General features: G+C 72.3%; 96 protein-coding genes, 1 tRNA gene, 1 rRNA gene and 1 other RNA gene. 34 read left to right on the top strand and 65 right to left on the bottom strand.

Going from position 1 to position 112,704, the window contains the following annotated elements:
• Positions 1 to 129: 129 nt before the first annotated feature.
• The 8 genes from ACIP5M_RS00495 to clpS form a co-directional block, all read right to left on the bottom strand.
• Positions 130 to 573, bottom strand: coding sequence for a hypothetical protein (locus ACIP5M_RS00495; protein WP_401190377.1), 444 nt, complete (start codon positions 571 to 573; stop codon positions 130 to 132).
• 189 nt (positions 574 to 762) lie between these two features.
• Complete coding sequence (locus tag ACIP5M_RS00490; RefSeq protein WP_401190375.1) at positions 763 to 1,713, bottom strand: PLP-dependent cysteine synthase family protein; 951 nt, start codon at positions 1,711 to 1,713, stop codon at positions 763 to 765.
• Positions 1,713 to 1,991: a MoaD/ThiS family protein gene (locus tag ACIP5M_RS00485; RefSeq protein WP_401190373.1), complete on the bottom strand. Its 279-nt coding sequence runs from the start codon at positions 1,989 to 1,991 to the stop codon at positions 1,713 to 1,715. The genes ACIP5M_RS00490 and ACIP5M_RS00485 overlap by 1 nt, the downstream gene beginning before the upstream one ends.
• Positions 1,992 to 2,095: 104 nt before the next feature.
• Positions 2,096 to 2,203, bottom strand: coding sequence for a putative leader peptide (locus tag ACIP5M_RS00480; RefSeq protein ID WP_312847437.1), 108 nt, complete (start codon positions 2,201 to 2,203; stop codon positions 2,096 to 2,098).
• 77 nt (positions 2,204 to 2,280) lie between these two features.
• Complete coding sequence (locus ACIP5M_RS00475; protein WP_401190371.1) at positions 2,281 to 2,703, bottom strand: Mov34/MPN/PAD-1 family protein; 423 nt, start codon at positions 2,701 to 2,703, stop codon at positions 2,281 to 2,283.
• An 89-nt stretch (positions 2,704 to 2,792) separates the two neighbouring features.
• Positions 2,793 to 4,232, bottom strand: coding sequence for an amino acid permease (locus ACIP5M_RS00470; RefSeq protein WP_401190369.1), 1,440 nt, complete (start codon positions 4,230 to 4,232; stop codon positions 2,793 to 2,795).
• A gap of 319 nt (positions 4,233 to 4,551) precedes the next feature.
• Positions 4,552 to 5,166, bottom strand: a complete 615-nt coding sequence (locus ACIP5M_RS00465) for a DUF2017 domain-containing protein (protein WP_401190368.1) — start codon at positions 5,164 to 5,166, stop codon at positions 4,552 to 4,554.
• Entirely contained in the window at positions 5,166 to 5,480 is a 315-nt protein-coding gene (gene clpS, locus ACIP5M_RS00460; protein WP_401190366.1) for an ATP-dependent Clp protease adapter ClpS, read from the bottom strand. Before clpS ends, ACIP5M_RS00465 begins: the two co-directional genes overlap by 1 nt.
• An 80-nt stretch (positions 5,481 to 5,560) precedes the next feature.
• Here clpS and ACIP5M_RS00455 point away from each other — a divergent pair, with 80 nt between their 5' ends.
• Complete coding sequence (locus ACIP5M_RS00455) at positions 5,561 to 6,889, top strand: nicotinate phosphoribosyltransferase (RefSeq protein WP_401190364.1); 1,329 nt, start codon at positions 5,561 to 5,563, stop codon at positions 6,887 to 6,889.
• A gap of 307 nt (positions 6,890 to 7,196) precedes the next feature.
• Positions 7,197 to 7,808, top strand: a complete 612-nt coding sequence (locus ACIP5M_RS00450; RefSeq protein WP_401190362.1) for an isochorismatase family protein — start codon at positions 7,197 to 7,199, stop codon at positions 7,806 to 7,808.
• A 29-nt stretch (positions 7,809 to 7,837) separates the two neighbouring features.
• On the opposite strand, the gene ACIP5M_RS00445 is transcribed toward ACIP5M_RS00450, so the two are convergent.
• Complete coding sequence (locus ACIP5M_RS00445) at positions 7,838 to 8,182, bottom strand: hypothetical protein (RefSeq protein WP_401190360.1); 345 nt, start codon at positions 8,180 to 8,182, stop codon at positions 7,838 to 7,840.
• Between the two features lie 70 nt (positions 8,183 to 8,252).
• A complete protein-coding gene (locus ACIP5M_RS00440) occupies positions 8,253 to 10,607 on the bottom strand; it encodes an immune inhibitor A domain-containing protein (RefSeq protein WP_401191810.1) in 2,355 nt (784 codons plus the stop codon).
• Positions 10,608 to 11,121: 514 nt separating this feature from the next.
• Between ACIP5M_RS00440 and ACIP5M_RS00435 the strand changes: the two genes are divergently transcribed.
• Entirely contained in the window at positions 11,122 to 11,406 is a 285-nt protein-coding gene (locus ACIP5M_RS00435) for a hypothetical protein (protein WP_401190358.1), read from the top strand.
• Between the two features lie 77 nt (positions 11,407 to 11,483).
• Here the strand turns inward: ACIP5M_RS00435 and ACIP5M_RS00430 are convergent, their stop codons facing one another.
• The gene (locus ACIP5M_RS00430; RefSeq protein ID WP_401190357.1) at positions 11,484 to 12,233 is read right to left on the bottom strand and encodes an RDD family protein; all 750 of its coding nucleotides are present in this window, start codon (positions 12,231 to 12,233) and stop codon (positions 11,484 to 11,486) included.
• Between the two features lie 70 nt (positions 12,234 to 12,303).
• On the bottom strand, positions 12,304 to 13,878 hold the full coding sequence (locus ACIP5M_RS00425) for an RDD family protein (RefSeq protein ID WP_401190355.1): 1,575 nt from the start codon (positions 13,876 to 13,878) through the stop codon (positions 12,304 to 12,306).
• Between the two features lie 272 nt (positions 13,879 to 14,150).
• Here ACIP5M_RS00425 and ACIP5M_RS00420 point away from each other — a divergent pair, with 272 nt between their 5' ends.
• The gene (locus ACIP5M_RS00420; RefSeq protein WP_401190353.1) at positions 14,151 to 14,630 is read left to right on the top strand and encodes an SsgA family sporulation/cell division regulator; all 480 of its coding nucleotides are present in this window, start codon (positions 14,151 to 14,153) and stop codon (positions 14,628 to 14,630) included.
• Positions 14,631 to 14,648: 18 nt separating this feature from the next.
• Here the strand turns inward: ACIP5M_RS00420 and ACIP5M_RS00415 are convergent, their stop codons facing one another.
• A complete protein-coding gene (locus tag ACIP5M_RS00415) occupies positions 14,649 to 16,031 on the bottom strand; it encodes an FAD-binding oxidoreductase (protein ID WP_401190351.1) in 1,383 nt (460 codons plus the stop codon).
• 96 nt (positions 16,032 to 16,127) lie between these two features.
• On the opposite strand from ACIP5M_RS00415, the gene ACIP5M_RS00410 reads away from it, so the two are divergent.
• The 3 genes from ACIP5M_RS00410 to ACIP5M_RS00400 all read left to right on the top strand — a co-directional run bounded on the left by ACIP5M_RS00410 (position 16,128) and on the right by ACIP5M_RS00400 (position 19,635).
• Complete coding sequence (locus ACIP5M_RS00410) at positions 16,128 to 17,723, top strand: hypothetical protein (RefSeq protein ID WP_401190350.1); 1,596 nt, start codon at positions 16,128 to 16,130, stop codon at positions 17,721 to 17,723.
• A 116-nt stretch (positions 17,724 to 17,839) separates the two neighbouring features.
• Complete coding sequence (locus ACIP5M_RS00405; protein WP_401190349.1) at positions 17,840 to 18,505, top strand: response regulator; 666 nt, start codon at positions 17,840 to 17,842, stop codon at positions 18,503 to 18,505.
• The gene (locus tag ACIP5M_RS00400; protein WP_401190347.1) at positions 18,502 to 19,635 is read left to right on the top strand and encodes a sensor histidine kinase; all 1,134 of its coding nucleotides are present in this window, start codon (positions 18,502 to 18,504) and stop codon (positions 19,633 to 19,635) included. Before ACIP5M_RS00405 ends, ACIP5M_RS00400 begins: the two co-directional genes overlap by 4 nt.
• A gap of 7 nt (positions 19,636 to 19,642) precedes the next feature.
• On the opposite strand, the gene ACIP5M_RS00395 is transcribed toward ACIP5M_RS00400, so the two are convergent.
• The 6 genes from ACIP5M_RS00395 to hppD all read right to left on the bottom strand — a co-directional run bounded on the left by ACIP5M_RS00395 (position 19,643) and on the right by hppD (position 24,091).
• Entirely contained in the window at positions 19,643 to 20,548 is a 906-nt protein-coding gene (locus tag ACIP5M_RS00395) for a hypothetical protein (protein ID WP_401190346.1), read from the bottom strand.
• Positions 20,545 to 21,471, bottom strand: a complete 927-nt coding sequence (locus tag ACIP5M_RS00390; protein WP_401190344.1) for an ABC transporter ATP-binding protein — start codon at positions 21,469 to 21,471, stop codon at positions 20,545 to 20,547. The genes ACIP5M_RS00395 and ACIP5M_RS00390 overlap by 4 nt, the downstream gene beginning before the upstream one ends.
• A complete protein-coding gene (locus ACIP5M_RS00385; protein WP_401190342.1) occupies positions 21,459 to 21,737 on the bottom strand; it encodes a hypothetical protein in 279 nt (92 codons plus the stop codon). The genes ACIP5M_RS00390 and ACIP5M_RS00385 overlap by 13 nt, the downstream gene beginning before the upstream one ends.
• A 67-nt stretch (positions 21,738 to 21,804) precedes the next feature.
• The gene (locus ACIP5M_RS00380) at positions 21,805 to 22,230 is read right to left on the bottom strand and encodes a hypothetical protein (protein WP_401190340.1); all 426 of its coding nucleotides are present in this window, start codon (positions 22,228 to 22,230) and stop codon (positions 21,805 to 21,807) included.
• Positions 22,231 to 22,299: 69 nt separating this feature from the next.
• Complete coding sequence (locus ACIP5M_RS00375) at positions 22,300 to 22,647, bottom strand: helix-turn-helix transcriptional regulator (RefSeq protein WP_401190338.1); 348 nt, start codon at positions 22,645 to 22,647, stop codon at positions 22,300 to 22,302.
• A gap of 298 nt (positions 22,648 to 22,945) precedes the next feature.
• Positions 22,946 to 24,091 carry a 4-hydroxyphenylpyruvate dioxygenase gene (gene hppD, locus ACIP5M_RS00370; RefSeq protein ID WP_401190336.1) on the bottom strand — a complete coding sequence of 382 codons (1,146 nt, stop codon included), beginning with the start codon at positions 24,089 to 24,091 and terminating at the stop codon, positions 22,946 to 22,948.
• Between the two features lie 130 nt (positions 24,092 to 24,221).
• Between hppD and ACIP5M_RS00365 the strand changes: the two genes are divergently transcribed.
• The 4 genes from ACIP5M_RS00365 (at position 24,222) to ACIP5M_RS00350 (ending at position 27,038) form a co-directional block, all read left to right on the top strand.
• Entirely contained in the window at positions 24,222 to 24,698 is a 477-nt protein-coding gene (locus ACIP5M_RS00365) for an Lrp/AsnC family transcriptional regulator (protein WP_401190334.1), read from the top strand.
• Between the two features lie 99 nt (positions 24,699 to 24,797).
• On the top strand, positions 24,798 to 25,490 hold the full coding sequence (locus ACIP5M_RS00360; protein WP_401190332.1) for an ArsR/SmtB family transcription factor: 693 nt from the start codon (positions 24,798 to 24,800) through the stop codon (positions 25,488 to 25,490).
• 46 nt (positions 25,491 to 25,536) lie between these two features.
• Positions 25,537 to 25,743 (top strand): hypothetical protein, encoded by a 207-nt coding sequence (locus tag ACIP5M_RS00355; protein ID WP_401190330.1) that lies wholly within the window; start codon positions 25,537 to 25,539, stop codon positions 25,741 to 25,743.
• Positions 25,740 to 27,038 carry an MFS transporter gene (locus tag ACIP5M_RS00350; RefSeq protein WP_401190328.1) on the top strand — a complete coding sequence of 433 codons (1,299 nt, stop codon included), beginning with the start codon at positions 25,740 to 25,742 and terminating at the stop codon, positions 27,036 to 27,038. Before ACIP5M_RS00355 ends, ACIP5M_RS00350 begins: the two co-directional genes overlap by 4 nt.
• On the opposite strand, the gene ACIP5M_RS00345 is transcribed toward ACIP5M_RS00350, so the two are convergent.
• The 6 genes from ACIP5M_RS00345 to ACIP5M_RS00320 form a co-directional block, all read right to left on the bottom strand.
• Positions 26,968 to 27,750 (bottom strand): S16 family serine protease, encoded by a 783-nt coding sequence (locus ACIP5M_RS00345; protein ID WP_401191807.1) that lies wholly within the window; start codon positions 27,748 to 27,750, stop codon positions 26,968 to 26,970. The genes ACIP5M_RS00350 and ACIP5M_RS00345 overlap by 71 nt on opposite strands.
• Before the next feature lie 266 nt (positions 27,751 to 28,016).
• Entirely contained in the window at positions 28,017 to 28,658 is a 642-nt protein-coding gene (locus ACIP5M_RS00340; RefSeq protein WP_215018318.1) for an IclR family transcriptional regulator, read from the bottom strand.
• A 348-nt stretch (positions 28,659 to 29,006) separates the two neighbouring features.
• Positions 29,007 to 30,791, bottom strand: a complete 1,785-nt coding sequence (locus tag ACIP5M_RS00335; RefSeq protein ID WP_401190326.1) for a DEAD/DEAH box helicase — start codon at positions 30,789 to 30,791, stop codon at positions 29,007 to 29,009.
• Positions 30,792 to 30,906: 115 nt separating this feature from the next.
• On the bottom strand, positions 30,907 to 31,293 hold the full coding sequence (locus ACIP5M_RS00330; RefSeq protein WP_401191805.1) for a type II toxin-antitoxin system death-on-curing family toxin: 387 nt from the start codon (positions 31,291 to 31,293) through the stop codon (positions 30,907 to 30,909).
• Positions 31,294 to 31,424: 131 nt separating this feature from the next.
• Entirely contained in the window at positions 31,425 to 31,625 is a 201-nt protein-coding gene (locus ACIP5M_RS00325; RefSeq protein ID WP_401190324.1) for a hypothetical protein, read from the bottom strand.
• A 32-nt stretch (positions 31,626 to 31,657) separates the two neighbouring features.
• Positions 31,658 to 33,124 (bottom strand): MFS transporter, encoded by a 1,467-nt coding sequence (locus ACIP5M_RS00320; RefSeq protein WP_401190322.1) that lies wholly within the window; start codon positions 33,122 to 33,124, stop codon positions 31,658 to 31,660.
• Positions 33,125 to 33,295: 171 nt separating this feature from the next.
• Here ACIP5M_RS00320 and ACIP5M_RS00315 point away from each other — a divergent pair.
• Positions 33,296 to 33,370, top strand: a tRNA-Cys gene (locus tag ACIP5M_RS00315).
• Positions 33,371 to 33,440: 70 nt separating this feature from the next.
• Here the strand turns inward: ACIP5M_RS00315 and ACIP5M_RS00310 are convergent.
• The 12 genes from ACIP5M_RS00310 to ACIP5M_RS00255 form a co-directional block, all read right to left on the bottom strand.
• Complete coding sequence (locus tag ACIP5M_RS00310) at positions 33,441 to 34,151, bottom strand: hypothetical protein (RefSeq protein WP_401190320.1); 711 nt, start codon at positions 34,149 to 34,151, stop codon at positions 33,441 to 33,443.
• Positions 34,152 to 34,157: 6 nt separating this feature from the next.
• Positions 34,158 to 36,491, bottom strand: a complete 2,334-nt coding sequence (locus ACIP5M_RS00305; RefSeq protein WP_401190318.1) for a hypothetical protein — start codon at positions 36,489 to 36,491, stop codon at positions 34,158 to 34,160.
• Positions 36,492 to 36,501: 10 nt separating this feature from the next.
• Positions 36,502 to 36,924 (bottom strand): hypothetical protein, encoded by a 423-nt coding sequence (locus ACIP5M_RS00300; RefSeq protein WP_401190316.1) that lies wholly within the window; start codon positions 36,922 to 36,924, stop codon positions 36,502 to 36,504.
• A 63-nt stretch (positions 36,925 to 36,987) separates the two neighbouring features.
• Positions 36,988 to 38,166, bottom strand: coding sequence for a type VII secretion-associated serine protease mycosin (mycP, locus tag ACIP5M_RS00295; protein WP_401190314.1), 1,179 nt, complete (start codon positions 38,164 to 38,166; stop codon positions 36,988 to 36,990).
• A 27-nt stretch (positions 38,167 to 38,193) separates the two neighbouring features.
• Complete coding sequence (locus ACIP5M_RS00290; protein ID WP_401190312.1) at positions 38,194 to 39,645, bottom strand: hypothetical protein; 1,452 nt, start codon at positions 39,643 to 39,645, stop codon at positions 38,194 to 38,196.
• On the bottom strand, positions 39,645 to 40,172 hold the full coding sequence (locus ACIP5M_RS00285) for a hypothetical protein (RefSeq protein ID WP_401190310.1): 528 nt from the start codon (positions 40,170 to 40,172) through the stop codon (positions 39,645 to 39,647). The genes ACIP5M_RS00290 and ACIP5M_RS00285 overlap by 1 nt, the downstream gene beginning before the upstream one ends.
• A 170-nt stretch (positions 40,173 to 40,342) precedes the next feature.
• The gene (locus ACIP5M_RS00280; RefSeq protein WP_401191802.1) at positions 40,343 to 42,637 is read right to left on the bottom strand and encodes a xanthine dehydrogenase family protein molybdopterin-binding subunit; all 2,295 of its coding nucleotides are present in this window, start codon (positions 42,635 to 42,637) and stop codon (positions 40,343 to 40,345) included.
• Positions 42,638 to 42,681: 44 nt separating this feature from the next.
• On the bottom strand, positions 42,682 to 44,667 hold the full coding sequence (locus tag ACIP5M_RS00275) for a 2Fe-2S iron-sulfur cluster-binding protein (protein ID WP_401190308.1): 1,986 nt from the start codon (positions 44,665 to 44,667) through the stop codon (positions 42,682 to 42,684).
• A complete protein-coding gene (locus ACIP5M_RS00270) occupies positions 44,664 to 45,536 on the bottom strand; it encodes an FAD binding domain-containing protein (RefSeq protein ID WP_401190306.1) in 873 nt (290 codons plus the stop codon). Before ACIP5M_RS00270 ends, ACIP5M_RS00275 begins: the two co-directional genes overlap by 4 nt.
• A 414-nt stretch (positions 45,537 to 45,950) precedes the next feature.
• A complete protein-coding gene (locus ACIP5M_RS00265; protein WP_401190304.1) occupies positions 45,951 to 47,591 on the bottom strand; it encodes a beta-N-acetylhexosaminidase in 1,641 nt (546 codons plus the stop codon).
• Positions 47,592 to 47,769: 178 nt separating this feature from the next.
• Positions 47,770 to 48,054: a DUF3039 domain-containing protein gene (locus tag ACIP5M_RS00260; RefSeq protein WP_030010729.1), complete on the bottom strand. Its 285-nt coding sequence runs from the start codon at positions 48,052 to 48,054 to the stop codon at positions 47,770 to 47,772.
• A 28-nt stretch (positions 48,055 to 48,082) separates the two neighbouring features.
• Positions 48,083 to 48,643: a YqgE/AlgH family protein gene (locus ACIP5M_RS00255; RefSeq protein ID WP_401190302.1), complete on the bottom strand. Its 561-nt coding sequence runs from the start codon at positions 48,641 to 48,643 to the stop codon at positions 48,083 to 48,085.
• 262 nt (positions 48,644 to 48,905) lie between these two features.
• On the opposite strand from ACIP5M_RS00255, the gene murA reads away from it, so the two are divergent.
• Positions 48,906 to 50,249 (top strand): UDP-N-acetylglucosamine 1-carboxyvinyltransferase, encoded by a 1,344-nt coding sequence (gene murA, locus ACIP5M_RS00250; protein WP_401190300.1) that lies wholly within the window; start codon positions 48,906 to 48,908, stop codon positions 50,247 to 50,249.
• Between the two features lie 288 nt (positions 50,250 to 50,537).
• Here the strand turns inward: murA and ACIP5M_RS00245 are convergent, their stop codons facing one another.
• The 8 genes from ACIP5M_RS00245 to ACIP5M_RS00210 all read right to left on the bottom strand — a co-directional run bounded on the left by ACIP5M_RS00245 (position 50,538) and on the right by ACIP5M_RS00210 (position 60,644).
• The gene (locus ACIP5M_RS00245; RefSeq protein WP_007264399.1) at positions 50,538 to 50,819 is read right to left on the bottom strand and encodes an HU family DNA-binding protein; all 282 of its coding nucleotides are present in this window, start codon (positions 50,817 to 50,819) and stop codon (positions 50,538 to 50,540) included.
• A gap of 351 nt (positions 50,820 to 51,170) precedes the next feature.
• Positions 51,171 to 52,574, bottom strand: a complete 1,404-nt coding sequence (locus ACIP5M_RS00240) for an NAD-dependent malic enzyme (RefSeq protein ID WP_382649813.1) — start codon at positions 52,572 to 52,574, stop codon at positions 51,171 to 51,173.
• A gap of 455 nt (positions 52,575 to 53,029) precedes the next feature.
• Positions 53,030 to 55,336: a HelD family protein gene (locus ACIP5M_RS00235; protein ID WP_401190297.1), complete on the bottom strand. Its 2,307-nt coding sequence runs from the start codon at positions 55,334 to 55,336 to the stop codon at positions 53,030 to 53,032.
• Between the two features lie 103 nt (positions 55,337 to 55,439).
• Positions 55,440 to 56,012: a CGNR zinc finger domain-containing protein gene (locus ACIP5M_RS00230; RefSeq protein WP_401190295.1), complete on the bottom strand. Its 573-nt coding sequence runs from the start codon at positions 56,010 to 56,012 to the stop codon at positions 55,440 to 55,442.
• A 310-nt stretch (positions 56,013 to 56,322) separates the two neighbouring features.
• Positions 56,323 to 56,871, bottom strand: a complete 549-nt coding sequence (locus ACIP5M_RS00225) for a GNAT family N-acetyltransferase (RefSeq protein ID WP_401190293.1) — start codon at positions 56,869 to 56,871, stop codon at positions 56,323 to 56,325.
• A 31-nt stretch (positions 56,872 to 56,902) separates the two neighbouring features.
• Complete coding sequence (locus ACIP5M_RS00220) at positions 56,903 to 58,102, bottom strand: uroporphyrinogen-III synthase (RefSeq protein WP_401190291.1); 1,200 nt, start codon at positions 58,100 to 58,102, stop codon at positions 56,903 to 56,905.
• 111 nt (positions 58,103 to 58,213) lie between these two features.
• Entirely contained in the window at positions 58,214 to 59,584 is a 1,371-nt protein-coding gene (locus tag ACIP5M_RS00215) for an MFS transporter (protein WP_401190289.1), read from the bottom strand.
• 97 nt (positions 59,585 to 59,681) lie between these two features.
• Entirely contained in the window at positions 59,682 to 60,644 is a 963-nt protein-coding gene (locus ACIP5M_RS00210) for a LysR family transcriptional regulator (protein WP_401190287.1), read from the bottom strand.
• A 147-nt stretch (positions 60,645 to 60,791) separates the two neighbouring features.
• On the opposite strand from ACIP5M_RS00210, the gene ACIP5M_RS00205 reads away from it, so the two are divergent.
• The 3 genes from ACIP5M_RS00205 to ACIP5M_RS00195 are packed head-to-tail and all read left to right on the top strand — an operon-like array spanning position 60,792 to position 62,615.
• On the top strand, positions 60,792 to 62,054 hold the full coding sequence (locus ACIP5M_RS00205; RefSeq protein WP_401191799.1) for an MFS transporter: 1,263 nt from the start codon (positions 60,792 to 60,794) through the stop codon (positions 62,052 to 62,054).
• 28 nt (positions 62,055 to 62,082) lie between these two features.
• Complete coding sequence (locus ACIP5M_RS00200; RefSeq protein WP_401190285.1) at positions 62,083 to 62,355, top strand: type II toxin-antitoxin system Phd/YefM family antitoxin; 273 nt, start codon at positions 62,083 to 62,085, stop codon at positions 62,353 to 62,355.
• Positions 62,352 to 62,615: a Txe/YoeB family addiction module toxin gene (locus ACIP5M_RS00195; RefSeq protein ID WP_401190283.1), complete on the top strand. Its 264-nt coding sequence runs from the start codon at positions 62,352 to 62,354 to the stop codon at positions 62,613 to 62,615. Before ACIP5M_RS00200 ends, ACIP5M_RS00195 begins: the two co-directional genes overlap by 4 nt.
• Positions 62,616 to 62,706: 91 nt before the next feature.
• On the opposite strand, the gene ssrA is transcribed toward ACIP5M_RS00195, so the two are convergent.
• The 5 genes from ssrA to ftsE form a co-directional block, all read right to left on the bottom strand.
• Positions 62,707 to 63,095: a transfer-messenger RNA gene (gene ssrA / locus ACIP5M_RS00190) on the bottom strand.
• Positions 63,096 to 63,180: 85 nt separating this feature from the next.
• The gene (gene smpB, locus ACIP5M_RS00185) at positions 63,181 to 63,666 is read right to left on the bottom strand and encodes an SsrA-binding protein SmpB (protein WP_215018368.1); all 486 of its coding nucleotides are present in this window, start codon (positions 63,664 to 63,666) and stop codon (positions 63,181 to 63,183) included.
• A gap of 18 nt (positions 63,667 to 63,684) precedes the next feature.
• Positions 63,685 to 64,878, bottom strand: a complete 1,194-nt coding sequence (locus ACIP5M_RS00180; protein ID WP_401190281.1) for a S41 family peptidase — start codon at positions 64,876 to 64,878, stop codon at positions 63,685 to 63,687.
• Between the two features lie 67 nt (positions 64,879 to 64,945).
• Positions 64,946 to 65,905, bottom strand: a complete 960-nt coding sequence (gene ftsX, locus ACIP5M_RS00175) for a permease-like cell division protein FtsX (protein ID WP_401190279.1) — start codon at positions 65,903 to 65,905, stop codon at positions 64,946 to 64,948.
• Positions 65,906 to 65,922: 17 nt separating this feature from the next.
• On the bottom strand, positions 65,923 to 66,612 hold the full coding sequence (ftsE, locus tag ACIP5M_RS00170) for a cell division ATP-binding protein FtsE (protein WP_069923855.1): 690 nt from the start codon (positions 66,610 to 66,612) through the stop codon (positions 65,923 to 65,925).
• 253 nt (positions 66,613 to 66,865) lie between these two features.
• Between ftsE and ACIP5M_RS00165 the strand changes: the two genes are divergently transcribed.
• A complete protein-coding gene (locus tag ACIP5M_RS00165; protein ID WP_215018373.1) occupies positions 66,866 to 67,057 on the top strand; it encodes a hypothetical protein in 192 nt (63 codons plus the stop codon).
• A 108-nt stretch (positions 67,058 to 67,165) separates the two neighbouring features.
• On the opposite strand, the gene prfB is transcribed toward ACIP5M_RS00165, so the two are convergent.
• Complete coding sequence (prfB, locus tag ACIP5M_RS00160) at positions 67,166 to 68,275, bottom strand: peptide chain release factor 2 (protein WP_401190276.1); 1,110 nt, start codon at positions 68,273 to 68,275, stop codon at positions 67,166 to 67,168.
• A gap of 327 nt (positions 68,276 to 68,602) precedes the next feature.
• On the opposite strand from prfB, the gene ACIP5M_RS00155 reads away from it, so the two are divergent.
• Positions 68,603 to 69,604 (top strand): isopenicillin N synthase family dioxygenase, encoded by a 1,002-nt coding sequence (locus ACIP5M_RS00155; protein ID WP_401190274.1) that lies wholly within the window; start codon positions 68,603 to 68,605, stop codon positions 69,602 to 69,604.
• 44 nt (positions 69,605 to 69,648) lie between these two features.
• Here the strand turns inward: ACIP5M_RS00155 and ACIP5M_RS00150 are convergent, their stop codons facing one another.
• Both ACIP5M_RS00150 and ACIP5M_RS00145 read right to left on the bottom strand, forming a co-directional pair.
• Entirely contained in the window at positions 69,649 to 70,902 is a 1,254-nt protein-coding gene (locus ACIP5M_RS00150) for a serine/threonine-protein kinase (protein ID WP_401190272.1), read from the bottom strand.
• A gap of 161 nt (positions 70,903 to 71,063) precedes the next feature.
• On the bottom strand, positions 71,064 to 72,797 hold the full coding sequence (locus ACIP5M_RS00145; protein WP_401190270.1) for a protein kinase: 1,734 nt from the start codon (positions 72,795 to 72,797) through the stop codon (positions 71,064 to 71,066).
• Between the two features lie 415 nt (positions 72,798 to 73,212).
• Between ACIP5M_RS00145 and ACIP5M_RS00140 the strand changes: the two genes are divergently transcribed.
• The 5 genes from ACIP5M_RS00140 (at position 73,213) to ACIP5M_RS00120 (ending at position 82,829) form a co-directional block, all read left to right on the top strand.
• The gene (locus tag ACIP5M_RS00140; protein ID WP_401190268.1) at positions 73,213 to 76,698 is read left to right on the top strand and encodes an FtsK/SpoIIIE domain-containing protein; all 3,486 of its coding nucleotides are present in this window, start codon (positions 73,213 to 73,215) and stop codon (positions 76,696 to 76,698) included.
• A gap of 96 nt (positions 76,699 to 76,794) precedes the next feature.
• The gene (locus ACIP5M_RS00135; RefSeq protein ID WP_401190266.1) at positions 76,795 to 78,156 is read left to right on the top strand and encodes an ABC transporter substrate-binding protein; all 1,362 of its coding nucleotides are present in this window, start codon (positions 76,795 to 76,797) and stop codon (positions 78,154 to 78,156) included.
• Positions 78,157 to 78,160: 4 nt separating this feature from the next.
• Entirely contained in the window at positions 78,161 to 79,507 is a 1,347-nt protein-coding gene (locus ACIP5M_RS00130; RefSeq protein ID WP_401190264.1) for a carbohydrate ABC transporter permease, read from the top strand.
• The gene (locus ACIP5M_RS00125; protein WP_401190262.1) at positions 79,504 to 80,475 is read left to right on the top strand and encodes a carbohydrate ABC transporter permease; all 972 of its coding nucleotides are present in this window, start codon (positions 79,504 to 79,506) and stop codon (positions 80,473 to 80,475) included. The genes ACIP5M_RS00130 and ACIP5M_RS00125 overlap by 4 nt, the downstream gene beginning before the upstream one ends.
• 110 nt (positions 80,476 to 80,585) lie before the next feature.
• Positions 80,586 to 82,829 carry a CDP-glycerol glycerophosphotransferase family protein gene (locus ACIP5M_RS00120; RefSeq protein WP_401190260.1) on the top strand — a complete coding sequence of 748 codons (2,244 nt, stop codon included), beginning with the start codon at positions 80,586 to 80,588 and terminating at the stop codon, positions 82,827 to 82,829.
• A gap of 217 nt (positions 82,830 to 83,046) precedes the next feature.
• Here the strand turns inward: ACIP5M_RS00120 and ACIP5M_RS00115 are convergent, their stop codons facing one another.
• Positions 83,047 to 83,667 (bottom strand): TetR/AcrR family transcriptional regulator, encoded by a 621-nt coding sequence (locus ACIP5M_RS00115; protein WP_401190258.1) that lies wholly within the window; start codon positions 83,665 to 83,667, stop codon positions 83,047 to 83,049.
• 147 nt (positions 83,668 to 83,814) lie between these two features.
• On the opposite strand from ACIP5M_RS00115, the gene ACIP5M_RS00110 reads away from it, so the two are divergent.
• Together ACIP5M_RS00110 and ACIP5M_RS00105 are read left to right on the top strand one after the other, a co-directional pair.
• Positions 83,815 to 84,732 carry an ABC transporter permease gene (locus ACIP5M_RS00110; protein ID WP_401190256.1) on the top strand — a complete coding sequence of 306 codons (918 nt, stop codon included), beginning with the start codon at positions 83,815 to 83,817 and terminating at the stop codon, positions 84,730 to 84,732.
• Entirely contained in the window at positions 84,725 to 85,510 is a 786-nt protein-coding gene (locus ACIP5M_RS00105) for an ABC transporter ATP-binding protein (RefSeq protein ID WP_401190254.1), read from the top strand. Before ACIP5M_RS00110 ends, ACIP5M_RS00105 begins: the two co-directional genes overlap by 8 nt.
• A gap of 174 nt (positions 85,511 to 85,684) precedes the next feature.
• On the opposite strand, the gene ACIP5M_RS00100 is transcribed toward ACIP5M_RS00105, so the two are convergent.
• The 3 genes from ACIP5M_RS00100 to ACIP5M_RS00090 form a co-directional block, all read right to left on the bottom strand.
• Entirely contained in the window at positions 85,685 to 90,652 is a 4,968-nt protein-coding gene (locus ACIP5M_RS00100; protein WP_401190252.1) for an NAD-glutamate dehydrogenase, read from the bottom strand.
• A gap of 359 nt (positions 90,653 to 91,011) precedes the next feature.
• Positions 91,012 to 91,683, bottom strand: a complete 672-nt coding sequence (locus tag ACIP5M_RS00095) for an HAD family hydrolase (RefSeq protein ID WP_401190250.1) — start codon at positions 91,681 to 91,683, stop codon at positions 91,012 to 91,014.
• Entirely contained in the window at positions 91,680 to 92,180 is a 501-nt protein-coding gene (locus ACIP5M_RS00090) for a DUF6912 family protein (RefSeq protein ID WP_401190248.1), read from the bottom strand. Before ACIP5M_RS00090 ends, ACIP5M_RS00095 begins: the two co-directional genes overlap by 4 nt.
• A 378-nt stretch (positions 92,181 to 92,558) precedes the next feature.
• Between ACIP5M_RS00090 and ACIP5M_RS00085 the strand changes: the two genes are divergently transcribed.
• Entirely contained in the window at positions 92,559 to 92,993 is a 435-nt protein-coding gene (locus tag ACIP5M_RS00085; RefSeq protein ID WP_401191796.1) for an Rv3235 family protein, read from the top strand.
• 373 nt (positions 92,994 to 93,366) lie between these two features.
• Here ACIP5M_RS00085 and secA read toward each other — a convergent pair whose 3' ends face one another.
• The gene (gene secA / locus ACIP5M_RS00080) at positions 93,367 to 96,168 is read right to left on the bottom strand and encodes a preprotein translocase subunit SecA (protein WP_401190245.1); all 2,802 of its coding nucleotides are present in this window, start codon (positions 96,166 to 96,168) and stop codon (positions 93,367 to 93,369) included.
• Between the two features lie 239 nt (positions 96,169 to 96,407).
• On the opposite strand from secA, the gene ACIP5M_RS00075 reads away from it, so the two are divergent.
• A complete protein-coding gene (locus ACIP5M_RS00075; protein ID WP_401190243.1) occupies positions 96,408 to 96,992 on the top strand; it encodes a GNAT family N-acetyltransferase in 585 nt (194 codons plus the stop codon).
• A gap of 76 nt (positions 96,993 to 97,068) precedes the next feature.
• Entirely contained in the window at positions 97,069 to 98,229 is a 1,161-nt protein-coding gene (locus tag ACIP5M_RS00070) for a winged helix-turn-helix domain-containing protein (protein WP_401191794.1), read from the top strand.
• A 143-nt stretch (positions 98,230 to 98,372) separates the two neighbouring features.
• Here ACIP5M_RS00070 and ACIP5M_RS00065 read toward each other — a convergent pair whose 3' ends face one another.
• The 6 genes from ACIP5M_RS00065 to mtrA all read right to left on the bottom strand — a co-directional run bounded on the left by ACIP5M_RS00065 (position 98,373) and on the right by mtrA (position 105,600).
• Positions 98,373 to 99,125, bottom strand: coding sequence for a response regulator (locus ACIP5M_RS00065; protein ID WP_401190241.1), 753 nt, complete (start codon positions 99,123 to 99,125; stop codon positions 98,373 to 98,375).
• A gap of 190 nt (positions 99,126 to 99,315) precedes the next feature.
• Positions 99,316 to 100,011 (bottom strand): ribosome hibernation-promoting factor, HPF/YfiA family, encoded by a 696-nt coding sequence (gene hpf, locus ACIP5M_RS00060; RefSeq protein ID WP_401190239.1) that lies wholly within the window; start codon positions 100,009 to 100,011, stop codon positions 99,316 to 99,318.
• A gap of 310 nt (positions 100,012 to 100,321) precedes the next feature.
• Positions 100,322 to 101,032, bottom strand: coding sequence for a ComF family protein (locus ACIP5M_RS00055; RefSeq protein WP_401190237.1), 711 nt, complete (start codon positions 101,030 to 101,032; stop codon positions 100,322 to 100,324).
• 66 nt (positions 101,033 to 101,098) lie between these two features.
• Positions 101,099 to 102,958 carry an LpqB family beta-propeller domain-containing protein gene (locus ACIP5M_RS00050; RefSeq protein ID WP_401190235.1) on the bottom strand — a complete coding sequence of 620 codons (1,860 nt, stop codon included), beginning with the start codon at positions 102,956 to 102,958 and terminating at the stop codon, positions 101,099 to 101,101.
• Positions 102,942 to 104,909, bottom strand: a complete 1,968-nt coding sequence (gene mtrB, locus ACIP5M_RS00045) for an MtrAB system histidine kinase MtrB (protein ID WP_401190233.1) — start codon at positions 104,907 to 104,909, stop codon at positions 102,942 to 102,944. The genes ACIP5M_RS00050 and mtrB overlap by 17 nt, the downstream gene beginning before the upstream one ends.
• A 1-nt stretch (position 104,910) precedes the next feature.
• Positions 104,911 to 105,600, bottom strand: coding sequence for a two-component system response regulator MtrA (mtrA, locus tag ACIP5M_RS00040; RefSeq protein ID WP_214949728.1), 690 nt, complete (start codon positions 105,598 to 105,600; stop codon positions 104,911 to 104,913).
• A gap of 232 nt (positions 105,601 to 105,832) precedes the next feature.
• Here mtrA and ACIP5M_RS00035 point away from each other — a divergent pair, with 232 nt between their 5' ends.
• From ACIP5M_RS00035 to ACIP5M_RS00010, 6 genes are all read left to right on the top strand, one after another.
• Positions 105,833 to 107,041: a hypothetical protein gene (locus ACIP5M_RS00035; RefSeq protein WP_401190230.1), complete on the top strand. Its 1,209-nt coding sequence runs from the start codon at positions 105,833 to 105,835 to the stop codon at positions 107,039 to 107,041.
• A 7-nt stretch (positions 107,042 to 107,048) separates the two neighbouring features.
• A complete protein-coding gene (locus tag ACIP5M_RS00030; protein ID WP_401190228.1) occupies positions 107,049 to 107,711 on the top strand; it encodes a DUF4129 domain-containing protein in 663 nt (220 codons plus the stop codon).
• A gap of 278 nt (positions 107,712 to 107,989) precedes the next feature.
• Positions 107,990 to 109,414, top strand: coding sequence for a DUF4350 domain-containing protein (locus ACIP5M_RS00025; RefSeq protein WP_401190226.1), 1,425 nt, complete (start codon positions 107,990 to 107,992; stop codon positions 109,412 to 109,414).
• Positions 109,411 to 110,397 carry an AAA family ATPase gene (locus ACIP5M_RS00020; RefSeq protein WP_401190224.1) on the top strand — a complete coding sequence of 329 codons (987 nt, stop codon included), beginning with the start codon at positions 109,411 to 109,413 and terminating at the stop codon, positions 110,395 to 110,397. The genes ACIP5M_RS00025 and ACIP5M_RS00020 overlap by 4 nt, the downstream gene beginning before the upstream one ends.
• The gene (locus tag ACIP5M_RS00015) at positions 110,397 to 111,707 is read left to right on the top strand and encodes a DUF58 domain-containing protein (RefSeq protein WP_401190222.1); all 1,311 of its coding nucleotides are present in this window, start codon (positions 110,397 to 110,399) and stop codon (positions 111,705 to 111,707) included. The genes ACIP5M_RS00020 and ACIP5M_RS00015 overlap by 1 nt, the downstream gene beginning before the upstream one ends.
• A 47-nt stretch (positions 111,708 to 111,754) precedes the next feature.
• The gene (locus ACIP5M_RS00010) at positions 111,755 to 112,351 is read left to right on the top strand and encodes a Uma2 family endonuclease (protein WP_401190221.1); all 597 of its coding nucleotides are present in this window, start codon (positions 111,755 to 111,757) and stop codon (positions 112,349 to 112,351) included.
• Positions 112,352 to 112,447: 96 nt separating this feature from the next.
• On the opposite strand, the gene rrf is transcribed toward ACIP5M_RS00010, so the two are convergent.
• Positions 112,448 to 112,564, bottom strand: a 5S ribosomal RNA gene (rrf, locus tag ACIP5M_RS00005).
• Between the last annotated feature and the right edge of the window lie 140 nt (positions 112,565 to 112,704).

Below are 112,704 nucleotides of genomic sequence, written 5' to 3'. Positions count from 1 at the left end.
CCGCGGGGCCCTGACACGCTGCGGGCCGGCCGGGGCTCTGACGCCTGCGGGCCGGGGCCCTGGCACGCTGCGGGCCGGGGCCTGCGCTCGGCGTCCCGGCCCGCAGCGGGGCTCGAGGGTCGGAGGTGCTCAGATGACGCTGGGGCTGCGGTCGGTGCACAGGGCCCAGATCACGAACACGCCGATGGCGATCGAGATGAAGGACCAGATCGGCTGGTAGGGCAGCCACAGGAAGTGCAGGATGATCATCAGGCCGGTCAGGGCGATGCCGAGGGCCCGGCCCCATGTCGTGCCCTTGAGGATCGCGAGGCCGATGACCAGGACGACGATGCCGACGATGAGGTGGATCCAGCCCCAGGCGGTCACGTCGAACTTGAACGTGTAGTTGCGGACCCGGAAGAGGACGTCGTCCTTGGCGAGGGCGGCGATGCCTTCGAAGATCGCGAACACGCCGTTGATCATCATCAGGACGGCGGCGAACATCGTGCCGCCCGCCGCCCAGCCGGCCGCACCCTCCGAGGGAGGCGGGGTACGGGGATTCCCGGGAGCTGCGGGGTTGGGAGCGGTGGTCATCGAGGCACCAGCCTCTCTGTGGGGGGGTCGGGCACGTTTCAGCCTCGACCCGTACCGCCGTCCCGGCGACTCATGCGGGCCATTCGGGTGATTTCACGCCGAAACGCGGCGACCCGCCTTCCCCTGTGGGGGGAGGCGGGTCGCGGGCTCCGCGTAAGGGAGGGGCACACCGCTACGGCACACCGGGCGCTACGCCCAGAGCTGGCCCTGGAGGACCTCGATGGCCTCTTCCGTGGTGGCCGCGGTGTAGACGCCGGTGGAGAGGTACTTCCAGCCTCCGTCGGCGACCACGAAGACGATGTCCGCGCTCTCGCCCGCCGCCACCGCCTTGCGGCCGACGCCGATCGCCGCGTGCAGGGCGGCCCCGGTGGAGACGCCCGCGAAGATGCCCTCCAGCTGGAGGAGTTCGCGGGTGCGGGTGACCGCGTCGGCCGAACCGACCGAGAAGCGGGTGGTGAGGACGGACGCGTCGTACAGCTCCGGGACGAAGCCCTCGTCGAGGTTGCGCAGGCCGTAGACGAGGTCGTCGTAGCGCGGTTCCGCGGCGACGATCTTCACGCCCGGCACGTGCTCGCGCAGGTAGCGGCCGACGCCCATCAGGGTGCCGGTCGTGCCCAGGCCCGCCACGAAGTGGGTGATCGAGGGGAGGTCCGCGAGGATCTCCGGGCCCGTGGTGGCGTAGTGGGCGCCCGCGTTGTCCGGGTTGCCGTACTGGTAGAGCATCACCCAGTCCGGGTGCTCGGCCGCCAGTTCCTTCGCCACGCGGACGGCCGTGTTGGAGCCGCCCGCCGCCGGCGACGAGATGATCTCGGCTCCCCACATGGCCAGGAGGTCGCGCCGCTCCTGGGAGGTGTTCTCCGGCATCACGCACACGATGCGGTAGCCCTTGAGCTTGGCCGCCATCGCCAGCGAGATGCCGGTGTTGCCCGACGTCGGCTCGAGGATGGTGCAGCCGGGGTACAGCCGGCCGTCCTTCTCCGCCTGCTCGACCATGTGGAGCGCGGGGCGGTCCTTGATCGAGCCGGTCGGGTTGCGGTCCTCCAGCTTCGCCCAGATGCGGACGTCGTCCGAGGGCGACAGCCGGGGCAGGCGTACCAGCGGCGTGTTGCCGACCGCCGCCAGCGGGGAGTCGTAGCGCATTACTTCGATCCGCCGGCCACGGCAGGAAGGATGGTGACGTTGTCGCCGTCCTTGACCCCGGTGGAGATGCCTTCCAGGAAGCGGACGTCCTCGTCGTTGAGGTAGACGTTCACGAAGCGGCGCAGCTGGCCGCCGTCGACGATGCGCTCCTGGATGCCCTTGTGACGGGTCTCCAGGTCCGCGAAGAGTTCGGCGAGCGTGGTGCCCGAGCCGTTCACGGCCTTCGCGCCGTCGGTGTAGGTGCGGAGGATGGTGGGGATGCGGACCTCGATGGCCATGGCTGGGCTCCAGTCGTCAGGGCGTGGGCAGGTGCTTGAGCAGGGTGCGTGAAACGTGGAAGGCGCGCGGTGCGTCCGGCCCCCCGCGCAAGGGGGCTCTGTGCTCAGACGGCAGGACAGATGGCGCTGGCGAGGCGGCACAGGTCGACGTGCAGCCGCGCCACGAGCAGCAGCCTGCCGGGCGTCTCGATGCTCACGTCGTGGGAAACCATGCGGTCATGTTAACGATTCCCGGTCACCGGTTTGGAGTGTGATCCCGCATCGTGGACGTCCACCGCTCACATCGTGGTCAGTAGGCGTCTACGACCTGCACTTCTTCCTCGGTGATCACGCCGTCGACGATGCGGTACGAGCGGAACTGGAACTCTCCGAGGCCGTCCTTGTCCGCCGTGGAGACCAGGACGTAGTGCGCGCCGGGCTCGTTCGCGTACGTGACGTCCGTGCGCGAGGGGTAGGCCTCGGTGGCGGTGTGCGAGTGGTAGACGATCACGGGGTCCTCGTCCCGGTCGTCGAGCTCGCGGTAGAGCTTCAGCAGGTCCTTGGAGTCGAACTCGTAGAACGTGGGCGAGCGGGCCGCGTTGAGCATCGGGATGAACCGCTCGGGGCGGTCGGTGCCCGCCGGGCCGGCCACGACGCCGCACGCCTCGTCGGGGTGGTCCTGGCGGGCGTGCTCCACGATCTGGTCGTACAGGGCCTGGGTGAGGGTCAGCATGAGCCAAAGGATAAGCAGACGGGCCCTGCCGTACCGAGGAGTGGTACAGCAGGGCCCGAATGGTGGACAGGCGCCCTGAACGGAGCGGGTTACGAGGCCTTGGTGAAGGCGGCGCCGCTCGGGTTGCGGGACTTCAGGACCAGGTAGGACAGGCCCAGGACCAGGCCCCACAGCGGGGCGCAGTACAGCGAGACGCGGGCGTCCTTGTCGATGCCCATCATCACGATGACCATGCCGATGAAGAGCAGGGCGAACCAGCTCGTCCACGGGGCTCCGGGCGCCCGGAAGGGGGAGGCGGGCAGCTCGCCGCGGTCGGACTTGGCGCGGTAGCGGATCTGGCAGACCAGGATCATGATCCAGGCCCACATGCCCGAGATGGTGGCGAAGGAGACGACGTAGTCGAAGGCCTTGCCCGGGGCGACGTAGTTGATCCAGACGCCCACCAGCATCAGCGCGGCGGAGAAGGTGGTGCCGACGAGCGGGGTGCCGCTCTTGGTGAGCCTGGTGAAGAACTTCGGGCCCTGGCCGTTGAGGGCGAGGTCGCGCAGCATGCGGCCGGTGGAGTACATGCCCGAGTTGCAGGAGGACAGGGCGGCGGTCAGCACGACGAAGTTGACGATCGCGGCGCCGACGCCGAGGCCCATGCGCTCGAAGGCGGCGACGAAGGGCGAGACTCCGGGCTGGAAGTGCGTCCAGGGGACGACCGACAGGATCATGATGAGGGCGCCGACGTAGAAGACGGCGATGCGCCACGGCACGGTGTTGATGGCCTTGGGCAGGGTCTTCTCGGGGTCCTTGGACTCGCCGGCGGTGACGCCGACCAGCTCGACCGCGAGGAAGGCGAACATCACGATCTGCAGGGTCATCAGCGTGCCGCCGATGCCCTTGGGGAAGAAGCCGCCGTCGTTCCACAGGTTGGTGACGGTCGCGGTGTCGGCGGCGTCGGAGAACCCGATGGTGAGGATGCCGGCGCAGATCAGGATCATGCCGACGATGGCGGTGACCTTGACCATGGAGAACCAGAACTCCAGCTCACCGAAGAGCTTCACGGAGATCAGGTTGGCGGCGTAGAGGATGACCGTGAAGATCAGCGCATAGGCCCATTGCGGGAAGCTGTCGTGGGTCCAGTACGCCATGTACTGCGCGGCCGCGGTGACCTCGGTGATGCCGGTGACCACCCAGAAGAGCCAGTATGTCCAGCCGGTGACGTATCCCCAGAACGGGCCCAGGAACTCGCGGGCGTAGTCCGAGAAGGAGCCGGAGACGGGGCGGTACATGAGCAGCTCGCCCAGGGCCCGCATGATGAAGAAGATGACCAGGCCCGCGAGGGCGTAGGCCAGGATCAGGCTGGGACCGGCCTTGGAGATCGCCTTGCCGGCGCCCAGGAACAGGCCGGTGCCGATGGCTCCGCCGATCGCGATCATCTGGATCTGGCGGGCGCCGAGCGCGCGGTGGTAACCCTCGCCGCCTTCGCCCTGCGCGCCCGCGCCGGGCGTCTCGTCGTGCTGCTCGACCTGCACAGAGGTCATGTCTTGGTGCGCCTTTCTCCACGCCGACCCGCGCCTTTGGTTGGCTGCGGATCGGGTCCTCGATCCCCCCGGATACGGATGGAGTTGCACCCGGCGGTCAGCCGGTTCAAGCAGGCCGCGGGACATGGGTGGCGTCCCGTCGGCGGTCGTGAAGATTTATCACGGGCATACGGGTCGCCGGGGCGCGGAAATGTGACGCAGGACACGGGAAATCCGGGACATAGGTGCCGAAACAGATCAGACCACCGCATGGCGGTGATCTGATCGTTATCCGGATTTGAGCGTCCGCTGAGCGAACGCGGCGCGCCCTTGAGGATCCTCAGAGGGTCTCGATGAGGGACTCCTGGAGGCCGCCGAGCCAGAGGTAGGCCATCACCATCGGCTTGCGCGGGTCGTCGTCCGGCAGCCGGAAGAGCATCGCGCTCTCCTCGTCCTCGGTGATGTCGAGGCGGGCCGCGATCGTCAGGCGCAGGTCGTTGAGCGCGCCGAGCCAGCGCAGCGGCAGCTCCCCCGTCAGCTCCAGGACCGCCGCCCCGTCGCCGGCCGGGGTGAGCCCGTCCAGGCTGCGTACGACGGCCAGCGCGTCCTCCCGCTTGCGGGTGCGCAGGTCGTTCTCGGTGAAGCGGCGGAACTCCGCGGACCGGGCGGTCAGCTCGGCCGGGTCCACGCCCTCGTCGCCCAGGCCGTCGGGGGACCCGTAGGCGTCGGGGAAGAGCCGGGCCAGCGCGGGGTCGGACGGGGGCTCGGTCGGGCCGTCGGAGGCGAACAGCACGGCGAGCGGGTCGGCGTCCTCGGCGGGCTCCGGCTCGCCCGGCCCGATCAGCTCCAGCAGCTGGACGGCCAGCGAGCGCAGGATGGAGATCTCGATCTCGTCGAGCGCGATGGCGGCGCCGCCGCCCTTGAGGGCTTCGAACATCCCGGCGGAGCGCCCCATCAGACGCGGTCCTGGGAGAGGGTCGCCCACAGGCCGTAGCCGTGCATGGCCTGCACGTCGCGCTCCATTTCCTCGCGGGTGCCGCTGGAGACGACCGCGCGTCCCTTGTGGTGCACGTCGAGCATCAGTTTGTGCGCCTTGTCCTTCGAGTAGCCGAAGTACGCCTGGAACACGTACGCCACGTAGCTCATGAGGTTGACCGGGTCGTTGTGCACCAGGGTCACCCAGGGGACGTCGGGTTCGGGGACCGCGAAGGTCTCTTCGGCCGATTCGGTGCGTTCGATCTCTGCAGGAGCAACACTCACTCGTCCCATGCTGCCACTGTGACCGGTCGGTCGCACAAACGGGCCCTACATCTCGTCACTTTGACGAAATGTGCGCTAGCATCCTTGGCATGAACCCTGCGGACCTGGGCCTGCCGGTGGACGTGCCGTCGACAGCGCTCTTCACGGACCATTACGAGCTGACGATGCTGCAGGCCGCCCTGGCGAACGGCACCGCCGACCGCCGCTCGGTCTTCGAGGTCTTCACCCGGCGGCTGCCGGAGGGGCGCCGCTATGGGGTGGTGGCCGGAACGGGCCGGGTGCTCGACGCGGTGGAGAACTTCCGCTTCGACAGCGCGGTGCTGGAGTTCCTGCGCGAGCGGGCCGTCGTCGACATGCGGACGCTGGACTGGCTGGCCTCGTACCGCTTCTCCGGCGACATCTGGGGCTACCCGGAGGGGGAGGTCTACTTCCCCGGCTCGCCGATCCTGCGGGTGGAGGGCAGCTTCGCCGAGTGCGTGCTGCTGGAGACCGTGATCCTGTCGATCCTGAACCACGACTCCGCGATCGCTGCGGCCGCCTCCCGGATGTCCTCGGCGGCGGGCGAACGGCCGCTGATCGAGATGGGCGCGCGGCGCACGCACGAACTGGCGGCGGTGGCGGCCTCGCGGGCCGCGTACGTGGGCGGCTTCACCTCCACCTCCGACCTGGCGGCCGGATTCCGCTACGGGATCCCGACGGTCGGGACCTCCGCGCACGCCTTCACGCTGGTGCACGACAGCGAGCGGGACGCCTTCACGGCCCAGGTGGCCTCGCTGGGCCGCGGCACGACCCTGCTGGTGGACACGTACGACGTGGCCGAGGCGGTCCGCACGGCGGTGGAGCTGGCCGGCACGGAGCTGGGCGCGGTCCGGATCGACTCCGGCGACCTGCTGCTGGTGGCCCACCGGGTGCGGCAGCAGCTCGACGAGCTGGGGGCCACCGGCACGCGGATCGTGGTCACCTCGGACCTCGACGAGTACGCCATCGCCTCGCTGGCGGCGGCGCCGGTGGACGCGTACGGGGTGGGCACGCAGCTGGTGACGGGCAGCGGGCACCCGACGTGCTCGATGGTCTACAAGCTGGTGGCGCGGGCCGCGTCGGGGGACCCGAAGGCGCCGCTGGTGCCGGTGGCCAAGAAGTCCTCGGGCGGCAAGACGTCGATCGGGGGCCGCAAGTGGGCCGCCCGCCGGGTGGACGCGGACGGGGTGGCCGAGGCGGAGGTCGTCGGGACCGGGCCGGTCCCGTCGGCCCTGGCGGGCCACCAGCTGCTGACCCAGCTGGTCAAGTCCGGCGAGGTCATCGCCCGCGAGCCGCTGGAGGCGGCCCGCGACCGCCACCGCGCCGCCCGCGCAGGTCTCCCCCTCTCCGCGACCCAGCTCTCGCGGGGCGAGGCCGTGATCCCCACGGAGTACGCCTAGCGGCCGCGCCGCCGCTGCCGGGGCTCCGCCCCGGACCCCGCGCCTCAAACGCCGGCGAGGCTGGATGTTGCCGGCTTGGCCTGCACGTGCACACCGTGGGTCTGAAGCCGCACCCGCGCACTTGGGCGGGCACATCCAGCCCCTCCGGCGTTTGAGGAGCGGGGTGCGGGGCAGAGCCCCGGTCTTTGAGCCGCACCGGCCCAGCCGGGCGGGCACACTCGCCTCGCCCGCGTTTGAGGCGCAGGGGTCTGGGGGCAGAGCCCCCGGAGGCCCCCACAGGACACCACCGAGCCGAAGGGCACGCGAAATGCACCGCGCACTGATCGTCGTCGACGTCCAGAACGACTTCTGCGAAGGCGGCAGCCTCGCGGTCGCCGGCGGGGCCGACGTCGCCGCCGCCATCACCGAGCTCATCGGCCAGACCGTGCCCGCGTACCGGCACGTGGTCGCCACCCGCGACCACCACATCGACCCGGGTGCCCACTTCGCGCACGCCCCCGCCGAGCCGGACTACGAGACCTCCTGGCCGGTGCACTGCGTCGCCGGCACCGAGGGCGTGGGCTTCCACCCGAACTTCGCGCCCGCGGTGGCGTCCGGCGCGGTCGCCGCCGTGTTCGACAAGGGGGCGTACGAGGCCGCCTACAGCGGCTTCGAGGGGGCCGACGAGAACGGCACGGCCCTCGCCCAGTGGCTGCGGGACCGGCACGTCACCGAGGTGGACGTGGTCGGCATCGCCACCGACCACTGCGTCCGGGCCACCGCCCTCGACGCGGTCCGCGCCGGCTTCGCCACCCGCGTGCTGCTGGACCTGACGGCCGCGGTCGCCCCGCACACCACCGCCCGGGCCCTGGAGGAGCTGCGGGCCGCCGGCGTGGTCCTCACCGGCGGCCAGGGCGCTCCAGGGGCCGCGGGGGCCTGAGGGGAGGCGGGAAGGCGGGCAGAGGCCCCCTACGTGCCCAGCAGGGCCCGGATGGGGTGCCAGAGCTCCTCCGCCCGGTCCGGGGCTCCGCGCCACAGCAGCCCGTCCGGGTGGTGCAGGACGGCCGTGACCTCGTCGGGCGTCGGCGGGTGCGCGTTGCCCCGCAGGTACACGGCCCGCATGCCGAGGTTCCGCAGCCTGGTCAGGGCGCGGGCCCGGTTCGCGGCGTGCACCAGCACGCGGACATTTCCGTCCTCTCCGGACGGCCTCGGCAGCATGAGCGCGACCACCACGCTGCCTCCCGGCAATCTGACGAAACCTCCACCTGGCACGGCGGTCATCTCCCCCGTCAATAAGAAACTCGTACCGGGCATCTAAACGCGATCGGCCGCCGCCCGCTAGAGGGCGACGGCCGATCATGCTTTGACCTGCGGCTTTACCGAATTACTTGACGGCGGGGCCGACCTCGACCGTCATGACGAGACCGTCGTAGGTCTCCTTGGCGATCTTGATCTTGGTGTTGGTGTCAGTGACCTTCACCGAGCCGGTCGGGTTCTCGTCGTAGTAGTACTTGCCCTTGTGGTCGTCGAAGACCAGGTTCGCGGGCTTCGGCTTGAGGAAGAGCTCCTCGCCGTTCTTGTGCAGGGTGAACGCGTCCGTCGAGTAGGCGCTGAAGGGCGCGTCGTACGGCTGGATCTTGTTCCGCAGCAGGGTGCCGTCGGCCCACTTCATGGGCTTGGCGTTGGCGTCGATCGGAAGGATCAGACCGGAGCCCGGGTGCTGGCTGGTGTTGTTGTCCTTCTGGGAGGTGTCCCAGAGCCAGATCAGCAGGCCGTCCTGGTACGGGTAGTGCTCGACCCAGTTCGGCTTGGTGTTGGCGAAGCCGAAGTTGTACGGACCCACCTTGAGGGTGGAGTCGTACGAGACGTAGCGGCGGTTCTCGGCCAGGTAGTACTGCGCGTACTCCTTGGTGAAGCCGGCGCCGATGCGCGAGAAGCCCTTGCCCGTCCAGCCGTTGTCGCCGTTCTCGGCGCCGTCGGTGAACAGGGCGGAGCCGTCCGCGGTGAGGGTGACGGCGTCGGCGGTGAAGCCCTTGCCGCCCGCGCCGCCGTCCGTCTGGTAGCGGAAGCGGAGGTCGACCTTCTTGCCCGCGTAGGCGTCCAGCGGGAAGTTCAGCGACTTCCAGGCGCCGGAGACACCGGTCAGCGACGGGCTGCCGGAGGCGTCGGCCGGGATGGCCGTGCCGTCGGCGGTGCCGGCCAGCGCGGTCCAGGTGGCGCCGCCGTCGGTGGACACCTCGGTGTAGAGGAAGTCGTAGTCGGCCTCGATGTCCCACCAGCCCTTGAGGGACAGGGCGGCGGACGCCTTGCCCGTCAGGTCGACCGAGCGGGTGAGGGTGTTCTTGAGGTCGTCACCCATGTTGCTCCACCACTGCGAGGAGCCCTCGGCGGGAGCGACGATGTCGGTCTTGACCTGCTTCTTCGGCAGGTCGACGACCAGCGCCTGCTTGTCCTTGGTGTTGTACTCGGACACACCCAGCTTGTGGGTGGACTTCGTCGCGGCCTTGGCCTTGTCGAAGTTCAGCCAGCCCAGCTGGAGCTTGTCCCAGGCGGTCATGTCGCCCGGGAGGTCGCCTATGGAGTCCTTGCCGTTGCCGAGCCAGGAGCCGGCCGACATCAGGGACCAGAAGCCGACCGAGTTCTCGCCGCCACCGGAGGTGTCGTAGAGGTCCGGCAGACCGAGGTCGTGGCCGTACTCGTGCGCGAAGACGCCGAGGCCGCCGTTCTCGGGCTGCATCGTGTAGTCGCCGACCCAGATGCCGGTGTTGCCGATCTGGGTGCCGCCGGCCTTGTTGTTCGACGGGCCGGTCTTGCCCACGTCGGTGCCGTAGGCGTACCAGCGGTGGGCCCACAGCGCGGTGGTGCCCTGCTCGCCGCCGCCGGCCGACTCGTCCTCGCCCGCGTGGACGATCTGGAAGTGGTCGATGTAGCCGTCGGGCTCGTTGAAGTTGCCGTCGCCGTCGAAGTCGTTGCGGTCCCACTGGTCGTACTGCGCCAGCTGGGCCTTGATCTGCTCGTCGGTCTTGCCGGCCTTCTTCTGGGCCTCCGTCCACGCGGTGACGCCGTCGCGGACGGTGTCCCACACGTTGGAGCAGTTGGTCTGGCCGCAGTAGTTCGAGCCGTAACGGCCCTCGTTGTACGGGACCTTGACCCAGTCGGCGACCTCGCCCTCGACCGAGTAGCGGCCCGAGGAGGTCTTCTCGTAGTAGGTCTTCAGGGAGTTCTTGCCCTGGCCGGTACCGAAGTACAGGTCCTGGAAGTAGTCCCGGCTGAAGTCCTTGCGCCAGGCCGTGCTGTTGTTGACGGCGCGGTTGGGCTCCTTGATCGTGTTGTGCAGCGGACCGGGGGTGCCGCCGTACTTCGGGACCGAGGGCTTGGGGCCCGGGCCGTCCGGGTCGAACATGGTGGTGTTGTCGACCTGGTCGCCGAACTCGACGAGGATCGTGAAGATCTTGTCGGTCTTCTCGCGGCCGAGCTCGACGTACTTGTTCTCGTCGAGCTTGACGACCTTCGAGGCGCCGCGCTGCTGGACGTCCTTCTTGCCGCTCAGGACCTGCTCGAGAGCGGCCTTCTTCTGCTTGGCCTGCTGGTCGCTGAACGGACCCTTGAGGTCGTGCTCGACGACCTTCGCGGGGGCCGTCGGGTCCTGGCGGTCGGAGGCCGGGGCCGCCGGGCCGCGGTCTTCGGCCTGGGCAGCGGTGACGGTGAAGAAGGTGGCGCTGGTCGCGCACGCGGCCATGGTCACGGCGACGGCGGCAGCGCGGATCGCACGCCGTCTGGCGGAAATGCTGGTCACTTGATGTCGTTCCCCTCCCGCGGCCGCAACGTAGGTCGGAACGTCTCCATAGGAGCGGGGGGTTCCGCGCGGCGCGCGTCTCAAGTGACGACATTTGACCGGAGAGTCGAGAGAAAAGACAGACCTTGACTTGTTCCTTACAACTGCACTATGCGGTCAGCCAGTTCCGTTATTCGGACGTTCCGCTGCCAGATGGGACGAACGGAGCTTCCCGACCGGCCTCGAGAGCCTCTCGAACCCCTCCGGGCAGTGTTTCGGCCCGATTTGGGCCTGCTTCGGGCCGCTTCGGGCCCGTCCGGTACGCGCGATGTGATCCTGTGCGCCCCCCGTGCTCCGGCACCGTGGGTTAGGTCACGCTTACCGGTTGTTCCGCTCGGGCATCCCCCGTCGTAGAGTCACTTGACGCGCGACCTAGTTGAGCCGACTCCCCCTCCCCTCTCCGAGGACGGATATCGCCATGCCGCGTCCGACTGCCGCACAGCTCGCGTACGGGTCCGCCACCGTCGTCGTGTCGACGATCGCCATGCTGCTGCTCTCCCAGACCGGTACGGGGCTCGGGATCGCGGTCATCTGCGCGGCCGCCCTGGGCCTCGGTCTGCTCGTCGCCGTGACCGTGCCCCTCCCCCGCCGCCGCGGTCGCCACGCGGCCCCCGCCGCCGGCGCCGTCCGTGCTGCCCGGCCCGAGGCGGTGCGCGTGCCGGAGCCCAGGCCGGCCCCCGCCGAACATCCCGTCCACCACTGAACGACGCGGTGCGGGCGGCCTCCCCGGAGGGAGACCGCCCGCTGTGTGCTGCTCTGCCGCCGTGACGCCCGGGGGCGTCAGGTGGTCTGGACGACGACGGTCTTGGCCGCCTTGTCGTGCAGTCCCTGCTGGTAGGGCTTGTCGACCGCGATCGTGATGAACGCGATGATCCACCAGACGAACCCGCAGCAGAAGATGGACGGCAGCCACAGGACGAGTGCGCGGCCGAGGGATGCGCTCGACGTGGGCACGCTGCCGTCGTTGAGCATGGCGACGCGCAGGCCCATCGCCTTCTTGCCGAGGGTCTGGCCGCTCTTGCGGGTGAAGTACCAGTCGTAGGCGATCCAGACGACCACCCCGAACAGCAGCCAGAGCAGGAAGACACCGAACGACCAGGCGGCAGCGGCGTCGGACATCTCCTCCTCGTCGTAGGAGTCGCCGGTGTACCAGCTGGTGGCGAACGCCGTGATGACCCAGAGGACGGCGAGCGGGATGGCCACGACCAGCCAGTCGATGATGCGCGCGAGGAGCCGCTTGCCGATGTCCGCGAGCGGCGGCATGCCGGCGAGCGGGTCCGGCATGCTGTAGCCGCTCCCGCCGTACGGGTCACCCGGGCCGCCGCCTGCGCCGTACGGGGGTGGCGGAGGCGGATATCCGCCGCCCGCGCCGGAGCCACCGTAGGGGCTGCCCGGGGGTGTGGGCGGGGGCCCGCCCGGGGGCGGCGAACCGTACGGCGAACCGCCCGACGGCGGCGTCGGTTCCTGGGGCTTCTTGAAGAACGGGTCGTTCTCCGGCGGCTCGCCCGGCGGCGGCTGATCGGTACTCATGGCCCGAGTCGAACCCGGCTCCGGTGACCCCGCAACGGGACCGCGTCCGTTCGGGGGCCCCGCAGGCGCTTCAGCGGCTCACGTACGTCTTGGCCGCCTTGTCGTGCCAGGCCTGGCGGCGCGGGCGGTCCACGAGGCACCAGAGGCTGCCGGGGAGGCCGAGGAGGGCGTACACCAGCCAGCGGCGCAGTGCGGCACCGAAGGCCGGCGGGCGGAGGGTGGTGGTCGCCAGCACGCGGACGCCGAGGAGCTTCTTGCCCGGGGTGCGGCCCCAACGGGCGGTGGGCAGGGCCTCGTAGAGGACGCCGAAGAGGAGGACCGCGCCCAGGACCAGAGCGAGCCGGCCCGCGATGGTTCCGTCCAGCAGCCAGACGGTGGTGGTGCGGCCGCGGCCGCGGGCGGCGTCCACCTTGGCCTCCAGGTGGGCGGTGGCGGCGGGGATCTGCGGCCAGGCGGCCGCCGCCGCGACCGCCGCGTGGACGACGGAGTCCAGGGCGCGGGCGACCGCCCGGCGGACGAGCCCGGCGGGGCGTACGGCGCGCTCGGCCATCCGCTCGAACACGGCCCGGGGGGTGGTCCCCTCGGGGCGGGGTGCGGCGGGCCGCCCGGAGGGCTCCGCGGAGTCCTCGGACGCCGGCGACGCTTCCGCGGGCCTGGGCGCCCCGACGCGGCCGCGCGGCGCCCAGGCCTCCGCCTGGTCCGCTGCCCGGCCGCCTGACGGCGAGGGCCGGGCCGCGCCGCCGTTACGGGGCTCCCGGGGTTCCGGGCGGGAGGGCTCGGCCGGCTGGGCGGGGGCGGGGGCCGGGGCCGCGGCGGGGGCCTCGGACCGGGTCTGCGGAGCCGTGGGCCGGGAGGCGCCACTGCGGGGCGGCCAGGGCTCGGGGCGGGACGGCTGGACGGCCGGCTCCCGGCGGGGTGCACCGGCCGGGGGCGCCGGGGAGGCGGCCGACGCCTCGGGCCAGGTGGACGTGGCGCCCGATGTGCCGGCCCCGGGAGCCTCCGGCCACGCCGGGGCGGGGGCGGGGGCTGCCGGGGCTGTATCTGTCGGGGCGGTTCCGGCCGGGCCGGGCGCGCGCCGGGGCACCTCCTCGGGCGCCGAACGGGGCGCGGGGTCGGAGAGGGGCGGCGGCAGTGCGTTCGGCGCCCTGCCGGGGCGCCCCGGCACACACCCGGCCCCGCCGGAACCCGGGCCGTACGCATCCTGGCCCGGGCCGGGCGCGGTCGGCGCGGGCGCAGGGGCCTGGGCCGCCGGGGAGCGGGCCGACAGGATGCCCGCCGCGGCCTGGGCGGGCAGCCGGGTCTCGGGCGTACGGGCGAGGGAGATCCCCGCCGGCCGGGCTTCGGCGGGCCCCGGTTCCGGCGGGTTGCCCCACGACACGCGGTGGTCGCGCGGGCCGCCGAAGCCCGCCTGGTGGAGGGGATCGGCCTGCCACACCGCGGGCTCGGGCGACCGCTCGGGCAGCACCTCCGTCGCCGAGGTCTGGTCCAGGAACACCGGACCCGTCTCGTCGGCCGGAGGCGCGGGGCGGCTCGTACCCGGAACCCAGGCGGCACCGTTCCAGTACCGGACATACCCGGGAATGGACGGATCGGGGTAGTAGCCCTCGCGGGCCGCGTGCTCGCCGTCACCAGGGGAGGCCGTCAATGTCCCCAACTCCGATCGTGGCTTGAGGCTTGTGCAAGGGAGGACCATAGCCAAGAACCTCCCCCCGACAGGTCCGGTAACGGGAGAATGCAAGCCTTCGGGCGAACGCCGGTCCGTACGACGGTTTTCGGTCAGCCGACAGAATTCGGCCAATGTGCACGAAGTCGCGTCATGGCCCGGCACGACGCGGCTCTCTCCGGTCGTGGGGCGCGATCCGCCCCTGCACACCGAAGCGAAGCGAAGCGCGCGCAGCGCACCGAAGTGAGGCCGCCATGCACCACCCCGTCATCGAGCGCGAGCTGGAACTCCAGCTGGTCCTGTCCCCCGAGCGCAGCGTCCCCGTCCCCGCCCGGCTGCTCTACCTCACGGACGACCCGTACGCCGTCCACATCACCTTCCACACCGGCTCCAACGCCCCCGTGAACTGGACGTTCGCCCGCGAGCTGCTGGTGGAGGGGGTGTTCCGCCCGTGCGGTCACGGCGACGTGCGGATCTGGCCCACCAAGGTCGACGACGCGGCCATGCTCTGCATGGCGCTCAGCTCCCCCGACGGCGACGCCCTGCTGGAGGCCCCCGCCGGGGCCGTGTCCGCCTGGCTGGAGCGGACCCTGCGCATCGTCCCTCCCGGTACGGAGGCCGAACGGCTGGGCCTGGACGACGCGCTGGCGGAGCTGCTCACCCCGACCCCGGCCGACGAGCTGTGGCTGCGCGACCCGTGGCCGTCGGACGAGTCGGCCGACGGGGACCTGTGAGGCGGCCGCAGGGCCCCGTCAGAACAGCTTGCCCGGGTTGAGCAGTCCCATCGGGTCGAAGGCCCGTTTGACGGAGCGCTGCATCTCCACGCCCACCGGGCCGAGCTCGCGGGCCAGCCACTCCCTCTTCAGGACCCCGACGCCGTGCTCTCCGGTGATCGTCCCGCCCAGCTCCAGCCCGAGCGCCATGATCTCGTCGAAGGACGCGCGGGCCCGCCGCGTCTCGTCCTCGTCGGCCGGGTCGAAGCAGACCACCGGGTGGGTGTTGCCGTCGCCCGCGTGCGCGCACACCCCGATGAGCAGGTCGTGCGCACGGGCGATGGCGGCCGTCCCGTCGAGCATCTCGGCGAGCCGCGAGCGCGGGACGCACACGTCGTCGATCATCGTGGCGGGCCGCAGCGTCTCCAGGGCGGTCAGCGACATCCGGCGGGCCTGGAGCAGCAGTTCGGACTCCGCCTCGTCCTCGGCGGGCACCACGGCGGTGGCTCCGGCGGCCGTGCACAGCTCCGCCACGGCCGCGAGGTCCTCGGGGGCGTGCGGGGTGTCGAAGGCGGCGAGCAGCAGGGCCTCGGTGGTGTCGGGCAGGCCCATCTTGCCGAGGGCGTTGACGGCCCGGACGGTCGTACGGTCCATCAGCTCCAGCAGCGAGGGCGTCAGTCCGGCCTCCATGACGGCGCACACGGCCTCGCAGGCGGCCGCGGCGGAGGGGAACTCGGCCGCCAGCGCGAGCTGCCGGGGCGGCGCGGGGCGCAGCGCGAGGACGGCGCGGACGACGACGCCGAGGGTGCCTTCGGAGCCGACGAAGAGCCGGGTGAGGTCGTATCCGGCGACGCCCTTGGCGGTGCGCCGGCCGGTGCGCAGCAGCCGCCCGTCGGCCAGGACCACGTCGAGGCCGAGCACGTACTCGGCGGTCACCCCGTACTTGACGCAGCACAGCCCGCCGGAGGCGGTGCCGATGTTGCCGCCGATGGTGCACTGCTCCCAGCTGGAGGGGTCGGGCGGGTAGTACAGGCCGTGTGCGGCGACGGCCCTCGAGAGGACGGCGTTGACCACGCCCGGCTCCACGACGGCGATCCGGTCGACGGGGGAGATCTCCAGGATCCGGTCCATCTTGACCAGGGACAGCACGATGCAGCCGTCGGTGGCGTTGGCGGCGCCGGACAGGCCGGTCCGGGCGCCCTGCGGGACCACGGGGACGCGCAGGGCGGTGGCGGTGCGCAGGACGTGGCGGACCTGTTCGACGGTCCGGGGCAGGACGACGGCGGCGGGGGTGCCGGCGGCGCAGAAGCCGGCCATGTCGGAGGCGTAGGAGACGGCCACCCCGGGGTCGGTGATCAGGGCCTCGGGCGGGAGCCCTTCGCGCAGGAGGGCGGTGAGCCGTGCGGAGACGTCATCATCCATGGGGCCAGCGTGACACCCGGGGCCATCGGTGTGAACACGCCCGCGACCCTCTTCGGACACCTCCGCGTACTCTTCATATTGACGCACAGTGACCCCATGGACCGTTCCGACCGTATCGACGTTATCGACGTCAGCGACCTCATCGACGAGGAATCGCAGACACCGGCGCCGCCCGTGACCTTCACCGGCCGCAAGACGCTCGTGGCGGCCGCGGTCGCCGTGGTCCTGATCGCCGGGGCCCTGCTGATCCGCCCGGCCAAGGCGGGTGACGACGCCCGGCCGCCGGGGCCGAGCGAGCGGGCCGCGGAGGCGGTCGGCATGGGCGCGCCCGCGGCGGCCGTGGACGTGACGGCGCTGGTCACGGACCGGGAGAAGTGGGTCGCGGCGCACCCGGACGACGACGCGTCGTGGTCGGTGCTCGGCGCCGCCTATCTGGAGCAGGCGCGGCGCACGGCTGATTCGGCCTGGTTCCCGAAGGCGGAGAAGGCGCTGAAACGGTCGCTGGCGGTGCGCCCGGCCGAGAAGGGCAACTTCGACGCGATGGCGGGCATGGGCGCACTGGCCAACGCCCGGCGGGACTTCGGGACCGGGAAGAAGTGGGGCGAGCTCGTACGGGCGCAGGCGCCGCGCCGGTGGTCGGCGTACCCGGTGCTGGTGGACGCGTACACGGGCCTGGGCGACTACAAGGCCGCGCAGAAGGCGATGGAGCAGCTGCTGGAGCTGCGGACGGGCCTGGCGGCGTACGTCAGGGCCTCACAGGTGTACCGGGACCGCGGCTGGCGCGAGGACGCGGCGGTGGCGATGGAGCACGCGGCGGCCGCGGCGAAGACCCCGGCGGAGAAGGCGTACACGCTGTTCCGGCTCGGTGAGCTGTCCTGGGAGCGGGGCGACCCGGCGCAGGCGCTGCGGCTGTACGAGGGCTCGCTGCGGACGGATCCGGCGCAGGCGGAGGCGCTGGGCGGCCGGGCGCGGGCGCTGGCCGCGCTGGGGCGCGACGGGGAGGCGGTGCGGGACTACCGGCTGGCGCTGGGGCGGACTCCGCTGCCGCGCCTGGCGCTGGAGCTGGGCGAGCTGCTGGACTCGCTGGGCCGCGGGGAGGAGGCGCGCGCGCCGTACGGGCTGCTGGGCGCGCTGGCTTCGCGGGACGACGCGAACGGGGTCGACGACGACGTGGTGCTGGGCCTGTACGAGGCGGACCACGGGGATCCGGCGGCGGCGGTGCGCCGGCTGTCGGAGGAGTGGCAGCGGCACAGGAGCGTGCAGGTGGCGGATGCCCTGGGGTGGGCACTGCACCGGACGGGCGACGACACGGGGGCGCTGGAGTACGCGAAGAAGGCGACGGAACTGGGCCTGCGGAGCGCCGACTTCTCCTTCCACCGGGCGATGATCGAGCGGGGTCTCGGCGACGAGGCGGCGACGCGGCGCCACCTCGAGGAGGCGATGCGGACGAACCCGTACTTCTCGCCCCTGCGGGCGCCGCTGGCGAAGGAGGCCCTGACGGCGATCGGCCAACCGCCCCCGGGCGGCCCGGAGAACCTCCTGCCGACCACCCCGTGGGTGGCCCCGGAGCTCCCGAAGGCCGCGCCGAACCCGAAGCCGGCCGTGGCGAAACCGGCGAAGCCCGGGAAGCCGGAGAAGCCGGGGGAACCGGCGCCGAAACCGGAGGAGCCCGCCCCGACCGCCACGCCGTAGGGCCCGGACCGGACGCTCCCGCCCGTGGGTCCGGTGGTCCGGCCGCGGTCGTATTGGCCCTGCACGGGCGGGGGTTGTTATGTTCGACGGGTTGGCCGGCCAGGGGGGATGGTTCAGTGATCCGGGTGCTGATCGTCGACGACGAGCGGCTGCTGCGCACCTGCATGCAGCAGATCCTGGAGTCGGAACCGGACATCGTGGTGCCCGCGACATGCGACGGTCCCGAGGCGCTCGCGGCGGTCGCGGAGCACCGCCCCGACGTGGTGCTGCTCGATCTGCGGATGCCGCAGACCGACGGTCTGACCGTCCTGGCGGCGCTGCGCGCCGAGGCGGCGCCGCCGGCCGTGGCCGTGCTGACAACGTTTTCGGCGGAGGAGGACGTCGCGGGCGCGCTGAGTGCCGGGGCGTCGGGCTTCCTGCTCAAGGACACCGCGCCCGAGGAGCTCATCCATTCGGTACGGCTGCTCGCGGCCGGCGGCACCGTGCTGTCGGCGCCCGTCGCCCGGTCCGTCGTCCAGGGCTACCTGGCGCAGGGCCCCGCGGTGCCGGACGCCGTCGCCCGGACGGAGTCCCTGACGGGGCGCGAGCGCCAGGTGCTGGCGCTGCTGGCGGACGGTCTGGCCAACGCCGAGATCGGCCGCCGGCTGGGGGTCGGCGCGGCCACCGCCAAGGACCACGTCAGTGCGATCCTCGCCAAGCTCGGCCTGGCGAACCGGGTGCAGGCCGCCGTGTTCGCCCACCAGGCGGGTCTGGCCGGGCAGGTGTCCCGGCCCGGCGCATGAGGTTCCCGCACGCGGCACAGACCGCGGTCGTCGTCGCGGTCTCGGCCGCGGAGATCGGCACGGTCTGGGGCGAGAGCGGCCCGTGGGACCTCGCCCTGTACGGGTTCAGCCTGGGCGTGGTCCTGGTGTGCCGGCGCTACCCGGTCCCCGCGCTGCTGGCCACGCTGCCCGTCGCCTACACCGGCTATCTGGTCCTCGCGCCGATGTTCGCGATGTACCAGGTGGCCGTCGCGGCGCGGTCCCGCAAGGTGACGCTGACCTGCGCGGTCCTGCTCTTCGCGGCGACCCTGGCCTACTGGACGTCGGCGGAGCTGCCGGAGGACTGGACGCCGGAGTACGGGCTGATGGGGCTGGTGTCCGCCGCCCTGGGCAGCGCGGGCCCGACGGCACTCGGCTCGCTCGTGCGGGCCAAGGGTGAACTGTCCACGCACATAGCCGCGTTGGTCGCGGCGCAGGAGCGGGAGCGGCTGCTGCTGGCCCGTACGGCGGTTGCCGAGGAACGGGCCCGGCTGGCCCGGGACATGCACGACTCGGTCTCGTACCACGTCAGCCTGATCACCGTACGGGCCGGTGCGTGGGAGCGGACGGCCGACCAGCCGGAGAGCAGGGAGGCGGCGGCGACGATCCGGCAGCTGGGTGCGGCGACGATGACCGAACTCCGCCGTCTCGTGGGCGTGTTGAAGGAGGCTCCCGGCGGAGCCGGGGGCCGGGTGGGGCTGCGGGAGGTGCCCGCGCTGATCGAGGAGAGCGGTCTCGACGTCTCCGCGGACCTGGGGCGGGTGCTGGCCCGGGAATGGCCGCCGGCCGTGCAGGAGGCGGCGTACCGGATCGTCCAGGAGGCGCTGACGAACGTACTCAAGCACGCGCCCGGGTCGACGACGGCGGTGACGCTCGCCCCCGCCCGCGGGCCGGCCGCGGACGGGCTGCTCGTCGAGGTCCGCAGCCGGATGCCGGTGCCGTCGGCCCGCAAGGGCGCGGCGGGGCGGGAGCCGGAACCGCTGCCCGGCGGTGGGCACGGCCTGGCCGGGCTGCGCGAGCGGGCGCGGTCGCTCGGCGGCAGCCTGGAGGCCGGGCCGACGGCGGACGGCGGTTTCCTGGTCCGGGCGACGCTGCCCTGTCCCGTCGCCTGAGGAACCGTCAGGCGGTGTCCCGCCTGCGGTAGGCCCAGGCTCCCGCGACGGCGAGGGCCAGGGTGAACAGGCAGTACACCGTCAGCCCCGCCCAGGGGGTGAGGTCGCTGCCCAGCATCGTCCGTGCGAAGGCGGCGTCCTCGGCGGTCGCGGCGCCGTCCGGGGAGCCGGCCATCGCGGCGCGGGCGGCCGCGAAGGGCAGCCATCCGCCCAGCCCGTCGGCGCCGGTCAGCCGGCCCAGCAGCAGCCCCGTCAGGCGCTCGGCTATCAGCGGCCACACGACGAGGACCAGCACGGTGCCGGCCCGGTTGCGCACGAGCGCGGCGACCGAGCCGGCCACGACGGGCCAGCAGGCCATCACGAGGACGAAACGCAGCAGTGCGGGCAGCGTCTGCCCCCACGCGGGCTGGGGCAGTCCGGCCAGGGCCAGGGACAGGGCGCCGGCGGCCCCGGCCGACAGCGCGGAGGCGGCCGCCACGGCGGCGGTGAGCGCCGCACCCACGCCGATCTTCGCTCCGAACGCCGTCGTACGGGAGGCGAGGGTCAGCCAGGTGGTCCGGGCGGCGCCGCGCGCGAGGTCGGTGCTGACCGGCCCGGTGCCGATCGCGATGAGGAGCAGGGCGAGCATCGGCACCTGGGTCGCGGCGGGCGACCACTGGAGCGCGTCGGCGACCGCCGAGGGAGTGGGGGCGGCGTCCGCACCGGCCACCAGCAGCAGGGCCACGCCGTTTCCGACGGCCAGGACCACCGCCAGGGCCAGGAGCACCCAGGTGGAGCGCAGACCGCGCAGGTGGCGCCACTCGTAGGCGGCGGCCCGGCGCAGGGCCGTGGAGGCGGACGGGGACTGGGGCAGGGGGGCCGGGGGCGCCGGCGTCGCACCGGGCGCGGGCGGCTGCCTGGTCGGGGTGCTCATCGGATGTGGAACTCCTCGTGCGCGACGGAGAGGTAGAACTCCTCCAGGGAGGGCGGCCGTTCGTCGAGCCAGCTCAGCGGCACCGATGCCTCGGCGGCCAGGGCCCCGACCCGGAAGCGGTCGAGCCCCCGGATCTCGATGCGGCCGCCGGCCGGCCCGTGCGTCGTACCGCCGGCCCGCGTGACGAGCTCGGCCAGCCGCTCGGGCTGCGGGCTCTCCGCGGTGACCGTCCCGGTCCGGGCGGCTATCTCCTGGACCGTGGTTTCGGCGACGACCTCGCCCTGGGCGAGGACGATCACCCGGTCGGCGAGTTGCTCGGTCTCCCAGAGCAGGTGGCTGGAGACGAGGACGGCCCGCCCCTCGCTCGCGAGGCCGCGCAGGAACGTGCGCAGCCAGCGCAGGGAGTGCGGATCGAGACCGTTGCCCGGTTCGTCGAGGATGAGGACGCGCGGATCGCCGAGCATGGCCTGGGCGATGCCGGCCCGCTGGGCCATGCCGAGGGAGAGGGCGCCGAGCCGCAGCCGGGCGGCTTCGCCGAGACCGACCAGGGCGAGCACCTCGTCGACCCGGCGGCGGGGCAGCCCCATGCCGGCGGCGACCATCTCCAGGTGGGTGCGCACCCGGTGGCCGGGGTGACCGGCGAGACCGCCGAGTACCGCTCCCACCACGTGCCCCGGGGAGCGCCAGGAGGCCAGCGGGCGGCCGAGGAAATACGTCTGCCCCTCGCCCTGGAGCAGTCCGAGCATCAGCCGGATCGCCGTGCTCTTGCCGGCTCCGTTGGCGCCCAGGAATCCCGTCACGGAACCGGCGGGAACCTGGAGGGAAACTCGGTTGAGAACGGTTTTCGGGCCGAATGTGCGCCCCAGGGAATGCGCGGTCAGACCGGTTTCCGATATTTCTCCCGGCGTATTCACCACGGCCATCCGTGCAGGTTCCAGGCGCAGAGTCCGATGATGACGAGGGCCACGGCACAGGTGGCCCCGCCCCAGCTCGGGCTTTTCTTCGACAGGGCGCAGTAGAGCATTCCGCCGAGGGTCAGGATCAGTCCCGCCCCGTACAGCAGCCATCCGATGGTGCGCCCGGTGGCGTTGGAAATGAGGAAGAACACCGGGAAGGTCAGCGCGAGCACGACCATGGGTACGGCGAAGAATGAGTCCACCGGGGTGGATCCGGATTTCCTTGTGGTCATGTCGCGCCTCCGTTTGTCGTCGTCATGGGGGCCGCCCCCCGGGGGTGCTCGGGGGGCGGCCGGGTGATCAGCCGATCCAGTTCAGCAGCTGGTCGAAGACCCAGGTCTGGGTGGCGCCGCTGAGCGCCCACCAGGCGGCCCGGACGGTCCAGTGCTGGTTGCCCATCCAGCTGTTGAAGGCGTTGCGGCCTTCCTTGGCCTTGGACGCGGCCTTCTTGAAGAGGCCGCCCGTCCGCTTCAGCAGCTCCATGAACGCCTTGCCCTTGGCGTTCGAAGCGGCCTGCTGAACGGCGGCCACGTCGGCCGGCGCGGCCGCCGGCGCCTCGGCGGTGCCGCCGAGCACCCCGGCGGAGGTCACCGCGCCGGAGGGGGTGTAGGTGGCGACCGCGGCCGCCGGGGCGGCCGTCTGGGCCGCGCTGGCCGCCGGGGCGGCCACGCCGATCGCCAGCGCCGCGACGAGGGAAGCGGCTGCGATACGGGCTGACTTGGTCATGCTGTTCTCTCTTTCAGCGACATGATCACTCGAACAGAGACAACTTTCGCCAGCCGGGTATCCCTTTCTCTATTGGCCGTTCGGGAGGGTCAGGCTTCCGTGCACCTCGGCGTGCCGGAGTATCGACAATGCCGTCGCATCGCCGCGCGACCGCAGATCGAGCTTTGTGATGATGCTGGACACGTGTGCTTTGACGGTGCGTTCGGCGATTCCGAGGCGCCGGGCGAGCAGCCGGTTGCTCTCACCGAGCCCGAGGAGATGCAGTACTTCCATTTCCCGGCGGGTCAGCCGGTCGAGGTCGGGAGCGGCCACGGACATCAGGTTCGGCGCCCCCAGATCGCAGTCGTGAAAGGGGTCGTGCGGGTGCCGGTCCTGCCGGTCGCAGGCACCGGACGTACGGACAGTCTCGAAAGCCATGAATGGTCCCCCGTGGTCATTCGCGAACAAGACGGTGAGGCCCCGCCGTTGGTCGGCGGCAGGGCGCTCACCGGCCATGTTTCCATCCCCTGGACCAGCCGATTTCATCCCGTGGAAGGACCGCCGGTGCCGGCCCGGCCCCCCGACCGGCGGGGCCGGATCCCCGCCGGTCGGAGGGGGGCCGCCGGCCGGCGGGGCGGTGTCCGGACATGCGAAACGGCCCGCCGGACGAACCGGCGGGCCGTATCGGTGCCGCGCGCGTCAGGGCAGCGCCGCGCAGCGGGTCAGGGGCAGCGGGTCAGAGGTTGCCGCGCTTCGCCTGCTCGCGCTCGATCGCCTCGAACAGCGCCTTGAAGTTGCCCTTGCCGAAGCCCATCGAGCCGTGCCGCTCGATCATCTCGAAGAAGACCGTCGGCCGGTCCTGCACCGGCTTGGTGAAGATCTGCAGCAGGTAGCCGTCCTCGTCGCGGTCCACGAGGATCTTCAGCTCGCGCAGGGTCTCGACCGGGACGCGGGTCTCGCCGGCCCACTCCCCCAGCGTGTCGTAGTACGAGTCCGGGGTGTCCAGGAACTGCACGCCCGCCGCCCGCATGGAGCGGACCGTGGCCACGATGTCGTTCGTCGCCAGCGCGATGTGCTGGACGCCCGCGCCGCCGTAGAACTCCAGGTACTCGTCGATCTGCGACTTCTTCTTCGCGATCGCCGGCTCGTTGATCGGGAACTTCACCTTCAGGGTGCCGTCCGCGACGACCTTCGACATCAGCGCCGAGTACTCGGTCGCGATGTCGTCGCCCACGAACTCCTTCATGTTCGTGAAGCCCATGACCTTGTTGTAGAAGGCGACCCACTCGTTCATGCGGCCGAGCTCGACGTTGCCCACGCAGTGGTCGATGGCCTGGAAGGTGCGCTTGGCCGGGGGCTCGACCATCGGGTCGACGGCGACGAAGCCGGGCAGGTACGGGCCCGTGTAGTCGCCGCGCTGCACGAGCGTGTGGCGGGTCTGGCCGTAGGTGGCGATCGCGGCGAGCGTCACCGTGCCGTGCTCGTCCTTGACCTCGTACGGCTCGTCCAGGCCGCGTGCGCCGTGCTCGACGGCGTACGCGTACGCCGCGCGGACGTCCGGGACCTCGATGGCCAGGTCGATCACGCCGTCGCCGTGGTCGGCGACGTGCTCGGCGAGGAAGCGGCCGCGGTCGGTCGTCGCCTTGATGACCGACGTGAGGACGAAGCGGGCGGCGCCGTTGGTCAGGACGTAGCTGGCGGTCTCGCGGACGCCGTTCTCCGGTCCGGAGTAGGCGACCAGCTTCATGCCGAAGGCGGTCGAGTAGTAGTGCGCGGCCTGCTTGGCGTTGCCGACCGCGAAGACGACCGCGTCCATGCCCTTCACCGGGAAGGGGTCTGCCTCACGCGCGGTGTGCGGGGTGGTGTCGAGGGTCTCAGTCATGAGCGCAGAGTCCCGCCGATCCACAAGCTGCGCAATAGTTTCCTTTTCTGCTGTACAGACTGCCCAGCATCGCCGGAGGATGGTTGAAACATCTGTGCACTATGACCACCCCGGAGCCAGGGAGGCACCCATGGGCATCGACGACCTCGACGGCCGGCTCATCGTCCTGCTCGCCCGCGAACCCCGCATCGGTGTCCTGGAGGCCTCGCGCCGCCTCGGCGTGGCGCGCGGGACCGTGCAGGCCCGGCTGGACCGGCTCCAGTCGAACGGGGTCATCCGCGGTTTCGGCCCGCAGGTCGATCCGGCGGCCCTCGGCTACCCGGTGACCGCCTTCGCCACCCTGGAGATCAAGCAGGGGCAGGGTGCCGACGTACGGACCCATCTGGCGGGGGTCCCGGAGGTGCTGGAGCTGCACACCACCACGGGGCACGGGGACATGCTGTGCCGGCTCGTGGCGCGGTCCAACGCCGACCTGCAGCGGGTGATCGACCGGGTGGTGGGGTTCGAGGGGATCGTGCGGGCCTCGACCGCCATCGTCATGGAGAACCCCGTGCCCCTGCGGATCATCCCGCTGGTCGAGCAGGCGGCCGGGGACGACAGCCGTTGAGCGGAGCCGGCGAGCGCGGTGCGCGCGCAGCGGAAGTTCCAAAGGAGTAGTTGCAAAGAAACCCTTGCATAGGAGTCTTTGCAACTCTATCGTCGAGGCATGCCCGAGAAGAACGAAGCCGCAGGAGCCGCTGAAGCCGCCGGAGCGGACGCCACCGGAGCGGAAGCCGCCGAAGCCGCAGGAGCGGTCACGGGCCCCGCGTCCGCCCAGGCGGCCGCCGAGCCCGAGATCCGGGTGCTCGACGCGCACGCCCTGCGCGGTCTCGCCCATCCCCTGCGCATGCGCCTGCTGAGCGCCCTGCGCCAGGGCGGTCCGGCCACCGCTTCCCAACTCGCGGCGAAGCTCGGCGAGTCCAGCGGGGCCACCAGCTACCACCTGCGCCAACTCGCCGCGCACGGGTTCGTCGAGGACGCACCCGAGCACGGCAAGGGCCGGGAGCGCTGGTGGAAGGCCGCCCACGACGGCACGGCCTTCGACGAGGCCCTGATCTTCGAGGACGACCCGGCGACGCGCGCCGCGGCGGACGTCTTCCTCTCCGAGATCACCAAGGTCCACGCGCAGGAGCTGACCACCTGGCTCGGCACCGCGCACAGCTGGACGCCCCAGTGGCGCGGCGCCTCGGACCTCAGCGACTTCACGCTCAGGCTGACCGCCGAGCAGAGTCGCGAACTGGTCAACAGGCTCCATGAGTTGATCAACAGCTACCGCGACCTGCCGCACGCGCCCGACGCCGAAGGCGTGGAGACGGTCCGTTTCCACACGCACGCCTTCCCGCGCCGCTCCGCCGAGTAGTTCTGCCGCGCGCACCCACACTCCACTTCGCAGAAGGAGTCCCGCCATGCACGCCTTCCTCCATGCCCACACGCACGCCGCCCGCACGGCCGAGCTCGCCGCCCAGGCCGCCGCCTGGCACTTCGTCCGGCAGACCGCCCCCGCCACCCCCGCCCTGCGCAACCGGCTCGGCGAGGCCCTGATCGGCGCCGGCATACGCCTGATCGAGCCGGCCCACATCCACGCCCGCGTCCAGCACCCCCACGCGGTATGAGCAGACGGCCGTTCACGGCCGTCCTGGCCGCCAACACCATTTCCATCGCGGGGAGTTCACTCACCCTCATCGGTGTCCCGTGGTTCGTGCTCCAGACCACCGGCAGCGCCGGGCGGGCCGGCATCGTCGCCTTCTGCGCCACCCTGCCCGTGGTCATCGCCGCGCTCGCCGGCGGCCCGGTCATCGACCGGATCGGCCGGCGCCGCGTCTCCGCCGCCTCCGACGTCATCTGCGGCGTCGCGGTCGGTGCGATCCCGCTGCTGCACCGCGCGGGCGTGCTGGAGTTCTGGATGCTCTGCGCGCTGATGGCCGTCGGCGGCCTCGTGCACACCCCGGGCCTGACCGCCCGCTACGTCCTGCTCCCCGACCTCGCCGCGCACGCGGGCACCACCCTCGCCCGGGCGGCCGGCCTCTACGACGCGGTCTCCCGCGGGGCCCGGATGATCGGCGCCGCGCTGGCCGGCGTACTGATCGCGGCCTTCGGCGCCGAGACCGTACTGCTGCTGGACGCGGCCACCTTCGGGGCCTCCGCCCTGCTGGTCTCCGCCTTCCTGCACGGAATCGCGGCCGCCGAACCACAACGGGCCACCGGTAAGGCCTCGTTCGCCACCTACCGGGCCGAACTGGCCGAGGGCTGGGCCTTCCTGACCCGGTCACGGCTGCTGACGGGCATCACCCTGATGGTGATGATGACCAACGGCCTGGACCAGGGCTGGTCCTCGGTCCTCCTGCCGGTGCACGGCCGGGAAGCCCTCGGCGGCGCCACCGCGCTCGGCCTGATGATCTCCCTCTTCGGCGGCTTCGCGCTGCTGGGCGCCCTGCTCTACGGGGCGTGGGGCGAGCGGTTCCCGCGCCGGGTGGTCTTCGCGGCGGCGTTCCTGCTGTGCGGGGCCCCCCGGTACGTGACGGCCGCCCTCACGGACACCGCACTGCCGCTCGCGGTGGTCATGGCGCTGGCCGGCCTGGGCGCGGGCGTGCTCAACCCGGTCCTGACCACGGTCATGTACGAGCGGATCCCAGAGGAGCTGCGCACCCGCGTGTCAGGGGTGAGCACCGCGGGCTGCGAACTGACCATGCCGCTCGGCGGACTGGCGGCCGGCCTGCTGGTCGACGGTTTCGGGGCGCCCCGGGCGCTGCTGCTGTTCGGCGGCGCGTACCTGCTGGTCACGCTCGCCCCGCTGGTCTTTCCGGCCTGGCGCGGACTGGAACGGGACCGTACCCCGCTCAGCAGGCCGGAACGGCCTCTCCCCGGTTCAGCGCACGAAGGGCGTTCACCGCATCCGTCAGCGAAGTGACGGGGACCAGCCGGAGCCCCTCGGGGAGTTCCGCGCGGGCGTCCGAGCACTCCGCCTTCGGTACGAGGAACACGGTCGCCCCGTCGCGCCGCGCGGCCTGGGTCTTCAGGGCCACGCCGCCGACCGCGCCGACCGCTCCGTCCGCGGAGATGGTGCCCGTACCGGCGATGGAGCGGCCGCCGGTGAGGTCGCCGCCGGAGCCGTCGCCGTCGAGCTTGTCGACGATGCCGAGGGAGAAGAGCAGCCCGGCGCTCGGACCGCCGACGTCGGCGAGGTTCAGCTCCACCTTCACGTCCTTCGGGTCCTTGTGGAGAAAGCCGAGGGCGGCCTGGGTGGCCGTCGACTGCGACTTGGCCATTTCCTCCAGATTGTGCGCCTCGATGTCCTTGTCGCTTCCGCCCGAGGAGTAGACCGCCTCCCTGGGCAGGACGGCCCGGGTGGTGTCGAACCAGTGCCTGACGAGCTCGGACAGGTTCACGCTGGTGGAAGGCCCGGTCGCCTGGATGGTGGTCATACGGAGCTCCCCCTTCGTCGGCCGGGCGGGCGCCCCGGAGACGACGATGACGGCCTTCCCGTCCCGCTCCCCGAGCACGTCGGCGGTCAGCCCCGGCTGAGCGATCACGAACGGCAGCGGCGCGAACACCGCGGCGGCGAACAGCCCGATGACCGGCACGGCACAAACGGCCAGGGCGGCAGGACGCGGCAGACGCATGAGACGAGAGAGCACGCCCCCAATCTATCGGCCCCCTCACCCCCACCCGGCCCACCGACCCCACCGGAGCACTCCCGGGGCAACTCCAGCGGCGGAGGCAACTCCAGCGGCCGGGGCAACTCCAGCGGCGGGGGCAACTCCAGCGGCCGGGGGCAACTCCAGCCCCGCCGGCGTTTGAGGCGCGGGGGCCCGGGGGCAGCGCCCCCCGCAACGGCGCCGCACCCGGCAACGCACCGGCGGCACACGAGGAACCGCCAAGGCCGCGCCTAGCGAAGGGCGTCGGCGACTTCCCGCGCCGCATCCACCACCCGCGGCCCCACCCGCTCCGGCACCGCGTCGGCCAGCATCACGACCCCCACGCTGCCCTCCAGCCCGGTGATCCCCACGAGCGGCGCGGCAGCGCCACTGGCGCCCGCCTCCAGCTCCCCGTGGGTCAGCGTGTACCCCGGCTCGATCAGCTGTCCCTGACGGGCGGCCAGGATGGCCCGCCCGGCGGCCCCGCGGTCCAGCGGGTGGCGGAAGCCGGCCCGGTAGGCCACGTGGTAGTCCGTCCAGGTCGGTTCCACGACGGCGACGGCCAGCGCCTCGGTGCCGTCGACGAGCGTCAGGTGCGCGGTGGCCCCGATGTCCTCGGCGAGGGACCGCAGCGCGGGCAGGGCGGCCTCGCGCACGAGCGGATGTACCTGCCGGCCCAGCCGCAGCACCCCGAGCCCGACCCGGGCCCGCCCGCCGAGGTCGCGGCGGACCAGGGCGTGCTGCTCGAGCGTGGCAAGGAGCCGGTAGACCACGGTGCGGTTGACACCGAGGCGGTTGGAGAGCTCGGTGACGGTCAGACCGTGGTCGGTGTCGGCGAGCAGTTTGAGGACTCTGAGCCCTCGGTCGAGAGTCTGGGAGGTTTCCGCGGTCACGACGCCTCTCCCTCTTTCGGTGAGCGGCGGTGACTCTCTGGGTGGCACGCCGCCGGTCCCTCGGCGACGCATGGAGAGGCCGCCGGTAGCGGCCATGGCACCGGCTGCGCTCCCGCGGCGGCGCTGCCACGGTGCGTTCGATGCGGGGACAGTAGCGAGCAGGTCCGCTCAGCGGAAGGGCTCGTCCAGAATCCGGGCGCCTGCTACCGCTATATACCGATTCCGGAAGACCCCCGGCCCCACGGCCCCGCCGCCCACGTGCACCGAAACGCGGTCGTACGACCCTGAGCCGGACGAAGTCCGTGCGAACCTCCGCACGGACCCCGTTTCATCCCCTGTGGGAATGGATCACCGCATACGGGTGGCCCACTCCTGCACCTTCTTGATCCGCTCGCGCAGCTGTCCCGCCGTCGCCTCCGCGCTCGGCGGCCCGCCGCACACCCGGCGCAGCTCCGTGTGGATCACCCCGTGCGGCTTGCCGCTCTGGTGGACGTACGCGCCCACCATCGTGTTGAGGGACTTGCGCAGCTCCAGCAGCTCCTTGTGCGAGACCACCGGCCGCCGGTCGGCCGGCAGCTCCAGCAGGTCCGCCTCCGCGTCCGGCTTGCGCCGGCTGTGCGCGATCTGCCGCGACTGGCGCTTCTGCAGCAGCATCTGCACCTGGTCCGGCTCGAGCAGTCCGGGGATGCCGAGGTAGTCCTGCTCCTCCTCGCTGCCCGGGTGCGCCTGCATGCCGAACTCGGCGCCGTCGTAGAGCACCCGGTCGAAGACCGCGTCGGACTCCAGCGCCTCGAAGGACATCTGCTCGTCCTCGCCGGTGTCCTCGTCCTCCAGCTTGTTCGCCTCGTCCATTTCCTTCTCGGACTCGGCGTACGGGTCCTCCTCGCCCTGCTTCTTCGGCTTGTCGAGGACGTGGTCGCGCTCGACCTCCATCTCGTTGGCGAAGCCGAGCAGGTAGGGAATGGTCGGAAGGAACACGGATGCCGTCTCGCCGCGCCTGCGGGACCGCACGAAACGCCCGACGGCCTGCGCGAAGAACAGCGGCGTCGAAATGGTGGTGGCGTACACCCCCACCGCGAGGCGCGGCACGTCGACGCCCTCGGACACCATGCGGACCGCGACCATCCAGCGGTCCTGGTTCCCGCTGAAGGTGTCGATGTTCTTCGAGGCCCCGGCGTCGTCGGACAGCACCAGGGTGGCCTTCGTCCCGGTGATCTCGCGGATCAGCTTGGCGTACGCGCGCGCCGAGTCCTGGTCGGAGGCGATGACGAGGCCGCCCGCGTCCGGGATGCCCTTCCTGACCTCGGTCAGCCGCTGGTCGGCGGCGCGCAGCACGTTCGGCATCCAGTCGCCGCGCGGGTCCAGCGCCGTGCGCCAGGCCTGGGAGATGGCGTCCTTGGTCATCGGCTCGCCGAGGCGCGCGGCGATCTCGTCGCCCGCCTTCGTCCGCCAGCGCATGTTGCCGCTGTAGGAGAGGAAGATGACGGGCCGGACGACGCCGTCGCCGAGGGCGTTCCCGTAGCCGTAGGTGTAGTCGGCGGAGGACCGCCGGATCCCGTCGTTCCCCTCCTCGTACGTCACGAAGGGGATGGGGTTCGTGTCGGAACGGAAGGGCGTGCCGGTCAGCGCGAGCCGTCGCGTCGCGGGGTCGAAGGCCTCCAGGCAGGCCTCGCCCCAGGACTTCGAGTCGCCGGCGTGGTGGATCTCGTCGAGGATCACGAGGGTCTTGCGCTGCTCGCAGCGGTTGCGGTGCAGCATCGGCCGTACGCCGACACCCGCGTAGGTGACGGCGACCCCGTGGTAGTCCTTGCTGAGCGGCCCGGCGGAGTACTCGGGGTCCAGCCGGATGCCTATCCGCGCCGCCGCCTCCGCCCACTGCTTCTTGAGGTGCTCGGTCGGCGCGACCACGGTCACCTGCTGGACCACGTGGTGGTGCAGCAGCCAGGAGGCCAGGGTCAGCGCGAAGGTCGTCTTGCCGGCGCCCGGGGTCGCCACCGCGAGGAAGTCCCGCGGCTGCGTCTCGATGTACCGGTTGAGGGCACCCTCCTGCCAGGCACGCAGCTTGCTGGCGGTGCCCCACGGCGCACGGCCGGGGAAGGCGGGTGAGAGGTGGTGGGAGGCGGTAGTAGTCACGGTCTCCGGTTCGTAGCTCTCGGCGGTCGTACGTAGGACAACCGGGCCACCTTACCGGGGCGGGCCCGCCCCTCGCGGAGGGACAGGCCCGTGACCTCGGGCGGTGCGGCGAGGGTCACACCGGCCGCAACGCCCGCAACCGGCCCGCGATCACCGGCACGTCGGTCTCGGCACCGGCGGCCACGTCGACGACCAGCCCGTAGGCGGCGTCCTGGTCGCAGTCCGCGAGGTCTGCCCCGTTGACGGCGAGGAAGGTCGCGGCCGCGAGCCAGGCGGTGCGCTTGTTCCCGTCGACCAGGGGATGGTTCGTCGCGATGCCGTGCAGCAGTGCGGCGGCCTGCTCGTACGGGTCCTCGTACGCGGGAGTCCCGAACATGCGCGCCCGCGGCCGGTGCACCGCCGACTCCATCAGTCCGGGGGCGCGCAGTTCGACGGGCTGGTCCTGGGCGAGACAGGCGAGCCGGGCCAGGTCGAGCACCTCGGCGAGGGTGAGGTGGCGCACCGCCGCGCGGCTGGGGGCGGGACGGTCGGCGGTGCGGTCGGCGGTGCGGTCGGTCGTGCTGTCGGCGGCCGGGTCGGCCGTGCTGTCGGCGGCCCGGTCGGTCGCGCGGTCGGTCGCGCTGTCGGTCGCGGTCACGTGCCGAGCCGCTTCAGGAGCGGGGCGTGCCGCTGCGCCAGCCGGGCCGCCGCGTGGCCGACGTGCTCCCGCTCCCGGCGCAGGTGTGCGCGCAGCGCCGCGAGGGCCTGGTCCTCGGGCGTGGTGCCGGTGGCGTCGGCGAGGTCGGCGAGCTCCGCCTGCTCGGCGGCGGAGAGCCGCACGGTCAACTCGTTCATGCACACAGCGTAAGGACGGCAGGGCGGCCCGGTCAGCCGGATTTCGCGGGCGCGTGCTCGTTCAGACGGGTGGCGACCCAGGCCCCGGCGAGCGCGATCGCGGCCATCGGCAGGAACACCACGGTGAAGGCGGCCGGGTGCGCGGCCGCCCCGTCGGCGGCGACCGTGTGGGCGGCCCCCACCGCTCCCCCGCCCAGCGCGGCGAAGGCGGCCCCGCCCGCGGCCAGCAGCACCACGTTCGCCAGGGCGTCGGAGATCTGCAGGGCGGCGGAGTTCGCGCCCGCCTCCTCCGGCGCGGACAGCTTCAGCAGCAGCACGCTCGTGGAGCCGATCACCAGCCCCATGCCGAGGCAGCCCACGGCCCAGGCGAGCGCGAGCGTCCACACCGGCACGGACGGGATCAGCACCGCCGGGGCCGCGGCGATCGCGAAGGCCACCATCACCATGCCGGCCACCATCAGCCGCTCCCGGTACGGCGCCATCCGCCCCTTCGACTGCACCCACGAGCCGCCCGCCCACGTGAGCCCGCCCAGCGCGAGGGAGAAGCCGGCCAGGGTCGGGCTGAGCCCCCGCTGGGTGACCAGCATCAGCGGCACGAAGCTCTCGGCCGCGATGAACGACCCGGCCGCGACCCCGCGCAGCAGCACCACGGACGGCAGCCCGCGCCGGGCCAGGTAGGTCCCGCGCGGCAGCAGCCCCCGCACGGCGGGCACGAGCAGGGCCGCGCCGGCGACGCCGGGCGCCAGCGACAGCCACCGCAGGTCCTGGGCGGCGTACTGCAACAGCCCCGCACCCACCGAGATCCCGAAGGCCAGCCGGATCCGCCGCCGGTCGAACGCCGCGGGCGGCGCGCCCGTGTCCACCGGCCCGGAGGCGGTCCGCCGGATCGCGGGCAGCGCGACGGCGAGCGGCACGACCACGAGGGCCGGTATCCCGAGGAACACCCACCGCCATCCGAGGTGCTCGGTCACCGTCCCCGCGGCCAGCGGCCCGACGATGGACGGCACCACCCAGCTCGCGGCGAAGGCCGCCATGATGGCGGGCCGCAGCCGCTCCGGGTAGGCCCGGCTGACGACGACGTAGAGCGCGACGATGACCAGCCCGCCACCGAAGCCCTGCACGGCCCGCCCGAGCACGAACACCCACATGTCCCGCGCGGTCCCCGCCCCCACCAGCCCGGCGGCGAAGGCCCCGATCCCGACGGTCAGCGGCCGCAACGGCCCTTGCCGGTCGGCCCACTGCCCGGACAGGACCATGCCGAAGAGGCTGGTGGTGAAGTAGGCGGAGAAGGCGAAGGCGTAGAGCCCGATCCCGTCCAGCTCCCGCGCCGCCACGGGCATGGCCGTCCCCACGGCGGTGGCCTCGAAGGCGATCAGAAAGATGACGGAGATGATCCCGATGCTGAGCGTCCGGTACGCGACCCCCATGATCCCGCCGGACAGCGGGACCGGGGTGACCGAGCCGGTCTTCTCGGGGGCGGAGGGTTCAAGGGCACTCATCGCCCCAGAGTAAGGCGCACCCCGCCCATTCACCCCTGTCAATTAGTCGGAGCCGAACTCCTCCTCCGGACCTACGACTGTGAACGCGACATGGCAGTCGTGTTGCGCCCCCGGCGCATCCCTTCCGCCGCCCGGCGCAGGCCCGTACGGTCTTACTCGTCACCACCACACAGCCGTGTGCCCGAGTGGTTGAGGGACTCGCCTGCAAAGCGAGTTACGCCGGTTCGATTCCGGTCACGGCTTCCAGGCAAGCCGCTCAGGGAAAGGCGCACCCCTGAGCGGCCTTCGCCATGCCCGGGCCGCGGGCCTCGCGGCCTCACACGGTCGGCGCGGCCTTCTCCTTGACGACCAGCTTGTCCGGCAGCCCGCCGTTGTTCTTGCAGCCGAGTTCCTTGGCCATCGCCAGGGCCGCCGAGTGGACGATGGCGAGGTTGGCCTCGCGCAGCTCGGGCTCATCACCCTTCGAACCTTCCGACACGTTGACGCTGGCCTCGACCGGCACCGCCTTGTCGGGTCCTGCGAGCCTGCTGCTGGCGCAGTCGAAGTACAGCCTCGCCTGGCGCGAGACCGCCAGGGCGTTGCGGCCGAGGTCGTACTCCCAGTAGTGGCCCTTGCCGCTTTCGCTGTTCTCGCCCGTCCGCTGCAGCTCACTCTCAATCTCGAAACTCACCGAGACCTTCCGCCGGTTCTTCTCGTCCAGTGGAGTGGCCTTGCAAGCCTGCCCGCCGAGCGAGGCGCCGATTTTGGCGTAGCCGCGCGACAGCACTCCGGCCACCCACCTGACACCCGCGCTGTCTCCCTCCTCTGGCTGCGCGAACAAAGTGGCCCCGGTGAGCTTCTCGATACCGCGGACCGCGTCGGGAGCGAGCATGCCCTCCGGACAGACCTGTGCCCCGGACAGTTCGGCAGGCCCGCTGGGCCCGTCGCCGTCGCCGGAACAGCCAGCGAGCAGCACCGCACCCACGACGGCCACGGCCAGTGCCACGACACGCCGGTCTGCGATGCCCGTCTTCTTTGGAGTCACCATCGTCCCTCAGTCCTCCGTGACGGGCTGATTGCCCGTGTGCCGCTCGAGTCCCCAGCCCGTGTTGTAGCCGGTCTGCGAGGACTGCCTGAGGACCTCGTCGAGCGGGTCGGTTTCGCTGACCGGGTGACGGGTCAGGAACCGGTCCACCGGTCCGGAGGCATTGGCCTCACCCTGGGTGTACACGCTCTGCTTGTCATGGTGCGCCTGGGCTTCCCTGCGGTCCTTCTCACGGTCACCCTCGGCCTCGGACCAGTCCCCGATGAGGTTGCCTGCGACCTGCTCCAGCGCACCACTGCCCGTGTCGACCGCCAGCGGCACGACGACGGCTGCCACTCCGGCCGCCGCCGCCGTGGCGGGCAGGAACGCGACACCCGCCGCGATCCCCGCCGTGGTGCCGAACTCGATCCACCCGGAGCGCTTCTCCGCGGCCTTGTCGTAGTCCTCCGTCCACTTCTTCGCGTCGGCTTCGATCTGCTTGCCGCGCGACTCATCCAGAATGCCCTGGAACTCTCCCCCGGTCCGCGCCGCCTCCATGAGCCCGCTCTGATTGAGCTTTCCGTCATGCCCCACCTGGGATTCCAGCATCGAAGCCTGGAAGACCGACTCCGCCTGGGACATCGTGAGGTAGGAATCGGGATGCTGACCGAGGCTGCTGAGGAACTTCCGCGCGGCGTCGCGCTCGAAGTTCGCGTGCCCTTCAGCCGCCTTGGCGAACACGCTGTCCGAACGGTTGTCGTTCAGCCCGTGGTTCAGGTCGTCGATGTACCCCGCGCCCATGTTCCCCAGGCTATCCGCCAGTGACTCCTGGTTCTTCAGCAGCTCGGCGCTCCCTCCGTATTTGGAGACGACCTCCTGCATGATGCGCGAGGAGGTCTCATCCCTCACCAATTCCGGCTTGGGGTCGTCCCAGGCGTGGCCGAGGGTCGCCGCCTCCAGGGCGTGACCGAGCGCGTCCGGCATGTACTGCTGGACCTTCTTCATGTCGTCCGGATTCGTGCTCTCCGTGTCGATCGTGAAGTCGTACTTCTCGTTGCCGAAAAAGTCGAGGTAGTTCTTGATCGGCTTCTTGTCCTCGCCCTTGCCCAGGTCGGCCGGACCGGACTTCTCGGTCCCGTCCTGGTTGTACGCGTGCGGCGTCCGCTCAGGGTCGAAGAACTCCTTCGCGGCGTCCGGGCTGTGGCCCATCGCCTCCAGGAAGCTGACCACCGGGTCGTAGCCGGCGCCGTTGACGCCGGAGGGGTTGAACAGGTTCTTGCCGTACCCGTTGATGTGCCGGGTCGAGTTGAAGAAGTCCGGGTCCTTCGCGTGGATCTGGGTCGCGTGCTCGGCGATCGGGACCAGGAACTTCGGGTCGTAGTTTCCGTACCGCATGATGCCGCCGAGCAGCTGATACCCGTAGGGCGGATTCTGGTCGTACTTGGCGAGCGGGATGTGCTGTGTGCCGAGCTTGCGGAGATCGTTCGCGAACGAGTCCGGCAGGTGCGGCTCGTTCTTGGAGTTGGTGGCGGTCGCGAGGTTGAGCCCCAGGTTCTTCTGGAGGTCTTGGACGTCCTTGAGCCGCTGCTTGTCGAGCTCGGAGTAGTCGTAGGTGTCGGTAGACATGTATCCGAAGAACTCGAGCGACCCCTTGGGGCCGAGCTTCTCGTAGAAGTTCTTGGAGAACTCCGGGACCTTCGCGTTGTCCGCCAGCAGCTCGTTGAGCTCCACGAGCTCGTCGTGGCTCAGCTCCCGCCCCTTCTTCGCAAGGTCGGCGGCACGGCCGGCCTGCTCGGCGTCGAGGCTGCCGTACGTGGGCCCGCTGAAGTTGTGGGAGTCCGTCACGTTGGCGCTGAGCATGCGGGCCAGCGACTGGTCGGTGTCGTCGCAGTTGTCGATGATCGCATCGATCTTCTGCTGCCACAGCCCACGGTTCTCACGCATGGACCGCTGGTAGTCGGGGTCGTGCCGGGCGGCATTCCGCTCGCCCTCGGTGGCCGGGGGAATCTCGGACACCCGGCCGGAGGCGTCGACCCGGAATCCGGCGGCGGGGGCCTCCTCGTTCGCGATCTTCCTGAGCTGGTCGCGGGAGGACTTGAAGACGGCCAACCCCTGGGATAAGGCCGTGTGGACACCCTTGGCTTCCTTGGCGGCGTCCTCGAACTCCTTGGCCGTCTTGTCGACGAAGGCCCGACCGACGGAGGCCGTGACCCCGTTCCACTCCGCCTTGGCAGCCTTGGCCTTCATACCGTTGCGGGCGGCCTCGGCGAGCTCGTCCAGCTTGGTCGCCATCGCCTGCCAGTCGGCCACTGCCGTCTGCAGCTTGTCCACCGGGGCGTTGAGCACGTTCTCGTACGTCAGCATGTCGGCTGCCCTACTTGAGGTACTGGTCGATGGCGGAGGAGGTGAAGTCGGCGTGGAGTTGCTGCTCGTCCTTGGCGTGGGACTTGAGGGAGTAGTTCAGGCCGTTGGAGATGTTCGCGCAGGCTGCGACGAGGGTCTTCACCTGGGTCTCCCAGGTGGTGTGGGCCTTGAGGAGTGCCGCCCCGCTCGCGAAGCTCTCCTTGGTGAGGGCGCCTGCCGCCTCCGTGGTGGCCGTGGCGGCGTGCTTGCCGTCGGTTTGGAGGCGGGTGTGGAGCTTGTACGCCTCGGAGCCGATGGCGCCGATGTGGTCCTGGTTGAGTTCGAGGTCGCCGCCGCCACCGCCGCCCGGCTCGACGGGGACGTGGTTCAGCCTCATTGAGACATTGGCGGTGGCCGTGGCGCGCGCCGCCGCCCATTCCTCGTCGAACGACATCGCGTGAACTCCTGTGGGGGGGCAGGTCCGGTCAGCGGGTCAGTTGTGAGTGGTCGGCGCGAGTCAGCGCCTGTTGCGGCTTACGACGACCGCGGTGACGGCCCCGCCGATGAGCACGCAGGCTCCCAGACCGAGGGCGATCCAGGGAAGGCTGCTGCCGCTCTTCTTCTCCTCGGCCTGGGCCGCCGGCTTGGGGGCCGCCGTATCGGGGGCCTTGCCGTCGGTGGAGGGCGAGGGGTTCTTCGCCGGGTCCGCGGCAGCCAGGTCGGGCAACGGGTACACGTCGGCCGGGCCGGGGTCGCCGGGGTTGGGGACGGCGATGCGGGGGCGGACGATGCCGTAGCCGATGTAGTCGTTGCGCTGGGCGCCGTCGGTGGGCTTGCCGGCGGTGTTCAGGAGGACTCGGAGGACCTGGTTGTTGGTCCAGTCGGGGTGGGCGGACCAGAGGAGGGCCGCCGAGGCTGAGGCTAGGGCGCTGGCGTCACTCGTGCCGTGGGTCTTGCACAGACCCGACTTGCCGGTGCAAGCCATGACGATATCGATGCCCGGAGCAGCCAGGTCTACTTGGGGGCCGTGCTGTGTCTCCTTGGTCGGCTTGCCGTCGGCATCCACCGCACCAACGCCCACGACTCCTGGCGTCGCACCCGGATATGCGACCTCGTTAAGCGTATCGCCGGAGTTGCCGACAGCAGCGAAGATCAGCTTTCCCTTCGAAAGCGCGTACCTCACCGCCTCGGCCCGCTCCCGGTCGGCCTCGGGCTTGCCGGGCCTCCCAGAGGAGATATTGATGATCTTGGCATCCGAGTCCGCCGCCCACCGAATGGCCGCGGTCTTTGAGGGGGTGTCGTCCCCCTCCAGCACGTTTGGCACACGGATCGGCAGGATCTTGGCGCCGGGTGCCAGTCCATAGGCGCCGTCGCCGCTCGGGTGCTTTCCGGTTCCGGCGATGAGTGCAGCCATGCCGGTGCCGTGGCCGTCATAGTCTGTGTGCTCGTCGCCGTCGGCCTTCCCGGCCAGGAAATCCTTGCCGGGAAGCACCTGCCCTTCCAGCTCCGGGATGGTCTTAACGCCGGTGTCAATCACCGCGACGGTGATCCCTTTACCAGTGCTGATCTTCCAGATGTCGTCGGCCTTCATCGTGTCGAGATGCCATTGTTGCGAGCGAATGGTCTCCGCGTGGGCCGGGGTCGCAGCGACCCCGGCCAGCAGCAGGCCCACCAGGGCCGAGGTCGCCTTGCGCATGTGCATCCCGTACAACGTCCGTTCTGCTCAGTCGATCACCGGCGGGACAACACGACGGTCGCCCTGCCAGGTCTCTTCGTCCTCGGCCAGGTAATCGGGGCGTTCGCCGCCCTGGTTCTCGCGCCGCCTGCCCGGAGTGTGCGCGCCCGCACCGGTGCCGGCTGCTCCACCACGCACTAGGCCCGAACCGCCCTGGGTAAAAGGCTGTCCGCCCTTGGCCGGGTGAGCGCCCGCCGCAGACTGACGCCCGCCGACGATACCTCCCGGCTCCGAAGCCAGCCGACGGCCCACTGGGGAACCGGCCACGCCACCGTGGGCGCTGCCGCCCATGCCTCCACCCATACCGCCCATACCGCGACCGGCCTGAGTGCCGCCCATCGCGCGACCGGTCTGCGTGCCTTCCGTACCGATGACCGTGCCACGCGGGATGCTCCTGCTGGGACCGCTGGTCGGCACCTGGCGGCCGCCCAGGATCCCGTTGTCCTGCGGGGGCAGGCCGGCGAACGGGCCTGGCTTGCCCAGGCCCTTGGCGCCACCGAGTCCCTGGAGCGGTCCCTGGCCACCGGGGCCAAGGCCGGGCACCTTCGGGCCGCTGGTCGGTGGGAGGGTTACGGGCGGGATCGGGAGAAGGGGGCTGGGTCCACCGGGGGTGACGGGCACCTGGGGAACGGGAGTACCCGTCGGCGGAGGCAAGGTCGTCGTGGGTGGCAGCGTCGTCACGTGGTCGAGGTCCACGCTCACGTTGGGATCCGGGATCCCGGGCAGCGGCGCCGGCCCGGTCGTCCGAGGCACCGTGCTGTCCGGCTGCGGTTGGTGGCCAGGAACCCACCCAGGCTCGTTCGTTTGCCCTGCTCCGGGACCGGCGGAAGCCACGTATGAGGAACCACCCGAGCTGGCCGCTACACCGCCAGGTCGTGCCATGTCCTCACTTCCGCCGCCATAACCGTCCGGCACGAACTCCTTCGGCGGCGGCGGGAACGTCGGGATCTCCGCCTTGTTCATCTCGGAGGACGACTGCTCGTACTTCTGCGCCAGGTTGTTCATCAGCCTGACCGCCTCGCGGTGGTCGGCGTCCAGCTTCGCTTCCGCTTCCTTGCTGACCGCCGGCGCGTCAGGGTCGTTGTGCGCCTTCTTGGCCGCTTCCAAGTTCTTCGCAGCGCCCGTGTCGTACGCGGGCATCTTCTGCGCCTCGGTCATGACCTGTACGGCGTCGCCCATCCACTTGGACCCCGCTGCGCTGTAGTCGCTCAGCCGCAGCGTGGCGTTGCCGGCCCTGCCGACCCACTCCTGGAAGGCGGTAGCCGCTTCGCCCTCCCAGCCGGTGACCTGGTGCTTCTTGAGCGCCTCGCCGATCTTCTTGATGTCATCGGACGCCTTCGCCAGCTGGTCGGCCCGCTCCTTGACCGCGGCCGGGTCCAGCGAAGCGATCATCTCTCGCAGCTTCTGGTGCGAGTAACCGTCAAAGTTCGTTGCAACCATCAGTGGTTACCCCCCTTGCCAGCAGTACCCGGGTGCTGCGAGGCCTCCAGCTTGCGCTTCTCCTCCGGATACGGGTCGCGCTCCGGCACGTACTGCTTTTCTGCCTGCTGGGCGATGGTGGCCATACGACGCTTCGTGTCGTCATCCACGTCGCTGAAGCCCTTGCCCGCCGTCGAGATCGCGATCCCCAGCGCCTCGATCTGGTCCGCCAGCCCCTTCGAAAGCTTCTGCAGCTCCGTGATCACGGTGTCATACGACTTGAAGAGGGCGTCCGCCTCCGGGAAGCCATGGCCGAGCTTGCCCGCCGGCAGGGTGCCGTGTGCCAGCTTCTTGTGGTCTGCGTCCGAGCCGGTGAGGTCGTCCAGCAGGGCCGTCACCATGTTCTTGTATTCCGTCAGCGAGTCGTACTCGACCTTCAGCGCCGCCGCGGTCGCCGCCTGTGCCGCCGCCTGCGCACTGATCGCCGCCGCCGCTACGCTCGCCGAAGCGCCTACTCCGAGCAGACTCGGCCCACTCTCCACTGCCACGATGGCCTCCCCGACTCCCCGTCTCCCCGTGGTCACGGCGTCACCGACGCCGCTCCCCGTCCCCGTTCGCACCCGTTCGCACGCGCACGTGCACACTCTCACCGATCACTCTAGCGACCGGCGCCGACAGTCCCAAGTCCGGTGTTGCACGTGCAATGCGGGTCACAAGCTCACGAGTTGGGCGCGGCGACCGCCGCCGATGGCCTGATCGGGAGCCTGTTCACCGGGCGGCCCGTGGCCGCGCGTACGGCCGAGGCTACCGCCGCCGGGGTCGTCACCACAGGGGCCGCGCTTGCCGCCTTCGCGCCGAACGGGGCCACCACGTCCCGCTCTTCGACCAGTTTGACGATGCGGATCGCCGGGGCGTCCAGCGACGTCGGCAGGGCGTAGCCCGTCAGGTCCGGGTGGCGGACCAGGCCCGCGACCGTGCGGAGGTTTTCGGTCAGGGCCGCGCCCACGCCCTGGGTGACGCCCGCTTCGATACGGGCTTCCAGCTGGCGGGGGTTGAGGATGCGGCCCACGTCCTGGGCCACCGCCAGTTCGACCACGCGGACCGAGCCCAGCTCGATGTCCACGTCGACCACCGCGCGGATCGCGCAGAAGGCGAGGCCCACGAAGGCGTCGCCCTGGCCGTCGCCGTCCAGGGGTTCGGTCGGGTGGGGGCGGCACTGGGCCGTCGCCCAGAGCTCCTTGCCCTCCATCGCCTCCGCGACCGTCGTGGAGAACGCGCCGTCGTACGACGTGATCCGGCCATCCGTGATCTGGAGCAGTTCCGTCGACATGCCCAGTTTGTGGGCCATGGGCTGCAGGAGTTGGGTGCGGACCATCTTCGCGGCCCGTTCGACGGCGCCGCCCGAGACCCACGTGTGCCGGCCGTGGGCGGAGGCGCCCGCCGGCGGCTGGTCGGTGTCCACGGGGGCCGTCGTCACCTCGTCGACGCCCAGGACCTCCTGGACGATCTGGCGGGCGAGCGTGGAGAAGCCCTGGCCGGTGTCCACCGCCGCGCAGATGACCGTCGCCGACCCGTTGACGACCTTGACCGTCGCCGTCGAGACCTCGTCCGTGCCCTCCGCGCCGAGCATGTGCACCATGCCGACGCCGTACCCGACCCCGCGCCGCACCGCGCCCGGCTCGCCCGCGCCCTCGGGGCCGCCCGGGAGCAGCCATTCGTCCTCGGGGGTGTCCTTCGGGAGGGAGGGCAGGGGGTAGTCGCGGACCGCGCGCAGGAGTTCGGCCACCGGGGCCGGGCAGGTCACGGTCTGGCCGGTGGGCAGGAGGTCGCCGGTGGCGAGGACGTTGCGCAGGCGCAGTTCGGCGCCGTCGATGCCGAGGGCGGCCGCGAGCTTGTCCATCTGGCCCTCGTACGCGGCGCAGACCTGCATCGCGCCTTCGCCCCGGACATGGCCCGAGGGGGGGTTGTTCGTACGGACCGCCCAGCCTTCGACGAAGGCGTGCGGGACGACGTACGGGCCGCAGGCGAAGGCCACCGCCGCCGCGAGGGACTCCGAGGAGTCGTCCGCGTAGGCGCCGGCGTCCATCAGGATCTGGGCCTCGACCTTGACGAGGCGGCCCTCGGCGTCCGCGTGGTGGCGGTAGCGCAGAAGCGTCGGGTGGCGGTGGGTGTGGCCGAGGAAGGACTCCTCGCGGGTGGCGGCCAGCTTGACCGGGCAGCCGGTGCGCAGGGCGAGGAGGCCCAGCGGGAGCTGGAAGGCGGCGTCCTCGCGGTCGGCCGTCGCGCCCGGGACCCCGGTGACGACCACGCGGACCCGGTCGGGCTCCAGCCCGAAGCAGGCGGCGGCCAGGTCGCGGTCGGTGTGCGGGTCGGTGGAGGCGGTGTAGAGCTCCACGCCGCCGTCGGGGCGCGGCACGGCCAGCCCGGCCTCGGCGCCGATGGGGGCGGGGTCCTGGCGGCCGATGCGGTACAGGCCCTCGACGACGACCTCGCCGGTGACCTCCGGGTCGCCGTAGCGGAGCGGGATGTGCCGGATCAGGTTGCCGTCGGGGTGCAGCGGGGCGGCGCCGAAGGACTGCTCGGGGTCGGTGACCGGGTCGAGGAGCTCGTACTCGACGGCGATGGCGGCCGCGGCGAGGCGGGCGGTGTCCGGGTGGTCGGCGGCGACGGCGGCGATGGGCTCGCCGTGGTGGCGTACGACGTCGTGCGCGAAGACCGGCCGGTCGGCGATGCGGCGGCCGTGGGTGGTGGCGCCGGGGACGTCGGCGTGGGTGACGACGGCGCGGACGCCGGGCATCTCGGCGGCGGCCGAGGTGTCGATGGACAGGATCCGGGCGTGGGCGTGCGGGGAGCGGAGCACGGCGGCCCACAGGAGGCCCTCGGCCCACAGGTCTGCGGCGTAGGGGAAGGTGCCCGCGGCCTTGGGGCCGGTGTCGGCGGCCGGGACGGAGGCGCCGATTCCGCGCGGTACCTGCGGCTCCGCGGCCTCCGTGGGGGCCGCCAGGGCGGTCACCGTGGTGTTCACCGTCGTCGTCGCCGTCGCCGCGTCCTGCCCGCTCACACCGTGCCTCCGTGGTGGATGCCGCCCTCGCCGGGCGCTGCCTGATGCGGAATGCGCGGCTCCGCCGAAGCCGAGACCGAAGCCGTGGCCGAGACCGAAGCCGAAGCCGCCGACTCGGCGGCCGCCGCCTCGCGCACCGCCACGACCTCGCGCACGGCGTCGATGACACCCGCGTAGCCGGAGCAGCGGCAGAGGTTGCCGCAGAGCGCCTGACGGGTCTCCAGCTCGCTGGGGGCGTGGTTGCCCTCCAGCAGGTCGTGGATGGTCATGGCCATGCCCGGTACGCAGAACCCGCACTGCACCGCACCCGACCTGCACAACGCCTGCTGCACGTCCGAGAGTTCCCCGTCCGTCGCGAGACCTTCGACGGTCCGGACCTCGCTCCCGGCGGCCGTCGCGGCCGGCACCAGGCAGGAGGCGACGAGCCGGCCGTCGACCTGCACGGCGCAGGCGCCGCATTCGCCCTGCGAGCAGCCGTCCTTGGCCCCGGCGAGGCCGAGGCGCTCGCGCAGCACGTAGAGGAGGGACTCGCCGATCCAGGCGCCGGTGACGGGCCGGTCGGCGCCGTTGACGCGCAGGACGTAGGAGGCCGACGGGTGCTCGTGATGGACGACCGGCCCGGCGCCCGCGTCCTCGTCGAGCCCCTCGAGCCCCCCGGTTTTTTCGTACGTCGGCCCCTCGGCCGGGGCCTCCCCTGCGGTGTCCGCACCCGGGACCACCGCAGCAGTGTCGGCGGTGTCCGCGTGCGGCACGGGCTCAGGGCCGGTTCCGGCCGGTGCCGGGGCGGCTCCGGCGAAGCCGTGCCCGTCGGTGCCGGCCGGCTCCGGCGCGGGCTCGGCCGCACCCACCGGCCCGGCAGCGCCCACGACCTCGGGCTCCGACCCGGCGGCACCCGCGCCCTCCGGCTCCGACCCGACGGCGCCCACGGCCTCCGGTCCGCCCTCCAGCCCGCCCTCCGGCGCGTACCCGAACGCCGAGAAGCCGTGCCCGTCGGTCTCCCCGGACGCAGCGGGCACCGGAGCCGGCGCCTCGAACGGCACCGGCGGTGCCGAAGGCGCCGGCCGGGACCCCTCGACCGGCATCTCCGCCGGCCCGTGGGAGGCCTCGATGTCATGCGGAGCCGGATGCGCCGGCTCGCCCTCCGGCAGCGGGGTCCCCACGCCGGGGCCGCCCAGCACGCGCGGGCCGCGCCCCGCGCCGCCGACGCCGGGCCCGCCGAGCAGCCGCCCGGCACCCGTGGCCGTGGCCGTGGCGGCCGCCGCCACCGCCTCGTCCGTGCCCGGCAGGACGCCGGCGTCCGGCTCCGCGGCCGGCTGCTGCGCCGCGTACCCGCGCGCGCCCTCGAAGTCGGGGTGGTTGGCCCAGGGCGCCGGGGCGCCGCCCGGCAGCGTCGCCGGGGCCTGGCTCCAGTCGGCGTCCAGCGCGCTCTGCCGGAACTCGCCGGAGCGACCGGACAGTTCCGGCATGTCGGGCATGGCCCATTGGCCGCTCGCCCCGGCTTCGGGCTCCTGCGGCACGTCCGGGAACCGCCACTCCGCGGTCGCCCCCGGATCGGGCTCCGGCTCGGCCTCGGCGAACGCCGCGGCCACCGACGCCGGAATCGGGATGGACGCCGGGATCGGCCCGCCGACCGGCGCCGGCGCCTGGCCCGGGGCAGCCGCAGCCGCACCGCCGCCCGCCGAGTCGGCCGGAACCGAGGCCCCCGCCTCCGGCCACTGCACCGGCATCGCCCACGTGCCCGTGGCCGCCGGGTCCGTACTGGCCGTGCCGAGCGGCACGATCATCGGCGGCGGCACGTAGCCGTGCCCGGGCGCCGCGAGCGGCTCACCCGTGCCGAGCGCGTCCAGCATGTCCTGCGGCAGCTTCACGAAGGCCGTCGCGTCCGAGTCGTACTCGCCGCCCTGCGGGACGGGTTCCCAGCCCCAGTCCGCCGCGCCGTTCCCCTGGCCCTGGCTCACGTTCTCGTTCTCGTTCCCGCTCATGAGGTCAGCGCCCTCCCCAGGGCCCTGCGTGCCAGCACGGCCACCGTCCGCCGCAGATGCAGTACACCCGGAGCCACCGGTTCCCCCTGGTCGGGCACGCAGGCGGCCGCGACGTACTCGCCGAAGGCCTCCAGTGCCTCTGGGGCCAGGCTCCGCTCGCCGTCCCAGTCGATCAACGAGGCCACCCACTGCTCGGCCTCCAGCGGCCGCAGCGGCATCGGGGCGACCGCGCCGATGGCGCAGCGCACGCCCCGGCGCGCGGGATCCAGCACCAGCCCCACGGACGCCACCGCGCGCCCCGGGCCGGTACGCCCCGTGGCCTTGAGGAACACCTGCGGCGCGTGGAGCAGCGGAACCCGTACGAAGCCGATCAGCTCCCCGGGCCGCAGCATCTCCCGTCCGGCCAGCAGGTGCGAGACCGGGACCTCGCGCGATCCGCCCGGGCCGACGATGACCAGCACGGCCTCCAGCGCGGCCAGCACGGGAAGGGCGTCACCTGTGGGCGCGGCGGTGGCGATGTTCCCGCCGAGGGTGCCGGCGTTGCGGATCTGCGGGGGTCCGGCCGCGCGCGCGGCGGCCGCCAGCGCGGGGATCAGCGCGGCGAAGTCCGGCCGGCCCATCCGCGCGTGGGTCAGTCCCGCGCCAAGCAGCGCGTGGCCGTCCTGGTACTGCCAGCCGCGGATCTCGTTGATCCGGCCCAGGCCCACCAGCGCGGCGGGCCGCAGCAGCCCGGCGTTGACGGCGGCCATGAGGTCGGTGCCGCCGGCCACGGGCACGGCGGCGGGCATGGCGGCGAGCGCCGCCACGGCCTCCTCGAGCGAGGCCGGCAGCGTCACGGACTGCGCCGCCTGCGGTGCGTGCGTGGTCAACCCAGCTGCCCCTTCCCGATGTCCCGGTCCCGGCGCTCACGCCTGTCCGCCGTACGGTACGTGCTCACCGCCGGGAGGTGGCAACTCTGGCACATCTTCGCGGGCGTCCGGCGCGAGGGTCGACCGGGCGCCCCCCTCGCCGAGCCCGGCACCCCGAGGGGACCCCCGGGCCCCGCCTCACGCCCGCCCGCTCAACCCCGGGCCCCGCCTTACGCCGCCCGCTCAACGCCGGACCCCGCCTCATGCCGCCCGCTCAACGCCGGGCCGCGCTCGCGCACCCCCGTGCTCCGCCCGCGCCCCACCTTCACCCCGCCTGCACCCCGCCCCGCTCCACCCCGCTCTCCCGACTGACCGTTTTTCCCCGTATCACCAGGAATACAGCGAGAGTTCCCTTCCCTTTCGCCCTCCGCCCCGTCACACGTTCGGGGGCGCACCCTCGATCGGCCGCCCCAGCACTCCCGGCCGCCGCTGCCACGGCATCGGGCCGCCCGGCGGCCGGTAGCCGACCCCGAGCGCGTCCAGCCGCGCGTAGTGCGCCGCCGCCATCCGGCCCTCGAACCACGCGAAGTCGCGCTCCTCCGGCTCCGGCAGCCGCGACCACACCACCTCCGCGAAGGCCGCCAGCCGCGGGAACACCTGGTAGTCGACCCGCCCCTGGTCCTCCATCACCTCGGTCCACACATTGGCCTGCGCGCCGAGCACATGGGCCGCCGCCTCGGCCGACAACTTTGGCGGTACCGGCTCAAACCGGTACACATCCTCCAGCGTGCGCACGTAACCGATCGGCATCGGCTCCTGCGGACCGCCCGCCTGACGGTGGTCCAGGTACACCTGCTGCTCCGGGCACATCACCACGTCGTGCCCGGCCTCGGCGGCGGCGATCCCGCCCGCGTAGCCGCGCCACGAGGAGACGGCCGCCCCCGGCGCGAGCCCGCCCTCCAGGATCTCGTCCCACCCGATCAGCCGCCGCCCGCGCTCGGCGAGCCAGCTGTCGAAGTGCCGGATGAACCAGGACTGCAGCCCGTCCTCGCCGTCCACCCCCAGCTCGCCGATCCGCTCCTGCGCGACCGCGGAGGCCCGCCACTGCTCCTTGGGGCACTCGTCGCCGCCCACGTGCACGAAGGGCGAGACCTCGGCGGGGAACAGCTCCAGCAGCTCCTCGAAGACGCCCTCGTAGAACCGCACCACGGCCTCGGTCGGCGCGAGCACGTTCTCGCTGATCCCCCAGTCGTCCCACACCTCCAGCGCCGAGGTGTCGACCACGTCCGTGTTCCCCAGCTCCGGGTAAGCGGCGATGGCGGCCTGCGAATGCCCCGGTACGTCGATCTCCGGTACCACGCGGACGTGCCGCTCGGCGGCGTAGGCGACGATCTCGCGGATGTCGTCCTGCGTGTAGTAGCCGCCGTGCGGGGTCTCGTTCCACAGCGGCGAGGCCCGGTGCCCCCGGCGGCTGCGCCCCCGCCACGCACCGACTCCGGTCAGGCGCGGGTGGCGCTTGATCTCGATCCGCCAGCCCTGGTCGTCCGTCAGGTGCAGGTGCAGCACGTTGAGCTTGTGCGCGGCGAGCAGGTCGATGTAGCGCAGCACGCCGTCCTTCGGCATGAAGTGCCGGGCCACGTCGAGCATCAGCCCGCGCCACCCGAACCTCGGCCCGTCGGCGATCCGCCCGTGGGGCAGGCTCCACGCCCGCCCGGGCAGCGGCGCCTTGCGGTACGCGTCCGGACCGAGCAGCTGACGCAGCGTCTGGAAGCTCCAGAACAGCCCGGCCCCGCTCGCGCCGACCAGTTCCACGCCCGTGCCGTCCACGGTGATCCCGTACGCCTCGGGCCCCGCCTCCTGCCCGTACCGCGGGTCCAGGCGCAGCCTCACGTCCGCGGCCGCGCCGGCGCCGGCGGCCGGCAGGCTCCAGCCGGTGGCCGCGCCCAGCTCCCGGCGCAGCAGGCGCGCCACGCCCTCCGTGCCGGGCCCGGCTCCGAGGAGCGGCTCGGGTCCGAATGCGTAGCGGCGGCCGCCCTCGTCGAAGGAGGCGACCGAGGGTGCGGGGATCAGGTCCATGCGTCAGCCCTTCTCGGCAGCAGCACCAACAGCACCCGCAGCACCGGCACAATCTGTTGCACCCTGCGCAACACCCGTTCCGCAGAGTGCTCGTGCCGCCGACCCTAGTACGCGAGAGGCCCCCGGGGCGCGACAATGCGCGCCCCGGGGGCCATCGTCCCGCCGGGAAGGGGCCGGACTACTTGTCCTTGCCGCCCTTGTCCTTGTCCCCACCGGGGCCCATGGACTCGTAGATCTCCTTGCACATGGGGCAGACCGGGTACTTCTTCGGGTCGCGACCCGGTACCCAGACCTTGCCGCAGAGCGCGACGACGGGGGTCCCGTCGAGGGCGCTCGCCATGATCTTGTCCTTCTGGACGTAGTGGGCGAAGCGCTCGTGGTCGCCGTCACCGTGCGACACCTGCGGCGTCGGCTCTACGAGGGTCCCCGTGCCAGTCCCGCGCTCGGGCTCAAGAGTGCTCATGCGACCAGGGTACTGAACCCCGCCGGGGTCAGTTGAGCGACGGGTCGTCCGGATAGGTGGCGACCATCGCGAGTTCGCTGCGCTGGCGGCGCAGTACCGCCCGCCAGAGGCGCTCGGGGTCCGGGAAGGACACGTCCCCCGGTTCGGATTCCACGACGTACCAGGCCCCGTCGCCCAGCTCGTCCTCCAGCTGGCCCGGGCCCCAGCCCGAGTAGCCGGCGAAGATGCGCAGCGAGCCCAGGGCGGCCGCCAGCAGCTCCGGCGGTGTCTCCAGGTCGACCAGGCCGATCGCCCCGTGCACCCGGCGCCAGCCGAGGGGGCCCTCGTCGCCGGGGATGACCGCCACGCCCAGGGCCGAGTCGAGTGCCACCGGGCCGCCCTGGAAGACCACGCCCGGGTCACCGGCCAGGGGCGCCCAGGGCAGCAGGACGTCGCCGACGCCCACGGGCGTGGGCCGGTTCAGGACGACGCCGAGCGAGCCCTGCTCGTCGTGGTCGAGCAGGAGCACCACCGCGCGGTCGAAGTTCGGGTCCGCGAGGCGGGGGGTGGCCACGAGCAGCCGCCCTGTGAGGGAGGACACCTCGGTCATGCCGCCATGATCCCGCACATTCGGCCTTCACGGGGAGCCGGCGGAGAGATCGGATCGCGCACAGGTCAGGGCGCACGGCAGCAGGAAGGAGCGCGTGCGGGCAACGCGGGCGGAACGCGACACTCCGCCACTTGGCGGACACACAGGGTGCTGTGGCTAATTCATGACAGTCCTACGGCCGCGTCAGCCTTACGAACAAGGGGGTGGTGACCCTTACCCTTTCCTCTGGTCCCCTGCCCATCCTCTCCGGAACGCGAGATTCATGACCGGCATCAGTGACGATGTACTGCTTGTCCACGGCGGCACCCCGCTCGAGGGCGAGATCCGGGTCCGCGGTGCGAAGAACCTCGTGCCCAAGGCCATGGTGGCCGCTCTGCTCGGCAGTGAACCCAGTCGGCTGCGCAACGTTCCCGACATCCGCGACGTGCGCGTCGTCCGCGGCCTGCTCCAGTTGCACGGGGTGACGGTCCGCCCCGGTGACGAGCCGGGCGAACTGGTCCTCGACCCGACCCACGTCGAGAGCGCGAACGTCGCCGACATCGACGCCCACGCGGGCTCCTCCCGCATCCCGATCCTGTTCTGCGGCCCCCTGCTGCACCGTCTGGGCCACGCCTTCATCCCGGGCCTGGGCGGCTGCGACATCGGCGGCCGGCCGATCGACTTCCACTTCGACGTGCTCCGCCAGTTCGGCGCGACGATCGAGAAGCGCGAGGGCGGCCAGTACCTGGAGGCCCCGCAGCGGCTGCGCGGCTGCAAGATCCGCCTCCCCTACCCGTCGGTCGGCTCGACCGAGCAGGTGCTGCTGACGGCCGTCCTGGCCGAGGGCGTCACCGAGCTCAGCAACGCCGCGGTGGAGCCGGAGATCGAGGACCTCATCTGCGTCCTGCAGAAGATGGGCGCGATCATCTCCCTCGACACCGACCGGACCATCCGGATCACCGGTGTGGACCGCCTGGGCGGCTACAACCACAAGGCGCTCCCGGACCGTCTGGAGGCCGCCTCCTGGGCGTCCGCGGCCCTGGCGACCGGCGGCAACATCTACGTCCGCGGGGCGCAGCAGCGCTCGATGATGACGTTCCTGAACACCTTCCGCCGCGTCGGCGGGGCGTTCGAGATCGACGACAACGGCATCCGCTTCTGGCACCCCGGCGGTCCGCTCAACGCCATCGCGCTGGAGACGGACGTGCACCCCGGTTTCCAGACCGACTGGCAGCAGCCCCTCGTGGTGGCGCTGACGCAGGCGACCGGCCTCTCGATCGTCCACGAGACGGTCTACGAGTCCCGGCTCGGCTTCACCTCGGCGCTCAACCAGATGGGTGCTCACATCCAGCTGTACCGCGAGTGCCTGGGCGGCAGCGCGTGCCGCTTCGGCCAGCGCAACTTCCTGCACTCGGCGGTCGTCTCGGGCCCCACCAAGCTCCAGGGCGCCGACCTGGTCATCCCCGACCTGCGCGGCGGGTTCTCGTACCTGATCGCGGCGCTGGCCGCCGAGGGCACCTCGCGGGTCCACGGCATCGACCTGATCAACCGTGGCTACGAGAACTTCATGGAAAAGCTCGTGGAGCTCGGTGCGAAGGTGGAACTCCCGGGCGGCGACCTCGTCTGAGCCGTACCGCGCGCGCCGCGTGCCTCTGGCACGTCGCCCACCTCGCGTACGCCGAAGCCCCCCGGGCCCCGCACAGGGGCCGGGGGGCTTTCCCGTGCCCTCCGGGGCCTCCTCCCGCGTCTCCCGCGCCTGGCGGGCCCTCAGGCGCCGTGCGGGGCCCGGGAACAGGCCGAAGGGCGGCCACCCCGCCCGGGGTGGCCGCCCTTCGCCGTACTACGTACTACTGCTGCACTGCTGCCGTGCTTGCCGTTCCAAAGACCTGTGCGGCCCTCGGCGCCGGGGGCAGGACTACTTGCCCTTGGCGGCTTCCTTGAGCTTGGAGCCCGCGGAGACCTTCACGCTGTAGCCGGCCGGGATCTGGATGGGGTCGCCGGTCTGCGGGTTGCGCGCGGTGCGAGCGGCACGGTGGGTGCGCTCGAAGGTCAGGAAGCCGGGGATGGTGACCTTCTCGTCGCCCTTGGCGACAATCTCGCCGACGGTCTCGGCGAGCGCGGCCAGAACGGCGTCGGCGTCCTTGCGGGTCACCTCGGCGCGCTCGGACAGAGCGGCCACCAGCTCACTGCGGTTCATGTTGTACTCCCGTGTTCAACTTGCCTTAGAGGCGTGAGATCGAAGCCGATGCTGCCAGGGCCCTCGGACAGTCCCCGGACCCGGGTCTGAACGTCAGACCCTCTCGCCCGGTTACGCATCCTGCCCCCACCAGCGGCGGGAAAGCCAATCCGGCACCCGCCGGGGTCACACGAAAAGCGCCACAGTCACGCCCCGGTGACGCTCCGTCCACGCCTTCGCTCACGCGCCGGTGCGGACCGCGGAGCTCGCGGGCATCCCCGCAACCCTAGAGGCGGTCCGCCGGGGCTGCATCTCGCGACGCGCCGGTATCAGCGGGCCGTGAGGGCGGTCACAGCGGCCGCCGCCGGGGCGTCAGCCGGCCGTGGCGGCCTTGCGGACGGCGCCCGCGACCGCGCCCGCGACCTTGTCGTTGAACACCGACGGGATGATGTAGTTCGCGTTCAGCTCGTCTTCGCCGACGACGTCGGCCAGCGCGGTCGCGGCGGCCAGCATCATGTCGGTGTTCACGGTGCGGGACTGGGCGTCCAGCAGGCCGCGGAAGACGCCCGGGAAGACCAGCACGTTGTTGATCTGGTTCGGGAAGTCGGAGCGGCCGGTGGCCACGACGGCGGCGGTCTGGCGGGCGACGGCCGGGTCCACTTCGGGGTCCGGGTTCGCGAGCGCGAACACGATCGCGCCTTCGGCCATGGCGGCGACGTCCTCGCCGGAGAGCACGTTGGGGGCCGAGACGCCGATGAAGACGTCGGCGCCGACCACGGCCTCCTTCAAAGTGCCCGTGTAGCCCTCGGGGTTGGTGTTGTCGGCGATCCAGCGCAGCGGGGAGTCCTCGTGCGCGTCCACCAGGTCGGGGCGGCCCGCGTGCACGACACCGTGGATGTCGGCGCTGACGGCGTTCTTGACGCCCGCGGCAAGGAGCAGCTTGAGGATGGCCGTACCGGCCGCGCCGGCGCCCGACATGACGACCTTGACGTCGCCAACTGCCTTGCCCACCACGCGAAGTGCGTTGGTCAGGGCGGCCAGGACGACGATGGCGGTGCCGTGCTGGTCGTCGTGGAAGACCGGGATGTCGAGGGCCTCGCGCAGGCGGGCCTCGATCTCGAAGCAGCGCGGCGCGGAGATGTCCTCGAGGTTGATGCCGGCGAAGCCGGGGGCGATGGCCTTGACGATGGCGACGATCTCGTCGCTGTCCTGGGTGTCGAGGCAGATCGGCCACGCGTCGATGCCGGCGAAGCGCTTGAAGAGGGCCGCCTTGCCCTCCATGACGGGCAGTGCGGCCATCGGGCCGATGTTGCCGAGGCCCAGCACGGCGGAGCCGTCGGTCACGACTGCGACGGAGTTGCGCTTGATGGTGAGGCGGCGGGCGTCCTCGGGGTTCTCGGCGATCGCGGTGCACACGCGGGCCACGCCCGGGGTGTAGATCATCGAGAGGTCGTCACGGTTGCGGATGGGGTGCTTGGACGACATCTCGATCTTGCCGCCGAGGTGCATCAGGAAGGTGCGGTCGGAGACCTTGCCGAGGCTGACGCCCTCGATCCCGCGCAGCTTCTCGACGATCTCGTCGGCGTGAGCGGTGGAGGTCGCGGCGATGGTGACGTCGATCCGGAGCTTCTCGTGGCCGGAGGCGGTCACGTCGAGGCCGGTGACCGAACCACCGGAGGACTCCACGGCGGTGGTGAGCTGGGAGACCGCGGTTCCGCTCGCGGGCACTTCCAGGCGGACCGTCATCGAATACGAGACGCTGGGCGCCGTTGCCATGGCCGTGTTCCTCTTCTGTCCCTGGTTTTCGCTTGTACGCACAGGGCCCGGCACACGGCAGGTGTGGCAGGACCTGTTGTCCGATCGTCCCACCTACCAGCCGGTACAAGGTAACCAGCTACAAATTTCGGAAAGACTCTTCCACCATACGAGATACCGGAAGGGTTCGGAATGGTGGGTCCATACAAAACAGGTCCGCGCCCCCACTCGGGAGGGCGCGGACCTGTTGATTCGACTGATGACACCGACCCGCCATGCTCGCCTCGCGGCAAGTGGTCGCTCTAAGCGACGAAGGTTGGGCCCGGGGGCTTGGATCGAGTCGGTGCCGTACCCAGGCTAACAAAGGATCGCCCGATGTCATCCCCGTGCCCGCACTCAGTTCGCGGCACCACGCTCCTGGCCGCGGACCATACGGCCCTACGCGGCCCGGCCCTGCCCCGGTCCGCCCCGGCGCGCTACGGAAGCAGCAGCTCCGGCACCCCGTGCGCGTCGGGCTTGTCCCGGTTCGCGGAGACCACCGTCAGCTGCTGCGTGGCACGCGTCAGCGCCACGTACAGCACCCGCAGGCCCGCCGGGGACTCGTCCGCGATCTCCGCCGGGGAGACGACCACCGTGGCGTCGTACTCCAGGCCCTTGGCCTCCAGGCTGCCGAGCGCCACCGCCCGTTCCCCGAGGTCGGCGAGCCAGCCCGCCGCCTCCGCGCGCCGGTCCATGGCGACGACCACGCCGACCGTGCCGTCCACCTGCTCCAGCAGCCTGCGGGTCTCCTCCCGCACCGCCGCGCCCAGATCGCCCGTCGCGGCCGTGAAGCGGGGCTCCAGGCCGGTGGAGCGCACCGCCGACGGCGGCTCCATGCCGGGCATCGCCAGGCGCAGCACCCGGGAGGCCACCTCGGCGACCTCCGCCGGGTTGCGGTAGTTCACCGTCAGCGTGAACCGCCGGCGCGGCCGGGTCCCCAGGGCCTCGTCGCGGGCGGCGGCCGCCTCGTCCGGGTCGGTCCAGGAGGACTGCGCCGGGTCGCCGACCACCGTCCAGGTGCCCGTACGGCCCCGGCGGCCCACCATCCGCCACTGCATCGGCGTCAGGTCCTGGGCCTCGTCGACGATGACGTGCGCGTACTCGGTGCGCTCCGCCGCGAGCCGCTCGGCCCGCTCCCACTGGGTCTCCTCGCGGGTCGGCATCAGCTCCTCGAGCCCGCTGAGCTGGTCCAGCGGGTCCATCTCCCGCTTCCGCCTGGGCCGGGCCGGGGCGCCGAGCAGCTGCTGGAGCTCGTCCAGCAGCGCCACGTCGTGCACCGACAGGGGGCCCTTGCCGTCCGGGCCGACACGGCGCAGGGAGCGGGCCAGCATGCGGGTCTCGCGCGGGTTCAGGTCCCGGCGCGACCAGCGGCCGAGCCGGCGCTCGTCGGCCATCGCGGCGAGCACCCCGCGCGGGGTCAGCTCGGGCCACCAGGCATTGAGGAAGTCGATGAAGGCGTCCTCGGTGGAGATGTCCTCGTCGAACGCGGAGCGCAGCTCGGCGGCCAGCTCCGGATCGCTGTGCCGGCCGGCGCCGCCGGACTTCGCGTAGAGGGCGTCGAGCAGCAGCTTGCGGGCGCGCGGGCGCAGCAGGTTGACGGGGGCGGTGCCGCTGAGGACGTTCTGCCGGATCCGGTTCAGCTCGGCGGCCTCCAGCTCCTGGCGGCGGCCGAAGGCCACGACGCGCAGCCGGTCGGGGGCGTTGCCGAGCTCCAGGGCGCCCCGTACGGCCTTCCGCAGCACCTTGAGCATCCGCGAGGAGCCCTTGACGCGGGCCACGGCCGGATCGTCGTACGTGGTCGCCTCCGCCCCGTCGACCAGCGAGCCCAGCGCCCGGATGGCGACCTGGCCCTCCTCGCCGAGCGAGGGCAGCACGCCCTCGGTGTACGCGACGAGCAGCGGGGTCGGCGAGACGATCAGGATGCCGCCGGAATAGCGGCGCCGGTCCTGGTAGAGCAGGTAGGCGGCGCGGTGCAGGGCGACGGCGGTCTTGCCCGTGCCGGGGCCTCCGGCGACCTCGGCGACGGAGGCGGCGGGGGCCCGGATGACCAGGTCCTGTTCGGCCTGGATGGAGGAGACGATGTCCCGCATGGAGTGCGTACGGGCCCGCCCCAGCGCGGCCATCAGGGCGCCGTCGCCGATGGCGGGGAGCTCCGTACCGTCCAGGAAGGCGGTGACCTCGGGGCGCATCAGGTCGTCCTCGACGCCGAGCACCCTGCGGCCCTTGGAGCGGATGACGCGGCGGCGCACCACGCGGCCGGGGTCCTTGGGCGTGGAGCGGTAGAACGGCGCGGCGGCGGGCGCGCGCCAGTCGATGACCAGGGGCGAGTAGTCGGCGTCGAGCACGCCGATGCGCCCGATGTGCAGGGTCTCGGCGATGTCCGCGGTCAGATCGGCGCGGATCGCGTCGTCGGCGGGCTCGACGGAGGTGTAGGCGCCGTCCGCCCCGCGCTCCCCGTCCTTCCCCAGCACCAGGTCGATGCGGCCGAAGAGGAAATCCTCGAACTCGTTGTTCAGCCGGTTCAGGTGGATGCCCGCCCGGAAGACCTGCGCGTCGCGCTCGGCGAGGGCGCCGGGCGTGCCGACCTGCCCGCGCTTGGCGGCGTCGTTCATCAGGAACTCGGCCTCGTGGATCTTCTCCTCGAGGCGTCGGTACACCCGGTCGAGATGCGTCTGCTCGACCGCGATCTCCCGATCTCGGACGGAATCCGCCGTGCTGTCGACAGCGGCATTCTGCGCGGCCACCAAGGCCCCCTTCTGACGTGCATGGGCGACCGTCAACCGTACGCGAAACGGCGCCCTGTCCGCACGCCCGTTCCGGAACCGCCCGGGGGGGAGGCGTGCGCGCCTACGCGGGCCCGGCGGCGAGGGCGCGTCGCCGGTGCCGGGCGACGCGCTCACGGTTGCCGCAGCGCTCGCTGGAGCACCAGCGGCGGCGGTGGCCGCGGGAAGTGTCCAGGTAGACGCGGGTGCAGCCGTCGCCCTCGCAGGCGCGCAGCAGGGCCCGTTCGCCGGGGTCGGTCAGCAGCTCGACGGCGTCCCGGGCAACGGCGGCGAGCAGGGCGCCGCACTCCACGCCGCCGCAGAACTCCCGTACGAGGTGGCCCTCCTGGTCCCGTACGGCACACAGGCCCGGGGGTGGCCCGGCGGCCAGTGCGTTGACCCGGGCCAGGGCCGCCGCCGTGTCGGGGGACGGGGTCGCGGCCGCGTGCAGTTCGGCCCGTACGAGGACCTCCACGTCGGCGCGCAGGGCCCGGAACGCCGCGACCCAGTCGGGGCCCACGCGGGCGAGCGGCGTCCGGTCGGGCACCAGCCCGGCCCCGGCGAGCCACAGCCGTAGCTCGTCGCCGTCCCGGATCCCCTCGTGGGGGGCGAATGTGGCCACCAGGTCCAGGCAGACCCGCCCGGAGTCGAACCGCATGCCCGTCACCGCCTCGCGTCGTGGGGCGCCTCCTCAGAGTGCCGCGCGCCGCTTCGCAGCGGAACCCCCCGAACCGGTCCCTCCGGGGGTGCCGGTGCTCCCGCTGCGCGGAGCCGTCCCCTGCCCGCCCTTCCTCCGTTCCCCGGGGCTCCGCCCCGGACCCTCCCCCAGACTCCGTCCGGGGGGACCCCCACGCCTCAAACGCCGGCGGGGCTGGATTTCGCTCCTGCCGTCCGCCGGCGTTTGAGGCGCGGGGCCTGGGGCGGAGCCCCAGCAGACGGGCCGCAGGCGAGACTCGACGGCGCTCCGACTAAGCCGGCGGGGGCGAGTCGTGGAGGAGGCGCTGGAAGAGGCGGTGGTCCCGCCAGGCGCCGTTGACGTGGAGGTACCGCGGCGCGACGCCGAACGGCTCGAAGCCCGCCTTCGTCAGCACCCGCTGCGACGCCGCGTTGTCCAGCAGGGTGCCCGCCTCCACCCGGTGGAGGCCCAGCTCGTCGCGGGCTACCCGGCACACCTCTTCCACGGCCGCGGTGGCCAGCCCCTTGCCGTGCCAGGCCTGGTCGACCCAGTAGCCCACGCCCCCGCTGCACAGCGGCCCGCGCTCGATCGAACCCAGGTTGATCGCACCGATGATCGCGCCCGTGGCCGTCTCGGCGAACACGTACGGGACCAGCCGCCCCCCGTCCCGCTCCGCCAGCAGTCCCCCGATGCGGGCCCGCTGCCCCCGCTCCGTGTAGTAGGCCTCCGGCCGCACCGGCTCGCAGGGGGCCATGTACGCCCGGTTGCGCGCGAACCCCTCGGCCAGCGCGGCGGCATCGTCGAGTGCGATGCCCCTCATCTCCACCCCGTCAATGATCATCCGGGCACGCTAGCGGCCCGCCCGCACCGGCTCAACCCGCCGGGACGTCCCCGTACTTGGCCTCGCCGCCCGCGTCCAGCGACAGCCGGTACCCCCGCTTGACCACCGTCTGGATCAGCTTCGGCGCCCCCAGTGCGGCCCGGAGCCGGGCCATGGCCGTCTCGACGGCGTGCTCGTCGCGCCCCGCCCCGGGCAGTACCCGCAGCAGGTCCGCCCGCGAGACCACCCACCCCGGCCGCCGCGCCAGCGCCCGCAGCAGGGCCATCCCAGCCGGAGGCACCGCCCGCAGCTCCTCGTCCACCAGCACCGCGTGCCCCCGGATCTCCACCCGGTGCCCGGCCACCGGCAGGACCCGTGCCCGGCCCGGCAGCTCCTGGCAGAGCAGTTGCACCAGCGGTCCCAGCCGGAACCGCTCCGGCTGCACCGTGTCCACACCCTCGGCCTGCAACGGCAGTGCGGTCACCGGGCCCACGCACGCGGAGAGCACCCCGCCGCGCAGTGCCTCCAGTACGGGCTCCCGTACGCCGCGCTCCTCGGCCCGGGACAGCAGCGAGGCCGCCGCCGGGGCGGAGGTGAAGCTGACCGCGTCCACCCCGCCGCCGACGACCGCGTCCAGCAGCCGGTCCAGCGGGCCGAGGTCCTCCGGCGCCATCCACCGGTACACCGGTACGACCACCACGTCGGCCCCGCCGGCCCGCAGCGCCTCGACGAACCCGGGCAGCGGCTCGCCGTGCAGCTGGAGCGCGATCCGCCTCCCGGCCACCCCGGCCGCCAGCAGCCGTTCCAGTACCTCCGCGAGGGATTCCGAATCCGGGGACCAGTCCTCCACCAGTCCGGCGGCGCGGATCGCGCCCTTCACCTTCGGGCCGCGCGCGAGCAGTTCGGCGGACCGCAGCCGCTGCAGCAGCTCCTCGCCGATGCCCCACCCGTCGGCGGCCTCGATCCATCCGCGGAACCCGATGGCGGTGGTGGCGACCACCGCGTCGGGCGCGCAGCCGATCAGTTCCTTGGTGGCGCCGAGCAGTTCGCCGTCGTCGGCCAGCGGCACGATCCGCAGCGCGGGCGCGTGCAGTACGGCGGCCCCGCGGCGGCGCAGCAGGGCGATCAGCTCGTCGGCCCGGCGGGCGGCGGTCACCCCGACGGTGAAGCCCGCGAGCGGGGCGGTGTCCCGGCCCGTGTCCCGACCGGAGCCCCGGCCCGTGTCGCGACCGGTGTTCCTGACCTCGTCCATGGTGACCTGCCTTGCCCAGTGGGTCGGTATCGCTTCGCGCCGGCGGAACCGAGCCTGACAAGTCGGCGTGTCAGACTCGGTTCCACGATATTTCGGTGCGGTAAAGCACGGTTACACGGACGTGAGCTGCGGCTTCGCGGCCGTTCCCGGCTCCGCGGCGATCACCGCGGCCGGCCGGCGAAGGTATACCGCCCACGTCACGCCGCAGGCCACGGCGTAGAAACCGAGGAAGGTCACGAAGGCGGCCGTCCCCGACCCGGAGCTCAGGAAGGCCTCCCGGAAGACGAGGTTGATGCCGAGCCCGCCGAGCGCGCCCACCGCGCCGATGAGCCCCATGGCGGCCCCGGACAGCCGCCGCCCGTAGGCGGCCGCGTCCTCGCCGCTCATGCCGCGGGCCAGCGCCTTGGCCTGGAAGATGCCGGGGATCATCTTGTACGTCGACCCGTTGCCGAGCCCGCTCAGCACGAACAGCGACACGAACCCGACGAGGAACACCGGCAGCGACTCCCGGACCGAGGCGAGGACGACGACCCCGGTCGCCGCGGCCATCGCCACGAAGGTGACGAGGGTGATCCGCGCACCGCCGAAGCGGTCCGCCAGCGCCCCGCCCAGCGGCCGGATCAGCGAGCCGAGCAGCGGCCCGATGAAGGTCAGCGAGGCCGCCTGGAGCGGGGTGCGGCCGAATTGCGTCTGGAGCACCAGCCCGAAGGCGAAGCTGTAGCCGATGAAGGACCCGAAGGTGCCGATGTAGAGGAAGGCCATGATCCAGGTGTGCGGCTGGCGGACGGCCTCGCGCACCGCGCCGGTGTCGTTGCGCACGGGCGCCAGGTTGTCCATCCGCAGGGCGGCCAGCGCCGCGGCGGCCACGATCAGCGGGAGGTACGCGGCGAGCAGCAGCCGCGGGTGTCCGGCCCCGGCGGTCCCGATGACCAGCAGCGCGGCGAGCTGCACCACCGGTACCCCGATGTTGCCGCCGCCCGCGTTCAGTCCGAGCGCCCAGCCCTTCTTGCGGAGCGGGAAGAAGGCGTTGATGTTCGTCATCGACGAGGCGAAGTTCCCGCCACCGACCCCGGTCAGGGCGGCCACGGCGAGGAAGGTGCCGTACGAGGTCCCGGGCTCCATGACCACCAGCGCGGCGACGGTCGGCGCGAGCAGCAGCAGGGCGCTGACGACGGTCCAGTTCCGGCCGCCGAAGCGGGCGACGGCGAAGGTGTACGGCACGCGGACGACGGCTCCGACCAGCGTGGCGGTCGCGATGAGGGAGAACTTCCCGGCGGGGTCGATCCCGTACTGCGGGCCCATGAAGAGGACCATCACGGACCACAGTGACCAGATGGAGAACCCGATGTGCTCGGAGAACACGGAGTAGAGGAGGTTGCGGCGGGCGGTGCGCTCCCCCGTTTCCTTCCAGAACGTCTCGTCCTCGGGATCCCACCGCTCGATCCAGCGGCCTCCCTTGCGCGGTGCGGTCGTACCGGTCATCGCTCGCCTCCACTGCTGTCGCGTCCGTGGTGACGACCGTAGGAACGGCGCGTTTCGGCCCCGGTCCCCGCCGGATGACCGGCGGGAAACCTTGCTCTCACCCGTCGGCGGGGCCGCGTGTGAGCGCGGGCCGCCAGCTTCCCGGGGGCACGTCCAGCCAGCCGCGTTCGGCCGCGAGCCCGGCTGCGGCCTCGTTCAGCGCGTCCAGCCCGGGGTGGCCGAGGCCTTTGCGCCACACCATCGAGAGGGGGGACAGCGGCACGGGGTCGGTCAGCGGCCGCTTGACGCAGCCGGGCATGTCGAGGAAGTCGACGGTGACGAGCACCGGATTGCGGGTCTTGGCCATGACCCGGCCGAACTCCTCCTTGCCGACCGCCACCGGCGCGGGCGGCGCGAGCGCGATCCCCCGCCCGGCGAACAGCTCGCGGGCCAGCCCGGTCCACTCCAACGTCCGCGGGTTCCCGGCCCCGGCGTACACGGTCTCCCCGGCGAGCGCGTCCAGCGGTACGGCCTCCAGCCCGCTCAGCGCATGCCCCTCGGGCAGCAGCACGGCCAGCGGCTCGTACCGTACGGGCCGGTGTGCGAGCCTGGCCCGCAGACCGGGGGGGAGCCCCTGGACGTACCCGAAGGACACGTCGAGGCGTCCGGCGGCGATCTCGGCGGCGGCGTGCGTCAGCCCGCTCTCGAAGCGGGCCATCAGCTCCTGGCCCGGGGCAAGTTCCCGGGCCCGCTCCAGGACCCGGCGCCCGGTGCTGGGGCCGTCGGTGTTCAGGTCGACGAGCAGCGCCCGGGGGGCGGTGAAGGCGGCGGTCAGCTCCTCCTGCGCGGCCAGCACCCGGCGGGCGAGCGGCAGCAGCCGCTCCCCGTCGGCGGTGAGCTCGACGGCGCGGGTGGTCCGTACGAACAGCGCGGCACCCAGGGCCTGTTCGAGGCGGCGGATGTCCCGGCTCAGGGCCTGCTGGGCGATGAAGAGGCGGGTGGCGGCGCGGGTGAAGTGCAGTTCCTCGGCGGCGGCGACGAATCCGCGCAGCAGCCGGGGTTCCACGTCACGGGATATCACCCCGGGAGACTAACAACGCAAAGGCGTGAATGGCTCCCCAACAGGTGTTGGACGGCGGCGGGGCCCGGACCGGAGGCTTTCCTCATGCCCTCCGCCGCGCCCTCTACCGCGCCTTCCGCCGTCGCGCCCGCCGCCCGTCCGCCCCGCATGACCGTCACCGGCAGCACGCTCGTCATCACCGCCCCGGCCGCCCCGGTCCGTACCGCCGGCCGGGCGGTGCGCCGCGCCCCCGGGCCGTACCGCCGCCTCTTCGCCCTGCCGGGCACCCGCGCCTTCACCGCCGGGAACCTGCTCGCCCGGCTCCCCATGGGCATGTTCGCGGTCAGCGCCGTCATGATGATCGCCGGGCAGCGCGGCTCGTACGCACTCGCCGGCGCGGTCACGGCGACCGGGATGGCCGCGACCGCACTGGTCGCACCGTGGACCGCCCGGCTGGTCGACCGCCACGGCCAGGCCCGGATCGCCGTCCCGGCCACCCTCATCGCGGTCCTCGGCTCCCTCTCCCTGATCGTGTGCGTCCGTACGCAGGCGCCCGCCTGGACCCTCTTCGCCTCGTACGCCGCGACCGCCACCACCCCCAACATCGGCGGCATGTCCCGCGCCCGGTGGACCCACCTGCTGCGCGGCGCACCGGCCGGCCACCACACGGCCATGTCCTTCGAGCAGGCCGCCGACGAGCTCTGCTACATGCTCGGACCGGTCCTGGCCGCCTTCCTGTGCACCGCGGTCTTCCCGGAGGCCGGCACCCTCGTCGGCGCGGGCCTGTTCCTCACCGGCATGCTGGTCTTCACCGCCCAGCGCGCCACGGAGCCGCCCGCGACCCGGGCGGCGGCGGCCCGGCGCGGCTCCCCCGCACGCGCCCTGGGACCGCTGCTCGCCCTGTTCCTCGCCCTGGGCCTGGTGTTCGGCTCGATGGAGGTCACCTCGATCGCCTATCTCGCCGCGCACGGCCTGGGCGCCGCCTCCGGCCCGGTCCTCGCCCTCCAGGCGGCGGGCTCCTGCGCGGCCGGCCTGCTCTACGGCACGCTGCGGGCCCGCTCGCTGCGGGCCTGCGTGTGCGCCCTGGCCGTCCTCATGACCCTGCCGTGGGCCGCGGCGGCCACCGGCTCCGTGCCCGCACTCGGCCTGGCCCTGCTGCTGGCCGGCATGGCCACGGCTCCGACGATGGTCACCGCGATGTCCCGGGTCCACGCCCGCACCCCCGAGGGCCGCCTCAACGAGGGCATGACCCTCGCGGTCACCGCCATCCTCGGGGGCATCGCGGCCGGCTCGGCCACGGCGGGCCTGGCAGTCGACCACTTCGGCCCCACCACGTCCTACCTCCTCCCGGCCACAGCCGCCCTCCTCGCCCTCACCACGATCCAGCACAAAGATCCGGTACCACAATCCGGTACGTACCGAGTACCATAAAGTCGTACCAGAGCGGACGGAGGCGGCAATGCCCATAAGCGCCAGCGAAGCACGCAAGACCCTGTTCCCCCTCATCGAGCGCGTCAACGACGACCACGTTCCTGTGCGCATCAGCTCGAAGAACGGGGACGCGGTCCTCATGTCGGCTGCCGACTACGACTCCTGGCAGGAGACCGTCTACCTGCTGCGGTCCCCCGCGAACGCCCGCAGGCTCATGGAAGCCGTCGCCCGGGACAGGGAAGGTGCCGCGACCGTCACCAAGAGCATGGAGGAGCTGCAAGCCCTGGCCGGTGACGAGTGAGGAGCGTCCACTTCGACCCGGACGCCTGGGAAGACTTCCTGTTCTGGCTCGGGGCCGACCGGAAGATGGCCAAGCGGATCACCCGGCTCATCGGCGAGATCCAGCGGTCCCCGTTCACGGGTATCGGCAAGCCCGAACCGCTCAAGGGTGATCTCACCGGCTACTGGTCCCGCCGGATCGACGACGAGCACCGGCTCGTCTACCGGGCGGACGAAAAGGAAGTGAAGATCCTCAAGGCCCGGTACCACTACTCGGACTGACCCACGGGCCCTTCGCCCCGAGCGGCGCGGAAAAGCACAAGGCCCCCGGCCACGACTCTCGTCGCGGCCAGGGGCCTTGCCCACATGGGATGAGTGGAGATGGCGGGAATCGAACCCGCGTCCAACGGTGCAGAAGCAGGGCTTCTCCGAGCGCAGTCCGCTGCGCTTTTCTCGGCCCCGGAGATCACACGGACAAGTCTCCGACGGGCTCAGTCACTGTTTGATTTCCCTCCAGCCCCCGTGACCGGGGCTAGAGGTTTAGATCCCTAGTTGACGCCAGGATCCGGACCGGGACCACTTCCGGGCTGACGCTCCTCACAGAGGCTTCAGCTCACTGTTATTAGGCAGCGAGGGTGAAGCGGGAGTTATCGCTCTTGGAGTTGGCGATTATTTTTTGCGACATGTGGTTAGCGAGATCATTGCCGCTTCCTCGGCTCGCTTCCCCTGCATCGACATCCGCTGTCGAAACCGATCATCCCCATGTTTTGTTAACAATGTGCCCCCGGCCGCGAACGGCGGGTGCTGACGCCATGGTACGCGAAGTGGACCACGGTGTGCCAGGAGGTTAAACCGTGCCCCGCTGCTTGCGGCGGATCGCCGAGATCGCCCGGTTCGTCTCGCGGGTGTCCTGCTTCTCGCGGAGCGTCTGCCGCTTGTCGTACTCCTTCTTGCCCTTCGCCAGCGCGATCTCCACCTTCGCGCGGCCGTCCTTGAAGTACAGGGACAGCGGCACGATCGTGTGACCCGACTCGTCCGCCTTGCGCTCCAGCTTGTCGATCTCCTCCCGGTGCATGAGGAGCTTGCGCTTGCGCCGGGCGCTGTGGTTGGTCCAGGTGCCCTGGCTGTACTCCGGCACGTGCACGTTGTAGAGCCACGCCTCGCGGCCCTCCACCGACACGAAGCCGTCCACCAGCGAGGCCCGGCCCTGGCGCATGGACTTGACCTCGGTACCCGTGAGCACGAGACCGCACTCGTAGGTGTCGATGATCGTGTAGTCGTGCCGCGCCTTCTTGTTCTGGGCGATCAGCTTGCGCCCTTTTTCCTTAGCCATAGTGCGGTCATTTTCGCACTACGGACCCACCCCGAGGCCACCCAATACCTGCGCGGCCCGCTCCTCGACGCCCTCGCCCGCCGTCAGGTCGGGGGTGATCCCGCTGCCGTCCAGGCTGCGGCCGCCCGGGGTGCGGTAGGTGCCCACCGTCAGCTCGGCCACCGAGCCGTCCGGGAGCTCGGTCGGCATCTGCACGGAGCCCTTGCCGAAGGTGCGGCTGCCGACCGCCACCGCCCGGCCGCGGTCCTGGAGGGCGCCGGTGACCAGCTCGGCGGCGCTCATCGTGCCGGCGTCGACCAGGGTGACCAGTGGCCGGGCCGTGTCGCCGCCCGGGTCGGCGTAGAGGGCGCGCTGGTCGCCCCGTACGTCGTACGTCGCCACGAGCCCGCCGTCGAGGAAGGCGGAGGCGGCGGTGACCGCCTCGGTGACCAGCCCGCCCGGATTGCCGCGCAGGTCGAGCATGACCCCGGCCCCGGCCGGGGCCTTGCGGACGGCTTCGCGGACCCGGTCGCCCGAGCCGCGGGTGAAGGAGGCCACCTTGATGACCGTGATGCCGCCGGGGAGTTGCCGTACGGTCACGGGCTCGGTGTGCAGCTCCTCGCGGCGCAGGGTCTCGGTGAGGTCGGCGCCGTCGCGGTTCAGGTGGAGCACGACCGGCGTGCCGGCCTCACCGCGCAGCAGGGAGACGACGTCGGTGACGGCCAGGCCGGTGACGGCGTGCCCGTCGACGCTCAGCAGCCGGTCCCCGGCGTGCAGGCCGGCCCGGGCGGCGGGGCCGCCGGGCTGGAGCTTGTCGACGGTGATCCGGCCGTCTCGGCCGCGTAAGGCCCACAGACCGACGCCGGTCCAGCGGCCGTCGAGGCCCTCGGCGAAGGCGGCGTACTCGCCCTGGTCGTAGACGGTGCCCCAGCGGTCGCCGCTGCGGCTGACCACCTCCTGGGCGGCCTTCTTGCCCGACTTCCCCTCGGCGACGGCCTCGGCGGCGGCGCGGGCCACGGCCTCCCGGTCGGCGGTGCCGGCCGCGCGGGGCGCTTCGGGCGCGGGGGCCCCGGTACGGGCGGAGAGCGCGGCGGCCGCGGCGTCCTCGCGGTCCCAGCAGCCCATGGTCCCGGCGGTGCCCACGGCCGCGAGGAAGGCCAACGTCAAAACGGCCCCGCGACGCAGGTCGCGGGGCCGGCGACAGAAGGCCGGAACACTCGGCAAGCCCAGCATGGCGCCGAGTCTAGGACAAGCCCCGCGCCGGTACGGAGGGTTGACCGGACCGCTCGCGGGGCGCTTGTCACACCTTCAGGTACTTGCGCAGGGCGAGGAAGGCGGCCATGGAGGGCATCAGGAGGCCGATGAAGAGGACGTACGGGAGCTTGCCGATCATCGCTCCCCAGCCCAGGAAGTCGATGAGCTCCATGCGGTGGCGCAGTCCGAAGCCGTGGTCGATCACGAAGTATTGGACGGAGACGAGCATGCCGCAGGCGAGGAAGGCGCCGATGAGACCGGCGACGGCCGCCTCCATGATGAAGGGGAACTGGATGTAGAAGCCGGAGGCGCCCACCAGGCGCATGATCCCGGTCTCCCGCCTGCGGCTGAACGCCGAGACGCGCACCGTGTTGACGATCAGCAGCAGGGCCACGATCAGCATGATCAGCATGATGCCGAGCGCCGCGATGTTGACGGAGTTGAGGAGCCCGAAGAGGGCCTCCAGCGACTGGCGCTGGTCGTCGACGGTGTGGATGCCGTCGCGGCCGACGAAGGCGGAGGTGACGACCTTGTACTTCTCCGGGTCCTTGAGCTTGACCCGGAAGGACTCCTGCATCTGGTCGGGCGTGATGGAGGCGGCCAGCGCGGTGTGGCCGTACTGCTCCTGGTAGTGCTTGTAGGCCTCGTCCGCCGACTCGTAGGCGACGGACTTGACCAGGGTCATCTGCTTGAGCTCGGTCTCGATCTGCTTCTTCTGCTCGTCGGTCACCGCGCCCTTGCGGCAGGTGGCGACGCCCAGGTCCCCGCCCCCCGCCTTGTTGGCGGCCTCGCCGGCCTGCTCGGCGTCCTGTTTGTTGCAGAGGTAGATCGAGACGTTGGCCTTGTCGTACCAGTAGCCCTTCATGCTGCTGACCTGCTCGCGCATGAGCAGGGAGCCGCCGAACAGGGCCAGTGACAGGGCCACGGAGATGATGACCGCGAAGGTCATGGTGAGATTGCGGCGGAGACCGACGCCGATCTCCGACATGACGAACTGGGCGCGCATTGCCTCTCAGGGCCCTTTCAGTGCTGGTAGCCGTAGACGCCGCGCGACTGGTCGCGCACGAGACGGCCCTGTTCGAGTTCGATGACGCGCTTGCGCATCTGGTCCACGATCTGCTGGTCGTGCGTCGCCATGATGACGGTGGTGCCGGTCCGGTTGATCCGGTCCAGCAGCTTCATGATGCCGACGGAGGTCTGCGGGTCGAGGTTGCCGGTGGGCTCGTCCGCGATCAGCAGGGCGGGGCGGTTGACGAAGGCGCGGGCGATGGCCACGCGCTGCTGCTCACCGCCGGAGAGCTCGCCGGGCATCCGGTCCTCCTTCCCGCCGAGGCCGACCAGTTCGAGGACCTGCGGGACGGCCTTGCGGATCTCGCCCCGCGGCTTGCCGATGACCTCCTGCGCGAAGGCGACGTTTTCGGCCACCGTCTTGTTGGGCAGGAGGCGGAAGTCCTGGAACACGGTCCCCAGCTGGCGCCGCATCTGCGGGACCTTCCAGTTGGAGAGCTTGGCGAGGTCCTTGCCCAGGACGTGCACCTGACCGTGGCTCGCCCGCTCCTCGCGCAGGATGAGCCGCAGGAAAGTGGACTTGCCGGAGCCGGAGGAGCCGACCAGGAAGACGAACTCGCCCTTCGCGATGTCGAGGGAGACATCTCTGAGTGCGGGGCGGTTCTGCTTCGGGTAGGACTTGGAGACGCTGTCGAATCGGATCACGGGTGCACCACGGTCGCCGGGAGTAGGTGTGCGTGACCATACGCGAACGGGCGCGGGGTGTGGACCCGGCATCCGGACTTGCCCCATTTATCCCCTGGTCCCGGAGGGTCCTGGGTGTGATTGACGGGACGGGCCGCGCCGAACGCCTGCGAAGCTGGCACAGTGGGAGGGGGAACGGTCTCGTTCCCCGCCGCGTTGTAGTAAGCGTCGCGGCGTGAACGGCGCAGCGAGATGGGGACGAGAGGAGGAGCGCATGACATATGACCGGCTCGTGTGCGCGAACTGCGCCGCACCCGTAAGCCAGGGCCGCTGCCCTGTGTGCCGGGCGAACCGGGAGCGCCTCCAGCAGGAGGGCCCCTTCTCCGGCCTGAACCCCGTGGCGCTCATCGCGCTCATGGTGATCCTCGTGGCAGCTCTGGTGCTGGTGGCCCAGCAGACCGCGTAGCCCGCGCGGCCGCTCGCGTGCCACGCACCGATCAGACGTACGGGAAGGGCCCGGACACCACTGGTGTCCGGGCCCTTCCTCGCGTCGCGCGTACGGGTGCGTACGGGGCTACGCGGTCTGCTCCTGCTGCTTGCGCCAGCGGATGCCGGCCTCCAGGAAGCCGTCGATCTCGCCGTCGAGCACCGCCTGCGGGTTGCCGACCTCGAACTCCGTCCGCAGGTCCTTGACCATCTGGTACGGGTGCAGGACGTAGGAGCGCATCTGGTTGCCCCAGGAGCTGCCGCCGTCCTTGAGGGCGTCCATCCTGGCCTGCTCCTCCTGGCGGCGCCGCTCCAGCAGCTTGGCCTGGAGCACGTTCATCGCGCTGGCCTTGTTCTGGATCTGCGAGCGCTCGTTCTGGCAGGAGACCACGATGCCGGTCGGGATGTGCGTGATGCGCACCGCCGAGTCGGTCGTGTTGACGCCCTGGCCGCCGGGGCCGGAGGCGCGGTAGACGTCCACGCGCAGCTCGGACTCGTCGATCTCGACGTGGTCGCTGGTCTCGACGACCGGCAGCACCTCGACGCCCGCGAAGGAGGTCTGGCGGCGGCCCTGGTTGTCGAAGGGGGAGATGCGCACGAGACGGTGCGTGCCCTGCTCGACGGAGAGGGTGCCGTAGGCGTACGGGGCCTTGACGACGAAGGTGGTCGACTTGATGCCGGCCTCTTCCGCGTACGAGGTCTCGTAGATCTCGGTGGAGTAGCCGTGGCGCTCGGCCCAGCGCAGGTACATGCGCTGGAGGCGCTCGGCGAAGTCGGAGGCGTCGACGCCGCCGGCCTCGGCGCGGATGTTGACCAGGGCCTCGCGCTCGGCGTACTCGCCGGAGAGGAGGGTCCGGACCTCCATCTCGTCCAGCGCCTTGCGGACGGCGACCAGCTCGGCCTCCGCCTCGGCCAGGGTGTCCGCGTCCTCCATCTCCTGGGCCAGCTCGAAGAGGACCGCGAGGTCGTCGATGCGGCCGCGCAGGGTCTCGGTCTTGCGGACCTCGGCCTGGAGGTGCGAAAGCTTGCTCGTGATCTTCTGAGCGGCGTCCGGGTCGTCCCACAGGGACGGCGCGGCGGCCTGCTCCTCGAGCACGGCGATTTCTGCCCTCAGCTTGTCGAGGTCCAGGACGGCCTCGATCGACCCCATGGTCGAGGAGAGGGACTTCAGCTCTTCGGAAACATCGACGACTGCCACGGGTCCAGCGTAGCCGGTCCGCGGGCAAGGCCGTCCGGGCAGGCCGATTCACCCGTACTGGGGGGTGGTCGTACGGGCGTACGCTCACGGTATGACCGTTCTCGTCGTCACGCGCCTCGTGAAGCGCCGCCATGTGGACCACATGCGGGTCACGACGACGAGCTGTCAGCCGCCGGACCGTCCCCAAGCCTGATCCACACCGATCCGACTTGGTCCTGTACGCGGCCATGCGGCCCCGGCGCCAACCCTGCCGGCGGCCCCGCCCCACCCGCGGCCCCCGCCACCTCTGGGGAACAGGACCCCGTGACATCCCGAAACGGAGCCGTCATGCCGTCCGCGCACACCCTGCCCGTCCTTGACCTCTCCCAGGCCGACGATCCCGAGCTGCGGCCGGGCTTCCTGAAGCAGCTGCACGCAGCGGCCAGGGACACCGGTTTCCTGCACCTCACCGGGCACGGCGTCACCGCCGCCGAGAGCGCCCGCATCCTGGAGCTGACCAGGGCCTTCTTCGCCCTCCCGGAGGCCGACCGGCTCGCCGTGAGCAATCTGAACTCCCCGCACTTCCGCGGCTACACCCGGATCGGCCACGAGCTGACCGGCGGGGCCTCCGACTGGCGGGACCAGCTGGACGTGGGCGCCGAGCGGCCCGCGCCGGTGGTGGGGCCGCAGGACCCGCCGTACCTGTGGCTGGAGGGTCCCAACCAGTGGCCGGCGGCGCTGCCGGAGCTACGGACGGTGGTCCTGGACTGGCAGTCCCGCCTCGCGGCGGTGGCCCACCGCCTGCTCCAGGAGCTCCTCGCCTCGATCGGCGCCCCGTCGGACTTCTTCGACGCGGCCTTCGCGGACCGTCCCCACCTGCACACCAAGCTGATCCGCTACCCGGGGTCGGCGCCGTCGGGCGCGGACCAGGGGGTGGGCGCCCACAAGGACTACGGATTCCTGACGCTGCTGCTCCAGGACTCGGTGGGCGGGCTGCAGGTGGTCCGGGACGGCGGCTATCTGGACGTGCCTCCCCTTCCCGGCGCCTTCGTGGTGAACCTGGGTGAGCTGCTGGAGATCGCGACGGAGGGCTACCTGACGGCGACCGACCACCGGGTGGTGAGTCCGCCGGGGGCGGTGGAGCGGTACTCGGTGCCGTTCTTCTACAACCCGCGGCTCGACGCGGTGGTCGACACGGTCCCGGGCGACTACCTGCGGGAAGCGCCGGGGGTGGCGCACGACGCCGCGAATCCGCTCCACGCGGAGTACGGCCGCAACGAGCTCAAGGGCTGGGTCAGGGCCCACCCCGCGGTGGCCCGCCGCTGGCACCCGGACCTCCTCGCACCCTGACCCCGGGCCTCCGCCCGGCTCCGGGAGCCGCGCGCCGGTGACCCCTACGGCTGGGAGGGGGACGAGTGCGTGGTGTCCCGGGGCGGGGGCGGGGCGTCGTCGTCGGACACGGCCAGCCACGTGCCCAGGCCGATGGCGGCCGCCAGGGCCGCCGCCGAGGCGGTCATGACCAGCCGCCGCTTGCGGGCCGCCTCCGCGCGGTGCCGGGCGGAGCCGGGCCGGTGGCCGCCGGCCGGCCGGGGGACCCGGGCGGTGCCCAGCGCGCCGCCCGCCAGCTCGTCCGGCCCCGGTACCCGCATCGAGGTGTGGGTGTCCCGGTTGGAGTCCGTGGAGGAGCCCGGTACCAGCGGGACGACGCCCCGGCGGCGGACCGGGTCCGCCGCCGCCGGTTCCTCCGGGGGGCCCGGCTCCGGCTCCGCGTCGTCCGGCTCGTCCACGTCGAGCGGCGGCATCCCCGCCAGGAGCGGCAGGAGGTCCCGCAGGCGGACCGAGAGCTCCGAGGCGCGGAGCCTGGAGGCGGGGGCCTTCGCCAGGCACTGCACGATCAGCTGCCACAGCTCGTCGGGGATCCCCGGGAGGGGGACGACCGTCTCCGTGACGTGCCGCCGCAGCACCGCGCCCGGATGCCCGCCGCCGAAGGGGGTGAAGCCGGCCAGCAGCTCGTACAGGACCGTGGCCAGCGCGTATATGTCCACCGCGGCACGCGGCGGCAGGCCCTCCACGATCTCCGGCGCCAGATAGTCCGGCGTGCCGATGATCCGGGTCGTCGGAGCCGTCACCCGTCCCGCGGAGGCGCGCTTGGGGGTGTCGATCAGCTTGGCCACGCCGAAGTCGGTCAGCAGCGCGGGATGGGACCCGCCCGGCCCGAGCGGCCCCTGCATGTCCAGCAGGACGTTCTCCGGCTTGACGTCCCGGTGCACCACGCCCGCCGCGTGCGCCGCCGCCAGCGCGTCGGCCACGTCCGCGACGATCGCCACGGCCGCCTCGGGGGCGAGCCGCCGTTCCCGGTCGAGGCGCGTGCGCAGGTCCGTACCCCGTACGAGGTCCATGACGAGGGCGAGGTCGTTGCCGTCGACGACGAGGTCGCGGACGGAGACCACGTGCGGATGCTCCAGGCCGAGCAGGGCGCTGCGCTCCTGGACGAAGCGTCCGACCAGCTCCTGGTCGCACGCGAGGTCCTCGCGCAGCAGCTTGACCGCGACGGGCCCGTCCGGTCCCTCGCCCAGCCATACCGTCCCCGCGCTGCCGCGCCCCAGGATCTGGTGCGCGGTGTACCGGCTGCCGATCTTCCGTGCCACGACTGCTCCCTCAGCGGCTGGCCCAACGCACCCAAAGCTACGCGGCCGGGTGGGCGTTGGAGGCCAGCAGGGGGCCGGATTCGCGGTGACCTTCACTTCTGCGAGCGAAAACTTGTCCCAGAAGTCGACAAATCCACGAACTCATCGCTACGGGGGTCCGGTCAGGGCGCGTTGGACCCCGAGGAGCCGGCCGCGTCCCCGATGGTGCCGATCCAGTCGACGACCTCGGAACCCCAGGTCCACACCTGGTCGAACCAGCCCTTGCCGGTGCCGACCCACTCCTGGAGCGGGGTCAGCTCCCAGATCAGCCAGCCCGCCACGAAGAACAGCAGGATCATGACCAGGCAGCCCTTGAGGCAGCCGAAGCCGGGGATCCGCACCGGGTTGGCGCTGCGGCGGCGCGGCTCGCGCGGCTCGCGCGGGGGCTGCTGCCGGGGCGGCGGAGCCTGCGGGGGCTGCTGCCGGGGCGTCTGCGGCTGCTGGTAGGGCTGGGGCTGGTGCTGCTGTGGCTGGTAGTGCTGGGGCGGCGGCGGGGGCGCGTACTGCTGCTGCGGCGGCTGCTGGTACTGGCCCTGCCCTTGGCCCTGCGGATACTGCTGCTGCTGCGGCGGGCCCTGCCGGTACTGCTGCTGGGGCCGGTACTGCGGCGGCGGGGGCGCCTGGCGCTGGGGGCGGCGGCGCAGGGGGTCCTCGCTCGGGTCGAGGTACTGCATCTGCGTCTGCTCGTTGCGGTCGCGGGCGGCCCGCATCTGCGTCTGCCACGGGTGCGGCTGGTCCGGACGCTCCACCGGGGGCATCACGGAGGTCGGGTCGGCCCCGCCGGCTCCGGTGCTCGGCAGCACGGAGGTGGCGTCGGACGCGCCGACCGGCGGCATGACGCTGGTCATGGCGTTGGGGTCGTAGGCACCCATGGGCGAGCCGGCGCCCCCGGGCAGGACCTGGGTGGCGTCCGCGGCACCGGGGGTGGCGGGGACGGGCGCGGGCGAGGGGTCGGGCGCGAGCAGCGCGCCGACACCGAGCGCGGCCTCCACCTCGGCGGGGGCGCTGTGCACGCCGATGCCGGAGGCGACCACGCGCAGGCCGCGGGCCAGGTTCTCGGCGCTGGGCCGCTCGTTCGGCTCCTTGCGCAGGCACCGCTCGATGACGGTCCACAGCGCCTCGGGCACGGTGGCGGGGCGCTGCGGGTCCTCGCTGAGGTGGCGGTGGAGGACTTCGAGCGCCGTGCCGCCGGCGAAGGGCGGGCGGCCGGTGAGGAGCTCGTAGAGCAGGATGCCGGCGCCGTAGATGTCGACGGCCGAGGTCTGCGGGCGGCCCTCGGCGGACTCCGGGGCCACGTAGGCCGGGGTGCCGACGAACTCGTGGGTGCGGGTCAGGCCCGGGGAGTCCGCGAGCCGCGCGATGCCGAAGTCGGTGAGCATCGGCTTCATCTGGCCGCCGCGCTCGTCGAGCAGCACGTTGGCGGGCTTCAGGTCGCGGTGGACGACGCCGTCGGCGTGGCTGGCGGCGAGCGCGTCCGCGATCTGGGCGGTCAGCAGGCTCGCCGCGACCGGGGTGAAGGGGCCGTTCTCGCGGAGGTACTTGTGCAGGTCCGGGCCGTCGATCAGGTCCATGACCAGGGCCAGCAGGTCGCCCTCGACGACGAGGTCGCGGGTGCGCACGATGTTGGGATGCGTCAGGCGCAGCAGGACCGAGCGTTCACGCAGGAAGCGCATGACGATGTCCGCGTCCTGGGCCAGCTCCTCCTTGAGGACCTTGATGGCCACGGTCTCGCCGGGCTGCCCGGCGACGGCCGCCTCCGCGCCGGCGGTCTCCCTCTGGCGGGCACGCCAGACGGTGCCCGTGGCGCCGCGCCCGAGCGGCTCCTCGAGCAGATATTTGCTGCCGACTGGCCGCACGTCTCGCGCTCCCCTGCTGTCGTCTGCTGTGGTCGATTCGCTGATGGTTTTTCCGGCCCACTCTAGGGGGTGTCCCCGTGGAAGACGCCGGGTGCCGGAGGTTGGTTGCCGTACATATGTACGAAGAGTGATGTTTGGGGGGTATGCCGGAGGCGATTTTCCTCTGCTTTCCTCACCTCCATGCCAGGCCGCGACCGATCAAGATCACTTGTCGGCGGGTGCCGGGCGTGTTGTGGGCGACAGGTGCGAGGATGCACCCGTACGGAACGGCACGGGACGGGAGCCCCGCCTTCCGGCAGACCTGACCGGACCACGCGTCCGTGCCGGGTGGGGGGTGTGAGCGGGCAGCCGTGTCCGGGACGTCCCCTGCCGGGCGCACGCACCGCGCACCGCGCAGAAGGGACCGCTGACGGCGATGCAGATCCGGCTGACCGTCCTTGGGTCGCGCAGCGGCCACCAGACCGCGACCGCACCCGTGAGCTGTGACGTGCTCGTCACCGCGCCGGCCGGGACCGCGCTGGCCGCGGTCGCCTCCGGGCTCGCGGCGACCGTCGGCGGGCCCGATACGGGGGGCACGATCGTGCTCTACGCCGGCGCCGAGCGGCTCGACCTCCAGCGGCGGGTGCTGGGAGAGCCTCCGCTCGTGGACGGAGCGGTGCTGGCGCTGCACGTGCCGGTGCCGGACGTCCTGCCGGAGGAGAGCCTCGGGGCGCCCCAGCTGCACGTGGTCTCCGGGCCCGACGCGGGCGGGGTGCACCTGCTGCACAGCGGGCAGATCCGGGTCGGCCGGTCCGCCGACGCCGATGTCCCGTTGGACGACCCCGACGTGTCGCGGCTGCACTGCGCGGTGACGGTGCTGGCGGACGGGCGGGTGGCGGTGGCCGACCTGGACTCGACGAACGGCACCGCGCTGGACGGCGTCGCGGTGGGCCCCCGGCCGGTGGCGCTGCCGCCGGGGGCGCTGCTGCGGGTGGGGGAGTCCACCCTGCGGCTCGCCCCGGCGGGTACGGGCGCCGCTCCGCTGCCGGTGGCTCCGGACCTGGAGGGGCACCTCTCGCTCCCGAACCGGTCCGGCCCGGCCTTCGGGGGGTACGGGGGGTCCGACTCGGCGTCCGACGCCTCCGGCGGGGGCTACGGCTCGGGCTCCGGCCCGGGCGGGGCCGCCGGCGCGGGTGCCTCCGGGGTGGGCGCGGGTGCCTCCGGGGTGGGCGCGGGTGCCTCCGGGGTGGGCGCGGGTGCCTCCGGGGTGGGCGCGGGTGCCTCCGGGGCGGGCGGGGGCACCTCCGGGGCCGGGTACCGCTCCGGCTCGGGCCCGGGTGCCTCGGGCGGGGCGCAGGAGACTTTCCCCCACCCCGCCCCTTCCCGAAACGGGGGCTCCGCCCCCGACCCCGACCGACCGGGGCTCCGCCCCGCACACCCCGGCGCCTCCGGCGCGCAGTGGCCCGTCGCGGGCGGGCACCCCGCCGGGTTCCGGTCCGCCGATCCGGGCGCCTCCGGCGCAGGGGGGCCCGTCGCGGGGGACAACCCCGCCGGGCTGGGGCCGGCGCAATCCGGGGCCGCCGAGGCCGGCTGGGGCGGCGGCTCGGCGCCCGGGGCAGGGGCGGGGCTGCACCCCGGCTCTGGCCCGGGACCGGTAGCCGGGTCGGCAGCCGGGTCCGGCGCGGGACCGGCAGCCGGGTCCGGCTTCGGACCGGGTGCCGGGTCGGGGCCGGGTGGCGGGTCGGGGCCGGGTGCCGGGTCCGGCTTCGGGCCGGGTGGCGGGGGCGGCTCCGGGGCCGGTGCCGGCGAGCGCGGTGGCGGGCGGCGGAAGGGGCTGGGGGCCTGGGCTCGGAAGTGGGTGCGGGGGGAGGACGTCGAGGAGGTGGTGGCCGAGGCGGCGGTGGCGGCCCCGGCCGTGCCCGGCCCCGATGACCCCGCGGCCCTGTTGCTGGCCGCACTGGGACCCACCGAGCGGCTGTGGTCCCGTACGCCCGGACATCCCGCCGTGCTGGAGCTGGGCCTCGGGGCCGGGAGCCGGGTCCCGCTGCGCGCCGTCGGCTCCCTCGGCGTCGCCGGGCCGCGGGCCCGCCTCGCCGGGGTGGCCCGCTGGGCCGTCGCCCAGCTGGCCGGCCTGCACGCACCGGGGCAGCTGGAGATCGTGCTGCTCTCCACCGACCGGGCCCGGCCCCTGCCCGAGCGGCGCCGCGACTGGGGCTGGCTCGGCTGGCTGCCCCACGTACGGCCCGCGCACGGCCAGGACTGCCGGCTGCTGCTCGCCTACGACCGCGACCAGGCCGTCGCCCGTACGGGTGAACTGACCCGGCGCCTCGACGACGGACCGCTCGGACCGCACTGGGCGGCCGCCGGTCCCGCGCAGGTGCGGCAGGCCGCCGACGCCTACGGGGGCCCGTACACGCTCGTCGTCCTCGACGGCGATCCCGGCGCCGGCCCGCTGCGCGACATCACCGGCCGGCTCGCCTCCCACGGCCCGGCCGCGGGCATCCACGTGCTGGTCCTGGCCGAGGCGCCCGCCGCCACGCCCGCCTCCCCCGTCACCGAGACGTACGAGGCCGCCTGCGCGAGCGCCCCCGCCTTCCGTGACTGCACCACCGTCGCCCTGCTGAGCGGGGACGTGGCCACGGCCGTACGGACCTTCGCGGTCAGCGGGGGCCGGCCCGCCCCGGTCGGCGGCACCGCCACCGCCGACGCCGTCTCCGCGGCCTGGGCCGAGCGGTTCGCCCGGGCACTGGCGCCCCTGCGCGCCGACGGCGGCCCCGCCGAGCCGTACCGGCCGGCCGCCGCCGCCCTGCCCGCCACCGCCCGGCTGCTGGACGAGCTCGGGCTGGCCCGGGCCACCCCGGCGTCCCTGATGGCCCGTTGGGCCGCCGCCACCGAGCAGGGGCAGGGCGTGGGCGGCCTGGCCGAGGTCGTGCTCGGCAGCGGGCGGCGCGGCACGGTCGGCGCCGAGCTGGTCCACGACGGCCCGCACCTGCTGATCGAGGGCCCCGCCGGCAGCGGCCGCACGGAGCTGCTGCGCTCGGTCGCGGCGTCGCTGGCCGCGGCCGCCCGGCCCGACCGGCTCGGGCTGGTCCTGCTGGACGGCGCCGGCGGCGAGCGCGGCGACGGGCTGCTGCCCTGTACCGAACTCCCGCACGTGGCCGCCCACCTGGTGGCCTCCGACCCGCTGCGCATGCGGGAGTTCGCCCAGGCGCTGGGCGCGGAGCTCAAGCGCCGCCACGAACTGCTCGACGGGGTGCCGTTCTCCGACTGGCACGCCCGGCGGGAGGTGTCCGACCGAATGGTCTCGCCCCGCCGGCCCTCCCCCGGCGAGCAGCTCGGCGACCTGGATCCCCAGCGCTCCGGCACGCTGCGGCTGCGCCCCGCGGCGACCCGGACCGATCCGGCCGGGCCGAGCCCGCTGCCCCGGCTGGTGGTCCTGGTCGACGACTTCGACGCGCTGGTCGCGCCGGGCCTCGGCAGTACGGGCCGGCCCGCCGCCGGTTCGGTGGTCCGGATCCTGGAGGGGGTGGCCCGCGAAGGCGCCCGGCTCGGCGTGCACCTGGTCGCCACCACCGCCCGCCCGGACCGGACGGCCGACACCGAGCTGGCCCGGCTGACGACCCTGCGCGTGGAGCTCGACGCCCCGGACCAGCCGGGCCCGGGCCGTGGCCTGCTGCGGTACGCCGACGGCCGTACGGTGCCGTTCCAGGCGGGCCGGGTCACGGGCCGGATACCGCGGACGGCGACCCAGAGACCGACTGTGGTCCCGGTGGAGTGGGAGCGGATGGGCGATCCACCGGCCCGCCGCCCGGTGCGCGAGCTGGGCAACGGGCCGACCGACCTCGCGCTGCTGGCCAGCGCCCTGGAGCGGGCCTCGCACCTGGTCTCGGCGGCTCCGGTGGTGTTCCCGCCCGCACCGTGACCTCGACCGCGCCCCCGCGAGGCGGTATTGCGGGGGCGCGCGGGTCGGCGTAGACCTTGTGGTCCGGGACACACCACGGGCATCGGGGGCAGAACCATGCGCAGGCACGGAACGGGCCGTACGGCACTCGGCTGGGCGGCGCTCGCGGCGGCGGGCACCCTCGTCCTCACCGCGTGCGGAGGGGACGGCGAGAAGAAGGAACCGGCGCAGGGCGGCACGGTGTCGGCCCCGTCGTCGCTGGCGTTACCGCAGCTGAACGGCGAAAAGCTGGAGGTCGCGGCGGTCTGGACGGGCCCCGAGCAGGAGAACTTCACCAAGGTCCTGAAGGAGTTCGAGAAGCGGACGGGCGCCTCCGTCACCTTCGTGCCGGCCCAGGACCCCATCGTCACCTTCCTCGGTTCGAAGATCGCGGGTGGGCAGCCGCCGGACGTCGCGCTGCTGCCGCAGGTCGGGGCGCTGGTCTCGGCGGTGCAGAACAAGTGGGCGCAGCCGGTGGGCCCGGAGGCCCAGGCCCAGCTCGACAAGAACTACTCGGCGGGCTGGAGGAAGCTGGGCGCGGTCGACGGCACCCAGTACGGCGTCTACTACAAGGCCGCCAACAAGTCGCTGATCTGGTACAACGCCAAGGCCTTCGAGGCGGCCGGGGTCAAGCCCCCGACCACCTGGAAGGAGCTGATCACCGCGGCCGACACGCTGTCGGCCTCCGGCACGCCGGCCGTGTCGGTGGCGGGCGCGGACGGCTGGACGCTCACCGACTGGTTCGAGAACGTCTACCTCTCCCAGGCGGGCCCGGAGAAGTACGACCAGCTGGCCAAGCACCAGATCAAGTGGACGGACGACAGCGTCAAGCAGGCGCTGACCACGCTGGGCGAGCTGTTCGGGCGCAAGGACTTCCTGGCGGGCGGGCCGAGCGGTGCCCTCTCCACCGAGTTCCCGAAGTCGGTGACGCAGACCTTCACCGGCGGGGACCGGCCGGCGGCGGCGATGGTCTACGAGGGCGACTTCGTGGCGGTGAACATCGCGCAGACGGAGGCCAAGGTCGGCGAGGACGCCCTGGTCTTCCCCTTCCCGGCGGTCGGGGCCAAGGCGCCGGTGGTCTCGGGCGGTGACGTGGCGGTCGCGCTGAAGCCGTCGAAGGGCGCCCAGGCCCTGCTGACCTTCCTGGCCTCGCCGGACGCGGCCGCGATCCAGGCCCGCGCGGGCGGTTTCGTCTCCCCGAACAAGGCGGTCGATCCGGCCGCGTACCCGAACGACATCCAGCGGGGCATCGCCAAGGCGCTGATCGCGGCGGGCGACGACTTCCGCTTCGACATGTCGGACCAGGCTCCCGCGGCCTTCGGCGGGACCCCGGGCGCGGGCGAGTGGAAGGCGCTCCAGGACTTCCTGGCGAACCCCGCGGACGTGGCGGGGGCCCAGGCGAAACTGGAGGCGGACGCGGCCAAGGCCTACGGGAACTAGCCCCGTGACGGCCACGGCCACCCCTCCGGCCCCGACGGCGGCCGGAGGGAAGACCGCCCGCTCCGCGGAGGCCCGGCGGCGCCGACTGATCGCGGCGGCGTTCCTCCTGCCGGCGTTCGTGCTGCTCGGCGCGCTCGTCGTGCACCCGATCGGGTACTCGGTCTACCGCAGCTTCTTCGACCGGTCGGGGGACGCCTTCGTCGGCGCCGGCAACTACCGGGAGATCCTGACCGACGACACCATCCGCACCGCCCTGAAGAACACGGCGCTGTGGGTGGTGCTCGCCCCGACCACGGCCACCGCCCTCGGCCTGATCTTCGCGGTGCTGACCGAACGCGTGCGCTGGGGCACGGCGTTCAAGCTCCTCGTCTTCATGCCGATGGCGATCTCGATGCTGGCCGCCGGCATCATCTTCCGCCTCGTCTACGACCACGACCCCGACCGGGGCGTCGCCAACGCGGTCTGGGTCGGGGTGCACGACACCTTCGCGGAGTCCTCGGCCTTCCCGAAGGCCCGCCCGGGCCGGGATTCGCCGCTGGAGCCCGCCGCGGGAGGCGCGTTCGTGACGCGCGAGCCGGTACGGGCCGGCGCGGTGGCGCTCCTGCCGCTGGTCGGGGTGGCTCCGGAGGCCCTGCCCGAAGGGACCCGTACCGCCAGGGCGGCGGCCGCCGAACCGGGCAAGGTCACCGGGACCGCGTGGCAGGACTTCACGCGCGGCGGGGGCGGCGTCACGAACGTGGTCGGCCCCGGCGAGCAGGCCTTCGCGGGCATGCGCGTCGAGGCGGTGAAGGACGGAAAGGTGGTCGATTCGGCGACCACCCGCGCCGACGGCACCTTCACCCTGTCCGCGAAGGCCGACGGGGCGCGGCTGCGGCTGCCCGCGTCGAACTTCCGGGAGGCGTACGCGGGCGTGGAGTGGCTCGGTCCCACGCTCGTCACCCCGGCGGTCATCGGGGCGTACGTATGGATGTGGGCCGGTTTCGCGATGGTGCTGATCGGGGCCGGGCTGGCGGCCGTACCGCGGGAGCTGCTGGAGGCGGCGCGCGTGGACGGGGCGAACGAGTGGCAGGTGTTCCGCCGGATCACCGTGCCGCTGCTGGCGCCGGTGCTGGCGGTGGTCCTCGTGACGCTCGTCATCAACGTGATGAAGATCTTCGACCTGGTCTTCGTGATCGCGCCGGGTGCGGTGCAGGACGACGCGAACGTGCTCGCGCTCCAGCTGTACCGGACCTCCTTCGGCACGGACGCCGACCCGGGCCTGGGCAGTGCCATCGCCGTACTGCTCCTGGTGCTGGTGATTCCGGTGATGCTGGTGAACATCCGCCGCCTCCGAAAGGAGAGCTCCCGATGACGGTCCCCGACCACACCCCGGCCGCGCTCGCACCGGACGCGCCCGCACCGGCGGCAGCCGGATCACCGGTGGCCGGGCCGGCGGCAGCCGCCCGGGCCGGGGGCGGCCTGCCCACCTCCAAGCGGACGGCGGGCGGCCTGGTGGGGCGGGTCTCCGGCGGGGCGCTGCGCCTCTTCCTCGTCGCCGCCGCGCTCTTCTGGCTGCTGCCCACGCTCGGCCTGCTCGTCTCCTCCTTCCTCTCCCCCACCGACCTCAACCAGGGCGGCTGGTGGCAGGTGCTCACCGCGCCCTCCCGGCTGACGGCGGAGAACTACTCCCGCCTGCTGGCCAACGACACGATCACCGGCTCCCTGCTCAGCACCGTCGCGATCGCCGTCCCGGCCACGCTCCTCGTCCTCGTGCTGGGCGCCTTCGCCGGGTACGCCTTCGCCTGGCTGGAGTTCCCCGGCCGGGACTGGCTCTTCCTCGTCGTCGTCGGGCTGCTCGTCGTCCCCGTACAGGTGGCGCTGATCCCGGTCTCCGAACTCTTCGGCTCCATCGGGCTGTTCGAGACCACCGCCGGCGTGGTCCTCTTCCACACGGCCTTCGGGCTGCCCTTCGCGGTGTTCCTGCTGCGGAACTTCTTCGCCGAGATCCCGCGCGAGCTGCTGGAGGCGGCCCGCCTCGACGGAGCGGGCGAACTGCGGCTGTTCGCCCGGGTGGTGATGCCGCTGGGCGGCCCGGCGATCGCCTCGCTCGGCATCTTCCAGTTCCTCTGGGTCTGGAACGACATGCTGGTGGCCCTCGTCTTCGCGGACTCGGCGCACCCGCCCGTCACCGTCGCCCTCCAGCAGCAGGTACGGCAGTTCGGGAACAACATCGACGTGCTGGCGCCCGGCGCCTTCCTGTCGATGGTGGTCCCGCTCGTCGTCTTCTTCGCCTTCCAGCGGCAGTTCGTCACGGGGGTGATGGCGGGCGCCGTCAAGTGACCGACGTGCGGTGCTGACGCTGCGTAACCCGAATGCCGCACGCTGCGTAACCCGAACACCACGCCGGGGGTTCCAGGGAAATATCCCGCCCGCCGACCCCTGGATGTGCCGTGCCCCGGTTCAGCGTCATCGTGCCCGCGTACAAGGTCCAGGCGTACCTCCAGGAGAGTCTGGACTCGGTCCTGACGCAGTCGTACCCGGATCTGGAACTGATCGCGGTCGACGACGCCTCCCCGGACGCCTGCGGCTCGATCATCGACGAGTACGCGGCGCGGGATCCCCGGGTCACCGCCGTACACCTGGCGCACAACCTCGGGCTGGGCCCGGCCCGCAACGCGGGTCTGGCCCGGGCCACGGGCGATTACCTCGTCTTCCTCGACGGCGACGACACCCTCGCGCCCGGCGCCCTGCAGGCCATCACCGACCGGCTGAAGGCCACCGGTTCCCCCGACGTGCTGGTCTACGACTACGCGCGCACCTTCTGGACCGGGGAGCTGGTCCGCAACCGCCTCTCCCACCGCCTCTCGGAGGAGGGCCCCGCCAGCTTCCGCCTCGCCGACCGCCCGGCGCTGCTCGGCATGCTGATGGTGGTGTGGAACAAGACGTACCGCCGGGAGTACGTGGAACGCGAGGGCCTCCGGTTCCCGCCCGGCCTGTACGAGGACACCCCCTGGACCTATCCGGCGCTGCTGGCGGCGGAGTCCGTCGCCGTCCTGGACCGGGTGTGCGTGCACTACCGCCAGCGGCGGACCGGCTCGATCCTGACCACCACCAGCCCCCGTCACCTGGACGTCTTCGACCAGTACGAGAGGGTTTTCGGGTACCTCGCCGGCCGTCCCGAACTGGAGCGCTGGCGTCCCACCGTGCACCGGCGGATGGCCGAGCACTTCTGCACCGTGTACGCCGACCCCCGCCGTCTCCCGCGCGCCGGCCGCGCCGAGTTCTTCCGCCGGGCCTCCGCCCTGCTGCGCCGCCACCGGGCCCCGGGCGGCGGCGGGGCCCTGCCCCTGTCCCTGTCCCGCACCGACCAGCTGCGGCACACCCTGATGCGGCTGGGGGTCCGGCGCACGTACGGGCTGCTGTCGGCGCTGCGCTCGGCCGCGGTGGCCGCGCGCGCCGGCGCCTCGTCCCTGTCGCGGGGCCTGCGCGAAACCGCCCTGCGCCTGCACTACCGGATGCAGCGCCTCCTCCCGCTCCGCCCCGAGCTGGCCGTCTTCTCCGCCTACTGGCACGGCGGTTACGCCTGCAACCCGGCGGCGATCGAGGCGAAGCTGCGGGAGCTGGCGCCGCGGATGCGCACCGCATGGATCTGCGACCCGGCGCACGCCTCGACCCTCCCCCGGGAGACCGCGGCGCTGCGGCCGGGTTCGGCGGCGTACTGGACCGCCCTGGCCAGGGCCTCCTACCTGGTCACGAACGTCAACTTCGACCGCGCGCTGGTCAAGCGCCCGGGCCAGGTCCTGGTCCAGACCCAGCACGGGACCCCGCTCAAGCGGGTCGGCCTCGATCTGCAGGACCGCCCGGCGGCCACGCCGACGACGGACTTCGCGGGCCTGTTGCGCGGCGCCGACCAGTGGGACTACCTGCTCTCCGCGAACCGGCACTCCACGCTCGTCTGGGAGAAGGCGGTCCCGTCCTCGTACACGACGCTGGAATACGGCTATCCCCGCAACGACCTGTTCCACCGGGCCACTCAGGCCGACGTCCTCGACCTGCGCGAGCGGCTCGGCATCCCGCCCGGCACGACGGCGATCCTGTACGCGCCCACGCACCGCGACTACCGGCGCAGCCGGCCGGACCACCTGGACTTCGAGCGGGTGCTGCGCGACCTGGGCCCCCGCTTCACGCTGCTCACGCGCACCCACCTGACGTACGCGGACACCGATCGCGCGTGGGAGCCGCACCCCCGCCTGCTGGACGTGTCCTCGTACCCCTCGGTGGAGGAACTCTGCCTGGCGTCGGACGCGCTCGTCACCGACTACTCGTCCCTGATGTTCGACTACGCGGTGCTGGACCGGCCGATCGTGATCCACGCGGACGACTGGGAGGCGTACGAGGCCGCCCGCGGCACCTACTTCGACCTGCGCGGCTTCCCGCCGGGCGCGATCGCCCGGACCGAGGACGAGCTGATCGACATCTTCGCCACCGGGCACTGGCAGGGCTCCCGCTCCGCGCAGCTGCGCTCGGCCTTCCGCGCCCGCTTCTGCTCGTACGACGACGGCCACGCGGCGGAACGCGTGGTCCGCCACGTCTTCCTGGGCCACCCCGCCCCGGCCCCGGCGGTCGTCCCCCTGGCAGAGCGCCGCCCCTGCCCGGCGGCCCCGGCCCCGACCCTCACCCCGGCCTGGCCGTAGGGGAGTTCGGGTGCGGCCGAGTGCGGACGGGAGCGAAATCCAGCCCCTCCGGCGTTTGAGGAGCGGGGTGCGGGGCGGAGCCCCGAATCTCTGAGCCGCGCGGACCCCCCGGCAATTCCAGCCTCGCCGGCGTGTGGGGCGCGGGGTCCGGGGGCGGAGCCCACGGTTTCCGGAAGGGGCGGGGTGGGGGAAGTCCGCGCGCAGCGCCAGCCGGCGGTCAGGCGGCCCGCAGCCCCGCCACCACCGACCGCGCCAGCTCGTCGAGGTACCCCTCCGGGACGGCGTCCCGGACGACGACCTGCCGCCAGTACAGCGGCCCGATCGCCAGGTCCAGCGCCCGCTCCGGATCCGCCCCCTCCTCCAGCTCCCCCCGCGCGACCGCCTCCGACACGATCCCCGACGCCATCCGCCGCTGCCCGTCCAGCAGCGCCCCCCGCACCGCGTCCGCGATCTCCGGATTCCGCGCCGCCTCCACCAGCAGGTCGGGGATGACCGCCGAGGCCACCGGGTGCCGCAGCACGTGCGACGTGACCTCCAGCAGGGCCCGTACGTCCCCGTACAGCGACCCCGTCGACGGCACCGGCAGTCCGTCCACGGCGAAGACGGCCACGAGGTCCAGCACCAGGTGCAGCTTCGACTTCCACCGCCGGTAGACCGCCGTCTTGCCGACGCCCGCGCGCCGCGCGATGCCCTCGATGGACATGCGCGCGAAGCCGACGGACGCCAGTTCCTCGACGACCGCCTCCCTGATCGCCTCGGTCACGTCCTCACGCAGGACGGCGGCCCCGGCGGGGGCACGGCGGGCGGGGGTGGCGGTGGCGTCAGGGTCCGTGGTCATGCACCGAGCATAGCCGCGCACGCCGTCACCCATGCGTCACGACGATACGGTTGCGTCCCGACGCCAGAATCCCTAGTCTCACCGTAGCGACGATACGGACCCGTCCCATCGTCGAGCGACGCCCCGACCCCGGCGAAAGCGACCCCCGTGACCCCGACGACCGCACCCCCGAGGCCCGCCCGGGCCCCCGCGACCTCCGCACAGCGCGCCGCCCTGGCGGCCGCCCACGGCCTGACCCCCAGCGGCGCCCGCCCCCCGCTGCACCGCTACGCGGCGCAGCTCTGGGATCGCCGCCATTTCGTCACCGCCTACGCGACCGCCCGCATGCAGGCGCAGTACAGCACCGCGAAGCTCGGCCAGGTCTGGCACCTGGCGACCCCGCTGCTCAACGCGGCGGTCTACTACTTCGTCTTCGGCGTCGTCATGCGCGCCAGCCACGGCGTGTCCGACTACGTGCCGTTCCTGATCACGGGCGTCTTCGTCTGGGACTTCATCGGCAGTTCGGTCAACGCCGGCACCCGCTCCGTCCACGGCAACCTCGGCCTGGTCCGCGCCCTGCACTTCCCCCGCGCGAGCCTGCCCCTCTCCACCGTCGTCCAGCTCTTCCAGCAACTGCTCGTCACCATAGGCGCGCTGATCATCCTGCTGCTCGCCTTCGGCCAGACCCCGAACCCGGCTTGGCTCCTGGCGGCCCCCACCCTCCTCCTCATGGCCGTCTTCGCCGCCGGCTGCGCCCTGGTCATGGCCCGTATCGGCAGCAAGAACCCGGACGTCAGCCAGCTGATGCCGTTCGTCCTGCGCACCTGGATGTACTCCTCGGGCGTCATGTGGTCCATCGACCAAATCCTCAGGACGGACCAGCTCCCGCACTGGGTGTCGACGGCCCTCAAGCTCAACCCCGCAGCGGTCTACATCGACCTCATGCGCTTCGCCCTGATCGACAGCTTCCAGGCGCACTCGCTGCCCCGGCACGTCTGGCCGATCGCCGTCGGCTGGGCCCTGCTCGCCGGCGCCGGCGGATTCGTCTACTTCTGGAAGGCGGAGGAGGAGTACGGCCGTGGCTGACACCGCAACCCCGACCCCGACCCCGACCCCCACCGTGATCGCGGACGAGGTCCACGTCGTCTACAAGGTCCACGGCGGCGGCACTCCCAAGGGCGGCGCCACCGCCGCCCTCAGCCGGGTCTTCTCCCGCAAGCCCGCCCCCGGCATCCGCGAGGTGCACGCCGTGAAGGGCGTCAGCTTCACCGCGTACGAGGGCGAGGCCATCGGCCTCATCGGCTCCAACGGCTCGGGGAAGTCCACCCTGCTCAAGGCCATCGCCGGCCTCCAGCCGGTGGCCGGCGGCACGGTCTACTCGCACGGCCGGCCCTCGCTGCTCGGCGTGAACGCCGCCCTGATGAACGACCTGACCGGCGAACGCAACGTCATCCTCGGCGGCCTCGCGATGGGCATGAGCCGGCAGCAGATCAAGGACCGCTACCAGGACGTCGTCGATTTCTCCGGGATCAACGAGAAGGGCGACTTCATCTCCCTGCCGATGCGTACCTACTCCTCCGGCATGGGCGCCCGCCTGCGGTTCTCCATCGCCGCCGCCAAGGACCACGACGTCCTGATGATCGACGAGGCGCTGGCCACGGGCGACGCGGCCTTCCAGCGCCGCAGCCAGGCCCGCATCGAGGAACTCCGCGAACGCGCCGGAACCGTCTTCCTGGTCAGCCACGGCATCGGCACGGTCCGCGAAACCTGCGACCGCGCCCTCTGGCTGGAATCGGGCACCCTGCGCATGGACGGCCCCTCCTCGGAGGTCTGCGCCGCCTACGAAGCCTTTACGCGCCGCTAGGGGGTGTCCGGCCTCCAGCCCCGCCGGCGTTTGAGGCGCGGGGGCTCGGGGGCAGAGCCCCCGCAACGGCGCCGCACGCGCCCGCCACCCGGCACACCACCAGAACAACGGGCCGGGCCCGGGACCCGCACAGGTCCCGGGCCCGGCCCGTTGGCGTTCAGAAGGGGGCAGCGATCAGCTGTGCGCGCGCAGCAGCGACCGCATCGTCCGCATCGCCACCGACAGGTTCGCCAGGTCGAAGGCGTCCGAACCCTGGATCTCGTCCAGGGTCGTGCGCGCCCGCCCGATGATCGCCGCGTTCTTCTCCTCCCACGCCTTGAAGCGCTCCTCGGGAGTCGAGTCGCCGTTGCCGACCGACAGCACATCGGCCGTCAGCGCCGCGTGCGCCGCGAACAGGTCCTCGCGGATGGACGCGCGGGCCATGGACTGCCAGCGGTCGGCCCGCGGCAGGTCGATGATGCGGTCCATCAGCTGGGTGATGTCCAGGCGGTCGGCGAGGTCGTAGTACACCTCGGCGACGGCCAGCGGGTCCACGCCCGTCCGGTCCGAGATCGCGACGACGTCGAGCGTCGGGAAGGCGGAGGAGAACCCGGCCACCTTGGCCGCCAGCTCCTCCGGGACGCCCTCGCCGACCAGCTCGTCCATGACCGACTGGTACCACTCCAGGTCGGCGCCGCGCACCAGCTTCGGCAGCTCGGACCAGACCTGGGCCACCCGGTCCGCGAAGAAGCCGATGGTCTCGGTGATCTCCAGCGGCTGCGGCCGGTTGTTCAGCAGCCAGCGGGTACCGCGCTCGACCAGGCGGCGCGAGTGCAGCCGCACCCGGGTCTGGACGCTGGCGGCGACCTCGTTGTCGAGGGCCTCGACCGCGTCCCACACCTCGGCCAGGCCGAAGATCTCGCGGGCCGCGAGCTGCGCCCGGACGATCTCCTCCAGGGAGGCCCCGGTCTCCTCGCGCAGGCGGTGCAGGAAGGTCGAACCGCCGGTGTTGACGGTGTCGTTGACCAGGAGCGTGGTGATGATCTCCCGGCGCAGCGCGTGCGCGTCGATCTGCTCGGGGAACTTGTCGCGCAGGGCGGCCGGGAAGTACTGGTGCAGCAGGCGCTGCAGGTACGGGTCGTCCGGCAGCCCGGTGTGGATGAGTTCGTCCGCCACCGTGATCTTGGTGTAGGCGAACAGGACGGCCAGCTCCGGCTGGGTCAGGCCCTTGCCGTTGTTCAGCAGTTCGCGGATCTGCCGGTCGGTGGGCAGGAACTCCAGCGCCCGGTCGAGCCGTCCCTCGCGCTCCAGGCGGCGCATGAAGCGCTGCTGCGCGTGGAGCAGGCTGGGGGCCTGCGCCGCGCCGTTGGCGAGGGCGGTGTTCTGCGCGTAGTTGTTGCGCAGCACCAGCCGGCCGACCTCGTCGGTCATCTCGGCGAGCAGCTTGTTGCGCTGCTTGACGGTCATGTCGCCGTCCGTGACGACCGCGTTGAGCAGGATCTTGATGTTCACCTCGTGGTCGGAGGTGTCCACGCCCGCGCTGTTGTCGATGGCGTCGGTGTTGACCTTGCCACCCTCGCCGCCGGCGCCGCTGCGGGCGAACTCGATGCGGCCGAGCTGGGTCAGACCGAGGTTGCCGCCCTCGCCGATGACCTTGGCCCGCACCTCGGAGCCGTTGACGCGGATGGCGTCGTTGGCCTTGTCGCCGACGTCGGAGTGGGTCTCAGTCGTCGCCTTGACGTACGTACCGATGCCGCCGTTCCACAGCAGGTCGACCGGGGACTGGAGGATGGCCTTCATCAGGTCGGCCGGGGTCATCTTGGTGACGCCCGCCTCGATCCCGAGGGCCTCGCGGACGTGGGCGTTGACCGGGATGGACTTGGCGCTGCGCGGGTGGATGCCGCCGCCCGTGGAGAGCAGCGAGGCGTCGTAGTCGGCCCACGAGGAGCGCGGCAGGTCGAACAGGCGGCGGCGCTCGGCGTAGGAGGTGGCCGCGTCCGGCGTCGGGTCGATGAAGATGTGCCGGTGGTCGAACGCCGCCACCAGGCGGATGTGCTCGGAGAGCAGCATGCCGTTGCCGAAGACGTCGCCGGACATGTCGCCGACGCCGACGACGGTGAAGTCCTGGGTCTGGGTGTCGTGGCCGAGCTCCCGGAAGTGCCGCTTGACGGACTCCCAGGCACCGCGGGCGGTGATGCCCATGCCCTTGTGGTCGTAGCCGGCCGAGCCGCCCGAGGCGAAGGCGTCGCCGAGCCAGAAGCCGTACGACTCCGCGACCCCGTTGGCGATGTCGGAGAAGGTGGCGGTGCCCTTGTCGGCGGCGACGACGAGGTAGGTGTCGTCCTCGTCGTGGCGCACCACGCCCTTCGGGGGCACGACCTCGCCGGCGACCATGTTGTCGGTGATGTCGAGCAGCGCCGAGATGAAGATCTTGTACGAGGCGATGCCCTCGGCGAGCCAGGCGTCGCGGTCCACCGACGGGTCGGGCAGGTTCTTGGCGACGAAGCCGCCCTTGGCGCCGACCGGCACGATGACGGTGTTCTTGACCATCTGCGCCTTGACCAGGCCGAGGATCTCCGTACGGAAGTCCTCGCGGCGGTCGGACCAGCGCAGGCCGCCTCGGGCGACCTTGCCGAAGCGCAGGTGGACGCCCTCGACGCGCGGGGAGTACACCCAGATCTCGAAGGCCGGGCGCGGCGCCGGCAGGTCCGGGATGGCCTGCGGGTCGAACTTCATCGAGACGTAGGAGTGCGGCTCGCCCGCCGAGTTCAGCTGGAAGAAGTTGGTCCGCAGGGTGGCCTTGATGAGGGTGAGGAAGGCGCGCAGGATGCGGTCCTCGTCCAGCGAGGCGACCTGGTCCAGGGCCCCGTCCAGCTCCTCCAGCATGGCGTCGACGAGCTCGCTGCCGGCGGTCTGCCGGACGGGAGCCATCCGGGCCTCGAAGAGGGAGACCAGCAGCCGGGTGGTGTGGACGTTGTTGCGGAGGGTGTCCTCCATGTAGTCCTGGCTGAAGGTGGAGCCGGCCTGGCGCATGTACTTGGCGTACGCGCGCAGGACGACGGCCTGCCGCCAGGTGAGCCCGGCGCTCAGGACCAGGGTGTTGAAGTTGTCGTTCTCGGCCTCGCCGGTCCAGACGGCCGCGAAGGCCTCCTGGAAGCGCTCGCGGGCGTCGTCGCCGAGGTAGGAGTCCCCGGTGCCCGAGGACAGCGGCATCCGCAGGCCGAAGTCGTAGATCCAGGCGCTGACGCGGTCGGAGCGGCGCAACTCGTACGGGCGCTCGTCGGTGACCTCGACGCCCAGGCGCTGGAGCACCGGCAGGACCGCGGAGAGCGAGACCTGCTCACCGGTGCGGTAGATCTTGAACCGGCGCTCGCCGGGGCCCGCGCCGACCGGCTCGTACAGGGAGAGCGCGAACGGGCGCTCGCTGGCGGAGAGCTTTTCCAGGTGGCACAGGTCGGCGACGGCGGCGCGCGGCGAGTGGTCGGCCTTGTAGCCCTCGGGGAAGGAGGTGCCGTACTTGCGCAGCAGCTCGGCGGCACGCTCCTCGCCGAGCTCCGCAACCAGGGCCTCGGAGAAGCCGTCGGCCCACGAGCGGGCGGCGTCGACGAGGCGGCCCTCGATGCGCTCGACGTCGGCGTCGGTGAGGACGGGCAGTTCCTTGCCCTGCGGGACGCGGACGACGAAGTGGATGCGCGAGAGGATCGACTCGGTGTTCCAGGCGGTGAAGTCGACGCTGATGCCGTCGAGCTCCTCCTTGAGGATGTCCATCAGGCGCAGCCGGACACCGGTGGTGAAGCGGTCGCGCGGCAGGTAGACGAGCGCCGAGTAGTAGCGCCCGTACTCGTCCTGGCGCAGGTACAGCCGCAGCCGGCGGCGTTCCTGGAGGTACAGGACGGAGGTGACGATCTCGCGGAGCTTGTCGACCGGGGTCTGGAACAGCTCGTCGCGCGGGTACGTCTCCAGGATCTGCAGCAGGTCGCGGCCGTCGTGGCTGCTCGGCGCGAAGCCGGCGCCTTCGAGGACCTCGCTCACCTTGCGGCGGATGACGGGGACGCGGCGCACGGACTCGGTGTACGCCGCGGACGAGAACAGGCCGAGGAAGCGGCGCTCGCCGACGACGTTGCCCTCGGCGTCGAACTTCTTGACGCCCACGTAGTCCAGGTAGGACGGGCGGTGCACGGTGGAGCGGCTGTTGGCCTTGGTCAGGACCAGCAGGCGGTGCTCGCGCGCCTTGGCGCGCGCGTCGGCGGGCAGCCGGTTGAAGGACGGCGAGACCGGGTGGCCGTCGTCCTTGCCGCTGTGGTGCGGGTCGGAGCGCAGGATGCCGAGGCCGGTGCCGGGCACGGCGGCCAGGGAGTCGCCGTCGACGAGGTTGTACTCGCGGTAGCCGAGGAAGGTGAAGTGGTCGTCGGCGAGCCAGCGCAGCAGCTCGCGGGCCTCTTCGAGCTCGTACTCGCGCAGGTCCGGGGCGGTGGGCTCCTCGGGCAGGCCTTCGGCGATGCGCAGCGCGGCGTCGCGCATCTTCTCCCAGTCCTCGACGGACTCGCGGACGTCGGACAGGACGCGCTGCAGGTCGACGGTGATCTGCTTGAGGTCGGCCTTGTCGGTCTCGCGGTCGATCTCGACGTGGATCCAGGATTCGACAAGGGAGTCGTGCGGGCGCGCGGTGCGGGGGCCGTGGGCGTCGCAGTCCGGGCCGAGGATCTCGATCAGCTTGCCGGTGATGTCACGGCGGACGACGACCTGCGGGTGGATCACGACGTGGATGCCGCGGCCCTGACGGGACAGCTCGTTGGTCACGGAGTCCACGAGGAAGGGCATGTCGTCCGTCACCACTTCGACGACCGAGTGGCTGGAGGTCCAGCCGTTCTCCTCGACCGTGGGGGTCTGCACGCGGACGTTCGCGGTGCCCTGCGGCCGGTTCTCGGCGAGCCGGTAGTGGGAGAGTGCTGCCCCGAACACGTCGACCGGGTCCCGGTCCAAGAGGTCCTCGGGGGCGGTGTGCAGGTAGTAGCGCTGGAGGTAGGCGAGCACGGTGTCCTGGTCCGGACGCTCCCCCTGCTCGGACCCAGTCGGAAGTAGCCCCCCGGCCGGGCTGTTCTCAGCTACCCGGGCCGCTCGCGTGAGCAGCTCGGCCTTTGCTTCGTCCAGCTTGGTCTGCATGTCCTCGGGCTCCTGTCGCGCGCCATTGCGTGACGTAGGTGGTGAAGGAAGAAAGGACGTGGCGCCGCGGTGAGGCGGGGTGTCCGTCCGTAATCGACGCTATGCCGTCGAGAGGGCCGACCGGGAGGGATTGAGACATCGTCATCGGGTCCCGGTGGCGGAGATCAGCGAGGGCCCGGGCACGGTTGTGCGCCGGGCGCATGCCGGGGGCTTCGGCGCCCCCGATGACTATCGCGCTGATCACGGGTACAAGGCTATCTCGCCAGACCCCCACCACGTCACCGGCCGGTTCTGTACAAAAGTGAGTACGCAAGTTTGACGATGTGCGCAGTGACGCGGCAGGCCGGTCGTGCCAGTGGCTATTCGGACAGCTCGCGAGCGGTGCGCACGGCGTCCGCCAGCGTGTCCACGACGGGAACTCCGGCCGATTCCAGACTGCGGCGGCTGTGCGAACCACCCGTGTAGAGCACGGCGCGCGCTCCGACGTGAGCGGCGGCGAGGGCGTCGTCCACCGCGTCTCCCACCAGGATCGTACGCTCGGCCGTCACACCGGCTGCCTCCATGGCCGCCATATGGCGTACGAGATGTCCCGCCTTGGAGGTGTGCGAGGGCCCGGTCCGGCCGTCGACGCGGACGAAGTGCCGGTCGATGCCGTGGGAGCGCACGAGCGGTACGAGCTTCTCGTGGGGCGCGAGGGACAGCAGGGACTGGGTGAGCCCGTCCCCCTGCCAGTCCCGGAGCAGCTCCCTGGCCCCTTCGGCGAGCCCGGCGTGCTCGGCGGCCAGCCAGTAGTGGCGGTGGAACGCCTCGTCCATGACCACCCACTCCTCGTCGGTGGGCAGCCGCCCCATGAGCCGCTCGTAGAACTTCGGCACGGGTACGACGTACAGGTCGCGGTACGCCTCCAGGGTGATCGGCGGGAGGCCGAGCTCGGCGAAGCTGGCGTTCGTCGCGACGATGACGGCATCGATGTCGTGGAGGAGGGTGCCGTTCCAGTCCCAGACTATGTGGGTCGCGGTCGGTCGGGTCACTTCAGCAGCCCCGGGATCTCCTGCACCCCGAACCAGAGCAGCTCGTGGTCCTCGGCGCCGTCGACGACGAACTGCGCGTCGTCGTCCCCGCCGTCGGCCGCGTCGAGGGCGGCGGCGGCCGCGGCGACGTCGCCTTCGGCGTCATCGGCGTCCACGTGCACGGCGGCGGCCTTGGCGAGCCGTACGGTCTCGGCGAGGCCGACCTGGCCGAGCGTGGCCTCGTCGAGCCCGGGGGTGGCGGTGGCGGCCTGGTCGGCGACGTCCAGGGCCACGACGACGCGCCGGCGCGGTGCGGCCGGGTCGGCGGCGATCAGCCGCAGGGAGGCGGCGGCGGCCCGGCTGAGGGCCGCGTACTCCAGCTCCTCGATGTCGTCGGACACGTACCACTCGCGCAGCCCGGGCGTGACGGCGTACGCCCGCAGCGGGGCGGGGCCCAGCTCCCCCGCCTTGTGCGCCTCGGCGAGCCCGGGGAGGGTCAGGGGGACGTACACGCGCATGGCCGGCTGCTTTCGGTAGTCGGAAACGCCCCCAGGATACGACCGCCCCGGCCCGCCGAGGGAGACACCCGCAGGCCCGGAGGTCTTGCCGGACCGGTTCCCGGGGGGACGGCTGCCCCGGCGGCCCCTGTGGGTGACGGCCGCGGTCCCCCTTCGGGTTGTGGGCCCGGCCCGCGGTGCCGTCCATTCCCGTCCCCGTACCGGGGCCCCCGCGGGCCGTGGGCGGCGGGCCGGGCACTCGGATAGGTGAACCGGCGCGGGCGCGGGCACCGGGGCCTCGGCCGGTTGCGGAGCGTGTTCGGGCGGCCGTAGAAGGTCCACAGCAAGTTACCGCTTGGTACGGGACAGATCGCGAGGGAGGCCACCATGGAGACCACGATGCGCGGCACGATCGGCGGCGAGGGAAGCCGCCGCCGGCCGGGCGGACCGGCGCGCTCCCGACCCGCCGGCCGGCACGACTCCCGGCGACCGGCGGGACCGCCCCGGGCGCTGCGGCTCGGGCCGCACCACTGGTTCGCCGAGCGCCTCCTGGCGGTCCTCAGCGGCCACCGACCGGTCCACTCGCTCCTGGGCCACACCGTCGGCCCCGCCTACCAGCAGCTGGTCACCCTGGCCCCTTCGGACCCCCTTCGCGACCGCCTGCGCCCGGTCGTCCGCCAGTGCGGCCGCTTCACCCCGGGCCCGGGCGTCATCGAGGCCTTCGCCCGCATCGCGACGGGCGACCGGGTAACCGCCATGGCCTTCCGCCTGGAACAGGGCCCAGACCTCCGCTGGCGCTGCGCAGCAGTAGAAATCCAGGGCCCCCGCCCCTGACCCAACCCGGGGCAAAAACAGCCCCGCCGGCGCTTGAGGCGCGGGGCAAAAACGGCCCCACCGGCGCTTGAGGCGCGGGGCAAAAACAGCCTCGCCGGCGTTTGAGGCGCGGGGTCCGGGGCGGAGCCCCGATCTCTCACCCGCACCCACCCGCTCAGCCGCAGCCAAACCAGCCCCACCGGCGCCCGAGGCGCGGGGCAAAAACAGCCCCGCCGGCGCTTGAGGCGCGGGGGCCCGGGGCGGAGCCCCAGGGGACCGGGCGGAGCCGGGGCCGCTCGCGCAGCGGCACCGCACACGCCCCACGAAACGCGGCCGGGGCCGAACCCCGCGTACGGTGTCCGGCCCCGGCCGAGAACGCATCAACCGGCAGCGGTTACTTCTTCCGCCGCCGCCCACCAGAGGCCTTGGCCGCCTTGCGCCGCTCGGCACGCGTCATGCCGTCCCCGTCAAGCCCGGCCGCGTCCGACTCGAAGTCGCCCTCGACGACCCCGCCCTCCCCGTCGACCGTCGGAGCCGAGAAGTGCAGCCGGTCCGGCCGCTGCGGAGCGTCCAGCCCCTTCGCCCGGATCTCCGGCCGCGCCCCCGGCACCGGCTCCTTCGTCAGCGACGGCGCCGCGTCCTGCACCGGAAGCTCCTCGACCTGCTGCTCGACCTGGACCTCCAGGTTGAACAGGTAGCCGACGGACTCCTCCTTGATGCCCTCCTGCATGGCGTTGAACATGTCGAAGCCCTCGCGCTGGTACTCGACCAGCGGGTCCTTCTGGGCCATCGCCCGCAGGCCGATGCCCTCCTGCAGGTAGTCCATCTCGTACAGGTGCTCACGCCACTTGCGGTCCAGCACCGACAGCACCACGCGCCGCTCCAGCTCACGCATGATGTCGGAGCCCAGCGTCTTCTCGCGCGCCGCGTACTGCTCGTGGATGTCGTCCTTGATGGACTCCGCGATGAACTCGGCGGTGATCCCCGCCCGGTCGCCCGCGGCCTCCTCCAGCTCCTCGATGGTGACCTTCACCGGGTAGAGCTGCTTGAAGGCGCCCCACAGCCGCTCCAGGTCCCACTCCTCCGCGAAGCCCTCGACCGTCTCGGCCGCGATGTACGCGTCGATCGTGTCGTCCATCATGAAGCGCACCTGCTCCTGCAGGTCCTCGCCCTCCAGGACGCGGCGGCGCTCCCGGTAGATGACCTCGCGCTGGCTGTTGAGCACCTCGTCGTACTTCAGGACGTTCTTGCGCGTCTCGAAGTTCTGGGTCTCCACCTGCGACTGGGCCGACGCGATCGCGCGCGTCACCATCTTGTTCTCGATCGGCACGTCGTCCGGAACGTTGGCCATCGCCATGACCCGCTCCACCATCTGCGCCTTGAACAGGCGCATCAGGTCGTCGCCCAGCGACAGGTAGAAGCGGGACTCGCCCGGGTCACCCTGTCGGCCGGAGCGGCCGCGCAGCTGGTTGTCGATACGGCGCGACTCGTGCCGCTCGGTGCCCAGCACGTACAGCCCGCCGAGCGCCTTGACCTCCTCGAACTCCGCCTTCACGGCGGCCTCGGCCCGCTCGAGCGCCTCAGGCAGGGCGTGCGCCCATTCCTCGATGTGCTCCTCCGGGTCCAGGCCGCGCTGGCGCAGCTCGGCCTCGGCGAGGTCGTCCGGGTTGCCGCCGAGCTTGATGTCGGTACCGCGGCCGGCCATGTTCGTGGCGACGGTGACGGCGCCGCGGCGGCCGGCCTGGGCGACGATCGTCGCCTCACGGTCGTGCTGCTTGGCGTTGAGGACCTCGTGCGGGATGCCGCGCTTGGAGAGCTGCTGGGAGAGGTACTCGGACTTCTCGACCGACGTCGTACCGACGAGGATCGGCTGGCCCTTCTCGTGCTTCTCCGCGATGTCGTCGACGACGGCGGCGAACTTCGCGACCTCGGTCCGGTAGATGAGGTCCGGCTGGTCCTTGCGGACCATGTCGCGGTTGGTCGGGATCGGGACGACACCGAGCTTGTAGATCTGGTGGAACTCGGCGGCCTCGGTCATGGCCGTACCGGTCATGCCCGACAGCTTCGTGTAGAGGCGGAAGAAGTTCTGGAGGGTGATCGTGGCGAGGGTCTGGTTCTCGTCCTTGATGTCCACCCCTTCCTTCGCCTCGATCGCCTGGTGCATGCCCTCGTTGTAGCGGCGGCCGGCGAGGATACGGCCGGTGTGCTCGTCGACGATCATGACTTCGCCGTCGAGGACGACGTAGTCCTTGTCCTTCTTGAACAGTTCCTTCGCCTTGATGGCGTTGTTCAGGTAGCCGACGAGCGGGGTGTTCACCGACTCGTAGAGGTTCTCGATGCCGAGCCAGTCCTCGACCTTGGCGACACCCGCCTCGTGGATGGCGACGGTGCGCTTCTTCTCGTCGACCTCGTAGTCGCCGGTCTCCTCGATGCCCTTCAGCGGCTGACCGGCCTCGCCCTTGGTCAGGCGGGTCACCAGCTTCGCGAAGTCGCCGTACCACTTGGTGGCCTGGTCGGCCGGGCCGGAGATGATCAGCGGGGTACGGGCCTCGTCGACCAGGATCGAGTCGACCTCGTCGACCACGGCGAAGTTGTGGCCGCGCTGGACGAGCTCGTCCTTCGACCACGCCATGTTGTCGCGCAGGTAGTCGAAGCCGAACTCGTTGTTCGTGCCGTACGTGATGTCGCAGGCGTACTGCTCGCGGCGCTGCGCCGGCGACATGTTCGCCAGGATGCAGCCGACCTCCAGGCCGAGGAACTTGTGCACCCGGCCCATCAGCTCGGAGTCGCGCTCGGCGAGGTAGTCGTTCACCGTGATCAGGTGGACGCCCTTGCCGGACAGCGCGTTCAGGTACGCGGGCAGCGTGCCGACGAGGGTCTTGCCCTCACCGGTCTTCATCTCGGCCACGTAGCCGAGGTGCAGCGCCGCACCACCCATGATCTGGACGTCGTAGTGCCGCTGGCCGAGGACGCGCTTGGCCGCCTCGCGAACCGTCGCGAAGGCCTCCGGCAGCAGGTCGTCCAGGCTCTCGCCGTCCTGGAAACGCTGCTTGTACTCGTCCGTGAGCGCCCGCAACTCGGCGTCGGAGAGGTTGACGAAGTCCTCTTCGATGGAGTTGACCTGGTCCGCGATGCGGTGCAGTTTGCGCAGGATCTTGCCTTCGCCTGCACGCATGAGCTTGTTGAAGACGGACACCGAGGTTTGTCTCCTTGCCGGTCGGGCCTGGGCACTGTACGTACACGGGCACGGCAGGTGGGCCCCACCGCAACGGCCATCGTAAGCGAGGACGTGGTCGCGTCGGGAGGTCCGCCGTTGCCGCGAGGGCGCGGGTGCCCGTATTGAGAACGTACGGGTGACAAGGAAGGTGCCGCTCCCCCCGCGAGATTCCCGAAAAGTGTTCGCACCGCGAAGGGCGCCGGCAGCAGAATCCGTGCATGGAGCCCACGACACTGACCACCGACCGGCTCGTACTGAGGCCGTTCGCCCCCTCCGACGAGGACGAGGTGTACGCAGCCTGCCAGGACCCGGACATCCAGCGGTTCACCGAGGTGCCCTCCCCCTACGGGCGCGAGCACGCGCGGAGCTTCGTGAACGAGCTGGTCCCGGACGGCTGGCGCGCGGACACCGGCTACAGCTTCGCCGTACGCCTCGGCGCCGACGGGCCGCTGGTCGCGGCGGTCGGCGTCCACGTGCACCAGGTGTTCGCCACCCGCGCCTACGAGATCGGCTATTGGACGGTGAAGGAGCACCGGGGCCGCGGATACATGGCCGAGGCCGTCCGTGCCGTCGCCCGCTGGGCCTTCACCGAGGTCGGCGCGACCCGCCTCGAATGGCGGGCCCAGGTCGGCAACGCCGGCTCCAGGGCCGTCGCGGAGAAGGCCGGCTTCCGCGTGGAGGGGATCCTGCGCGCCGGAATCGAGCACCGCGGCGCCATGTTCGACTGCCGGATCGGCGGCCTGCTCCCCTCCGACCTCGGCCTGCCCTCCCGCCTTCCGTACCTTCCCGCGACCTCCGTGTAGGGCCCGGGCGGAAGGCCCGGCCGTTCCGTCCGGGCCTTCCGTTGTCAGTGGTGCCGCCTAGGCTCGGCGCATGACCATGATCTCGTTGTCCGCCGATGAGGCCCGCCGGATCGCCCTGCGGGCGCAGGGGTTCCTCGGGGCGCCCGACCGCCGCGGCGGGGTCCGGGGGGTCCTGCGCCACCTCGGCGCCGTACAGCTGGACACCATTTCCGTCCTGGCCCGCTCGCACGAGCTGATCCCGTACGCGCGCCTCGGGGCGGTGGGCCGCGACACGGTCGAGAAGGCGTACTGGTCGGACCGGCACGCCTTTGAGTACTGGTCGCACGCGGCCTGCATCCTGCCGATCGAGGAATGGCCGCATTTCGCCTTCCGCCGGCGTGAGCGCCGGGCGCGCGGCCACCGCTGGCACGTCCTCCAGGACAAGGAGCGCTCGACGCGGGCGGTGCTGGACCGGCTCAGGGCCGACGGCCCGCTGACCTCCACCGAACTGGGCGGCGCCAAGAACGGCGGCGAGTGGTTCGAGTGGTCCGAGACCAAGATCGCGGTGGAGTGGCTGCTCGACACCGGTGAGGTGGTGTGCAGCGAGCGCCGCGGCTGGAAGCGGGTCTACGACCTCGCCGAGCGCGCCGTGCCCGACGCACTGCTCCACGACGACCTGGACGACCGGGAGTGCATGCGCCGCCTGGTCGCCCTGGCCGGGCGGTCCCTGGGCGTCGGGACCCGTGCGGACATCGCCGACTACCACCGCCTCAAGGGCGAGCAGTTCGACGCGGTGATCGCGGACTCCGGGCTGGTCCCGGTCGAGGTCGAGGGCTGGGCCAAGCCGGCCTGGGCGGATCCGGCGGCGCTCGCGACGCCTCCCCGGGGCCGCCACCGCACGACGCTGCTCTCGCCCTTCGACTCGCTGGTCTGGGACCGCCCGCGCACCGAGCGGATCTTCGGGTTCACGCACCGCCTGGAGGCGTACGTCCCCAAGCCGAAGCGGATACACGGGTACTTCGCGATGCCGCTGCTGGCGGGCGGTCTCCTCCAGGGCCGCGTCGACCCGGCCCGCGAGGGCCGCACCCTGGTCGCCCGGCAGCTCTCGCTGGCCACGCCCAAGGCGGCTCCCGCGATGGCGCAGGCCCTGTGGGAGGCCGCGGAGTGGGTGGGCTGCGAGGAGGTCCGCGTCGAACGGGCCCAGACCCCGCAGGAGGCGCAGGCCGTCACGGCGGAACTCCGCGCGCTGCACCCGTAGCGGCGGCAAGCCCGTCCGCGGGCGACGGCCCGCGCGGCCGCGCCCCGTCAGGGGCGCGGGGAACCGCGCGACCAGCCATGGAGGGCCCGCAGTGAGCACTCAGCCGCAGGCGACCCTCACCCGGCCGACCCCCGCGGAGGCGGCTAGCGGATCTCCAGGATCTTCTCCCGCATCGCGTAGACCACGGCCTCCATCCGGGAGTGCAGCTGGAGCTTCTCCAGGATGTTGCGGACGTGGTTCTTCACGGTGTTCTCGGAGATGAACAACTCCTTGGCGATGTCCCGGTTGTTCATGCCGGTGGCGACCAGCTTGAGGACCTCCAGCTCCCGGTCCGTGAGCCTCGGCGCCGGCACCAGCCGCCGCTCGTCGGTCCGCTGGATCATCGACTTGAACTCGGTGAGCAGCTTCGACGCCATCGACGGGCTGATCTGCGACTGCCCGTCCGCCACCGCCCGGATCGCCGTGGCCACCTCGTCCGTCGAGATCTCCTTCAGCAGGTACCCGGTCGCCCCCGCTTTGATCGCGTCGTAGAGGTCGGCCTCCTCGTCGCTGATCGTCAGCATGATGATCTTCGCGGAGGGGGCCACCTCCTTGATCGAGGTACACGCCTCGATCCCGCCGCGCCGGGGCATCCGTACGTCCATCAGCACGATGTCCGGCAGCAGATCGGCCGCCTTGTCCACGGCCTCCGCGCCGTCCCCGGCCTCGCCGACGACCTGGATGTCCTCCTCCTGGGCGAGGACGATCTCCAGCCCGCGCCGGAAGAGCGCGTGGTCGTCGACCACCAGGACCCGGATCGGCTCCCCGGTCGGCGTGCCCGCGGAATCCGCCGCCGCGGCCACCTCACGGCAGCCCGCACCGTCGTCACCGCGCACCGGCCCGAAGCTGTCCGCCATCGTTCCTCCCCCTGCATGTGCTGAACTGCCGGGCCAACCGGAGCGGCGCCGCCGCCGGTTGACTGCCCGCCATGATTCCATGCCCGCACCACGGCGCGGGGGCCTACGAGCGGCCACCTGGCGCATACCCGTCATGCAGCTGCCCCCGTGGGACGCCCGAAACGTCCCACGGGGGCAGACGATGACGTGGTCAGCCGCCGAGCGCTCCGCCCGCGCCTCCCCGCGGCTCCTCCGAGCTGGAGGCCCCGTCGGGGTTCACGTGGATGACGCCGTAGTCATAGGCGTGACGGCGGTAGACGACGCTGGGCAGCTTGGTCTCGGAGTCGACGAACAGATAGAAGTCGTGGCCGACCAGTTCCATCTCGTAGAGAGCCTGGTCGAGGGACATGGGCGCGGCCGCGTGCGTCTTCTCGCGGACGATCAGCGGGCCTTCGCCCTGCACTTCGAGCGATCCGATCCGGGTGATCGGTACACCGTTGGCCTTCTCCTCGCCGATCGGCTCGCCGTTCGCGTTCAGATGCGCGGCGTCCGGCACGACGTCGGCGACCTCTGCCGCCGAGATCCGGCCCGCGCCCCTGCGGGTGTAGCGCTTGTCGTGCTGCTTGCGCAGCCGGGCCTCCAGCTTGTCCTGAGCCAGGTCCAGAGCCGCATACGGGTCTGCGGCGGCGGCCTCGGCACGGATCACCGGGCCCCGCGAACGCAGGGTGATCTCCACGCGGTCGGAACGGTCGGCCTGGCGCGGGTTGTGTTCCTTGGACACCTCGACGTCCAAGCTGATCACCTTGGCGTCGAGCTTCTGGATCCGCTCCGGATTCAGCTTCTCGGCCACGTGCTTGCGGAACCGGTCGGGCACTTCGGTCTTACGGCCCTTGACGACGATGTCCACGCAGAACTCCGTTCCCGGATAGCTCCGCCCGCGGGGCGAAGCGTCTCCCTTTCGCACCAGACTCCGGCGAAGGCCGGAGCCTCGGACTTGGCGACTTTCACCTCCTCCTCCCCCATCGGCAAGATCAACACCCCACCGACTTCGGAGTCGAGAGACAGCGATGCGTGGGGCCTCAAGGCTCGCCAGTCCTCACAACCGAACATATCCCTCTATGGCGGTTGTCGGCACCCGCTACCGGAACGTACTTCCGTCCCGGTGGCTCATCCCTCTTACTACCTGCAACGATGGGCCTTCCCCGGCGGTTCCAAATCTATTCACGAGTTTTTTGCTCTGTCCGGGTTGCGGCCACCACCGCCGCTCGCAGCGTCCCCTGCCCCGGATTCGCGGCGCGAACCGCCCGGGCCGCCTCCGCGAGCGTCGCCCCGGTGGTGATCACGTCGTCCACGAGTACGATCACAGCCCCCTCCACCAGCCGCGCCCCGTCCCGGCACACCCCCAGCGCCCCCGCCAGGTTCTCCCGGCGCTGCCCGGCCCCCAGCCCCGCCTGGTCCGCGACCGCCCGCCGCAGGCGCAGTACGGGGGCCACGCGCGCGGCCACGCCGGCCCGCCGCAGCTGCCCCGCCGCGGCCAGCGCGATCCTGCGCGCCGGATCGTGCCCGCGCGCCCGGACCTGCCGCGGCGCCGACGGGACCGGAACCAGCGCCACTTCCCTCTCCCCGGCCCCCGCCTCCGCCAGGGACCCCCGCACCGCCCCCGCCAGGGCAGCGCCCAAGGCCCCCGCCAGCGGGAGCGCCCCGCGCTCCTTGTGGGCCAGCAGGACGGCCCGTACGACGCCGTCGTAGGCGGCCGCCGCATGGACGGCCGGCAGCCCGGCGGGCGGCGGAGACGGTCGCGCCCGCACCGCCCCGGCCCCGCTCAGCGCCTCCCGGCAGCCGGCGCACAGCAGCACCCTGGCGGCCCCGCAGCCGGCGCAGTCGACCGGCAGGACCAGACCGGCCAGCTCCTGCCGCCACCCCCGCACCCACTCCACTCTGCAGGGCCGTCCCCCGGCCCGCCACCCCTGTGGAAAACCAGCCGGATCCGCAGGTCAGCCCGGGTACACCGGAGCCCGGCCGCCCGCCGCGACCGTGCGCCACTGAGCGCCCGGAGGCAGCCACACGATGCCGTCGTCGTCCGAGAAGCCCACCACCGGCTTCGGCTTCGACTCGTCCTCCGAGGCGGGAACCGCCACCGCGGTCAGCCCGGTGGCCCCGGGCAGGCTCGCCGCGATCATCGACCCGTCCGTCAGCATGTAGCGGGCCTGGACGAGCCCGCCGCTCTCCCGGCCCACCACCAGCAGCCGGCCCCGCGGCGCCCAGCTCATCGCCGTCACGTCCGCCATCTGCGGGGCCGCCGGGCGCAGCTCGCGCACCGACACCGCCGAGACGTCGCCCTTCCCGTCGGGCCGTTCGATCCGCCCGATGAACAGCCTCTTGCGGCCGCCCTGCTCCACGAGCAGCGCGATCCGCGCCCCGTCGGCCGCGGCCTTCAGCGCGGTGATCCGCCCGTCGAGGCCGGCCACCTGCACCTTCTCCGGGATCCCGGTGCCGCCCGGCACCCGCCACAGCCCCGGGTGCTGCGGGTCCTGGTCCGCGATCCACACGTCACCCGCCGCGTCCCAGCTGGGCGCGGTCAGCGTGTTCGGCTTGGCCCCCTTGCCGGTCAGCACGGGTTGCGGCATGACCCCGGCCCCGGACAGCGGCACCACGTACAGCCCGTGACCGTCCTCGGAGACCACGGCCGCCCGCCGCTCGTCGTAGGACACAGCCGCCGAGTCCGCCCTGAAGCCGGGCGGCGCGTTGAGCGGCCCCGGCACCGGCTCGGGCTTGGGCTGGTCCTCGCTCGCGATGTCGAATTTCATCCGGACCAGCCGCTTCGCGTCGTCGACGAAGTACTGGTACTCGGGCGAGCGGGGCCGGTTCGCGATCGCGGCCGCGTTCACGTCGGTCACCGAGCAGAGCGAGGAGGACTTGCCGTCGCTGCGCAGCAGTTCGACCCGGTTGAGCCGGGATGCCGTCAGATCCTGCACCGTGTAGAGGAGTTGGGTGGCCATCTTCTGGCACTGCGGCTGCGCGACGTTGTCGGCCTTGTCGTTGAGCGGCACGCGCAGCGTGTTCTGGCCGTCGTACGAAAGGGACTTGGTGCCCGTCCGCAGCTCCGTGCCGCTGGGGAAGCTGGTCTCGACGACCGGCGCGAGCCACCTGGACGGGCCCGCGAGCAGCGACTGCACCGTCTGCGTGGTCGGGTCCATCCGCGAGTCGGGGTCGGTGCGCTGACGCACGTACACCTGGTCGGCGACGAGCGTGCCGCCCGCGAAGTAGTACTTGTTGGCCGGCATGTAGATGCGCTGGAAGTCGGACTCGCTGAGCACGAGGCTCTTGGGCGGGGTCGCGATCCGCCACTGCTTGTTCTCCTGGACCAGCTGGAGGAACTCCTCGTACCTCCCGCCGCCGGTCTCCGGCTGGTACGCGCTGCGCTCGTCCACGGTCGCGAGCTTGGTGCCCGTCACCTTCCAGCGGGGCCCGTCGGGGTCCTTCTCGCCGCGGATCGGCGACCGGTCGAGGCCGGCCGACAGCACGGTGACGGCGGAGCCGGGCTTCCAGCTCTTCGCGGCCTCCTCGGTGAGGTACTTGCGGGCGGTCTCCAGCTGCGGGTCGTCACTGGTCATCGCCTCCAGGAAACCCTTGACGATCTCGGCCGCCCCGGCCTTGTCGGCCGGGGGCACGCCGAACACCCGGACCTGGGAGTCGACGCCCTGCGATGCCTGCACCGGGCGGATCTCTCCGCTGGTCGGCATGGAGGCGCACCCGGCCAGCAGCAGCCCGGCCGCCCCGAGCGCGTACGCCCGCAGGGTGCGCCGGCCGCGCGCACGGCCGGCGCCGCTCCCGGGCTCAGCGTCCTTCGGCATCGGCATCGGCATGGCCCTCGGCATCGGTTCGGTCCTCCTGTGGTGCCTGCTCGGCCGGCCGGGCCACGACCCTGGCCCCGTTGCCCGGCAGGGCCGTCGGGTCGGCGGGTACGGGAAGCGCCGTGGCGACGGCCGACCGGGGCGGTATCGGCGACCGGTCCCCGCCGTCCGCCGGCGGCTTCGGAGCAGCCCTGCCCGCGGCCTCGGCGGCGGCCCTGGCCCGGTTGGCCCGGGAATCCTCGGGCTCCAGCGGAATCGGGGAACCGCGCAGGGGTTCGTCGGCGGTACGCGGCAGGGTGAGGCGGAACTGCGAGCCGCCGCCCGGCTCGCCCCAGGCCTGGAGCCAGCCGCCGTGCAGCCGGGCGTCCTCGACGGCGATGGACAGGCCGAGGCCCGTGCCGCCGGTCGTGCGCGCCCGCGCCGGGTCGGCCCGCCAGAAGCGGTTGAAGACGCGGGTCGCCTCGCCGGGCTTCAGCCCGACGCCGTAGTCCCGTACGGCCACGGCGACGGCCCCGCCCGCGGACGCGAGCCGGACCACCACGTCGCGGCCCTCGCCGTGCTCCACGGCGTTGACGACGAGGTTGCGCAGCACCCGCTCCACGCGCCGGGCATCGGCCTCGGCGATGACGGGCTGGGTGTCGCCCAGGACCCGGATCCGGGTGCCCTTGTGCTCGGCGAGCGGCTCGGCCCCGTCGATGACGCGGCGTACGACGTCGCGCAGGTCGATGGGCTCCGCCTCCAGGGCGGCGGCCCCGGCGTCGAAGCGGCTGATCTCCAGCAGGTCGGCGAGCAGCGACTCGAAGCGGTCGAGCTGCCCGGCGAGCAGCTCGGCGGAGCGCGCGGTGACCGGGTCGAAGTCGACCCGGGCGTCGTGGATGACGTCGGCGGCCATCCGTACGGTCGTCAGGGGGGTGCGCAGCTCGTGGGAGACGTCGGAGACGAAGCGGCGCTGCATCCGCGACAGGTCCTCCAGCTGCTGGATCTTGAGCTGGAGGTTCTGCGCCATCTTGTTGAAGGCCTCGCCCAGGCGGGCGATGTCGTCCTCGCCGGTGACCTTCATCCGCTCCTGCAGCCGCCCGGCCGAGAGCCGCTCGGCGATCCCGGCGGCCATCCGGACCGGGGTCACGACCTGCCGTACGACCAGCCAGGCGATGGCGCCGAGGAGCACGACGACGAACAAGCCGGCGGTGGCGAAGGTGCCCTTGACCAGGTTGAGGGACTCCTCCTCCTGGGTCAGCGGGAAGAGGTAGTACAGGTCGTACGGGTCCCCGTTGATGTCCGTGAGCCGCTTGCCCACGACCAGGGCGGGCTCGGGCGCCTTCTCCCCCGCCCCCGTGGTGTACCGGATCTCGGAGAAGGTCTTGAAGGTGCCGGTGGCGTTGTTGACGGCCCGGCGCAGCTTCAGCGGGACGCTGGCCGTCGGGTCGACGTTGCCGGAGGCGCGGGCGCCCTTGACGCCCTGTGTGCCGGGCAGGACCTGCTCGCCGGTGCCGGCGCCGAGCGCGGCCACCTCGAAGGCGGTCTGGCCGCCACTGGCCAGCTGCTTGACGAGGGAGTTCATCCAGGTGCTGGCGTCCCGGCCGACCTTGTTGTCGGCGGCGTCGGACCCGTCCACGGCGGCGGGGGCGTTGGCCTTCTCCTGTGCGACCGCGAAGCCTCCCGCGGCCTGGCTCTGCGCCGCTTCCTCCTTGGCGTCCAGCAGGCCCTTGCTGACCTGCGCGACGACCACGAAACCGAGCGCGAGGACCACGGCCAGTGACATCAGCAGGGTGGCGGCGACCACCCGGAGCTGGATGTTGCGCCGCCACAGCCGGACGGCCGGAAGCAGCGGCCGGCGGGCGAGCCGTACGCACAGCCGCAGCACGGCGCCCACGGGCCCCCTGGCCCGCAGCAGCCGGCCGGCCCGCAGGGTCCCCGGTCGGGAACCTCCCCGGTCCTTGCCGGCCTGCACGTCAGCTGGGTCCGGCCTTGTAGCCGACACCGCGCACCGTCACGACGATCTCGGGGCGCTCGGGATCCTTCTCGACCTTGGAGCGCAGCCGCTGCACGTGCACGTTGACCAGGCGGGTGTCCGCGGCGTGCCGGTAGCCCCAGACCTGCTCCAGCAGCACCTCGCGGGTGAAGACCTGCCAGGGCTTGCGCGCGAGGGCGACCAGCAGGTCGAACTCGAGCGGGGTCAGGGCGATGGAGACACCGTCCCGCTTGACCGAATGCCCGGCCACGTCGATCACGAGGTCACCGATGGCCAGCTGCTCGGGCGCGGGCTCCTCCGACCGGCGCAGGCGGGCCCGGATGCGGGCCACCAGCTCCTTGGGCTTGAACGGCTTGACGATGTAGTCGTCGGCCCCGGACTCCAGGCCCACGACCACGTCGACCGTGTCGCTCTTGGCGGTGAGCATGACGATGGGCACCCCGGACTCGGCCCGGATCAGCCTGCAGACCTCTATGCCGTCCCGTCCGGGCAGCATGAGGTCGAGCAGCACCAGGTCCGGCTTCGCCTCCCGGAAGGCAGCAAGTGCCTTGTCACCGTCCGCTACGAACGACGGCTCAAAACCTTCTCCACGCAGCACAATGCCGAGCATCTCGGCCAGCGCGGTGTCGTCGTCGACGACAAGGACGCGTCCCTTCATGGTTGACATCATCCCATTAGCTAATCGTTACCCGGCGGTGAGCTGTCCCACAGCCAAAAGGGCTGGAAATCGCCCCTCGGACCTGCGTGGAGTCCAGGCCGACCAGTCTGCCCCGGATCCGGGTGACAATTGAAGTACGGGCTGCCGGGGATCGGGGGGTACGGCCGGTCCGCCGGGTCATCCCACGTGGCACGATGGCAGCGACCAGCGCCCCCGCCGCAGCAGTTCACGTGAAGGAGCGACGATGAACGACTCTCCGGGCTGGGCAGCGCCCGGATCCTCTCCGTCCGACGGGGAGCGACCGGGGGCACCCGCCGGGCAGCCCGCACCTCCCGCCGGCGGCCCCGGCTGGTCCGCCGAGCAGCCGCCTCCCGGCCAGTGGCAGAGCCCGTCCCCCCAGGCACCGCCCCAGCCGCAGCCCGGCCAGGGGTGGGGTCAGCAGCCCGGTACCCCGTACGGCGGCCCGTATGGCCCCCAGTACGGCTATCCGGGCGGCCCCGGCCAGTGGGGCAGGCCCCCCGCCGCCAAGCCCGGAGTCATCCCCCTGCGGCCTCTGGGCCTCGGCGAGATCCTCGACGGTGCGGTCGCCACCATGCGCACCCACTGGCGCTCGGTCCTGCCGATCACGCTGGTCGTGGCCACGGTCGTGCAGGTCATCAGCCTGATAGCGCAGAAGTACGCGATGTCGGACCTCACCGTCGCCACGGAGCAGACCGATCCGTCGCTGAGCTCCGTCGGCTCCTCCGTGGCGCTCATGCTCGGAGCCGGCTTCATCGGCGCCCTCGGCGGTGTCATCGCCACGGCCATGCTGACGATGATCTACAGCCGGGCCGTGCTCGGCACCACCTCCACGGTCTCCGGCGCCTGGCGCGAGGCCAAGCCCCAGCTGCTGCGCCTGCTGGGCCTGATGTTCCTCCTGGCAGTCGGCGCGATCCTGCTGATCACCGTGCTGTTCCTGCCCGGCATCCTCACCCAGAACGTGGGGCTGGTCCTGGCGGCCCTCGCCGCCTCCCTCCCGCTGTTCACCTGGCTCTGGATCAAGTTCAGCCTGGCCCCGCCCGCGCTGATGCTGGAGAAGAGCACCATCTTCAAGTCCCTCGCGCGCTCCTCCAAGCTGGTCCGGGGCACATGGTGGCGCATCTTCGGCATCACCCTCCTCACCCAGATCATCACCGGCATCGTCTCGGCGATCATCGTCTGGCCGCTGACCATGATCGGCATGATCGCCTTCGGCGGCGGCCTGAGCGGAATCGAGGACGGCACCGCCTCCACCGCCTGGGGAGCGCTCATCCTCTCCGGCATCGGCGCCATCATCGCGACGACCATCGTGATGCCCATCCAGTCCGGCGTCACCGTCCTCCTCTACGTCGACCAGCGCATCCGGCGCGAGGGCCTCGACCTGGAGCTCGCCCGGGCCGCCGGCGTCGAGAACTACGGGACGACCGGAGGCTGACACACCGATGATGAGTACGGGGGGCCTCCTCATCACCCGCGCGGACACACCACCGGTGACGACTCCGCGCGAACCCGCCCAGGAGGCGGCGGAGCGCGAACTGTCCAAGCCGATGTACCACGAGAACGACCCCGGCCTGCTGGACCGCGCCCTGCGCAAGGTCCTGAGCTGGCTGGACGACCTCTTCGACGCGGCCTCCGGGGCGACCCCCGGAGGCACGCTCGGCCTGCTCGTCATCGCGCTGCTCGTCGTCCTGGCCGTGGCCGCCCTCTGGTGGCGGCTCGGCTCCCCACGCCGCCTCGCCACCTCCACGGGCCACCTCTTCGACGAGGGCGTCCGCAGCGCCGCCGACCACCGCACGGCCGCCGAAGCTCACGCCGCCGCCGGCCGCTGGACCGAAGCCGTCCAGGAACGCATGCGCGCCGTCGTCCGCTCCCTGGAGGAACGCACCCTCCTCGACCCCCGCCCCGGCCGCACCGCCGACGAGGCCGCGGCCGAAGCCGCCGTATCCCTCCCGGCCCACGCCGCGGACCTGCGCGCCGCCGCCCGCACCTTCGACGACGTCACCTACGGCGGCCGCACCGCCGACGCCGACACCTACACCCGCCTGCGCACCTTCGACCTCACCCTGGACCGCACGAAGCCGCTCCTGACGGGACCCACCGCATGACCCCCACCCCGCCAGACGGCCCCTCCGCCCCCCGCGAAAACGCCCCGTCCCCCACCAACCCCGAGGTCGGAGGTACGCCCGGCCCCGCCCCGGGTTCCGGCGGCCCCGAGCACGTGCCGGACGGCTCCCCGCACCACCCGACCCACCCCGCCACCCCCGAGGCCGGAGGTACGCCCGGCCCCGCCCGGGGTTCCGGTGGGGCCGGGTGTGTGTCGGGGCGCTCCCCGCAGGGCGCCGAACACAGTTCCGCACCACTGTCCGACCCGTGGCCACGTTCGGTGCCCGAGGAGACGCTCCGGCGCGCGCCCGGCCCCACCGGAACCGCCCCCGCAACCCCCGCGCAGACGGGCCCGGCCCCCGCAGGCCCGGGCAGCAACACGCCCACAGGCGGCGGAGCCGCCCCCGCAGGCCCCGCCGGCGGCACCCCCGCGGGCAGCGGGACCGCCCCCACCACCCCGGCGGCAGCCACACGGCGAGCCCGGCGGCGCCAAGCCGTCCGCCGCACCCTCACCGCCCTGGCCGTACTGGCCACCGGCGCCGTAGCCGTCGCCATCCTCAACGCTGGCACCCGCCACGGCCTCCTGGACCCCCGCTCCGCCGACCCCTTCGGCAGCCGCGCCGTGGCCGAGCTCCTCAAGGACCACGGCGTCAGCACCCGCGTCGTCACCACCGCCCGCGAGGCCGCGGCGGCCGCCGGCCCCCGCACCACCCTCCTGGTGACCGACCCGGACCGGCTCGGCCCGTCCCAACGCAGCGCCATCCACTCGGCGATGGACCTGTCCGGCGGCCGCACCGTCCTCGTCGCCCCCGGCAGCCACAGCCTTCCCGACCTGGTCCCCGGCGTCCGCGCCAAGGGCGAGGCGAACACCGACGACCTCGCCCCGGCCTGCGGCCTGCCCGCCGCCGCCACCGCCGGCCGCGCCACCACCGGAGGCGGCCTGCGCTACACCACCACCCTCCCCAGGGCCACCGCCTGTTACCCCAGCGACGGCCACCCCACCCTCCTCCTGCTCCCCACGGGACCCGCCGGAAGCACGGGGACCACGGGAAGCACGGGGACCGCGGGAACCAAGCCGGCCAAGGCAACCGGCGACACGGTCCTCCTGGGTTCCAGCGCCATCCTCCTCAACGAGAACCTCGCCGAGCAGGGCAACGCCTCCCTCGCCCTCCAACTCCTCGGCTCCCGACCGGACCTCGTCTGGTACATGCCGTCCCTCGCGGACTCCGGGTCCGACCCCGACTCCCCCTCCGCCGGCCAGGACAAGAGCCTCTTCGACCTCGTCCCCGCCGGCTGGTACTGGGCCCTGCTCCAGCTCTTCGTCGCCGCCGCGCTCGCCGCCCTCTGGCGCGCCCGCCGCCTCGGCCCCCTCGTCACCGAGAAGCTGCCGGTCGTCATCCGCGCCTCCGAGGCCACCGAGGGCCGCGCCCGCCTCTACCGCAAGGCCGGGGCCCGCGACCGCGCGGCCACCGTCCTGCGCGCCGCCGCCCGCGAACGCCTCGCCGCCCTGGTCGGCGTACCGCACACGCAGGCCCACGAACCACCGTCCCTGGTGCCCGCGGTCTCCGCGCACCTCGCCGGCGGACCGGCCGGGACCCCGGACGTCACCACCCTCCTCTTCGGCCCAACTCCCTCCGACGACGCGGCACTCGTCGCGCTCGCCGACCACCTCGACGCCCTCGAAAGAGAGGTCCGTACGTCATGACGTACCCGGCCACCGAGTCCGCGGCTGTGACCGCGGACAGCGCCCGCGCTTCCCTCGAAGCGCTCCGCACCGAGATCGGCAAGGCCGTGGTCGGTCAGGACTCCGCCGTCACCGGTCTCGTCGTCGCACTCCTGTGCCGCGGCCACGTCCTCCTCGAAGGCGTCCCCGGCGTCGCCAAAACCCTCCTCGTACGGGCCCTGGCGGCATCCCTCGAACTGGACACCAAGCGCGTCCAGTTCACCCCGGACCTGATGCCGAGCGACGTCACCGGCTCCCTCGTCTACGACGCGCGCACCGCCGAGTTCTCCTTCCAGAACGGCCCGGTCTTCACCAACCTCCTCCTCGCGGACGAGATCAACCGCACGCCCCCCAAGACCCAGTCCTCCCTCCTCGAAGCGATGGAGGAACGGCAGGTCACGGTCGACGGCACGCCCCGCAAGCTCCCCGAGCCCTTCCTCGTCGCCGCAACCATGAACCCGGTCGAGTACGAGGGCACGTACCCCCTCCCCGAAGCCCAACTGGACCGCTTCCTCCTCAAGCTCACCGTGCCGCTGCCCTCCCGCGAGGACGAGATCGGTGTCCTGACCCGCCACGCCGCCGGCTTCAACCCCCGCGACCTGCATGCCGCGGGCGTCCGCCCGGTCGCCGGCACCAAGGAACTCGACGCCGCCCGCGAGGCGGTGGCCCGGGTGACCGTCTCTCCCGAGATCGCCGGTTACGTCGTCGACATCTGCCGCACCACCCGCGAATCGCCGTCCCTCACCCTCGGCGTCTCCCCCCGCGGCGCGACGGCCCTGCTGGCCACCTCCCGCGCCTGGGCCTGGCTCACCGGCCGGGACTACGTCACTCCCGACGACGTCAAGGCCCTCGCCCTGCCGACCTTGCGCCACCGCGTCCAGCTGCGTCCCGAAGCCGAAATGGAAGGCGTCACCGCGGACTCCGTCATCTCGGCGATCCTCTCCCACGTCCCCGTCCCGCGCTGATGGCCTTCACCGGACGCGCCGCCCTGCTGGCGGCCCTCGGCAGCCTCCCCGTCGGCATCCTCGAACCGAGCTGGACGGGGATGCTCGCGGTCAACGGCACGCTCGCGCTGGCCTGCGCGGTCGACTGCGCTCTCGCGGCGCCCGTCCGCGGCCTGAAGTCGGCCCGCTCCGGCGACACCTCGGTGCGCCTGGGCGAGCCGGCGGACGTCCACCTCACGATTACCAACCCGAGCGGTCGCACGCTGCGCGCCCGGGTCCGCGACGCCTGGCCCCCGAGCAGCTGGCTCCCCGGCACCGAGCAGGCCGCGTCCCGTCACTCGGTGGTGATCCCCGCGGGCGAGCGCCGCCGGCTGACCACCCGCCTCCTCCCGACCCGCCGCGGCGACCGCCGGGCCGACCGCGTCACGATCCGCTCGTACGGGCCCCTGGGCCTGTGGGCCCGTCAGGGCTCCCACGCCTTGCCCTGGACGGTCCGCGTCCTGCCCCCCTTCACCAGCCGCAAGCACCTGCCCTCCCGCCTGGCCCGCCTGCGCGAGCTGGACGGCCGCACGAGCGTTCTGACCCGCGGCGAGGGCACCGAGTTCGACAGCCTCCGCGACTACGTCCCCGGTGACGACACCCGCTCCATCGACTGGCGCGCCACGGCCCGCCAGCACAAGGTGGCCGTCCGCACCTGGCGCCCCGAACGCGACCGGCACATCCTGATCTGCCTGGACACCGGACGCACTTCGGCGGGCCGCGTGGGCGACGCCCCCCGCCTCGACTCCGCCATGGACGCGGCCCTGCTCCTCGCGGCCCTCGCCACCCGGGCCGGTGACCGCGTGGACCTCCTGGCCCACGACCGCCGGCCCCGCGCCCAGGTCATGGGCCGCGCGGCCGCGGACGTCCTCCCGTCCTTCGTCAACGCGATGGCGACGCTGGAACCCGAACTGGTCGAGACGGACTCGCGCACCCTGGTCTCCACCGTCCTGCGCAATGCCCCGCGCCGCTCTCTGGTCGTCCTCCTCACGAGCCTGGACGCGGCCCCGATCGAAGAGGGCCTGCTCCCCCTGCTCCCCCGCCTCACCCAGCGCCACACGGTCCTGCTGGCCTCGGTGGCCGACCCGCACGTAGCCGAGATGACCAAGTCGAGGGGCTCCCTGGACGCCGTCTACGAAGCCGCGGCCGGCACCCAGTCCCAGTCCCAGCGCGCCCGCACGGCGGCGGAACTCACCCGCCACGGCGTCCACGTGGTCGACGCGACCCCGGACACCCTGGCCCCGGCCCTGGCCGACGCCTACCTGGCCCTGAAGGCCGCGGGCCGCCTCTAGAGGTTGTCCGACTGGATACTCTGGCAAGTCAGCTGCCAGGAGGACACATGCCCGACTTCACCCCCGAGCAGATGCGTCGCCTGCACGACTTCGCGGAGGAGCTGGCGGAGCTGGCCGAGCACCACGAAGACCAGTGGAAGGTTCAGACCACCGACGGTCAGATCTTCCTCACGATGACGACCCCCACAGTTCCGCATGGGCTCAACGTGATGCGGCTGCGCCGCCAGATCGAGGCCCAGACGCCTGACGCGGCGACCCTCAGCGATACGAACATGGGCGATCCTGTGACCGGCCTGACCAAGATCCCCGATCTCCTGGTCATGGCGGAGGAAGACACCGATGACACGGCGAAAGCCGTCAACTCCCGCGACGTATTGATGGTGGTGGAAGTCGTCTCCCGTACCGATTCCCTCACCGACATCCGCGACAAGCTGCACGACTACCCGAAAATGGGAGTCCCGCTGTACGTCGTCGTAGACCCCCGCAAGGACAAAAAGACAGTCACCGTGCACAGCGACCCCTCGGAGGGGCCCGACGGCATCCGCTTCCGCAAGAAGGTTCCGTACTCCTTCGGCGAGACCGTCACCGCCGGCCGCTGGGCCCTCGACACGAGCAACCTCAAAAGCTACCCCGCCGATTGGTAAAGCAGGCCGCACCAAGCGGCGGCGACGTGGCCCGGAACGCAGAAAAGCCCCGCACCGAACCCCGAAGGATTTGGTGCGGGGCTTCCCGCAATGATTGTTCGGCGGCGTCCTACTCTCCCACAGGGTCCCCCCTGCAGTACCATCGGCGCTGAAAGGCTTAGCTTCCGGGTTCGGAATGTAACCGGGCGTTTCCCTAACGCTATGACCACCGAAACACTATGAAATTAGAACGCTGGCATCATCACAGCCGTTCGTTATTTCAGAACTAACACAGTGGACGCGAGCAACTGAGGACAAGCCCTCGGCCTATTAGTACCAGTCAGCTCCACCCGTTACCGGGCTTCCACATCTGG

Origin of the sequence: Streptomyces sp. NPDC088762 (genome assembly GCF_044750905.1) — a bacterium.
GTDB lineage: Bacteria > Actinomycetota > Actinomycetes > Streptomycetales > Streptomycetaceae > Streptomyces.
Note: the sequence above shows the minus strand (reverse complement) of the source record. Positions and strands in the feature narration are given on the sequence as shown.

What these genes read in the sequence shown, in the direction of transcription:
- ACIP5M_RS00495 (WP_401190377.1), bottom strand. Translation starts at nt 573, where the DNA reads ATGACCACCGCTCCCAACCCCGCAGCTCCCGGGAATCCCCGTACCCCG.
- ACIP5M_RS00490 (WP_401190375.1), bottom strand. Translation starts at nt 1,713, where the DNA reads ATGCGCTACGACTCCCCGCTGGCGGCGGTCGGCAACACGCCGCTGGTA.
- ACIP5M_RS00485 (WP_401190373.1), bottom strand. Translation starts at nt 1,991, where the DNA reads ATGGCCATCGAGGTCCGCATCCCCACCATCCTCCGCACCTACACCGAC.
- ACIP5M_RS00480 (WP_312847437.1), bottom strand. Translation starts at nt 2,203, where the DNA reads ATGGTTTCCCACGACGTGAGCATCGAGACGCCCGGCAGGCTGCTGCTC.
- ACIP5M_RS00475 (WP_401190371.1), bottom strand. Translation starts at nt 2,703, where the DNA reads ATGCTGACCCTCACCCAGGCCCTGTACGACCAGATCGTGGAGCACGCC.
- ACIP5M_RS00470 (WP_401190369.1), bottom strand. Translation starts at nt 4,232, where the DNA reads ATGACCTCTGTGCAGGTCGAGCAGCACGACGAGACGCCCGGCGCGGGC.
- ACIP5M_RS00465 (WP_401190368.1), bottom strand. Translation starts at nt 5,166, where the DNA reads ATGGGGCGCTCCGCCGGGATGTTCGAAGCCCTCAAGGGCGGCGGCGCC.
- clpS (WP_401190366.1), bottom strand. Translation starts at nt 5,480, where the DNA reads ATGGGACGAGTGAGTGTTGCTCCTGCAGAGATCGAACGCACCGAATCG.
- ACIP5M_RS00455 (WP_401190364.1), top strand. Translation starts at nt 5,561, where the DNA reads ATGAACCCTGCGGACCTGGGCCTGCCGGTGGACGTGCCGTCGACAGCG.
- ACIP5M_RS00450 (WP_401190362.1), top strand. Translation starts at nt 7,197, where the DNA reads ATGCACCGCGCACTGATCGTCGTCGACGTCCAGAACGACTTCTGCGAA.
- ACIP5M_RS00445 (WP_401190360.1), bottom strand. Translation starts at nt 8,182, where the DNA reads ATGCCCGGTACGAGTTTCTTATTGACGGGGGAGATGACCGCCGTGCCA.
- ACIP5M_RS00440 (WP_401191810.1), bottom strand. Translation starts at nt 10,607, where the DNA reads ATGGCCGCGTGCGCGACCAGCGCCACCTTCTTCACCGTCACCGCTGCC.
- ACIP5M_RS00435 (WP_401190358.1), top strand. Translation starts at nt 11,122, where the DNA reads ATGCCGCGTCCGACTGCCGCACAGCTCGCGTACGGGTCCGCCACCGTC.
- ACIP5M_RS00430 (WP_401190357.1), bottom strand. Translation starts at nt 12,233, where the DNA reads ATGAGTACCGATCAGCCGCCGCCGGGCGAGCCGCCGGAGAACGACCCG.
- ACIP5M_RS00420 (WP_401190353.1), top strand. Translation starts at nt 14,151, where the DNA reads ATGCACCACCCCGTCATCGAGCGCGAGCTGGAACTCCAGCTGGTCCTG.
- ACIP5M_RS00415 (WP_401190351.1), bottom strand. Translation starts at nt 16,031, where the DNA reads ATGGATGATGACGTCTCCGCACGGCTCACCGCCCTCCTGCGCGAAGGG.
- ACIP5M_RS00410 (WP_401190350.1), top strand. Translation starts at nt 16,128, where the DNA reads ATGGACCGTTCCGACCGTATCGACGTTATCGACGTCAGCGACCTCATC.
- ACIP5M_RS00400 (WP_401190347.1), top strand. Translation starts at nt 18,502, where the DNA reads ATGAGGTTCCCGCACGCGGCACAGACCGCGGTCGTCGTCGCGGTCTCG.
- ACIP5M_RS00395 (WP_401190346.1), bottom strand. Translation starts at nt 20,548, where the DNA reads ATGAGCACCCCGACCAGGCAGCCGCCCGCGCCCGGTGCGACGCCGGCG.
- ACIP5M_RS00390 (WP_401190344.1), bottom strand. Translation starts at nt 21,471, where the DNA reads ATGGCCGTGGTGAATACGCCGGGAGAAATATCGGAAACCGGTCTGACC.
- ACIP5M_RS00385 (WP_401190342.1), bottom strand. Translation starts at nt 21,737, where the DNA reads ATGACCACAAGGAAATCCGGATCCACCCCGGTGGACTCATTCTTCGCC.
- ACIP5M_RS00380 (WP_401190340.1), bottom strand. Translation starts at nt 22,230, where the DNA reads ATGACCAAGTCAGCCCGTATCGCAGCCGCTTCCCTCGTCGCGGCGCTG.
- ACIP5M_RS00375 (WP_401190338.1), bottom strand. Translation starts at nt 22,647, where the DNA reads ATGGCTTTCGAGACTGTCCGTACGTCCGGTGCCTGCGACCGGCAGGAC.
- hppD (WP_401190336.1), bottom strand. Translation starts at nt 24,091, where the DNA reads ATGACTGAGACCCTCGACACCACCCCGCACACCGCGCGTGAGGCAGAC.
- ACIP5M_RS00365 (WP_401190334.1), top strand. Translation starts at nt 24,222, where the DNA reads ATGGGCATCGACGACCTCGACGGCCGGCTCATCGTCCTGCTCGCCCGC.
- ACIP5M_RS00360 (WP_401190332.1), top strand. Translation starts at nt 24,798, where the DNA reads ATGCCCGAGAAGAACGAAGCCGCAGGAGCCGCTGAAGCCGCCGGAGCG.
- ACIP5M_RS00355 (WP_401190330.1), top strand. Translation starts at nt 25,537, where the DNA reads ATGCACGCCTTCCTCCATGCCCACACGCACGCCGCCCGCACGGCCGAG.
- ACIP5M_RS00350 (WP_401190328.1), top strand. Translation starts at nt 25,740, where the DNA reads ATGAGCAGACGGCCGTTCACGGCCGTCCTGGCCGCCAACACCATTTCC.
- ACIP5M_RS00345 (WP_401191807.1), bottom strand. Translation starts at nt 27,750, where the DNA reads ATGCGTCTGCCGCGTCCTGCCGCCCTGGCCGTTTGTGCCGTGCCGGTC.
- ACIP5M_RS00325 (WP_401190324.1), bottom strand. Translation starts at nt 31,625, where the DNA reads ATGAACGAGTTGACCGTGCGGCTCTCCGCCGCCGAGCAGGCGGAGCTC.
- ACIP5M_RS00320 (WP_401190322.1), bottom strand. Translation starts at nt 33,124, where the DNA reads ATGAGTGCCCTTGAACCCTCCGCCCCCGAGAAGACCGGCTCGGTCACC.
- ACIP5M_RS00310 (WP_401190320.1), bottom strand. Translation starts at nt 34,151, where the DNA reads ATGGTGACTCCAAAGAAGACGGGCATCGCAGACCGGCGTGTCGTGGCA.
- ACIP5M_RS00305 (WP_401190318.1), bottom strand. Translation starts at nt 36,491, where the DNA reads ATGCTGACGTACGAGAACGTGCTCAACGCCCCGGTGGACAAGCTGCAG.
- ACIP5M_RS00300 (WP_401190316.1), bottom strand. Translation starts at nt 36,924, where the DNA reads ATGTCGTTCGACGAGGAATGGGCGGCGGCGCGCGCCACGGCCACCGCC.
- mycP (WP_401190314.1), bottom strand. Translation starts at nt 38,166, where the DNA reads ATGCGCAAGGCGACCTCGGCCCTGGTGGGCCTGCTGCTGGCCGGGGTC.
- ACIP5M_RS00290 (WP_401190312.1), bottom strand. Translation starts at nt 39,645, where the DNA reads ATGGTTGCAACGAACTTTGACGGTTACTCGCACCAGAAGCTGCGAGAG.
- ACIP5M_RS00275 (WP_401190308.1), bottom strand. Translation starts at nt 44,667, where the DNA reads ATGAGCGGGAACGAGAACGAGAACGTGAGCCAGGGCCAGGGGAACGGC.
- ACIP5M_RS00265 (WP_401190304.1), bottom strand. Translation starts at nt 47,591, where the DNA reads ATGGACCTGATCCCCGCACCCTCGGTCGCCTCCTTCGACGAGGGCGGC.
- ACIP5M_RS00260 (WP_030010729.1), bottom strand. Translation starts at nt 48,054, where the DNA reads ATGAGCACTCTTGAGCCCGAGCGCGGGACTGGCACGGGGACCCTCGTA.
- ACIP5M_RS00255 (WP_401190302.1), bottom strand. Translation starts at nt 48,643, where the DNA reads ATGACCGAGGTGTCCTCCCTCACAGGGCGGCTGCTCGTGGCCACCCCC.
- murA (WP_401190300.1), top strand. Translation starts at nt 48,906, where the DNA reads ATGACCGGCATCAGTGACGATGTACTGCTTGTCCACGGCGGCACCCCG.
- ACIP5M_RS00245 (WP_007264399.1), bottom strand. Translation starts at nt 50,819, where the DNA reads ATGAACCGCAGTGAGCTGGTGGCCGCTCTGTCCGAGCGCGCCGAGGTG.
- ACIP5M_RS00240 (WP_382649813.1), bottom strand. Translation starts at nt 52,574, where the DNA reads ATGGCAACGGCGCCCAGCGTCTCGTATTCGATGACGGTCCGCCTGGAA.
- ACIP5M_RS00230 (WP_401190295.1), bottom strand. Translation starts at nt 56,012, where the DNA reads ATGCGGTTCGACTCCGGGCGGGTCTGCCTGGACCTGGTGGCCACATTC.
- ACIP5M_RS00225 (WP_401190293.1), bottom strand. Translation starts at nt 56,871, where the DNA reads ATGATCATTGACGGGGTGGAGATGAGGGGCATCGCACTCGACGATGCC.
- ACIP5M_RS00220 (WP_401190291.1), bottom strand. Translation starts at nt 58,102, where the DNA reads ATGGACGAGGTCAGGAACACCGGTCGCGACACGGGCCGGGGCTCCGGT.
- ACIP5M_RS00215 (WP_401190289.1), bottom strand. Translation starts at nt 59,584, where the DNA reads ATGACCGGTACGACCGCACCGCGCAAGGGAGGCCGCTGGATCGAGCGG.
- ACIP5M_RS00205 (WP_401191799.1), top strand. Translation starts at nt 60,792, where the DNA reads ATGACCGTCACCGGCAGCACGCTCGTCATCACCGCCCCGGCCGCCCCG.
- ACIP5M_RS00200 (WP_401190285.1), top strand. Translation starts at nt 62,083, where the DNA reads ATGCCCATAAGCGCCAGCGAAGCACGCAAGACCCTGTTCCCCCTCATC.
- smpB (WP_215018368.1), bottom strand. Translation starts at nt 63,666, where the DNA reads ATGGCTAAGGAAAAAGGGCGCAAGCTGATCGCCCAGAACAAGAAGGCG.
- ACIP5M_RS00180 (WP_401190281.1), bottom strand. Translation starts at nt 64,878, where the DNA reads ATGCTGGGCTTGCCGAGTGTTCCGGCCTTCTGTCGCCGGCCCCGCGAC.
- ftsX (WP_401190279.1), bottom strand. Translation starts at nt 65,905, where the DNA reads ATGCGCGCCCAGTTCGTCATGTCGGAGATCGGCGTCGGTCTCCGCCGC.
- ACIP5M_RS00165 (WP_215018373.1), top strand. Translation starts at nt 66,866, where the DNA reads ATGACATATGACCGGCTCGTGTGCGCGAACTGCGCCGCACCCGTAAGC.
- ACIP5M_RS00155 (WP_401190274.1), top strand. Translation starts at nt 68,603, where the DNA reads ATGCCGTCCGCGCACACCCTGCCCGTCCTTGACCTCTCCCAGGCCGAC.
- ACIP5M_RS00140 (WP_401190268.1), top strand. Translation starts at nt 73,213, where the DNA reads ATGCAGATCCGGCTGACCGTCCTTGGGTCGCGCAGCGGCCACCAGACC.
- ACIP5M_RS00135 (WP_401190266.1), top strand. Translation starts at nt 76,795, where the DNA reads ATGCGCAGGCACGGAACGGGCCGTACGGCACTCGGCTGGGCGGCGCTC.
- ACIP5M_RS00125 (WP_401190262.1), top strand. Translation starts at nt 79,504, where the DNA reads ATGACGGTCCCCGACCACACCCCGGCCGCGCTCGCACCGGACGCGCCC.
- ACIP5M_RS00115 (WP_401190258.1), bottom strand. Translation starts at nt 83,667, where the DNA reads ATGACCACGGACCCTGACGCCACCGCCACCCCCGCCCGCCGTGCCCCC.
- ACIP5M_RS00100 (WP_401190252.1), bottom strand. Translation starts at nt 90,652, where the DNA reads ATGCAGACCAAGCTGGACGAAGCAAAGGCCGAGCTGCTCACGCGAGCG.
- ACIP5M_RS00090 (WP_401190248.1), bottom strand. Translation starts at nt 92,180, where the DNA reads ATGCGCGTGTACGTCCCCCTGACCCTCCCCGGGCTCGCCGAGGCGCAC.
- ACIP5M_RS00085 (WP_401191796.1), top strand. Translation starts at nt 92,559, where the DNA reads ATGCGCGGCACGATCGGCGGCGAGGGAAGCCGCCGCCGGCCGGGCGGA.
- ACIP5M_RS00075 (WP_401190243.1), top strand. Translation starts at nt 96,408, where the DNA reads ATGGAGCCCACGACACTGACCACCGACCGGCTCGTACTGAGGCCGTTC.
- ACIP5M_RS00070 (WP_401191794.1), top strand. Translation starts at nt 97,069, where the DNA reads ATGATCTCGTTGTCCGCCGATGAGGCCCGCCGGATCGCCCTGCGGGCG.
- ACIP5M_RS00065 (WP_401190241.1), bottom strand. Translation starts at nt 99,125, where the DNA reads ATGGCGGACAGCTTCGGGCCGGTGCGCGGTGACGACGGTGCGGGCTGC.
- ACIP5M_RS00050 (WP_401190235.1), bottom strand. Translation starts at nt 102,958, where the DNA reads ATGCCGAAGGACGCTGAGCCCGGGAGCGGCGCCGGCCGTGCGCGCGGC.
- mtrA (WP_214949728.1), bottom strand. Translation starts at nt 105,600, where the DNA reads ATGATGTCAACCATGAAGGGACGCGTCCTTGTCGTCGACGACGACACC.
- ACIP5M_RS00035 (WP_401190230.1), top strand. Translation starts at nt 105,833, where the DNA reads ATGAACGACTCTCCGGGCTGGGCAGCGCCCGGATCCTCTCCGTCCGAC.
- ACIP5M_RS00030 (WP_401190228.1), top strand. Translation starts at nt 107,049, where the DNA reads ATGATGAGTACGGGGGGCCTCCTCATCACCCGCGCGGACACACCACCG.
- ACIP5M_RS00020 (WP_401190224.1), top strand. Translation starts at nt 109,411, where the DNA reads ATGACGTACCCGGCCACCGAGTCCGCGGCTGTGACCGCGGACAGCGCC.
- ACIP5M_RS00015 (WP_401190222.1), top strand. Translation starts at nt 110,397, where the DNA reads ATGGCCTTCACCGGACGCGCCGCCCTGCTGGCGGCCCTCGGCAGCCTC.
- ACIP5M_RS00010 (WP_401190221.1), top strand. Translation starts at nt 111,755, where the DNA reads ATGCCCGACTTCACCCCCGAGCAGATGCGTCGCCTGCACGACTTCGCG.